Source organism: Arthrobacter sp. GAS37, from assembly GCF_044908325.1.
Classification (GTDB): domain Bacteria; phylum Actinomycetota; class Actinomycetes; order Actinomycetales; family Micrococcaceae; genus Arthrobacter; species Arthrobacter ramosus.
The window spans coordinates 1-108,877 of the sequence record NZ_JBIYDB010000016.1; the positions used below are offsets into that span (position 1 = coordinate 1).

The 108,877-nt window shown below is 63.9% G+C and carries 104 protein-coding genes, 4 pseudogenes and 1 riboswitch; of the genes and pseudogenes, 61 read left to right on the forward strand and 47 right to left on the reverse strand.

The features are described from left to right. The 3 genes from ABH924_RS13875 to ABH924_RS13885 all read right to left on the reverse strand — a co-directional run. On the reverse strand, positions 1-868 hold an 868-nt coding region (locus tag ABH924_RS13875), incomplete at its 3' end, for a tyrosine-type recombinase/integrase (RefSeq protein ID WP_404499622.1). Next, on the reverse strand, positions 865-1,806 hold the full coding sequence (locus ABH924_RS13880) for a tyrosine-type recombinase/integrase (protein ID WP_404499624.1): 942 nt from the start codon (positions 1,804-1,806) through the stop codon (positions 865-867). The genes ABH924_RS13880 and ABH924_RS13875, both read right to left, overlap by 4 nt. Further along, a complete protein-coding gene (locus ABH924_RS13885) occupies positions 1,803-3,023 on the reverse strand; it encodes a tyrosine-type recombinase/integrase (protein WP_404499626.1) in 1,221 nt (406 codons plus the stop codon). The genes ABH924_RS13880 and ABH924_RS13885 overlap by 4 nt, the downstream gene beginning before the upstream one ends. Before the next feature lie 159 nt (positions 3,024-3,182). Between ABH924_RS13885 and ABH924_RS13890 the strand changes: the two are divergent. After that, a pseudogene (locus ABH924_RS13890) lies at positions 3,183-3,644 on the forward strand (transposase); the annotation flags it as partial. On the opposite strand, the gene ABH924_RS13895 reads toward ABH924_RS13890, so the two are convergent. The 6 genes from ABH924_RS13895 to ABH924_RS13920 form a co-directional block, all read right to left on the reverse strand. Next, on the reverse strand, positions 3,641-4,045 hold the full coding sequence (locus ABH924_RS13895) for a hypothetical protein (protein ID WP_404499628.1): 405 nt from the start codon (positions 4,043-4,045) through the stop codon (positions 3,641-3,643). The pseudogene ABH924_RS13890 and the gene ABH924_RS13895 sit on opposite strands and share 4 nt — an antisense overlap. After that, positions 4,042-6,147, reverse strand: a complete 2,106-nt coding sequence (locus ABH924_RS13900) for a hypothetical protein (RefSeq protein ID WP_404499630.1) — start codon at positions 6,145-6,147, stop codon at positions 4,042-4,044. The genes ABH924_RS13895 and ABH924_RS13900 overlap by 4 nt, the downstream gene beginning before the upstream one ends. Then, a complete protein-coding gene (locus ABH924_RS13905; RefSeq protein WP_404499632.1) occupies positions 6,144-7,055 on the reverse strand; it encodes a hypothetical protein in 912 nt (303 codons plus the stop codon). The genes ABH924_RS13900 and ABH924_RS13905 overlap by 4 nt, the downstream gene beginning before the upstream one ends. Continuing rightward, the gene (locus tag ABH924_RS13910) at positions 7,022-7,759 is read right to left on the reverse strand and encodes a hypothetical protein (protein WP_404499634.1); all 738 of its coding nucleotides are present in this window, start codon (positions 7,757-7,759) and stop codon (positions 7,022-7,024) included. Before ABH924_RS13910 ends, ABH924_RS13905 begins: the two co-directional genes overlap by 34 nt. Next, positions 7,756-9,240: a hypothetical protein gene (locus ABH924_RS13915; RefSeq protein WP_404499636.1), complete on the reverse strand. Its 1,485-nt coding sequence runs from the start codon at positions 9,238-9,240 to the stop codon at positions 7,756-7,758. Before ABH924_RS13915 ends, ABH924_RS13910 begins: the two co-directional genes overlap by 4 nt. Positions 9,241-9,330: 90 nt before the next feature. After that, on the reverse strand, positions 9,331-9,456 hold the full coding sequence (locus ABH924_RS13920) for a hypothetical protein (protein WP_404499638.1): 126 nt from the start codon (positions 9,454-9,456) through the stop codon (positions 9,331-9,333). 32 nt (positions 9,457-9,488) lie between these two features. On the opposite strand from ABH924_RS13920, the pseudogene ABH924_RS13925 reads away from it, so the two are divergent. Continuing rightward, positions 9,489-9,651, forward strand: a pseudogene (locus ABH924_RS13925) (winged helix-turn-helix domain-containing protein); the annotation flags it as partial. Here ABH924_RS13925 and ABH924_RS13930 read toward each other — a convergent pair. Then, positions 9,641-11,521 (reverse strand): ABC transporter ATP-binding protein, encoded by a 1,881-nt coding sequence (locus ABH924_RS13930; protein WP_404499640.1) that lies wholly within the window; start codon positions 11,519-11,521, stop codon positions 9,641-9,643. The pseudogene ABH924_RS13925 and the gene ABH924_RS13930 sit on opposite strands and share 11 nt — an antisense overlap. 101 nt (positions 11,522-11,622) lie before the next feature. Here ABH924_RS13930 and ABH924_RS13935 point away from each other — a divergent pair, with 101 nt between their 5' ends. The 3 genes and pseudogenes from ABH924_RS13935 to ABH924_RS13945 form a co-directional block, all read left to right on the forward strand. Next, positions 11,623-12,054 carry a MarR family winged helix-turn-helix transcriptional regulator gene (locus ABH924_RS13935; protein ID WP_404499642.1) on the forward strand — a complete coding sequence of 144 codons (432 nt, stop codon included), beginning with the start codon at positions 11,623-11,625 and terminating at the stop codon, positions 12,052-12,054. 52 nt (positions 12,055-12,106) lie between these two features. Then, a complete protein-coding gene (locus ABH924_RS13940; RefSeq protein WP_404499644.1) occupies positions 12,107-12,646 on the forward strand; it encodes a hypothetical protein in 540 nt (179 codons plus the stop codon). Positions 12,647-12,663: 17 nt separating this feature from the next. After that, positions 12,664-12,771: pseudogene (locus ABH924_RS13945) on the forward strand (carboxymuconolactone decarboxylase family protein); the annotation flags it as partial. Between the two features lie 54 nt (positions 12,772-12,825). On the opposite strand, the gene ABH924_RS13950 reads toward ABH924_RS13945, so the two are convergent. Together ABH924_RS13950 and ABH924_RS13955 are read right to left on the reverse strand one after the other, a co-directional pair. Continuing rightward, positions 12,826-13,269: a hypothetical protein gene (locus ABH924_RS13950; protein ID WP_404499646.1), complete on the reverse strand. Its 444-nt coding sequence runs from the start codon at positions 13,267-13,269 to the stop codon at positions 12,826-12,828. Between the two features lie 62 nt (positions 13,270-13,331). After that, positions 13,332-14,426: a hypothetical protein gene (locus tag ABH924_RS13955; protein WP_404499648.1), complete on the reverse strand. Its 1,095-nt coding sequence runs from the start codon at positions 14,424-14,426 to the stop codon at positions 13,332-13,334. Between the two features lie 243 nt (positions 14,427-14,669). Here ABH924_RS13955 and ABH924_RS13960 point away from each other — a divergent pair, with 243 nt between their 5' ends. Beyond that, positions 14,670-15,602, forward strand: coding sequence for an NAD-dependent epimerase/dehydratase family protein (locus ABH924_RS13960; protein ID WP_404499650.1), 933 nt, complete (start codon positions 14,670-14,672; stop codon positions 15,600-15,602). A gap of 209 nt (positions 15,603-15,811) precedes the next feature. Here ABH924_RS13960 and ABH924_RS13965 read toward each other — a convergent pair whose 3' ends face one another. Genes ABH924_RS13965 through ABH924_RS13975 form a run of 3 tightly spaced genes read right to left on the reverse strand, consistent with a single transcriptional unit; the run spans position 15,812 to position 23,286 of the window. After that, the gene (locus ABH924_RS13965) at positions 15,812-18,721 is read right to left on the reverse strand and encodes a TIM-barrel domain-containing protein (protein ID WP_404499652.1); all 2,910 of its coding nucleotides are present in this window, start codon (positions 18,719-18,721) and stop codon (positions 15,812-15,814) included. Beyond that, positions 18,718-22,053 carry a TIM-barrel domain-containing protein gene (locus tag ABH924_RS13970; protein WP_404499654.1) on the reverse strand — a complete coding sequence of 1,112 codons (3,336 nt, stop codon included), beginning with the start codon at positions 22,051-22,053 and terminating at the stop codon, positions 18,718-18,720. Before ABH924_RS13970 ends, ABH924_RS13965 begins: the two co-directional genes overlap by 4 nt. Positions 22,054-22,083: 30 nt before the next feature. After that, positions 22,084-23,286, reverse strand: coding sequence for an ROK family transcriptional regulator (locus tag ABH924_RS13975; protein WP_234751725.1), 1,203 nt, complete (start codon positions 23,284-23,286; stop codon positions 22,084-22,086). 185 nt (positions 23,287-23,471) lie between these two features. On the opposite strand from ABH924_RS13975, the gene ABH924_RS13980 reads away from it, so the two are divergent. The 8 genes from ABH924_RS13980 to ppgK all read left to right on the forward strand — a co-directional run bounded on the left by ABH924_RS13980 (position 23,472) and on the right by ppgK (position 33,283). Further along, entirely contained in the window at positions 23,472-24,686 is a 1,215-nt protein-coding gene (locus ABH924_RS13980; protein ID WP_234751729.1) for an ROK family transcriptional regulator, read from the forward strand. Beyond that, on the forward strand, positions 24,683-25,648 hold the full coding sequence (locus ABH924_RS13985) for a carbohydrate ABC transporter permease (protein WP_404499657.1): 966 nt from the start codon (positions 24,683-24,685) through the stop codon (positions 25,646-25,648). Before ABH924_RS13980 ends, ABH924_RS13985 begins: the two co-directional genes overlap by 4 nt. After that, entirely contained in the window at positions 25,641-26,456 is an 816-nt protein-coding gene (locus tag ABH924_RS13990) for a carbohydrate ABC transporter permease (RefSeq protein ID WP_284982621.1), read from the forward strand. The genes ABH924_RS13985 and ABH924_RS13990 overlap by 8 nt, the downstream gene beginning before the upstream one ends. Before the next feature lie 41 nt (positions 26,457-26,497). Next, the gene (locus ABH924_RS13995) at positions 26,498-27,748 is read left to right on the forward strand and encodes an ABC transporter substrate-binding protein (RefSeq protein ID WP_404499659.1); all 1,251 of its coding nucleotides are present in this window, start codon (positions 26,498-26,500) and stop codon (positions 27,746-27,748) included. Positions 27,749-27,842: 94 nt separating this feature from the next. Next, a complete protein-coding gene (locus ABH924_RS14000; protein ID WP_404499661.1) occupies positions 27,843-29,021 on the forward strand; it encodes a glycoside hydrolase family 15 protein in 1,179 nt (392 codons plus the stop codon). Continuing rightward, positions 29,018-31,270: a TIM-barrel domain-containing protein gene (locus tag ABH924_RS14005; protein ID WP_404499663.1), complete on the forward strand. Its 2,253-nt coding sequence runs from the start codon at positions 29,018-29,020 to the stop codon at positions 31,268-31,270. Before ABH924_RS14000 ends, ABH924_RS14005 begins: the two co-directional genes overlap by 4 nt. Before the next feature lie 111 nt (positions 31,271-31,381). After that, on the forward strand, positions 31,382-32,380 hold the full coding sequence (locus ABH924_RS14010) for an aldo/keto reductase family protein (protein ID WP_404499665.1): 999 nt from the start codon (positions 31,382-31,384) through the stop codon (positions 32,378-32,380). Between the two features lie 66 nt (positions 32,381-32,446). After that, positions 32,447-33,283, forward strand: coding sequence for a polyphosphate--glucose phosphotransferase (ppgK, locus tag ABH924_RS14015; protein ID WP_404499667.1), 837 nt, complete (start codon positions 32,447-32,449; stop codon positions 33,281-33,283). On the opposite strand, the gene ABH924_RS14020 is transcribed toward ppgK, so the two are convergent. Beyond that, positions 33,280-33,984 carry an alpha/beta fold hydrolase gene (locus ABH924_RS14020; protein ID WP_404499669.1) on the reverse strand — a complete coding sequence of 235 codons (705 nt, stop codon included), beginning with the start codon at positions 33,982-33,984 and terminating at the stop codon, positions 33,280-33,282. The two genes, ppgK and ABH924_RS14020, sit on opposite strands and share 4 nt — an antisense overlap. A 74-nt stretch (positions 33,985-34,058) precedes the next feature. After that, positions 34,059-35,975: an FAD-binding monooxygenase gene (locus tag ABH924_RS14025; protein ID WP_404499671.1), complete on the reverse strand. Its 1,917-nt coding sequence runs from the start codon at positions 35,973-35,975 to the stop codon at positions 34,059-34,061. Between the two features lie 186 nt (positions 35,976-36,161). On the opposite strand from ABH924_RS14025, the gene ABH924_RS14030 reads away from it, so the two are divergent. The 7 genes from ABH924_RS14030 to ABH924_RS14060 all read left to right on the forward strand — a co-directional run bounded on the left by ABH924_RS14030 (position 36,162) and on the right by ABH924_RS14060 (position 43,275). Next, entirely contained in the window at positions 36,162-37,619 is a 1,458-nt protein-coding gene (locus ABH924_RS14030; protein ID WP_404499673.1) for a fumarylacetoacetate hydrolase family protein, read from the forward strand. Continuing rightward, a complete protein-coding gene (locus ABH924_RS14035; RefSeq protein ID WP_404499675.1) occupies positions 37,612-38,286 on the forward strand; it encodes a GntR family transcriptional regulator in 675 nt (224 codons plus the stop codon). The genes ABH924_RS14030 and ABH924_RS14035 overlap by 8 nt, the downstream gene beginning before the upstream one ends. Before the next feature lie 58 nt (positions 38,287-38,344). Then, on the forward strand, positions 38,345-39,871 hold the full coding sequence (hpaE, locus tag ABH924_RS14040) for a 5-carboxymethyl-2-hydroxymuconate semialdehyde dehydrogenase (protein WP_404499677.1): 1,527 nt from the start codon (positions 38,345-38,347) through the stop codon (positions 39,869-39,871). Between the two features lie 111 nt (positions 39,872-39,982). Beyond that, complete coding sequence (hpaD, locus tag ABH924_RS14045) at positions 39,983-41,071, forward strand: 3,4-dihydroxyphenylacetate 2,3-dioxygenase (protein WP_404499679.1); 1,089 nt, start codon at positions 39,983-39,985, stop codon at positions 41,069-41,071. A gap of 53 nt (positions 41,072-41,124) precedes the next feature. Next, the gene (gene hpaH, locus ABH924_RS14050; RefSeq protein WP_404499681.1) at positions 41,125-41,910 is read left to right on the forward strand and encodes a 2-oxo-hept-4-ene-1,7-dioate hydratase; all 786 of its coding nucleotides are present in this window, start codon (positions 41,125-41,127) and stop codon (positions 41,908-41,910) included. Further along, entirely contained in the window at positions 41,895-42,731 is an 837-nt protein-coding gene (locus ABH924_RS14055) for an HpcH/HpaI aldolase/citrate lyase family protein (RefSeq protein ID WP_404499683.1), read from the forward strand. Before hpaH ends, ABH924_RS14055 begins: the two co-directional genes overlap by 16 nt. 118 nt (positions 42,732-42,849) lie before the next feature. After that, complete coding sequence (locus ABH924_RS14060; RefSeq protein WP_344789209.1) at positions 42,850-43,275, forward strand: hypothetical protein; 426 nt, start codon at positions 42,850-42,852, stop codon at positions 43,273-43,275. A gap of 11 nt (positions 43,276-43,286) precedes the next feature. Here the strand turns inward: ABH924_RS14060 and ABH924_RS14065 are convergent, their stop codons facing one another. Next, positions 43,287-43,427: a hypothetical protein gene (locus ABH924_RS14065; RefSeq protein ID WP_234751762.1), complete on the reverse strand. Its 141-nt coding sequence runs from the start codon at positions 43,425-43,427 to the stop codon at positions 43,287-43,289. A 200-nt stretch (positions 43,428-43,627) separates the two neighbouring features. Here ABH924_RS14065 and ABH924_RS14070 point away from each other — a divergent pair, with 200 nt between their 5' ends. Both ABH924_RS14070 and ABH924_RS14075 read left to right on the forward strand, forming a co-directional pair. Then, positions 43,628-44,836, forward strand: a complete 1,209-nt coding sequence (locus ABH924_RS14070; protein WP_404499685.1) for an aspartate transaminase — start codon at positions 43,628-43,630, stop codon at positions 44,834-44,836. 45 nt (positions 44,837-44,881) lie between these two features. Next, a complete protein-coding gene (locus ABH924_RS14075; protein WP_059388748.1) occupies positions 44,882-45,556 on the forward strand; it encodes a 4-carboxy-4-hydroxy-2-oxoadipate aldolase/oxaloacetate decarboxylase in 675 nt (224 codons plus the stop codon). A 128-nt stretch (positions 45,557-45,684) separates the two neighbouring features. Here ABH924_RS14075 and ABH924_RS14080 read toward each other — a convergent pair whose 3' ends face one another. Both ABH924_RS14080 and ABH924_RS14085 read right to left on the reverse strand, forming a co-directional pair. Beyond that, positions 45,685-45,906 (reverse strand): hypothetical protein, encoded by a 222-nt coding sequence (locus ABH924_RS14080; RefSeq protein ID WP_404499688.1) that lies wholly within the window; start codon positions 45,904-45,906, stop codon positions 45,685-45,687. A gap of 134 nt (positions 45,907-46,040) precedes the next feature. Then, positions 46,041-46,973, reverse strand: coding sequence for a LysR substrate-binding domain-containing protein (locus tag ABH924_RS14085; RefSeq protein WP_234751768.1), 933 nt, complete (start codon positions 46,971-46,973; stop codon positions 46,041-46,043). Between the two features lie 511 nt (positions 46,974-47,484). Between ABH924_RS14085 and ABH924_RS14090 the strand changes: the two genes are divergently transcribed. Genes ABH924_RS14090 through ABH924_RS14110 form a run of 5 tightly spaced genes read left to right on the forward strand, consistent with a single transcriptional unit; the run spans position 47,485 to position 52,211 of the window. Beyond that, complete coding sequence (locus ABH924_RS14090) at positions 47,485-48,273, forward strand: LamB/YcsF family protein (protein ID WP_404499690.1); 789 nt, start codon at positions 47,485-47,487, stop codon at positions 48,271-48,273. A 1-nt stretch (position 48,274) separates the two neighbouring features. After that, positions 48,275-48,997 (forward strand): allophanate hydrolase subunit 1, encoded by a 723-nt coding sequence (locus tag ABH924_RS14095; RefSeq protein ID WP_404499692.1) that lies wholly within the window; start codon positions 48,275-48,277, stop codon positions 48,995-48,997. Beyond that, the gene (locus tag ABH924_RS14100; RefSeq protein WP_404499694.1) at positions 48,994-50,007 is read left to right on the forward strand and encodes a biotin-dependent carboxyltransferase family protein; all 1,014 of its coding nucleotides are present in this window, start codon (positions 48,994-48,996) and stop codon (positions 50,005-50,007) included. The genes ABH924_RS14095 and ABH924_RS14100 overlap by 4 nt, the downstream gene beginning before the upstream one ends. 57 nt (positions 50,008-50,064) lie before the next feature. Continuing rightward, a complete protein-coding gene (locus ABH924_RS14105) occupies positions 50,065-51,405 on the forward strand; it encodes an MFS transporter (protein WP_404499696.1) in 1,341 nt (446 codons plus the stop codon). A gap of 56 nt (positions 51,406-51,461) precedes the next feature. Then, a complete protein-coding gene (locus ABH924_RS14110) occupies positions 51,462-52,211 on the forward strand; it encodes an SDR family oxidoreductase (RefSeq protein ID WP_078107213.1) in 750 nt (249 codons plus the stop codon). A 121-nt stretch (positions 52,212-52,332) separates the two neighbouring features. Here ABH924_RS14110 and ABH924_RS14115 read toward each other — a convergent pair whose 3' ends face one another. Then, positions 52,333-52,767 carry an acyl-CoA thioesterase gene (locus tag ABH924_RS14115; protein WP_084784486.1) on the reverse strand — a complete coding sequence of 145 codons (435 nt, stop codon included), beginning with the start codon at positions 52,765-52,767 and terminating at the stop codon, positions 52,333-52,335. Between the two features lie 226 nt (positions 52,768-52,993). Between ABH924_RS14115 and ABH924_RS14120 the strand changes: the two genes are divergently transcribed. Then, a complete protein-coding gene (locus ABH924_RS14120) occupies positions 52,994-53,887 on the forward strand; it encodes a cytochrome c oxidase assembly protein (RefSeq protein WP_404499699.1) in 894 nt (297 codons plus the stop codon). A gap of 52 nt (positions 53,888-53,939) precedes the next feature. On the opposite strand, the gene ABH924_RS14125 is transcribed toward ABH924_RS14120, so the two are convergent. The 3 genes from ABH924_RS14125 to purB form a co-directional block, all read right to left on the reverse strand. Next, the gene (locus ABH924_RS14125) at positions 53,940-54,443 is read right to left on the reverse strand and encodes a GNAT family N-acetyltransferase (RefSeq protein WP_234751783.1); all 504 of its coding nucleotides are present in this window, start codon (positions 54,441-54,443) and stop codon (positions 53,940-53,942) included. A gap of 124 nt (positions 54,444-54,567) precedes the next feature. Continuing rightward, positions 54,568-55,227 carry a histidine phosphatase family protein gene (locus tag ABH924_RS14130; protein ID WP_234751785.1) on the reverse strand — a complete coding sequence of 220 codons (660 nt, stop codon included), beginning with the start codon at positions 55,225-55,227 and terminating at the stop codon, positions 54,568-54,570. Positions 55,228-55,285: 58 nt separating this feature from the next. Then, positions 55,286-56,728, reverse strand: coding sequence for an adenylosuccinate lyase (gene purB, locus ABH924_RS14135; RefSeq protein ID WP_404499702.1), 1,443 nt, complete (start codon positions 56,726-56,728; stop codon positions 55,286-55,288). A 192-nt stretch (positions 56,729-56,920) separates the two neighbouring features. Between purB and ABH924_RS14140 the strand changes: the two genes are divergently transcribed. From ABH924_RS14140 to ABH924_RS14150, 3 genes are read left to right on the forward strand one after another with little or no spacing between them, the layout of a single operon-like run. Beyond that, positions 56,921-57,229 (forward strand): hypothetical protein, encoded by a 309-nt coding sequence (locus tag ABH924_RS14140; protein ID WP_234751789.1) that lies wholly within the window; start codon positions 56,921-56,923, stop codon positions 57,227-57,229. After that, the gene (locus ABH924_RS14145; protein WP_404499704.1) at positions 57,229-58,182 is read left to right on the forward strand and encodes a hypothetical protein; all 954 of its coding nucleotides are present in this window, start codon (positions 57,229-57,231) and stop codon (positions 58,180-58,182) included. Before ABH924_RS14140 ends, ABH924_RS14145 begins: the two co-directional genes overlap by 1 nt. Further along, positions 58,179-58,598: a hypothetical protein gene (locus ABH924_RS14150; RefSeq protein WP_404499706.1), complete on the forward strand. Its 420-nt coding sequence runs from the start codon at positions 58,179-58,181 to the stop codon at positions 58,596-58,598. Before ABH924_RS14145 ends, ABH924_RS14150 begins: the two co-directional genes overlap by 4 nt. A gap of 33 nt (positions 58,599-58,631) precedes the next feature. Here ABH924_RS14150 and ABH924_RS14155 read toward each other — a convergent pair whose 3' ends face one another. Continuing rightward, entirely contained in the window at positions 58,632-59,060 is a 429-nt protein-coding gene (locus tag ABH924_RS14155) for a phage holin family protein (protein WP_404499708.1), read from the reverse strand. Between the two features lie 106 nt (positions 59,061-59,166). Here ABH924_RS14155 and ABH924_RS14160 point away from each other — a divergent pair, with 106 nt between their 5' ends. From ABH924_RS14160 to ABH924_RS14180, 5 genes are all read left to right on the forward strand, one after another. Beyond that, positions 59,167-60,285, forward strand: coding sequence for a histidinol-phosphate transaminase (locus tag ABH924_RS14160; RefSeq protein ID WP_404499710.1), 1,119 nt, complete (start codon positions 59,167-59,169; stop codon positions 60,283-60,285). A gap of 144 nt (positions 60,286-60,429) precedes the next feature. Continuing rightward, a complete protein-coding gene (pdhA, locus tag ABH924_RS14165; protein WP_404499712.1) occupies positions 60,430-61,638 on the forward strand; it encodes a pyruvate dehydrogenase (acetyl-transferring) E1 component subunit alpha in 1,209 nt (402 codons plus the stop codon). Beyond that, on the forward strand, positions 61,638-62,618 hold the full coding sequence (locus ABH924_RS14170; RefSeq protein WP_234751802.1) for an alpha-ketoacid dehydrogenase subunit beta: 981 nt from the start codon (positions 61,638-61,640) through the stop codon (positions 62,616-62,618). Before pdhA ends, ABH924_RS14170 begins: the two co-directional genes overlap by 1 nt. 57 nt (positions 62,619-62,675) lie before the next feature. Then, positions 62,676-64,223, forward strand: a complete 1,548-nt coding sequence (locus ABH924_RS14175) for a 2-oxo acid dehydrogenase subunit E2 (RefSeq protein WP_404499715.1) — start codon at positions 62,676-62,678, stop codon at positions 64,221-64,223. Beyond that, on the forward strand, positions 64,216-64,845 hold the full coding sequence (locus ABH924_RS14180; RefSeq protein ID WP_404499717.1) for a phosphatase PAP2 family protein: 630 nt from the start codon (positions 64,216-64,218) through the stop codon (positions 64,843-64,845). Before ABH924_RS14175 ends, ABH924_RS14180 begins: the two co-directional genes overlap by 8 nt. Here the strand turns inward: ABH924_RS14180 and ABH924_RS14185 are convergent. From ABH924_RS14185 to ABH924_RS14195, 3 genes are all read right to left on the reverse strand, one after another. Beyond that, complete coding sequence (locus ABH924_RS14185) at positions 64,842-65,180, reverse strand: hypothetical protein (protein ID WP_234751808.1); 339 nt, start codon at positions 65,178-65,180, stop codon at positions 64,842-64,844. The genes ABH924_RS14180 and ABH924_RS14185 overlap by 4 nt on opposite strands. A gap of 155 nt (positions 65,181-65,335) precedes the next feature. Continuing rightward, a complete protein-coding gene (locus ABH924_RS14190) occupies positions 65,336-65,764 on the reverse strand; it encodes a universal stress protein (protein ID WP_234751811.1) in 429 nt (142 codons plus the stop codon). After that, on the reverse strand, positions 65,761-67,068 hold the full coding sequence (locus ABH924_RS14195) for a PLP-dependent aminotransferase family protein (protein ID WP_404499720.1): 1,308 nt from the start codon (positions 67,066-67,068) through the stop codon (positions 65,761-65,763). Before ABH924_RS14195 ends, ABH924_RS14190 begins: the two co-directional genes overlap by 4 nt. A 114-nt stretch (positions 67,069-67,182) precedes the next feature. On the opposite strand from ABH924_RS14195, the gene ABH924_RS14200 reads away from it, so the two are divergent. Next, the gene (locus ABH924_RS14200) at positions 67,183-68,010 is read left to right on the forward strand and encodes an isocitrate lyase/phosphoenolpyruvate mutase family protein (RefSeq protein WP_404499722.1); all 828 of its coding nucleotides are present in this window, start codon (positions 67,183-67,185) and stop codon (positions 68,008-68,010) included. A gap of 9 nt (positions 68,011-68,019) precedes the next feature. On the opposite strand, the gene ABH924_RS14205 is transcribed toward ABH924_RS14200, so the two are convergent. From ABH924_RS14205 to ABH924_RS14215, 3 genes are all read right to left on the reverse strand, one after another. Continuing rightward, the gene (locus tag ABH924_RS14205; RefSeq protein ID WP_404499724.1) at positions 68,020-68,733 is read right to left on the reverse strand and encodes a GerMN domain-containing protein; all 714 of its coding nucleotides are present in this window, start codon (positions 68,731-68,733) and stop codon (positions 68,020-68,022) included. A gap of 165 nt (positions 68,734-68,898) precedes the next feature. After that, a complete protein-coding gene (locus tag ABH924_RS14210) occupies positions 68,899-69,297 on the reverse strand; it encodes a DUF1801 domain-containing protein (RefSeq protein ID WP_404499726.1) in 399 nt (132 codons plus the stop codon). Between the two features lie 90 nt (positions 69,298-69,387). After that, complete coding sequence (locus tag ABH924_RS14215) at positions 69,388-69,954, reverse strand: NAD(P)H-dependent oxidoreductase (RefSeq protein WP_404499728.1); 567 nt, start codon at positions 69,952-69,954, stop codon at positions 69,388-69,390. 123 nt (positions 69,955-70,077) lie between these two features. On the opposite strand from ABH924_RS14215, the gene ABH924_RS14220 reads away from it, so the two are divergent. The 5 genes from ABH924_RS14220 to ABH924_RS14240 all read left to right on the forward strand — a co-directional run bounded on the left by ABH924_RS14220 (position 70,078) and on the right by ABH924_RS14240 (position 73,992). Then, positions 70,078-70,689: a TetR/AcrR family transcriptional regulator gene (locus ABH924_RS14220; protein WP_404499729.1), complete on the forward strand. Its 612-nt coding sequence runs from the start codon at positions 70,078-70,080 to the stop codon at positions 70,687-70,689. A gap of 42 nt (positions 70,690-70,731) precedes the next feature. Continuing rightward, entirely contained in the window at positions 70,732-71,778 is a 1,047-nt protein-coding gene (locus ABH924_RS14225) for a Gfo/Idh/MocA family oxidoreductase (RefSeq protein ID WP_404499731.1), read from the forward strand. 135 nt (positions 71,779-71,913) lie between these two features. Beyond that, the gene (locus ABH924_RS14230) at positions 71,914-72,585 is read left to right on the forward strand and encodes a hypothetical protein (RefSeq protein WP_404499733.1); all 672 of its coding nucleotides are present in this window, start codon (positions 71,914-71,916) and stop codon (positions 72,583-72,585) included. 133 nt (positions 72,586-72,718) lie between these two features. Continuing rightward, positions 72,719-73,270 carry an RNA polymerase sigma factor gene (locus ABH924_RS14235; RefSeq protein WP_404499735.1) on the forward strand — a complete coding sequence of 184 codons (552 nt, stop codon included), beginning with the start codon at positions 72,719-72,721 and terminating at the stop codon, positions 73,268-73,270. Then, complete coding sequence (locus tag ABH924_RS14240) at positions 73,267-73,992, forward strand: hypothetical protein (protein ID WP_404499737.1); 726 nt, start codon at positions 73,267-73,269, stop codon at positions 73,990-73,992. Before ABH924_RS14235 ends, ABH924_RS14240 begins: the two co-directional genes overlap by 4 nt. 25 nt (positions 73,993-74,017) lie before the next feature. On the opposite strand, the gene ABH924_RS14245 is transcribed toward ABH924_RS14240, so the two are convergent. Both ABH924_RS14245 and ald read right to left on the reverse strand, forming a co-directional pair. After that, the gene (locus tag ABH924_RS14245) at positions 74,018-75,469 is read right to left on the reverse strand and encodes a DUF222 domain-containing protein (protein WP_404499738.1); all 1,452 of its coding nucleotides are present in this window, start codon (positions 75,467-75,469) and stop codon (positions 74,018-74,020) included. 224 nt (positions 75,470-75,693) lie between these two features. After that, complete coding sequence (gene ald / locus ABH924_RS14250) at positions 75,694-76,812, reverse strand: alanine dehydrogenase (protein WP_234751897.1); 1,119 nt, start codon at positions 76,810-76,812, stop codon at positions 75,694-75,696. A 219-nt stretch (positions 76,813-77,031) separates the two neighbouring features. Here ald and ABH924_RS14255 point away from each other — a divergent pair, with 219 nt between their 5' ends. Continuing rightward, positions 77,032-78,246, forward strand: coding sequence for a PucR family transcriptional regulator (locus ABH924_RS14255; RefSeq protein WP_404499739.1), 1,215 nt, complete (start codon positions 77,032-77,034; stop codon positions 78,244-78,246). Positions 78,247-78,318: 72 nt separating this feature from the next. Here ABH924_RS14255 and ABH924_RS14260 read toward each other — a convergent pair whose 3' ends face one another. Both ABH924_RS14260 and ABH924_RS14265 read right to left on the reverse strand, forming a co-directional pair. Beyond that, complete coding sequence (locus tag ABH924_RS14260) at positions 78,319-79,332, reverse strand: hypothetical protein (protein ID WP_404499741.1); 1,014 nt, start codon at positions 79,330-79,332, stop codon at positions 78,319-78,321. Positions 79,333-79,334: 2 nt separating this feature from the next. Next, positions 79,335-79,485, reverse strand: a riboswitch (cyclic di-AMP (ydaO/yuaA leader). Between the two features lie 138 nt (positions 79,486-79,623). Next, complete coding sequence (locus ABH924_RS14265) at positions 79,624-80,727, reverse strand: flavin-containing monooxygenase (protein WP_404499743.1); 1,104 nt, start codon at positions 80,725-80,727, stop codon at positions 79,624-79,626. Positions 80,728-80,767: 40 nt separating this feature from the next. On the opposite strand from ABH924_RS14265, the gene ABH924_RS14270 reads away from it, so the two are divergent. Further along, positions 80,768-81,388 carry a TetR/AcrR family transcriptional regulator gene (locus ABH924_RS14270; RefSeq protein ID WP_404499745.1) on the forward strand — a complete coding sequence of 207 codons (621 nt, stop codon included), beginning with the start codon at positions 80,768-80,770 and terminating at the stop codon, positions 81,386-81,388. 6 nt (positions 81,389-81,394) lie between these two features. Here the strand turns inward: ABH924_RS14270 and ABH924_RS14275 are convergent, their stop codons facing one another. Next, complete coding sequence (locus ABH924_RS14275; RefSeq protein WP_404499747.1) at positions 81,395-81,793, reverse strand: helix-turn-helix domain-containing protein; 399 nt, start codon at positions 81,791-81,793, stop codon at positions 81,395-81,397. A 60-nt stretch (positions 81,794-81,853) separates the two neighbouring features. On the opposite strand from ABH924_RS14275, the gene ABH924_RS14280 reads away from it, so the two are divergent. Together ABH924_RS14280 and ABH924_RS14285 are read left to right on the forward strand one after the other, a co-directional pair. Further along, positions 81,854-82,609, forward strand: a complete 756-nt coding sequence (locus ABH924_RS14280; protein WP_404499749.1) for a TetR/AcrR family transcriptional regulator — start codon at positions 81,854-81,856, stop codon at positions 82,607-82,609. Between the two features lie 106 nt (positions 82,610-82,715). Next, a complete protein-coding gene (locus ABH924_RS14285) occupies positions 82,716-83,981 on the forward strand; it encodes an acyl-CoA dehydrogenase family protein (protein ID WP_404499751.1) in 1,266 nt (421 codons plus the stop codon). 118 nt (positions 83,982-84,099) lie between these two features. Here the strand turns inward: ABH924_RS14285 and ABH924_RS14290 are convergent, their stop codons facing one another. From ABH924_RS14290 to ptsP, 3 genes are read right to left on the reverse strand one after another with little or no spacing between them, the layout of a single operon-like run. Beyond that, entirely contained in the window at positions 84,100-85,074 is a 975-nt protein-coding gene (locus ABH924_RS14290) for a class I SAM-dependent methyltransferase (RefSeq protein ID WP_404499753.1), read from the reverse strand. Positions 85,075-85,084: 10 nt separating this feature from the next. Next, positions 85,085-85,363 carry an HPr family phosphocarrier protein gene (locus ABH924_RS14295; RefSeq protein WP_234751838.1) on the reverse strand — a complete coding sequence of 93 codons (279 nt, stop codon included), beginning with the start codon at positions 85,361-85,363 and terminating at the stop codon, positions 85,085-85,087. Between the two features lie 39 nt (positions 85,364-85,402). Next, positions 85,403-87,091 (reverse strand): phosphoenolpyruvate--protein phosphotransferase, encoded by a 1,689-nt coding sequence (gene ptsP / locus ABH924_RS14300; protein WP_404499755.1) that lies wholly within the window; start codon positions 87,089-87,091, stop codon positions 85,403-85,405. Positions 87,092-87,208: 117 nt separating this feature from the next. On the opposite strand from ptsP, the gene ABH924_RS14305 reads away from it, so the two are divergent. The 3 genes from ABH924_RS14305 to ABH924_RS14315 all read left to right on the forward strand — a co-directional run bounded on the left by ABH924_RS14305 (position 87,209) and on the right by ABH924_RS14315 (position 91,104). Beyond that, positions 87,209-87,931 (forward strand): TetR/AcrR family transcriptional regulator, encoded by a 723-nt coding sequence (locus ABH924_RS14305; RefSeq protein WP_234751842.1) that lies wholly within the window; start codon positions 87,209-87,211, stop codon positions 87,929-87,931. A 69-nt stretch (positions 87,932-88,000) separates the two neighbouring features. Beyond that, positions 88,001-89,956, forward strand: coding sequence for a PTS mannitol transporter subunit IICBA (locus ABH924_RS14310; protein WP_404499758.1), 1,956 nt, complete (start codon positions 88,001-88,003; stop codon positions 89,954-89,956). Then, the gene (locus tag ABH924_RS14315; RefSeq protein WP_404499760.1) at positions 89,956-91,104 is read left to right on the forward strand and encodes a mannitol-1-phosphate 5-dehydrogenase; all 1,149 of its coding nucleotides are present in this window, start codon (positions 89,956-89,958) and stop codon (positions 91,102-91,104) included. The genes ABH924_RS14310 and ABH924_RS14315 overlap by 1 nt, the downstream gene beginning before the upstream one ends. A 113-nt stretch (positions 91,105-91,217) precedes the next feature. Here the strand turns inward: ABH924_RS14315 and ABH924_RS14320 are convergent, their stop codons facing one another. Further along, complete coding sequence (locus ABH924_RS14320) at positions 91,218-91,706, reverse strand: MarR family winged helix-turn-helix transcriptional regulator (protein ID WP_404499762.1); 489 nt, start codon at positions 91,704-91,706, stop codon at positions 91,218-91,220. A 60-nt stretch (positions 91,707-91,766) separates the two neighbouring features. Here ABH924_RS14320 and ABH924_RS14325 point away from each other — a divergent pair, with 60 nt between their 5' ends. Next, a complete protein-coding gene (locus ABH924_RS14325) occupies positions 91,767-92,498 on the forward strand; it encodes an NAD(P)-dependent oxidoreductase (RefSeq protein ID WP_404499764.1) in 732 nt (243 codons plus the stop codon). Between the two features lie 98 nt (positions 92,499-92,596). Here ABH924_RS14325 and cycA read toward each other — a convergent pair whose 3' ends face one another. Then, positions 92,597-94,087, reverse strand: coding sequence for a D-serine/D-alanine/glycine transporter (cycA, locus tag ABH924_RS14330; RefSeq protein WP_404499766.1), 1,491 nt, complete (start codon positions 94,085-94,087; stop codon positions 92,597-92,599). 158 nt (positions 94,088-94,245) lie between these two features. Here cycA and ABH924_RS14335 point away from each other — a divergent pair, with 158 nt between their 5' ends. The 3 genes from ABH924_RS14335 to ABH924_RS14345 all read left to right on the forward strand — a co-directional run bounded on the left by ABH924_RS14335 (position 94,246) and on the right by ABH924_RS14345 (position 96,529). Continuing rightward, positions 94,246-94,749 (forward strand): GNAT family N-acetyltransferase, encoded by a 504-nt coding sequence (locus ABH924_RS14335; RefSeq protein ID WP_059388716.1) that lies wholly within the window; start codon positions 94,246-94,248, stop codon positions 94,747-94,749. Between the two features lie 81 nt (positions 94,750-94,830). Then, a complete protein-coding gene (locus tag ABH924_RS14340; RefSeq protein ID WP_404499768.1) occupies positions 94,831-95,277 on the forward strand; it encodes a MarR family winged helix-turn-helix transcriptional regulator in 447 nt (148 codons plus the stop codon). Between the two features lie 25 nt (positions 95,278-95,302). Then, positions 95,303-96,529: an MFS transporter gene (locus tag ABH924_RS14345; RefSeq protein WP_404499770.1), complete on the forward strand. Its 1,227-nt coding sequence runs from the start codon at positions 95,303-95,305 to the stop codon at positions 96,527-96,529. A 77-nt stretch (positions 96,530-96,606) separates the two neighbouring features. Here the strand turns inward: ABH924_RS14345 and ABH924_RS14350 are convergent. The 3 genes and pseudogenes from ABH924_RS14350 to rraA form a co-directional block, all read right to left on the reverse strand. Beyond that, positions 96,607-96,969, reverse strand: a pseudogene (locus tag ABH924_RS14350) (MFS transporter); the annotation flags it as partial. A 182-nt stretch (positions 96,970-97,151) separates the two neighbouring features. Next, the gene (locus tag ABH924_RS14355) at positions 97,152-98,804 is read right to left on the reverse strand and encodes an MDR family MFS transporter (RefSeq protein WP_404499772.1); all 1,653 of its coding nucleotides are present in this window, start codon (positions 98,802-98,804) and stop codon (positions 97,152-97,154) included. Between the two features lie 108 nt (positions 98,805-98,912). Further along, positions 98,913-99,395 (reverse strand): ribonuclease E activity regulator RraA, encoded by a 483-nt coding sequence (gene rraA, locus ABH924_RS14360; protein ID WP_404499774.1) that lies wholly within the window; start codon positions 99,393-99,395, stop codon positions 98,913-98,915. A 162-nt stretch (positions 99,396-99,557) separates the two neighbouring features. Between rraA and ABH924_RS14365 the strand changes: the two genes are divergently transcribed. The 5 genes from ABH924_RS14365 (at position 99,558) to ABH924_RS14385 (ending at position 105,429) form a co-directional block, all read left to right on the forward strand. After that, the gene (locus ABH924_RS14365; RefSeq protein WP_404499776.1) at positions 99,558-100,877 is read left to right on the forward strand and encodes an MFS transporter; all 1,320 of its coding nucleotides are present in this window, start codon (positions 99,558-99,560) and stop codon (positions 100,875-100,877) included. Positions 100,878-100,998: 121 nt separating this feature from the next. Beyond that, positions 100,999-101,601, forward strand: a complete 603-nt coding sequence (locus ABH924_RS14370) for a TetR/AcrR family transcriptional regulator (RefSeq protein ID WP_234751868.1) — start codon at positions 100,999-101,001, stop codon at positions 101,599-101,601. Positions 101,602-101,840: 239 nt separating this feature from the next. Continuing rightward, positions 101,841-103,034 carry an NADP-dependent malic enzyme gene (locus ABH924_RS14375; protein WP_404499778.1) on the forward strand — a complete coding sequence of 398 codons (1,194 nt, stop codon included), beginning with the start codon at positions 101,841-101,843 and terminating at the stop codon, positions 103,032-103,034. A gap of 348 nt (positions 103,035-103,382) precedes the next feature. After that, the gene (locus ABH924_RS14380; RefSeq protein ID WP_404499780.1) at positions 103,383-104,762 is read left to right on the forward strand and encodes a histidine kinase; all 1,380 of its coding nucleotides are present in this window, start codon (positions 103,383-103,385) and stop codon (positions 104,760-104,762) included. Beyond that, positions 104,755-105,429: a response regulator gene (locus ABH924_RS14385; RefSeq protein ID WP_404499782.1), complete on the forward strand. Its 675-nt coding sequence runs from the start codon at positions 104,755-104,757 to the stop codon at positions 105,427-105,429. Before ABH924_RS14380 ends, ABH924_RS14385 begins: the two co-directional genes overlap by 8 nt. A gap of 84 nt (positions 105,430-105,513) precedes the next feature. Here ABH924_RS14385 and ABH924_RS14390 read toward each other — a convergent pair whose 3' ends face one another. After that, positions 105,514-105,984: a DUF4383 domain-containing protein gene (locus tag ABH924_RS14390; protein ID WP_234751872.1), complete on the reverse strand. Its 471-nt coding sequence runs from the start codon at positions 105,982-105,984 to the stop codon at positions 105,514-105,516. 197 nt (positions 105,985-106,181) lie between these two features. Here ABH924_RS14390 and ABH924_RS14395 point away from each other — a divergent pair, with 197 nt between their 5' ends. Further along, positions 106,182-107,174 carry a hypothetical protein gene (locus ABH924_RS14395; RefSeq protein ID WP_404499784.1) on the forward strand — a complete coding sequence of 331 codons (993 nt, stop codon included), beginning with the start codon at positions 106,182-106,184 and terminating at the stop codon, positions 107,172-107,174. 18 nt (positions 107,175-107,192) lie between these two features. Here ABH924_RS14395 and ABH924_RS14400 read toward each other — a convergent pair whose 3' ends face one another. Both ABH924_RS14400 and ABH924_RS14405 read right to left on the reverse strand, forming a co-directional pair. After that, positions 107,193-107,516 carry a hypothetical protein gene (locus tag ABH924_RS14400; protein ID WP_234751874.1) on the reverse strand — a complete coding sequence of 108 codons (324 nt, stop codon included), beginning with the start codon at positions 107,514-107,516 and terminating at the stop codon, positions 107,193-107,195. Between the two features lie 60 nt (positions 107,517-107,576). After that, the gene (locus ABH924_RS14405; RefSeq protein ID WP_234751875.1) at positions 107,577-108,212 is read right to left on the reverse strand and encodes a LysE family translocator; all 636 of its coding nucleotides are present in this window, start codon (positions 108,210-108,212) and stop codon (positions 107,577-107,579) included. Between the two features lie 103 nt (positions 108,213-108,315). On the opposite strand from ABH924_RS14405, the gene ABH924_RS14410 reads away from it, so the two are divergent. Then, positions 108,316-108,771 carry an Lrp/AsnC family transcriptional regulator gene (locus ABH924_RS14410; protein ID WP_234751876.1) on the forward strand — a complete coding sequence of 152 codons (456 nt, stop codon included), beginning with the start codon at positions 108,316-108,318 and terminating at the stop codon, positions 108,769-108,771. The last annotated feature ends 106 nt before the right edge of the window (positions 108,772-108,877 follow it).

The window sequence follows — 108,877 nt, forward strand, 5'->3', positions numbered from 1 at the left end:
GCTCAGGATTATGTGGCCGGAACCGGTTCCAGCGGCGCTCCCACCAGCGGAAACACCCAACCAGCCACATAACCCAGCCGTCCACGTAATGCCGGAGCACGTGTGCTGTGATCGTTTTGCCGTGCAGTGATGGGCAGGCGGCGGCCGCTGCGCTGGCGTAGTGGGCGATTCGGTGCTCGATTGCATCGCGGCTGAGCTTCGCGCCGCGGAGGGTCGTGAACAAGGGGTTGTTGGGATCGCCGTGCTGTTCGTTGATCCAGCCGCGGAGGACGGCGATGGTGCCACTGGTCAGCGGAGTGATCCGGTCTTTGCGCCCTTTGCCGTGGCAAGCGACGTGCGCGCCGGTGCCAAGGTGCACGTCAGCGCGGGTGAGCCCGGCGATTTCGGAGATCCGTAGCCCGGTCTGAACGGCGAGCAGCAGCAGCGCGTGGTCGCGTCTCCCGGTCCGGGTGGTTTGGTCGCAGGCGGCGAGAAGCGCATTGATCTCGGCCTCTTTCAGGTAGGTGATCAGGGCCCGGTCGAAGCGTTTTGGCGGGATTGCCAGCACGCGGGCGATGCTGGCGGCGTGCTCGGGGTGGGCCAGGGCGGCGAACCGGAACAAGGAGTGGATCGCGGCCAGGCGAGCGTTGCGGGTGCGGATGCTGTTGCCCCGCTCTTGCTCGAGGTGATCGAGGAAGCCGGCGATCAACGGTGCGTCGAGATCGGATAGATCCAGTGCTGACGGCGTGAGCCTTGTCTGTGCCGAGGCGTATCCGAGCAGCAGCCGCAGCGTGTCGCGGTAGGCGGCAACTGTGTGTGCGCTGGCGTTCCGCTGCCGGATAAGGCGGTCGGTGAAGAACGCTTCCAAGGTCGGGGCGAGGGCGCTCATGACCGGCCTAATGACTGGTCGGCAAGGTATGCGTCGAGGCGTTGCCCGGCGACAGCCATAAGGTCGGGCGATGCGGATAGATACCAGTAGGTGCTGGCCGGATGGACGTGGCCCATCCAGGTGGACAGCAGCGTCAGGCGGGTCTGCCCGTCCTGGCCTGCTGCATAGGCGTCGAGCATCGACCGGACGGCGAAGGAATGCCGAAGGTCGTGGATGCGGGGCCGGCATGACCCGGATCGCGGTCGCAGACCGGCGAGACGGGACAACTGCTTGAACGTGTGGTGGACATTGCAGTAGATCAGTCTGGTTCCCGCCGTGGACACGAGCAGAGCCGACGTCCCGGTCGACGGGGCAAGCCGATCACGTAGCCGCTGGTAGCCGTGCAGCTCGTCTACTGTCGTTGGGTGCAGCACCAGAGCTCTGGTCTTACCGAACTTCCCAAACCGCACCAGGAGCCGCCGTTGCGTGAGATCCAGGTCACCTCGGTTCAATGCGATCGCCTCGCCGACGCGGATGCCGGTCACGGCAAGCAAACCGATCAGCGTCGAGAATGTAGCCCGCCGCAATGGGGTGCGCAGCGTGGCCGTCGCGGCGATCAGCCCTGCGATCTCAGCGTCGGAATACAAGTACGGGCTCGCGCGGTGCGGGCGCTGCGGCAACAACTCCGCGGCTGGGACCTGATGCACCGGATCGAGGGTGCGCAGGTAGGTGGCGAAGCCGCGCACCACCGACAACCGATAGGCGTGCCAGTTCGAGTCTGCGTTGGCAGGCAGCCGCGACCAGTCCAGTGCCGCCTCGGTCGTGACGACGTCCGCGCCGGCCTGCTCGAGATGATCGAGGAACTGGCGGAGCAGCTTCTCCGGCCGGGCCAACCGGTAACCCAGCGCACGGCGCAGCCCCAGGTAGTCAGCCAATTGCTCATTCAGAAGCCGGCTCATGACAGACCACCGGTCGGGTCGACGGGCCAGGGACGGACCAGCACGGCCAGAGCCGCGTGGTCGACCTTGGCATAGATCGCCGTGGACATGGCTGACCGGTGCCGAAGGACCTGCCCGACTTCGGCCAGCGGGGCCCCGGCGCGCAGCATCGCGGTGGCCGCGGTATGGCGCAGCCGGTGGGCGTGCATTCTGGGGAGCCCTGCGCGTTGCGCGCCGTCGAACACGATCATGGTCACGCCTCCGGTGGTCAATGGCCGGTGCGGGGCGTGAACACGAACGAAAACGCTGCGTCCCTCGGCGTCGGAAGGTCTGCCCCGGCGAAAGTAAGCCGCGATCGCCGCGCCGATCTCATCGGGCAGCGGCAATCGTTCGGACCGGTTGCCTTTCCCCACTATCACCACCTCACCGCGGCGCCAATCGATATCGTCCAACCCGAGAGCTGCGACCTCGCCAGCGCGCAGGCCCATCCGCGCCAACAGCAGCATCACCGCGAAATCGCGCCGACCGACCGTGGTGTGCCGATCGCAGCCGGACAGCAAACGCCGCAGTTCGGCAGGTTCGAGTCCTTTCGGCAAGCCTGACAGCCGCCAACCCGCCACCGATGGCGCCGCTGTGGCCAGCGACATGGGCACCTGGCCGGTGACATGCAACCAGCCCAGCAGCGACCGCAACGAGCACACGATCAACTTCGCCGACCCGACTGCCCGTCCGGGACAAGCAGTCCGCACGAACCCGGTGACGTCAGCTGCGGTCAGGCCGGCAAGGTCGAGCACCTCACCGCGCAGGCGACCCGCGACGAAAGGCCGCACGCAGTCGACGTAGCCGCGAACCGTGCCCTCGGTAAGGCCCCGCTCACGGAGCAGCCAGCCGCGGAAGTCGGCCAACAACTCCTCCACCGGCCCCAGCGGAACCTCATGCGGGACGGGCAGCACTCCAAGCGGAACCAGGTAGTCCAGCAGCGGCTGCAACGCCCTGACCGACCGATATTCTCTATAGCCAGCTGCACGCCGCTCGGCCAGATAACGATCAAGCACCTCCCCGTTCAGATCGCCTAGACCGACGCCCGCACCCCGCATCCAACGGTCCAGATGCGCGATGAAACAGACGTGCTGCTCGGCCGAGGCCCGCGAATACCCTTGTCGAAGCAATTGCCCGGCGAACCCCTCGACGTGCGGCTCCAAGGGTCCCCGCACGAACGACCGCAATACCTTGACCATGACGCTCTCCTCTCCACGACGGAAAGGCAAGCATGGATCAGCGCACTGCATTATGCCGACCTTGCCAGGGTCGGGCCCCTGTCCCGCAAGGGATCCCGCGACCACATCGGCATAATCCGAAGGTCGGCATAATGGATGTTATGCCGACATCGGCATAACATCCACTTGATCCGCAACACCTTCCGTCTGGCCTCGAAGCAGGACTGGGACGCGCTCAAACGGGATGTGAAGCCGATCTACACAGCCGTGAACGCCACGGCGGCCCGGGCAGCGTTCGAGGAGCTTACGGAGCGCTGGGGCAGGAAATACGGGGCGATCGTGAGGCTCTGGGAAAACGCTTGGGAGGAGTTCATCCCCTTCCTGGACTACGACGTGGAAATCCGGCGCGTGATCTGCTCGACCAACGCGATCGAATCGCTGAACGCCAGGTACCGGCGCGCCGTCAAGGCCCGGGGTCATTTCCCCACCGAGCAGGCCGCGCTAAAGTGCCTCTATCTGGTCACCCGATCCCTCGATCCGACCGGTGCCGGCAGGACCCGATGGACAATGCGCTGGAAGCCCGCTTTGAACGCCTTCGCCATCACTTTCAGCGACCGATTCCCGGCCGCTGAAAACTACTAAAACAAACCGCCGGATACACCGTTTATGAGATAGTCCCGGCGGGCGAGCCTGTTTCTGAGCGAGTCTCTTTCCTCGAGCACGTCAAGGAGGGCGTTTGCATAGGCTTTGAGCCGTTTGTCGAGGTCACGGTTGGCCGCGGTGAGCCGGGCATTCCGCTGTCTTTCGTCCGAGAGCGCCGTCCGCAGGCTTTCGACCTCGGGTTTTGTCCGGTTTAGCTCCCTTGTCCGTTCCTGGAACCTTGCGTTGATTTCGGGGTTGTCGTGGGTGAGCCGGTGGCGCTTGACGCCGGCGAGTTCGACGAGGCGCAGGCTTGTGAGGGGGCCGGGCACGCGGCCGTCCAGAAGGTCGTCCATGGCGCGTTCGAGGGCTTGGCGGATTTGTTCCTTTTCCGGGGTCGTCATGGTGTGCCCTCCTGATGGGCTTCGATGATGCTTTGGATGGACTTTCTGATTGCGGTCGTGCGCTGGTGGCGGATCGGCGGGGCCAGCGTGTCGTCCGGAAGGCGGGCGAGCCTGGCGTGGAGTTGTTCGACGTCTGGGCTGGTGCGGGCGATGTTGGAGCAGTCTGGTTGGCAGCCGCTGAGATCGGGGCCGTCGTCCGTGGCCGTGATGCAGCGGGCTTTGGCGCGGTCGAAGACGCAGTGCAGGCCGCGTCCGGGGTAGACCTGGAGCAGGGGGTCTTGGAGCAGTTTTCGGGCCTGGCGGCCGGTGAGGAGGATTTTCCCGGCGAATTTCTTGCCGGTTCCCCGGACACGGTGTTCCAGTTCTCCGGCGGCCGGCCCGCTGAGGTGTCCACCGGTGTCGAGGTACGCTTCGAGGTCTGTGGCTTGGTCGATCCGTTCGAGCCATTGTTCGAAGGCGAGGTCGTCCGGGAAGCCCGAGGTGTAGTTTCCGGCGTAGCCCTGGGTGACGTGGACGTTGATGTGCCCGTATTGGATCGCGGCCGCGACCAGGCCGCGGGGCCGGCGCACAATGTGCCAGGCGAGGGTTCGGCGGAAGCGGCTGGGGGTGATGCGCCCGTCGGGGTCGTTCGGGATGGTGTCCGGACGGCCGTTCGCGCGGCAGAAGCTGTTGACCCATTCCGCAAACGAGGCGATGTCCACTGCGACTTGGGTGGCTGTCCGGGCCTGGCCCGGCCGCACCCATTCCCTGCGGGTCTTCGGGTGGTTTTCCTTGGGCCGGATGCTCTTGGGGAAGAGGAGGCGTCCGTCACCGAGTTCCTCAGCGACGGTGACGGCTTGGGCGACGAGGGGGTGGACGACCCACGGGTTCTCACGCGTTGCGCCTTCTTCTGCCTTGCCGCCGTGGGGTCCGGTTGCTCCCTTCCACCGCGTGCCGGTGAGTGTCCACAGGTCCCGCTCGGGATCGTGATGGAGACATCCGGCCGTGAGGGTCAGGACCTCTCCTGGCCGCATGCCCGAGAGGTAGGCGATCACGATGTAGCAGGCGGTATGGAGCAGTCGGGCGTAGTCGAGCGCGTCGTCGTACTTCATGGACCCGGGGTGCCAGGGGATTCCGTCGACGGTCACGGCGCAGCCGGGGGTCAGGTAGGCGTTGTCGTCGATTTGAAGGCCCGAGGCTTCGATCACTGACCGGTCATACTTGGCGTGCGTCGCCCCTAGCGTGCCGGTCAGCCGTGCGAGGTGCGCCCATCTGATCTCGCGTGACCCGTCGGTCAGCACGCGGCCGGGAAGCCCCAGGCCTGCTGCGCGCAGCTGCGCCAGGACCTGCGTCAGCTTCTGATGCCGCTCCGCCTCATACAGCCTTCGGCCTGCCTGCCGGTATTCGCGTCCGCCCACGATGGTCCTGCGGAACTCGCCGAAGTTGGGTCGGATGTCCCATGAGATCTCTTCGACGAACCGGATCGCCCATGCGAACAGGGGGACGAGCGTTGCATCGCCGATCCGGGGTATGCGGTTGTGCGGCTGGACGTCGGAGCGTGCGCCGAGCAGCTCCCTGGCGGGCGCATCGTCCCAGGGCGGGGCGTCCGGCATCGCCAGCCGCGGCGGGACCAGGCCCCTGTAGGCCCACAGCCGCCGCACTTCCGCGACGGAGTGCTGCCTGGACCCGTAGGAGACTCCGGAGTCGCCCAGGTGTGCCAGGTACTCATTGAGGCGCGCCGCGTCCAGCTCCGCGAAGGATTCCAGACCGCGTCCGAGGGCCCAGATGATCAGCCGCTCGATAGGGCCCTTCACGAACGACACCGATCGCAGGGAGCAGCGGATTCCGGCGCGCGCGGATGGCAGGGCGCGCGGATGGTCCTCGTTGATCAGCTGCCATAGGTACCCTTTGACCGCGTCCCGCCATGGCTGCGGAAGCCGTTTGAAGTTGATGCTCGTTGAGTCGCTGTGGTCCTCGAAGATCCCGGCAGTGAGGTCCCAACGGTTATCGCCGAAACGTGACAGCGTCTCCGGGGCGATCTCCGGCCGGACTGGTCGGCCGAGCAGGACCGGGGTGTCGGACACCGGTGCCGGCCGGGCAGTGTCGATGGCGTGGATGCTCATGGGATCTCCAACTCATTTTCAAGGAGGGCTCGGACAAGGCGGGCGTCTTCGGTGGAGGCTCGCCCGGCTTCCGCGGGGACATCTGCGCGCTGGAGCCGGAGGACGTCGTCGAGCCGATCGGCCGCCGGGGCGAAACGCCGGTCCCACTCGGGCGGCGTCATCTCGGTGCGTCGGGCTCTGAGCTCGGTGAGCATCAGGGCCTGGACCGGCACGTGCCTGGGCTCGGAACGCGAGCACGGGCAGGTGAGGCAAAGGAGGAACGATGCGGTGCACGGCCGCCCGTGCTCGCTGTAAGGGCTGTGCTCGTTGTCCACGCACGCCGATCCGACCGTGTCCAGTCGCCCGGCGAGAACTTTCCCGAGGATCTCCTCGCTGACTCCGAACCTCGCCGCTACCTCTGCCGGGTGGTGAAGGGCTGCGCGGCAGTCTTCATCGCTGAGGGTGCGGTCCAGGTTCTCGGCGCGGATCCTCTCGACCTCGCTTTTGAGAGCTCCTGCCACGACATCCTGATAGCTACTGAGCGACGTTCGGTCACGGACGAGGTAGACGGAGGCAAGCGTGGCGCTGGCCTGGGCCACCGGGCGCTGGTGGAGCTCGAGGAAGGTCCGCCGGAGCCGACGGGAATCCACGCGCCGGGGCATGCCGTCCCCGTCCGGAAAGCCTTCCAGCGGCCCGAACTCTCCCGCGGCCGGCGTGCGGTAGCCCAGATTCCCGGGGGTTCCCAACCGATAGCTGAAGGAGTGGTAGACGATTAGATCGGGGTAGGCGAGGTACTGCCGGGCGTCACGGCCGAACTCGAGGGCGATCTCGTAAACGCCGTGGGCGGAGCCGTAGTCGTCCCGGTCCGCTAGCGGTCTCCGCGCGGCAGAGAGGGTCAGGTCCATCTCGGACCGCAGCGGTCCGCGCAAGACGAGTACCGTACCTTGCCGCTGTCGCGTCGTGGGACGCCCCCGTGAACTGCGATATATGCCAGCTTCGCTGCCTTCGTTCCCGCCCGGAAACAGGCGTCTCCCGGCAGGGGGTCCCCGGACAGGTATCGGTCGGCCTCGGCCCGGGCAGCCCGGATACGCGTCACCGCCGCTCGGACGATGCGCCTGGCCGCCCGCCGGATCTGGCGGAACTCAGCCTCGGTGTAGGCCTGGACAGCGGCGCGGGGGTTCGTCGCCCGGACCGGGGTGTAGAGGGCATCGCGGAACTCGTTCGGGACACCGTCGACGCCTCGAAGCACGGTCCTGAGGGCGAGCACGACCGCGTTTCCTTCCCGTGTCCCCAGCATCCGCAGCTCGAGGACATATCCGGCCCGCAGCTCGCCCACGCATGCGGCCGGTCTTGGCCTGGTAAGGATGAGGTTCGCGAACGACCGCAGGGTTTCGAAGAGCCCGTCGGCGGACGGAATCGTCCGCCTCGTCCCCGCGGGTCCCGTCGCGCGCGCGAAACCGGCGGCGAGCTCCCCGGTCAGGACCGGGGAGAGCCCAAGCCTTCCGAAGTGGAAATCACGTGGCCCCCGTCCCCGCTCCGGATAGACCCGCGCCACCGGAGCGTCGCCGTCGAGGAAGAGCGTCTGCGGGGTTGAGTAGCCAGACGGGGGCAGGGATGCAGCCCGCCCCGTCACTTGCCGTCCCCCGGATCGAGTAGACGGACCCGTGGATCAGAGCGCAGGAACGCAAGGACCCCGTCCCGGCTGAGCTCATCGCCGCTGTGCGCCAGGAGGAACTCCACATCCAACCCGATGAAAGGCTCAAGATAGATATTCCTGGTCGTGTTCACATCCGAATGCCCGAGCATCGTCTGCACCAGCGACCATGTATCGCCGAACTGCTCCCGGAAGTCCTCCAGACGGTCCGACCCGGTCCCTGCGCGCCGGCGTTCCCACACCAGCCGGCCGACGGCGTACCACCTCAGCGCGAAGCTGTGCCGGAGCATGTGTGGATGGCATTCGAGCCGGTCGATTCCGGCCTTGCGCACACGGTTGTTGGCCAAGGCGAATGACTTGTACCACCCGCGCTTCGCCCGCGGCAAGCCATCCTCGTTCAGCCACAGCGCCAGCGGTTCAAGACCGTCCGGTCCCTTGATGAACAGCAGGCTCCGGTCGGCCGGGGACAGGTCATTCAGGTTCGCGAGCACGGTACTTCCACCCGGTTCGGCAATCCGCACCAGGCCACGGTCGGTTATCCCCTGGACAATCCGCCTGCCGGCCAGGCTTTCGTACAAGCCGCTCTCGAGGCCGCAGAGGATCGCGGCGGCCCGGTCGGTCTGGACGTAGTTCCACATGCCGTCGAGCGACTCGCGGCCCATCCAGTACCGTCGGCTCCGGCCGCCCTTTGCGCAGCTGCCCGCCAGGCGAGCCGTGGCGTAGGCTTTCGCGGCACCGTCGGTAGGGAGCTCGATGAGGCAAATCGAGGCGAGCTCCTGTATGCGCAGTCCGGTCCTGTAGAGGCCGTCAACGAATGCCGCATCCCGGGTCTGGGACCGCGGCCTCCAGCGCGTCTTCTCCGCCCCGCCGGGCTCCTTTCCGTGGATCCCGACGTCACGCCACAGGCGGAACGCTCCTGGAGAGAGCCATTTGACGTCTGCTGCACGGATCGCCGAGGCTCTGGCGCGGGGGTCTCGCACCGCGACCCGGTTCCCTGCCCACGCTTGCTTTTGAGCCGCGGGAAGGAGCCGGTTCGTGCCGAGCCGGTCTGCGGCCCAGTCGTGGAAGGCAAGGATTGCGGCAAGGTCGCCCTGCCATGTCGCGCCGGAAATACGACGCGGATTATCCAAGGCCGAGGTCCTCCAGAAGCGATAGTCGAATAGATCGTTTTCGGCTGCCCCTGTCCACTCCTTGCTCCGCGTCTGGAGGAAGTTGAACCAGGTCCGAAGGGCAAATGCGTACTGTCGGTTCGTTCCCGCCGTCAGATTCCGCATCCGCCCGCTGGCAAAGAACTTGTTGCCCGCGTCATGCGGCACGCCTTCGTGATCCAGGAACAACGGGCGCCCTGCATCGAGCCGCACACCCAGCCGGCCAACGCGGGCCAGGAGACCGTCATCCCGTGCTGGGCCGGAGTCCTTGGCGAAGTGCAGCCACCACGTCCCGCCGCCAGATTCGACCATGGCCCGACAGTACGACCGATCTCATGAATCCTCCTTGCAACACGTACGAAATGGCGAGAGTTCACACGACGTCCACGGACCGGCGGTACTTCACCTTAACCACTGCTTCTTGCCGCCCACGTAAACCTGGGAAGCCCCCTTGCGGACAAGGCCTTCAATGCCGGTAGCTGGCATTTCCTCGAACCAGGACACCGGCAATTCCCGGTCCTTGGTCACTGGGAGAGGTTCAATGGGGCAGACCAGTCCCGTGCCAGCAGCTCCTCAGCGAGGTCCGGGGGCCTGGCCTACGCCAAGGAAGCCAACTACCTGCGCGTGTACATGGCGCAGCTCCGGCGGAAACTGGAAGCGGAGCCCGGGAACCCGCGCCACTTGATCACCGAGGTGGGGATCGGATACCGGTTCATGCCGTGAGGCGGGCTGCGGCGCCGGCGAACTCCACAGTCCCTCCGGCCTCGACAAGCCGTGCGTACGCGCCGCCGGCATCGCGAAGCTGTCCGGGCGTTCCAGCCTCGACGATGGCACCCCGGGCCAGCACTGCCAGCTGGTCGGCTTTCTCCACTGTGGAGAGCCGGTGGGCGATGGTGAGCGTAGTCCGGCCAACCGCCAGCCGGTCGAGCGCCGCCTGGACCTGGGCCTCGGTGGCGTTGTCCAGGGCGGAAGTGGCCTCGTCGAGAACCAGCACTTTAGGATTGCGCAGGATGGTTCGGGCAATGGCCAAGCGTTGCTGTTCTCCTCCGGAGAACCGGTGGCCGCGGGCGCCGACCATGGTGTCCAGGCCGTCGGGCAAGCTTGCGATCAGGTCCGCGATCTGCGCGGAGGCCAGGGCGCTCCACAGGACTGCGTCGTCCGCACCGGGTGCGGCCAGCAGCAGGTTTTCCCGGATGGTGTCGTGAATCAAGTACGTCTCCTGGGACACGACACCCACGATTTTCGTCAGGTCCTCAGGGGCGATGTCGCGGACGTCCACACCGTCAATGGTGATTCGTCCGGCCGTGGCGTCATGCAAGCGGGGGACCAGCGAGCCCAGTGTTGATTTCCCGGAGCCCGTGGGGCCCACGATTGCGGTGCGGGTGCCGGCCGGAAGCGTAAGGTCGATGCCGAGCAGGACTTCAGTGCCGCCGTCGTACGCGAAACTGACGCCCTCGAAGCGGACCTCGCCGCGCACCGCGGCCGGGTCCAGCGGGACGGGCCGCGCCGGGGCCGTGATCTCGGGAGCCAAGTCCAGGTACTCAAAAATGCGGCTGAACAGGGCCATCGCGGTGACCCATTGAACGCCGAGGTCCAGCAGGCTCATGACCGGGCGGAAGATCGCACCCTGCAGGGCAGTGAACGCCACGAGCGTGCCGATGGTCATGCCTCCGCTCGTGACGGGAAGTCCAGCGGCCAGGTAGATGAGCGCCGGAATAGCCGAGAAGATGATGCCCATGGTGGACATCCGCCAGCGGCCGGCCAACTGGGAGCGCATCTCCAGGCCGATCAGCCGTTTGGAGCTTTCCGTGTAGCGGTGGGCGTCGCGCTTGGTGGTTCCGAGGGTTTTGGAGAGCCGGACGCCGGAGACCGACAGCCCTTCCTCGACCTGCGTGTTCATGATGGCCAGTTCGCTCTGCAGCGTGGACGTGATGTTGCGCCGGAGCAGGGCCACCCGGCGGGTGAACAAGACTGCCGGCGGGATCACTATCAGGGACAGGAGCGAGAGCCCGGGCGAAATGGCGACCATGGCGATGGCGGTGGCAATTGCCGTGGTCAGGTTGGACGCAACACCGGTCGCGGTGGAGGTGATGACCTGCTGCAGGCCGGAAATGTCGTTGTTCAACCGCGACTGCACCTCGCCGCTGCGGGTCCGGGTGAAGAATCCCAGTGATTGCTGCTGCAGGTGTGTAAACAAGCGCGTGCGCAGCGTGTGCATGATCTTCTGGCCCATGCCCGTGGTCATCCAGGTCTGCAGCACGCCAATGAGTGCGGTTGCGGCTGCCACGGCGATCAATCCGGCGGCCAGCCACGCGAGAAGCGGTAGATCCTTGCCGGGGAGCGCGACGTCGATGATGTGGCGAACGAGGAACGGCTGTGCCAAGCCGATGATGCTCGACGCGCTGATGAGAAGCACGACGGCGGCAACGGTCACCTTGTGCGGTGTGAACAGCCCGGCGATCCGTTTGAGGCTCACGGGATGCTGTTTTAGCTGGGTGCGGTCGGCAGGATTGAGGCGGGCGGGGCCGCGGCCGGGATTTCGGGCTCCAGCGCCCGGACGATGGGGATTTTGGGTGAGGATATTCTCCGTCATAAGCACCACCTCCAGTGGCGAGCGGGGCGCGGGAATCGCGCCTTTCTAATACAGAGGCTACCTCACTATGTGGTTACCGGTCAAATTGCTAGACTGGCAAAATGCACTCACAGCCCTCTGATTCTGCCGACCTTGGCGATCTCTTCCATGCCGCTTTCCGTGGGCTGCGCCGGACCTGGGCCGAGCAGCTGTCGCCCTGGGAGCTGACGCCGCACCAGTGGCGGGCGCTCATGACGCTTATGCGCCCGGCGCCCGGGGAGCCGATGCGGTTGAAAGACCTGGCGGAACGGCTGCGCATTGCGCCGCGTTCGGCCACGGAAGTGGTGGACCAGCTGGAGGTCAAAGGCCTCGTCCGTCGCGATCCGGACCCCACGGACCGGCGGGCCACCCTTGTCGCCGCCACCCCAGCCGGCCAGCAGCTCTTCGCGAAGATCAGCGCCGAACGTCGCGGCAAGTCGTCCGAGTACTTTGCCCGGCTCAGCGCAGAAGATCGCGACGAGCTGGCCCGGATTCTGGGGCAGCTCAGGGATTGAAGCCAACGCCGCTTCCCTCCCAAGTTGCCGCAGAGTAGGTAGAGTCGAAGCCATGACTCGCCGGAAGGTTCCAGTTGCCCTCGTCGCGCTCCCTTTCGCGTTGTGCCTTATCGCACTTGCGCCAGCGGAGACCGCAGGGGCCGCATCCTGCGATTCGCAAGGCCTTCTAGGGGTAGTCGGCATGTGCTCTCCCGGCAGCTCCCCATCTCCCCGGCCGACGGGCAAAGCAACCCCGTCCACCACGGCCAGCCCACCGGTACAACCGCAACCCCAGCCGGATCCCGGCGTCGCAGTTCCTCCCGGTGGCGCTTCAACGACCGCGCCGGCGGTGACCGCCGAACCGGCACCCACCCAGGTGGCGCCACCCGCTACGATCACCGCTGCGGTGCCGTCGCCGATCGTTTCCAATCCGAGCCCCTCGACGCAAAATTCAGCCTCGGCGGCGGCCGCCCGCATTGACCACGGCGCCCCTGCCCAGGGCGACCATCCCATCGCTCCAACCGTCTCGGTGGCTGGAATCCTGCTGGCCTTCGGCGGAACCCTCATTGCCGCGGGCGGCGTCGTTGGCCTCAGAAGATTTCCGCCGCTCTAATCCCGGCCCCTGAGATACTGAGCGAGTCCGAATTGAGCGAGGCGATTACGCACTTGGCGTTCTACGCGGGCTGGCCGAAAGCGATGTCCGCCATGGCGGTCGCCAAGCAGGTGTTTGCCGAGTAGCCAAGTTCACGTCAGAGGGCGCTTGGCCCCCTCTTTCCCGGTTGCTGGCCGAAGTCAGGCCTGCGGGGTCTGCCCTTGGAGGGAGGCAATCTGTGCCCGCGCGGCTGCGATGAGCTCCTCGTTAGTGTTGGCGTGGCCGTTGAGGCCCCAGCCGCCGTCGGGGGCTTCCGTGAGCAGGACCCAGGTTCGATCGGGCAGGGTCGGATCCGCTGCCGCCGTCGCGACGAGCGCGGTGAGCTGTTCGACCAAAGCGAGCTGCTTTTCGCGGTTCAGTGCACCCGCGTTCGTGAGCACCTGGACGCGCACGTAGTTGCTGTCGCCGTCGACATTCGACAGATCTCCATCCGGGAGTTCGTGGATAAATGCCGCCGTGTTCTTGCGGAACATCGGGATATCCGGAACCTGCTCCACCCGCATCACGGTCGATGCCAGATCAACGGCGAGCTGATGCTTGTCGGCAAAGGTCCCTGTCGTTGCGTACACGTCGATCATGGGCATGATGCTTCTCCTCTTCGATGTGGGTCAACGGTCATTTCTTGTGCCATCCTTGCACTTTGATGTCACCGTGTCTTCCTCTGGGCGATCATTTGGGGGTCGTCTGGCTTGACGTCCTTGGAAGTGCGGTTCTTCGGCCGGTGCGGCATGATCGGTTCGGACGCGAAGCGTCGTGGGCCACTCCACATTGATGGCGGGGCGTCGATCGCGTAGGCAAGGGCGTATGCGACTTTCTCGTAGTTGACGCGCCAGCCCCTGAAGTGGGGCCACGCTTGTTCCGCCGTCACCTCAACCGGGTAGTCGACGGCCCGCATGAGCTCCACGGCCGCTTGAAAGTCTTCGAATTTCACGTCGAGTTCGGAATCGGGATCGGGGTCTTCCTCGACCGGGATACGAATAGCCCGCGCCACTTGATTCAGGCAGGTGAAACCCATCCGAAGGACCAGCCGCGCCCGGGTGCTCGGGGCAGACCCCGGACTCAAGGAAAGCTGTAACGCGGCCGCGTCCATGACGCTGAGGATGGAGTTGAGCCAGTTGGATTGCGGTGAAGGTGAACGGAACCACACCAAGGTGAGGTAGGTGCTGTGTGATTCGGCTACATCCGCGGCCCATCGCTCCCACCTTTGGTAAAGCTCGCTGAGCTCGCTCGTACTGGTTTGAGCGGCCATGCCAAACCGTGTGCGCACCAGAAGCTCCGGTCCCCATGAAGGTGAACCTGCCCGCGATACCAGGAGCGTTACCTCCGCCTCCCGCCTATTGAAGGCTGCATAGAGGGTTGGTAAGTAACCAATCTGCAAAGCGATGACAATCAACCCGGTATACGCGGCAACGTAAACCAACACCGTATTGCCGACATTCGATGGCGCAGCGTAGCCGAGCGTGAACATCGCGGAGCCGGCCTCGCTTGAAGCTGCCCAGTAGTCGCCGTCGACGAAGGGAAGGAGCAGGAGGCTGAACGACAGATCGAACAGGATCACCCAAACCAGCAGGCGGACGAAGAGCGCCATCGGAGACTGCCAGGCAAGGATCCGATCACGCGCTTCGTACGAGGTGACGGGTTTTGTGATGGCAAAGAAGATTTTCGCAGTGACCAAATGGGTCACCCGTGAAAGGTTGCTGTGCAGCGGACGTGGCACGATCAGCGTTCCGATCACACTCATCCAGTTCAGGAGCAACCCAACCAACCCGACTGAAAAACTCGCCCACACGATTACTGTCAATGCGCTCTTTCGACATTGTTGGACACCAATTCAGCTATTGACCACCGGAAAGGACAAAGCTGGTGAGGCTCGTATCATTCATTCCACCGTCGGACCTTGTCAAGGGTGATGGGCTCCGTCGTGTTGTAGGGTGTGCCGTGTCACCCAGCAACGCGTGGCCGGACAGCTCAGGAGATAACCATCGTGGTAAGCCATCTCATCCTCGGCGCGGGACTGGTAGGCGGGACGCTCGCGAGGCAGCTCTCCGCCCGTGGAGACCAGGTCACACTCGGCACGCGCAGCGGCACTACGATCCCTGGTGCGACTCCCGTGAAGCTGGACGCCAGCAACCCGGCCGATGTGACACAGGCTGCGCGCGGAGCCGGCGCGATCTTTGTGTGCACCAACCCGCCGTACACCAACTGGGTAGCCGACTGGCCACCGATCTTCGACGCTGTGATCACTGCGGCCCGTGACTCCGGGGCCGCGCTTGTGCTCATGGGCAACCTCTATGCGTACGGACCGCCGGCCGGTCCGATGACCGAGCACTCACAGCTCGCCACCACCGAGAAAAAGGGCCTGGTACGCAAAGCGGGTTGGGAGAAAGTGCTCGCCGCGCACCAACGCGGTGAAATCCGGGCCGTGGAGGTTCGGGCCAGCGACTACTTCGGTCCTGGGGCTGCGGGGACGTCGACACACCTTGGCGGTGGCTTCTTCGAACCACTCCTGGCTTCCAAAACGGCGCGGGTCGTTGGGAACCCTGCGCTAGAGCACAGTTGGAGCTTCCTTCCCGATATCGCCGCGACATTGATCGCAGCTGCCGACCACACGGGCGAATGGGGGCGCGCCTGGCATGTGCCGAGTGCATCCGTCCCCCGTTCGGAAATCGTGCGGCAGGTGAACGAGCGCTGGGGCGTCAATGGTCGGGTCGCGCGGATCCCGCAATGGTTGCTCAGCGCTTCAGGCACGGTCATTCCCATCCTGCGCGAGATCTCGGCTTCAAGCTACCAATTCACGATGCCCTTCGTGATCGACTCCGCGGAGACGCAGAAGATGCTGGGTGTCACGGCAACACCATGGCACGAAGCGCTGGAGGTCACGGTGGACAGCTACCTTAAGCCGTTAACAAGCAACTAAAGCGCCTAGATCACGCGGTGATCCACAATAAATGCCCTGGCACCATCACATAGTGCCAGGGCATTTTCGCGTCCTGCCAGAGGGCCACTCCGATCACAGGAGCGGCCTCTCTGGCCCTGTCGGTCTTCTATTGTTGATACGCGCTCACGGCCTCATGGTCATGCATTCGGGGTCGCCGCGGCCCTACGGACCATTCCGGTCCCCGGGCATTAGAACCCTCCCGACGTCGCGCCGGCAGACCCAAAGGAGGGGGTCGTTAAGGTCGAGTTGGAGCCTGGCTGCCAGGCGTCTGCGGATGCGGGGTAGTTGGCTTCCTGGCGCTTGATGCATTTCCATTCGATGGCAGTGTTCGGCGGGAGGTCGCTGATCGTTCCGGTCCAGGTGGGGTAGGAGGTGGGGTCGAGCTTGACGGCGCTGGCCGGTGACCAGTTCCCCAACCCGGGGACGTTGCCTACGACGTAGACCGACTGCCCGCTCGTGGTGGTGCCGTTTGAGCAGGTGAAGCTGGCTGATACCGGGGTCTGGCCGAGGGTGAACTGGAAAGACTTCGCGGTCCCGACCGCGGTGCTGTCGGATTTAGCGACGACGAGGTTCCCTCCGGCGTTGTACCAGCCGCTGGCGGCGGCATCGAAGGCTGCCTTGTTCGCGTACTGGGTCAGCGGCATTCCGTTCAGCGTTACGGCGGAGGCCTGGGTTTCGTCGGTGACGAGTTGGACGACGTTCTGGCGGCTGTCCGGCGCTCCGGTGTAGGTGCCTGATGATGCGGCGATGTTCACGGTTTCGGTGGACCCTGACAGTTGCTGGGTGATGCCGGTGAGGCGCTGCGCCCCGGTCTGGTAGTTGACCGACTTGCCGTCGTCTTCGGTAAGGGTGAAGTTGGAGGCGTTGGTGTCGGGGTAGACCTGGGCGACGAGCTCGTTGCGGGTGGTGGCGTCGGTGCGGGCGCCGGTGACGTTCATCGTTTTGTCATCGACGTACATCTTGGGCAGGATCGCTCCGGCCTTGGCGAATGCGGGGAGCTGGAAGACTCCGTTGGTCCATTCGGGCAGGTTGTTCACCCACTGGCCGGTGCTGACGTACTTCTTGTTCGTGTGGTAGTCGTACCAGGTGCCGGCGGGCAGGTACATGTTCCTCTGCCGTTCGCCTGATGCAGCGACGACGCCGACAAGCATGTTCGGTCCGATCATCTTCTCGCTGCCCATGGTGCGGACGTTGGGGTCGTTCTGGTAGTAGTACACCAGCGGCGGGGCGAGGGGGTCTCCGGTGCTGTAGGCGTTGTGCGCCACGGAGTAGTAGTACGGGGTGAGCTCGTAGCGCTGGCGGAGGTTGGCCAGGTTGCTGGGGACGTCGCCGATCTTGTCGGGGGCTGTCTGCTGGCAGTTGCAGGTGTTGTCGGTGTGGGGGCGGATCGGGACGTCGAACCATGCGGAATTCGCGAACCATTGGGTGTAGATCTCGTTGATGTCGGACCCGGCGATGGCCTCGTCACGGTGGAAGCCGCCGATATCGGAGCCGAAGTAGTCGATGCCGGACATCGACATCTCCATCTGGACGTTGGTTTGGTCTGCAAGGGCGGTCATGCGGGTGGCGATGTCACCGGACCACATGGCTGCGCCGTCGCGCTGGATACCGGCGGCTCCGGAGCGGGAGAGCAGGAAGGGCCGCTGGGTTGACGAAGCGGCGGTGTACCCCTTGGCGACACTGTTGGCCCATTCCAGGGCATACAGGTTGTGGTAGTCGGCGTGGGCGTGTTTGCCGGGCGGCAGGCCGGCGGTCCAGTCGTTGGAGTCATACATTTCGGGTTCGCCGAGATCGAGCCAGTGGCCGAGGATGCCCATGTTGACGAGTGGCTGTTCCTTGGTGGCGGCCCAGTAGGCGCCGGCGGCCGGCTGGGTTCTGTCGATCATGCTTCCGCGGCCCCACCAGTCGTTGGCGGTGAGGTAGACGGGGTCGCAGGTGGGGCAGCCGGCGCGGGCCAGGAAGCCTTGGTTGGCAAGGTTGGTGTATTCGGGGAGTCCTTTGCCGATGTAGGACTCTTCGATGGTCATGAGGCCGACGCCTTGGTTGTCGCGGTAGTCGGCGATCTTGGACGCGGCGTTGGGGAAGTTGGTCGGGTCGAACTGGAGGGTACCCATCTTGGTGTTGTCGGAGCCTGCGGTGACGCCGCCGAACCATTGCAGGTCGAGCATGAATCCGTCGACGGGGAACTTGTCGGCGCGCAGGCCGGCCAAGGTGTTGTCGATCTCGGTCCAGTTCTTGTACCCGTATTCGGAGTTCCAGAGCCCGAATGCCTTCTGCGGGGGCACCGGGGGGTGGCCGGTGAGGTTCATGTAGCTCTTGCGCAGGTCCGGCAGGCTGGGACCGGCCATGACGTACCACCGCAGCTGGTCGCCGTAGGTGTCCATGGTCCAGGGGTCTGCGGTGAGGTTCCAGTCCTGCTTGTAGACCTGGTCGACGAAGAGGCCGTAGTTGGCATTGTTGGCGCCGACGGCGAAGAGGACGGGGATCTGGGTGTTTCCGACGGGGCCGTTGTCGACGTCGTAGTTCATGGTGTTGCCGTAGGCGCCACGGGAGGAGCGGTCGACTCCAACCCTGTCGCCGTCGGCATTGCCGCCGGTGAAGAATTCTTCGCCGAGGCCGTAGGCGTCCTGCATGGCGGACTTGGTGAAGGACAGCCCCTTCCACGCTGCCGTCAGGTTCCGTGGGCAGACTGTGTGCAGCAGCAGGGCCGGCGTCCGGGTCGTATCCGTGACGTCGGCGCACATGGTCGTGGTGTTGACGCTGACCTGGATGTGCGCGCTGCTGGCGGTCGAGGCGGTCTGGGTGAAGGCGGTGGGGCCTGCGTAGCTGGTCGAGGCGACTTGGTCGGTCGTGGGGATGGCCACCCCGGCGCCGGGCCCGGATCCGGTGCCCATTTCGAAGTGGACCAGGTCGTCGCTGAGGAATTCCGCGACCAGGTAGTCGCCGGCTCCGGTGAACTGGACGCGTTGGATCCCTGCCGCGTGGGCCGGGACGGCGGTCACAAAGGTGGCCCCGGCGGTTGAGGAGAGCAGCAGCATCATTCCGACGAGGATCCCGCTGAGGCGGTTTCGGCGCCGGTCTCGGCGCGGGGCGGTCATGGCCTGCCCACTGTGAGGTTGTCGAGGTTGATGGCGGCTGTGTTGGCCGTGTCGTAGGAGATCTTCACCGAGTGCCGTCCTGAGGTGAGGGTGGTGCTGATGGTTGCGGTGCCCCATGTGTCCCAGTTGGCCAGGGTGGGCAGTGTGAGGGTTCCGATGGAGGTTCCGTCGACGTAGATGGTCCGGGTGGCTGGCCCGCCTGTGGCGTTGGCGTAGCGGAAGGTGAGTTGGTGGGTTCCGGTGGCGTTGGCGCTGACGTCGAAGGTGAGGGAGGAACCGGCGGCGGTGAAGCCGTCGACGAAGCCGGTGCCGGTGAATCCGGGGTGGTTGGTGTTGGTGGTGGTTCCTGTTGCGGTGGCGAATTCCGCTTCGTATGCGCTCTTGTTGACCCCGGAGAGGATGACGGTGCGGGTGGTGGTTCCGGAGGCGATCTTGATGAGGGCGAACTGCTGGACGGGATCCCAGTACCAGCCGGTTGCCGCGGCGGTGAGGCCGCTGAGCGTGCTGTAGGCGGTCAGGGCGATTCCGTCGACTGTGATGGTGCTGGGGACGGTGGTGTTGACCTGGAGGGTTGCGGTGGTGGCGAGCGGCGGCACGGTGGCGATGACCTGGTGGCTGCTCCAGTTCTCAGTGCTGGTGATCTGCTTGACGGTACCGGCGGCGTCGTCGAAGTAGTCGGCCGAGGTGGTTCCTGCGGGGTAGATCCGGAAGACCAGGTTCGTGTAGTTGTAGACGTCGTTGCCGATGCTTCCGCCGTATTCGTAATTGGAGTTGAGGTTCAGCGGGATGATGGCGCCGTCGCGGGCATAGACCGGGATGGTGGAGGTGTCGGCGATGTAGGTCTTGTTGCCGGGACCGGAAGCCTTGCCGCCGTTGATGACGTCGTGCCATTCCCCGCCGGGGAGGTAGAGCGTGACCGAGGTCGCACCTTGCGTTGTGATCGGGGCGACGAGCAGCTGGCGGCCGAACATGTACTGCATGTCCAGGGGCGCTGCCGAGGCGTCGCCGGGGAAGGCCAGCCGCATGGTCTGAAGCAACGGCAACCCGGTCAGGGAGGCGTTCTTGGCCTCGGTGTAGATGTAAGGGATCAGGTTCATCCGCGTGTTGGCGAACTTGCGGAACGTGGGGACCACCGTTGTATCGCCCGTGCGGGCCTGGACGTTCCAGGGGGTCCGGGCCTCTGACGGGCTGGGATCGGACTTCTCGGAGTGGTACTGCATCATCGGGGAGTAGGTCTGTTGGGCGGCGGCCCGGAGGTAGAGCTCGCTGCTCGGGAAGGTTCCGGTGAAGCCGGCCATGTCCCACGCCCAGAAAGGAATGCCGGACTCCCCGCCGCTCAGGCCGGCACGCAGGGCCTGCTGGAAGGCCGAGAACGTCGAGGCCTGATCCCCGGCCCAGTAGATGGAGTGTGCCTGCGCACCCGCGGTTCCGCCGCGGCTGAACAGGACCCCGTCTCCGTTCTTCTTGGTCTGAACGTAGGCGCCGTAGGCGCCGGTGTAGGCGTTGGTATACCCGTTGTGCATCTCGTCACCCTTGCGGCCGTCGGAGAAGGAGGCAGTGCGGCCGAAGACCATCTCGCCGCCGTCGGTCTTCATCCCGTCGATGCCGACATCGTCGAAGAGATAGGCGCGCTTGCTCATCCACCAGGACGTCGCCGCGGCGTTGGTGAAGTCCGGCATGGTGCTGTCCCCGAACCATTCTCCGGTGGGGATCCGGTATTGCCCGCCGACCCCGTCTCCGATCAGGTAGCCCTGGGCGGCGGCGTAGCTCTGGTCGTTGAGGTGCTGCTGGGGCGCGGTGGCGGGGTTGGTGCTGAAGTCCTGCTTGAGCACGGGGATCTGCCACAGGACGACTTTGATGTTCTGGGCGTGGGCGGCGGCGACCATGGCCTTGGGGTCGCTCCACTCGCCGCCGGACGGGAAGGTGAGGTCGGTGTAGGCCAGGGCGCCGCTGCCAGGCTTGGCGGTGTAAGTCGCGCCGTGCCAGACGTAGAAGGTGGCCTCGTCGCTCCACTGCTCCAGGACCAGGACACTGTGCGGGATGTTGTTGCTGGTGACGTTGGCGAGCTCGTTCGTGACCTCGGTCTGGGTGTTCCACTCGTTGGCGGACATCCACAGGCCGAACGCCCATTTCGGGGGCAGCCATGGGCGTCCGGTCAGAGAGGTGTAGGCATCCAGGATGTTTCCCTGGGTACCGGTGAGGAAGTGATAGTCGACGGTGGAGTCGAGCGCGCCACCGGTGTCGACGGTGAAGCCGACCATGTCGGAGAGATAAGTGCACACATTGAACAGCGAGTAGCGCGTGCTGGGGACGTACACCCCGTAGCCTGCGGAGTTGGTGAAGAACGGGACCGACATGTAGGTGCGGTGGGTGGGTCCTTGATCCTGGTACTGGTTATAGACGTAGTTGTCGACGTCGTGGCCGCGCTGGTCCAGGTAGTCGTACCGTTCGCCGAAGCCCTCGAACCGTTCTCCGGCGGGGGTCAGCCAGTGGTCCTCGATCTTGGTAACTGTGGTCGCGCCGTCGCTGGCCCATCCGGTGTTCCGGAATATGGCCGGGTCGTACTGTTGGGCAATCAGCGTGGTGCCGTCGGCCTTGTAGACGGAAACGCGGGCGGGGCTCTTCTGGATCTTCACCTGCAGCGCGCTGGTGGCCAGTTGCAGCGTGGTGCCTGTGTCGGTGACGGTGTAGCCCGTGGCGCCCGTGATATTCAGGCCGGTGCCGTGGGGTGCGATCTGGACGTGGAAGCGGTCTGGCGCAGGGAAGGTGTAACGGATCTTGGGGGAGAAGCTGCCGGAGGTGTCGCTGACAGCGACGTCGACCGAGGTGCCGTTGTCGGTGTAGCCGCTGACGTTGCCGGTGCCGGACCAGTCGGTGACGGCGAAGCTGAACGGGCCGCTGGTGATCGCGCCTGCGCCGTCGACGTTGGCGTGGACGGTGTAGGTGATCTGGTCGCCCCTCGCGAAGGAGCCGAGGTTGACCTTCCAATAGCTGTTGTTGCCATTGTTGTAGTCGAAGGAGCAGCCAACGTCAGTCTGGGCGACCCCGTTCTTCGTCCAGGAGACCCAGCATGTCTGTCCGGGAGAGATCGGCCATGTGGTCGAGTGCAGCTGGACCGTCTGGGTGGACATCGGGTCGCGCGGACCGCGTTCGGTCGGCGTGGTGCTGTACAGCTGGTCGTAGCCGGTGGGCCCGTGGAAGACGCCGGTGAGGGTGTCAGCTTTGGCCGATTCTGCGCCGAAGACCGCCGGTAGCAGGGCCAGGGGCACCGCGCCCAGGATGCCGAGGACGGCTGTGCGGCGGGATATTGTCGGCGTGACTGAAACGGACATCGTTGCCCTGCTTTCTTTTGAGAGTGAAGCTCACCCAGCGGAGCGGCCGATGAGGGTCGGCTCGTCGCTGTTCAAGCGGAGGTTGGGTTCGAACAGCTCGTTGAGCAGGAGGCTTGCGGCTCCGCGTGCCCAGGCCTCGTCGTCCCACGCCTCGGCGTGGATCGAGAGTCCGTCCTGCAGTCCGTCAAAAACGGTCTCGTTGAGAGCGCGGCGGAACGCAGGCATGATGAGGTCGAGATTATGCGTACCTTCGCCGGCCAGGAGGAGCCGGTCAGGGTTCAGGATGTTCACGACGTTGCCGACAGCCCGCCCCAGATGTTGGCCGGCCTCGGCGAAGACCCGTGCTGCACGCTGGTCCCCGTCCCGGGCCATCGTGCCGGCCTCGTCGACCGAGACGCGCCGTCCCAGCTCACCCGCGAGGGATCCCAGGAGGGCCGGCTCGCCGATCACGGCCTCCAGACAGCCGCGGCCACCGCACTCGCACTCCGGGCCTTCGGGCACCACCTTCATGTGGCCGAGCTCGCCGGCACCTCCGCGGCTGCCACGGAACAGGCGCCCGTCGAGCACCATGCCCATGCCGACGCCGCGTCCTATGGTCACGACGGCGAAGTTCTTCACGCCCCGCCCGGCCCCCCAGCTCTGCTCGCTCGCCACCAAGGCGTTGACGTCGTTGTCGATGAGAACCGGCAACCCGATCGCATCTGAGAGCCGTTTGGCGAGCGGTTCGTTGTGCCAATCGAAGTATGTGGCGTGGCGCACACTTCCCTCATCCCGGTCGATCACCCCGCCCATGCCCAGCCCGACGCCGAGGATCCGGCCATGGCCGGCGGGAGCAAGCGCCTCGACTGTGCTGACGATGCCTGCCACTACCGCGCCGGGCGTCGGTAGCGCCAGGGCGGCGTCGGCTCGGGCCACGACGTTGGCGTCCAGGTCCGTCAGGACGCCGATGGCCCGGTTCTCGGTCAGTTTGATGCCGACGACGTAGCCGGCGCGTTGACGCAGGCCAAGGAGAACTGGTGGCCGCCCTCCCGCCGATGCGCCGGTGGCCCGCTCTTCGACGAGGCCTCGGTCTATGAGCCGTGACGTAATGGCAGTGACCGTCGGGCCGCTGAGTCCGGTACTCCGGGCGATGTCCGCGCGGGAATGGAGCGACTCGCCGCGCAGCTCGGCGAGCACGAGGGCCTCGTTGATCTCCCTGATCAGCCCTTTGTTGCCCGCACGGTCGATCCTCACAGCACACCCAACCTTTCCGAAGTAACTAAATTAAGTCGCCGAACAAACGCTAGGGGAGAGCGGGCTGCACCGCAAGAGGAATTTTCTGCTCGGACCAGGAGGCAGCCTTTGAGCATAAGAGACCCCTTGACGTGAGGTGCGTCATAGTTCTAATCTTCATTTAGTCGTAAATAAAGGAGAATACAATGGTTCGGCCGAGCGGCAACGCTGACGTTACGCGGTCTGCGATCCTGGCATTTCTTGGTACCTCCGGTGGTGCGTCCCGGGCTGACTTGGCAAGGGCACTTGGCGTCTCCCCGGCTCTTATGACCCAGCTCATCAAAGAGCTCATCGCGGACGGCCTCGTGAGGGAGCTGTCAATGTCTCCCTCCAGCGGCGGTCGTCCTGCACGGATGCTGGGCCTTGCCACCGCTGCAGGGCGCGTGGTGGGTATGAAGATCTCGAAGGATCATGTTGCCTTCGTTGAAACGGAACTTAGCGGGCATGTAGTCCGGTCCGGCAATAGGGCATACGACGCTTCCTCGATCACATCGCTTTCCGACGTCGTCTCACTGGTCCATTCATTCGTTGGCGAAGATCGTGTCACCCCCCTCCTGGGAATAGGCGTCGGTGTTCCCGGATCGGTGGATGGGCAAGGTAGTGGTGTTGTTGATTCAAGCCTCCTGGGGTGGCGGCAGGTACCGCTTGGAGCGGTTCTGAGCCGGGAACTCCATGTTCCGGTCCTGGTGGAGAACAATGTCAACGCCCTCGCTGTAGCCGAACGGCTCTATGGGTCAGGCCGCGAGCATGCCGAGTTTCTGGTTGTGACGATCGGCGAAGGCGTCGGCGCGGGGTTTGTCACCGGCGGTGCGGTCGTGCGCGGCAGCAGAGGCGGTGCCGGCGAAATCGGTCACATACCCGCAGTTGCGGATGGACCTCTTTGCACCTGCGGTAACCACGGATGCATCGAGGCCCTGATTGGGGAAAAGACACTCGTCGCGAATGCGCGGCAATCCGGAATCATTTCGTCATCAGAGACCATGGCAGATCTGCAAGAGCGCGCAAACGACGGTGACCCCCTCGCCCAAGATATTTTCAGGGGAGCCGGTCAGCCGCTGGGGCGAATCGTCGCTGGTCTCGTGCAGATCCTGGATCCGGAGATTGTGATCGTCAGCGGGGAAGGAACCCGTGGATGGCGCCACTGGGCAGCAGGATTCGAACGATCATTCCGGGGTGCCCTGACGGCAGACCGCCGGAGCATCCCCGTGATCGTCGAGTCCTGGGACGACGAGGCCTGGGCCCGCGGAGCCGCCGCGCTCGTGGCGTCTGCGCCCTTCTACAGCGAAGAAAGTTCAGGTGAGCAGGGGAGACGGGTTCGTGCCCGGCTCACCCACGTACCGGCGGAGGTAGGAGGATTGTGACCGCTCTGCAAGACTCGAGGTCCGGCAGCCCCGGACCCACGGCAACAACGAAGCGCTACCGAGGACCCGGGATTCGGCGTAAAGCAACCGGCAATCGTCTCAGATACGGGCTGACTGTCGCCGTTTTCCTCATCCCGAGCGCGTTGCCACTGTTGTTCTTCACCATCATTCCCATGTTTTCCGCGTTCTGGATCAGCTTGAACCAATGGAATCTAGTCGGTCCGATGAAATGGGTTGGCCTTGGGAACTACGGCAAGCTCATCGGCGACCCCGGCACGCAGGGCGCCTTCCTGCACACCATCTACTACATCGTCGGATACCTGCCGCTTGTGTACATCGGCGGGCTGGCCATAGCGCTTGCCCTCAATTCCCGGATCAGGGGACGCAGCATGATGCGCGGCCTTTACTTCCTCCCCGTGGTGACCAGCTGGATCGTCGTTGCACTCGTCTGGCGTTGGCTACTGAATCCCAGCACGGGAATCGTCAACTGGCTGCTTGGACTCATCGGCGTGACAGGGCCGGGATGGTGGACAGATCCGGCATGGTCCATGCCTTCGATCATCGTGGCTTCGGCGTGGAAGGACCTTGGCTTTGTCATGGTGATTCTGCTCGCCGGCCTCCAAGCCATTCCGGAGGACCTGTATGAAGCCGCGACTGTCGACGGCGCCGGCCGGTGGAGGCGGCTGTTCAGCATTACGCTTCCCATGCTTTCCCCCTCGACCTTCTTTGTCATTGTGCTGTCGCTGATCAACGGATTCCAGGTCTTTGACCAGGTCTATGCCATGACCGGAGGCGGCCCCAACAACTCTTCCCAGGTCGTGGTCGAGCAGATTTACGACCTCACGTTCCGCTACGGCAGGGCCGGCGAAGCATCGGCTCTGTCATGGCTACTGTTCCTTTTCATCCTGGTCATCACTCTGATTCAGGTGCGCGGTCAAAAGAAATGGGTGCACTATGCGTAAGCAGCGTCCCTCGATCACCCTGAACATCCTCGTCCTCGTTGGCGCCCTCATGATGGTCTTCCCTTTTCTTTGGGCGTTCGTAACGTCCATCAGCCCCGGCGCAGGCCTCTCCGCGACACCGCAACTTATCCCGGAGAATCCTTCACTGTCCGCCTACGCTCAGTTGCTCCAACGGCTCCCGTTTGCCCAGATCGTGCTTAACAGCCTGATCCTTGCCATCCTCACCACGGTGTTCCAGCTTGTCACCAGCTCACTGGCCGCCTATGTCTTTTCCCGGATGCCGTTCAAGGGGCGAAATGCAGTGTTCGCCGTGTATCTGGCCACCATGATGATCCCGATGCAGGTGCTGGTCGTCCCGTTGTTTGTGGAGATGAAAAGCCTGGGCCTTATCGATACCTATCTCGGCGTATTGATGCCGGGGATCGCCAGCGCCTTCGGAGTGTTCCTCCTGCGGCAGGCAATGAATTCTGTGCCGCAGGACCTGGACCAGGCCGCGACATTGGATGGTGCTGGCCACTTCCGGATCTTCGGCCTCATTGTGCTTCCCCTGGTCCGTCCGGCGCTGGCGACACTGACGGTGTTCGCGTTCCTGAATAGCTGGAACAGCTTCCTTTGGCCGCTGATTATCCTGCGCACCCCCGCAATGAAAACCCTTCCCGTGGCGTTGGCGGGACTGCAAGGCCAGTACACAACCCAGTGGGACATCGTGATGGCCGGATCTGTGGTCAGCGTCCTTCCAATGCTTGCTCTCTATATCTTCACCCAGAAGTACATCATCCAAGGGGTTGCGGGCACCGGACTCAAATAGACCGGATCGGCCAGTTTCCTCACCTATCAATGGAGATACACATGAACAAGAAACCCCTGGCATCGCTGGGTCTCGCTCTCACCGCAATCCTGGCCATGTCAGGCTGTGGATCGGCGGCAAGCTCAAATGTTTCAAGCACCGAAAAAGTAACCATCAAATACTCAAACTTCATCTCGAACGGGGGCAACGAGAAGAATCTGGACACCATTGTCCAGGCCTTCGAGAAGGCCAACCCGAACATCACCGTCCAGGTCACCACCTTGCCTTACAAGGACTACGCGACGGCACTCCAGACAGACCTGGCCGCTGGGACCCAAGCCGATACTTTCGATATCGAATACGCGAACCTGCGCTCCTACGTGGCCAGTGGGGCTGTCGCTCCCCTCGACGGAGTCGACGGTTCCAAGTACAAGCAGTCCCTGCTGCAGTCCTACCAGTCAGACGGCAAGCAGTACGCGCTGCCCAGTTCCTTCTCCGACGTTGTCCTCTACTACAACAAGGCGCTCTTCGACGCTGCCAAGGTCGCCTACCCCACGTCCAGCTGGACATGGGCTGATGAAACGGCTGCTGCAAAGAAAATCACGGACAGCGCCGCGGGTGTCTACGGGGACTACCAGAGCGTGAGCTTCTACGAGTTCTACAAAGCACTGGCCCAAACCGGCGGCAAATTCCTCAACGACGACGGCAAATCGGTCGCCTTCAACTCGCCCCAGGGCATCAAAGCTGCCGAATGGCTGGCAGGTAAGAGCGGAACGACCATGCCTACACCCGCGCAAGGAGCCGGAACCCCGGACTTCGACACGAAACTGTTCAAAGACGGCAAACTTGGCATGCTCCACAGCGGCATCTGGGTGGCCAGCAGTTTCGCCGATTCACCCAAGAGCTGGGACATCGTCGTCGAACCCGGAGACACGCAGAAGGCAAGCGCGGAGTTCTCCAACGCCATTGGGGTATCCGCCAACTCCAAGAACAAGGCCGCAGCCCAGAAATGGGCCGAATACATGACCAGCTCAGACGTCATGGCACAGACCCGCATCAGCGCAGCATGGGAACTCCCCGCCACCTCCGATGACTCAGTCCTGAAGCCCTATCTCGCAAAGGACAAGCCGGCAAACCGCAAGGCCATCTTCGACGCCCTTGACAACGTCGCCCTCCCGCCGGTCATCGGCGACAACCAGCAAAAAATGGTCGACATCATCACCAACGCTCTTGGCGAAGTCGAAGCGAAACGCTCCAGCGCGGCCGATGCCCTGAAGGGCGCCGCGGACCAAATCAACGCTCTGCTGAAATAAACCGGGCACCGTCCGAACAAAGCCGGTGAGCGGGCCGCGGTAACACCGTGAGCTGCCGGCACCGCGACCCCCTCACCATCTGAAAGAGAAGCCAATGACAATGCAAGGTTCAACGGTAATGCGCAACGGAGATCCCGCGGTCCGTTCGATAGTCGAAGCCGGCATCCGGCTCATCCTGGAACAGCAGACCTCCCGGGGCGCCTACCCGGCAAGCCCCTCGTTTTCCGCCTACGCCGGGTACTGCTGGTTCCGCGACGGCTCGTACATCGCTGACGCCATGTCCGCCGCCGGACATATCGGATCCGCCGAACTGTTCTTCGACTGGTGCTCGAATGCCTTGACTTCCCGCGCCGGAAGGATCCGCCATATCGTGGCTGAAAGCCTGGCCGGCAGGCCGGTGGCCGGTGACCAAATGCTGCCCACGCGTTTCACTCTCGACGGAGCCGAAGGAAACGACGACTGGTGGGATTTCCAGCTCGACGGATACGGCACCTGGCTTTGGGCCCTGGCTGAACACAGCGCCCGCCATGACCGGCCACTGGAACGCTGGACCGAGGCCATAGCCCTCACCATCGACTACCTATCGGCCTCTTGGGAACGGCCCTGCTATGACTGGTGGGAAGAGTCGGCCCAACACGTGCACGTGAGCACTCTGGGTTGCATCGCCTCCGGATTGGCCAGCATCGCCCGAACCGGGCTGATCGAGGAGTCACTCTCAGAACAGGCCACCTCGATCGCGGACCAGATCCGCCGACGAGTCCAAGACGAAGGTGTCCAGGACATCCATCTGACGAAATGGCTGGGAACAGACACGGTAGACGCCAGCCTCCTCTCGCTGATTGCTCCGATGAACTTCCTGCCCCCGCACAGTCCCTTGAGCGCAGGGACCATCGCGGTCATCGAAGAGCAGCTCACCGTCGACAACGGCGTTCACCGGTATCTTGCCGACACCTACTACGGCGGCGGCCAATGGCCCTTACTTAGTTGCTTCCTCGGCCTGGCCCAGGCCGCTGCCGGAAACCGAACCAGAGCCCACGAGCTCCTCGAATGGGCCGCCTCGACCGCCGGCGCGAACGACGAACTTCCCGAACAGGTTGACCATCACCTTCTTGACCCCGATCATCTTCAACCTTGGAACGAGCGCTGGGGTTCCTCTGCAAACCCGCTGCTGTGGAGCCACGCCATGTTCATCCGCCTCGCCATCGCCCTCGGCGTCCCCTACGACACCGCCGATCCGACTCCGGCTCCAGCAGCGAAAGAGAACGCTAAATGATCCGCCACAAACCATTCGGCTCCGGCCACCCCTACGTCGCCGACACCGATCAGCGCAGCCCGTCCCATCCCGTCGCAGGGGAGCCCGTCATCCTCGGCGTACGAACCTCGCCGGAACTGACCGACGTGATCTGCGAACTCGAAGTCACCCGTCGCAGCGGTGCTGTCACGCAATTGACCGAAACCCTCGAACGTGTACCGGCGGCATCGCGCGGACAGGTCATCGATGGCGGCCACCTGGCATCGGCCCAGGCCAAACTCGCCCGCTCAGCTAGCGGCTGGCAGGTAACCCTCGCGCCGGCGGAACCCCAGACAACATACAAGTACCGTTTCACGGCGCAGACCTGGAATGGCGGGACGGAAAAGACGCGGTGGTTCAACTACAGCGCCGCCACCTGGGCTCCCGCCAGCCAGGCCCTAAAGATCATTGGACCAGACCGCGTCATCGCCGACTCCGTCGAGGTGTTACATGATGGTGTCCGGCCCTTGCGTGTTCGTTTCGCTCTCCCGTTGGCCCTTAACGAGCGTGTCACCGGCTTCGGAGAACGCTTTGATGCCCTTGACCACCGCGGGACCAAGCTGGACGCGGTCGTCTTCGAGCAATACAAGAGCCAAGGAGCGAACCGGAAGACCTACCTGCCGATGCCCTTTGCCCATGTAGTAGGCGGAGACGGCTGGGGATTTCACGTCGAAACCTCCCGACGCACGTGGTACGACATCGGTGCCTCCGACGAACACCGCCTCGTCATCGAAGCCGAAGTCGGCCCAGAACCCCTGAACGGGGACACTCTTCTGAACCTGAGGTTCTTCGAAGGAACGCCCACGACGGTCCTGAAGTCCTTCCTGTCCGTCGCCGGCAGCGCCAAGGAGCTTCCGGCCTGGGTGTTCAAGCTCTGGGCCAGCGGCAACGAATGGAATACCCAGTCCGAGGTCATGCGACAGATGGATCTACATAGGGAAACAGGTATTCCCGTTGGGTCCGTCGTCATCGAAGCCTGGAGCGACGAGTCTACATTCACGGCATTCCGCGACGCAGAATACGAACCAAATCCCGACGGTTCACCGCACCGCCTCGGCGACTTCACCTTCCCGGATCATGGTGCCTGGCCGGATCCGAAGGCCATGGTTGATAACCTTCACTCCCGGGACGTCCGGGTGGTTTTGTGGCAAATTCCTCTTATCAAAATGCGGCCGCACCCACATGGCCAAGCACGTTTCGACGCTGAAGCTGCGGTTCGTGAGGGGCGGCTCATCCGGGAGGAAGCCCCGGACGGCAGCCTGCGTCCCTACCGTAACCGAGGATGGTGGTTCCCCCTTAGCCTGATGCCGGACCTGACCGACCCGGAAGCCGCCCGATGGTGGACCGAGAAGCGACGCTATCTCGTCGAAGAAATCGGCATCGACGGGTTCAAGACCGACGGCGGAGAACACGCCTGGGGCGAAGAACTCCAGTATCTGAACGGAATGCGCGGAGACGAAGGAAACAACCTCTTCCCGGTCGCATACGCCAAGGCCTACGGTGACCTTCTTGAATCCGCAGGAAAGGCACCCGTCACCTTCAGCCGCGCCGGGTTCACCGGTTCCCAGGCCCACGGAGCCTTCTGGGCCGGGGATGAGAATTCCACTTGGGACGCATTCCGTTGGTCCCTGTTTGCCGGACTCTCCGCGTCAGCAAGCGGAGTCTTGTATTGGGGCTGGGACTTCGCCGGCTTCTCAGGCGATGTCCCGACCTCGGAACTATACCTGCGGTCGGCTGCAGCAGCGGTTTTCGTGCCTATCATGCAGTACCACTCCGAGTTCAACCATCACCGGAAGCCATCGAGGGATCGCACTCCGTGGAACATTCAGGATCGGACGGGGGATGAGACTGTCATCCCTGTGTTCCGGGAACTCGTCGAACTGCGCGAACGCCTCGTGCCCTACCTGGCAGAGCAGGCCCGCAGGGCTATCGACAGCGGAGCCCCCCTCATGCGCCCGCTGTACTTCGACCACATCGAAGACCAGGAGGTATGGAAGCATCCACTGCAATGGATGCTCGGCGAAGACCTTCTTGTATCTCCCGTCGTCGACGAAGGAGTCCGCAGCTGGACGGCTTACCTCCCGGGCGGCAACTGGGTCGATGCCTGGACGGGAGAAATATACGCCGGCCAGCGAACCGTCGAGGTACCTGCGCCGTTGAACCGCGTTCCCGTCTTCGTCAGGGCGGAAGCCTGGGACGAAATGAAGGATATTTTCACCCCGACCGCCTGACAAGACCCGACGGTCAGCCCTTCCGCGTTGGGGAATCATGATGGTTCCTCAACGCGGAAGGGGCGAACACTCGCCGGGATCCGCCCCGGACACCCAACTCGAAGGAAGTCCTTGGAATACAGGAAACTTGGCCGAAGCGGCATGTATGTCAGCGAGATCGCCTACGGCAACTGGCTGACGCACGGATCGCAGATTGATGACGACTTGGCAAGACAATGCGTATATGCTGCCCTGGACGCCGGCATCAGCACTTTCGACACCGCAGACGCATACGCGGAGACACGCGCAGAAGCCGCACTCGGCTCGGCGCTTGCCGGAGTCCGGCGCGAAAGCGTGGAGATCTTCACCAAGGTATATTTCCCCACAGGGTCGGGAAAGAACGATCGCGGACTCTCCCGGAAACACATCATGGAAGCCATCGATGGAAGCCTCCACCGGCTCAAAACAGACTACGTAGACCTTTACCAGGCCCACCGATTCGACTACGAAACGCCCCTCGAGGAAACGATGCAGGCTTTCGCCGACGTCGTGCGTGCCGGCAAAGCCCACTACGTCGGCGTCTCCGAATGGACGGTGGATGAGATCCGGTCAGCAGCTGCCTTGGCTAAGGAACTCAACGTCGGGCTGGTCTCCAACCAACCTCAGTACAACATGCTATGGAGGGTTGTTGAACCTGAAATCATGCCGGTCAGTGAAGAGCTCGGGATGAGCCAGCTTGTGTGGTCACCCCTTGCCCAAGGAGTACTGACGGGCAAGTATTCACCAGGAATGGGCGCCCCCGCCGGTTCCCGCGCCACCGACCAAAACGGAGGCAAAGACACGATGGGTAAGTGGCTGGGCGATGACGTTCTCGCCAGGGTCCAGCGCCTTGAGCCCCTGGCAGCAAGCGCAGGGATTCCGCTTAGTACCCTCTGTCTGGCGTGGGTGCTTCAGAACCCGAATGTATCTGCTGCCATCGTCGGAGCCTCCAAACCGGAGCAGATCAAGGAAAACGCCAAGGCCGCCGGGCTCACGCTGGAGGACGCACTCCTGAAAGAGATCGATGAAGTCCTCGAACCCGTCATCGAACGCGACCCGCGCAAGGTCGATAGCTGCCACAGCAGGCCTTGAAGACCATTAGGGGCAGCAGCGACAACAAAGCTGCGGCCGTTAAACAGATCAAAGAAACGGACAAACATGCCTGAAAACATGACAAGTGCCGGCCATTTCATCGGCGTTGACATCGGTGGAACCGGCGTCAAGGGCGGGATCGTCAACCTTGAAAAGGGTGAGATCCTGTGGGGCCGCGTTCGTCTAGCCACGCCCCAACCGGCTGATCCGGAATCCGTCGGCGATGTTGTTCGGCAGCTCGTGGACGAGCTCACCGCAGGAAGCGAAGCAGGACGTGATTCAACCGTTGGCGTAACCTTTCCGGGCATCGTCCAGCACGGCACGTCCCGATCAGCGGCAAACATGGACAGGACCTTCATCGATTTCGACATCGGCACCCATTTCTCCGATCGCATTCGGCGACCGGTCGCCGTCCTGAACGACGCCGACGCCGCAGGTCTCGCGGAAGCCCGCTACGGCGCCGGAAAGGGAACACGCGGCACGGTTTTGGTCATTACCCTAGGCACCGGGATCGGATCAGCCCTGATTTTCGACGGAAACGTAGTGCCCAATGTCGAGCTCGGTCACATTTCCATCGACGGTCACGACGCTGAAACCAGGGCATCCGCCGTCGCCCGTGAACGTGACGGATTGGGCTGGCAAGAATACAGCGTCCGCTTGCAACGTTACCTTTCTGAACTTGAGTTCATGTTCTCGCCCGAACTCATCATTGTGGGCGGAGGCATTTCCCAACGAGCCGACGAATACCTGCCTCACCTCAACCTGAGGACCCCCGTCGTTCCCGCGAAGCTCAGGAACGACGCCGGCATCGTCGGCGCAGCCATCCAGGCTGCGTCAGCCACATCGGGCCTTCGGGGTTCTGCTTCTCCCACGAGGCGATCGACTGGATCGAATCAGCCCTAGCCCGTCCGCTCAACCGCCGCAAGAATGGCTCTTCCGAGTTCGATCGGTTTGGTGAACTGGGGCCAGTGACCGGTCGGCAGATCCATGAATTCGACGTCGTTGATGCGCGCGAGCTCGGCCACGAAGGGATGGCCGGATTCGATCCATTCGCCGAGCAGGCTGGAGGGGAACTCGCACGCGATGATGGTGGCCGGGACGTCGTAGCGGCGCACATCGTGCAAGCGCTGCTTATCCGTGGTGACGTTCTTTGGTTCCGGGATGGCCCGTGCGCGGAAGGCAGCCCGCAGCTCGTCATTGAGGTCCACGAGGTCCTCGTTTTCGAAAAGCTCCCATGGTGGCAAGGGCACGGCGTCGCCCTCAACAGGCAGTTCGTCGTTGATGACGCCGCCCTCGCCAAGCGGTCCGCTGTCCACGTACACCGCCCGGACCACGCGGTCCGGGCGGGCGTCGACGGCGCCGTGGATGATGGCACCTCCGCCGGAGTGGCCGACCAGTACAACGGGATTGCCAACAGCGTCGACAGCCGCCACTACGGCGTCGATGTGATCCCTGAGGCCGATGCCGGACCGTGGAGCGTCAACGGCCTCCAGCCCAGGCAGTGTGAGCGGGTGAACCGTGTGCCCCGCAGCAACGAGCGGCGGCGTGACCTCCGACCATGAAGAAGCGTCCAACCAGAATCCGGGAACCATGATGATGTCCATGCCGGTACCCTACGACGGGCCACCGACAGAATGAACCCTTCGACAGGTTCGGCGGGTCAGGCCTCCCCAACAGCTCACACGGCCGCGGTCCGTCCCGATCGAAGGAGGGGCGCGAAGAACGCGGCGAGTTCCGCCGTCGCGGTCAAGGGCAAAACGTTCGCCACGTACTGGTCCGGCCGCACCACCACAACGACGCCGCCGCGGTCAAGGCCGCGCAACTCGAAGATGTCAGCGGAAGGGTCGGTGCCGTAGACGTTCTCAAGGTACGTGAGCTTGACCGGTCCGACCTGCGGCTTGAATGCCTCCGGCACGGCCCCGATGTCGACGCTAGTGTGCTCCTGCTGGTAGATCACTTTCACGTCGAACCACGCGTCACGGTCAGCGCCCGACGGCGTTGCGGCCAGCGGCGAGTCCGGCGAGTTCGCGATCCACTCGGCAAAGTCGACGACCGGCGACGTTCCGCCTTGTGCCGTCCCGGCCTTGCTTGCGTCCGCGAAGACGTAGATGCGCCACCGTCCGTCCGCCTTGGCCTGGTGGCCGAGTTGCACCGGGTTGGTGTCGCAGACGCGCACCACGGGCGCGGACTTGAATCGCTTGCCGATGGTGAATCCCGTGGCCAGGCCTTGGTGTGTGGGCCCGGCGATGAGCGGCGAGGGGGCGTAATGGGTCATGAAACCGGCAGGGAACTCTGCCGTGCTCACGTAGAAGTTCTCCAGCTCGGTGGGGTCCTCAAATTCCTCGGGCTTCTTCGCCATGAGCGTGGACCACTCTTTGTCGAAGTCGATGAGGTTCTTGGCAACGACTTGGCGCTCGGCCGAGTACGTGGACAGGAGGTTCTCCGGGCTGCGGCCCTCGAGCACGTGCCCGAGCTTCCAGGCCAGGTTGAACCCGTCCTGCATGGAGACGTTCATGCCTTGCCCGGCCTTTGCGCTGTGGGTGTGGCAGGCATCGCCCGTAATGAATACGCGCGGCGTGCGGGTGCCGCGCTCGTCCGGCAGGACGTCGTCGAACCTGTCAGTGAGGCGGTGGCCCACTTCGTAGACGCTGTGCCAGGCGACGTTGCGCACATCGAGCGTGTAGGGGTGGAGGATGTCGTTCGCTTTGGCGATGATCTCCTCGATGGTGGTGCTGCGCACGGAGCGGTTGTCATTCCGGTCCACCTCGCCGAGGTCGACGTACATGCGGAAGAGATGGCCGCCTTCGCGCGGGATCAGCAGGATGCTGCCGCCCGTGCCGGACTGGATGGCGCATTTCGTGCGGATATCGGGGAAATCCGTGACGGCAAGGACGTCCATGACGCCCCAGGCGTGGTTGGCTTGGTCGCCGGCGAGCGTGCAGCCGATCGACTCCCGCACCTTGCTCCGGGCGCCATCCGCCCCCACGACGTACTTGGCCCGGACAATCCGCTCCTGGCCTTCGTTGGGTCCGGCGGTGTGGAGAAGGGTAACCGTGACGGGGTAGTCGCCCTCACCGCTGACCTCGAGGCTGCGGAACTCGTATCCGTAGTCGGGAGTCATGCGGGTAGGGGAGTTCGCCATGAACTCGGCGAAGTAGTCCAGCACGCGCGCCTGGTTGACGATGAGGTGCGGGAATTCGCTGATGTCTCCGGTCGGATCGTCGAGGGCGCGGGCGGTCCGGATGATGCGCGCGGGGTCCGCGGGGTCTGGCTTCCAGAAGGCCATCTCGGTGATCCGGTACGCCTCGGCGATGATCCGCTCGGCGAATCCGAAGGCCTGGAAGGTCTCAACGCTCCGGGCCTGGATGCCGTCGGCCTGGCCGATCGCGAGCCTCCCGGCGCGGCGCTCCACGATCCGGGTTGTGACGCCCGGGAACTGGGACAACTGCGCGGCGGCGAGCATGCCGGCGGGGCCGCTGCCCACGATGAGCACGTCGACCTCGTCGGGAAGATCAGCGGGTCTGTCGATGCCGACGCCGGCGGCCGCTTGGACTCGCGGGTCACCGGATACATAACCGTGGTGGTGGAACTGCATGGGCTTTCCTCACTTCATCGTGTGGTTGTTCAATTATAGAACTTTGAATTCTCTATTTGAACCCAGAATTGGATTCAAACTGTACGGCAGGCGTGGCGGGGGTTACAAGGGTGAGAGGGGTTGACGTCCTGAAGCTCCCGGGTCATAGTTATCGTATACGATTTCGTACTCGATGAGGAGTAAATCTTGGAAAAGGTCACCGACCACATCCTGGCCGCGGCCCGCAAAGTCATCGCGGTGCATATCAACTACCCCAGCCGGGCGGCCCAGCGTGGCCGTACTCCGGAGCAGCCGTCATACTTTTTGAAGCCTTCGTCGTCCCTGGCTCTCAGTGGCTCGACAGTGGAACGTCCGGCCGGCTGCGAACTCCTCGGCTACGAGGGCGAGATAGCGCTGGTCATCGGCAAGCCTGCCCGCCGCGTGGGCCCCGGGGACGCGTGGAGCCACGTTGAGTGGATCACGGCCAGCAACGACCTCGGCGTCTACGACCTCCGCTACGCGGACAAGGGCTCCAACCTCCGGTCCAAGGGCGGCGACGGCTTCACCCCGGTGGGCCCCGCGCTCATCCCGGCCGCCGACGTCGACCCCTCCCAACTGCGCATCCGCACCTGGCACAACGGCGAACTCGTCCAGGACGACACCACCGAAGACTTGCTGTTCCCCTTCGCCCGCCTCGTGGCCGATCTCTCCCAGCTCCTCACGCTCGAAACCGGCGACATCATCCTGACCGGCACCCCGGCCGGCGCCTCGGTCGCCCAGCCAGGCGACGTCGTCGAGGTTGAAGTCACCGCCGGCGGGCTTAGCAGCGGCCGTCTGGCCACAACAGTCACGGAAGGTACGACGCCGTTCGCGGACTTCGGTGCCCGGCCCAAGGCCGATGACATCCAGCGGGAGGAAGCGTACGGTTCCCGCGAAGCCGCCGGCCTCGCCGTCGTCGTGCCTGTCCTGACCCCGGAGCTGAAGAAGAAACTCGAAAGCGTCGCCACCGCCACGCTGTCCAGCCAGTTGCGCAAGCGCGGGCTGAACAACGTGAGCATCGACGGGCTGCAGGCCACGCGCCCGGACCGCCGCGTTGTCGGGCTCGCCCGGACGCTGCGTTATGTGCCCAACCGCGAGGACCTGTTCACGACCCATGGCGGCGGCTTCAACGCCCAGAAACGCGCCATCGACTCCGTGAACGAGGGCGAGATCCTGGTCATGGAAGCCCGGGGCGAAAAGGGCACCGGGACGGTCGGCGACATCCTCGCGCTGCGCGCCCAGATGCGTGGCGCTGCGGCCATCATCACCGACGGCGGTGTCCGCGACTATTCCGCGGTGGCAGGACTGGACATGCCCACCTACTTCGCCAACCCGCACCCCGCCGTGCTGGGCCGCCGCCACATCCCCTGGGACACCGACATCACCATCGCTTGCGGCGGGGCCACGGTCCAGCCCGGGGACATCATCGTGGCCGACTCGGACGGCATCCTGGTGATCCCGCCGGCCCTCGCCGGGGAACTGGTGGATGAGTGCATCGAGCAGGAGAAGGAAGAGGCCTTCATCTTCGAGATGGTCAAGCAGGGCAACAGCGTGGACGGTTTGTATCCGATGAACGCGCAATGGCGTGCCCGTTACCAGCAGTGGGAAGGAACCCAAGGTGACTGAAACCGCCGTCGGGAGCAAGTCCGAGCAGGCCTATGCGGCCGTCAAGGCCCGCATCGTCGAGGGCACCTACACGCCGGGTTACCGGCTGGTGCTGGCGAAGATCGCCGAGGACCTGGGCGTGAGCGTGGTGCCGGTCCGGGAGGCGATCCGCCGCCTGGAGGCCGAAGGGCTCGTAAAGTTCGAGCGCAACGTCGGCGCCACAGTTTCCGGGATCGACCCCACGGAATACCTGTACACGATGCAGACCCTGAGCATCATCGAGGGAGCGGCGACGGCGTTGTCCGCACCCCTGATCGGCGCCGCGGATATCGCCCGGGCCCGTGCGGTGAACGCCGAGATGCGCGACTGCCTGGAGCATTTCGATCCGGTCCGCTTCACGGCGTTGAACCAGGATTTCCACAGCGTGCTCTTTGAACATTGCCCCAATCCGCACATCCTGGACCTCGTGCACCGGGGCTGGAACCGGCTCGCCTCGATCAGGGCCTCGACGTTCCGCTTCGTCCCCGGCCGCGCGCAGGAATCCGTCAAAGAGCACGAGTCGCTGCTTCAGCTCATTGAAAGCAACGCCGACCCCGACACCATCGAACAAGCCGCCCGCCGCCACCGCAGCGCCACCCTCGACGCGTACCTCGCACAAAGCAACGCGGGGTCACTTAGCGCCCATTAAGCGGCCCAACATGGGCCGTAAGTGACCCCGCGTTGCCAAAAGTAAAGGAAGAGAAACAATGACGTTCACTGCACCAGAAACCACCTCCCATTACGTCCCGAAGGACCTTCCCACCCACATCCAGCACTTCATCAACGGCAAGTTCGTTGACTCCGTCAGCGGCAAGACCTTCGACGTCCTGGACCCGGTCTCCAACGGCAACTACGCCACCGCCGCGGCCGGGCAGAAGGAAGACATCGACCTTGCCGTCGCCGCAGCCCGCGAAGCCTTCGTGAACGGCCCGTGGCCGAAGATGAAGCCGCGCGAGCGTGCCCGTGTCTTGAACAGGATCGCCGACGCCGTCGAAGCCCAGGAGGAGCGCCTCGCCGAACTCGAAACTTTCGATACCGGCCTGCCGATCACCCAGGCCAAGGGCCAGGCCCTGCGCGCGGCGGAGAACTTCCGTTTCTTCGCGGACCTGATCGTTGCACAGTTCGACGACGCCATGAAGGTCCCCGGCGCCCAGATTAACTACGTGAACCGAAAGCCGATCGGCGTCGCGGGCCTGATCACGCCGTGGAACACCCCGTTCATGCTCGAGTCCTGGAAGCTTGCCCCGGCCCTGTCCACCGGCAACACCGTGGTCCTCAAGCCGGCCGAATTCACCCCGCTCTCGGCCTCGCTCTGGGCCCAGATCTTCAAGGACGCCGGCCTGCCCGACGGCGTGTTCAACCTGGTCAACGGGCTCGGCGAGGAAGCCGGCGACGCCCTCGTGAAGCACCCGGACGTGCCGCTGATCTCCTTCACCGGGGAGACCACCACGGGCCAGACGATCTTCCGTAACGCCGCAGCCAACCTCAAGGGCCTGTCCATGGAGCTGGGCGGCAAGTCCCCGTGCGTCGTGTTCGCCGACGCCGACCTGGACGCCGCGATCGATTCGGCCCTGTTCGGGGTCTTCTCCCTCAACGGGGAACGCTGCACCGCCGGCTCCCGGATCCTCGTCGAACGCGCGATCTATGACGAGTTCTGCGAAAAGTACGCCGCCCGCGCGAAGAACATCGTCGTCGGCGACCCGCACGACCCCAGGACCCAGGTCGGCGCCCTCGTCCACCCCGAGCACTACGCCAAGGTCGCCTCGTACGTGGAGATCGGCAAGTCCGAAGGCCGGCTGCTGGCTGGCGGCGGACGCCCGGAACACCTGCCCGCAGGGCTCAACAACAGCAACTACATCGCTCCGACGGTGTTCGCCGACGTCGCCCCCGACGCGCGGATCTTCCAGGAGGAGATCTTCGGCCCCGTCGTCGCGATCACCCCGTTCGAGAACGACGACGAAGCGCTCGCCCTCGCGAACAACACCAAATACGGCCTGGCGGCCTACATCTGGACCCAGAACCTGACCCGCGCCCACAACTTCGCCCAGAACGTCGAAGCCGGCATGGTGTGGCTCAACAGCCATAACGTCCGGGACCTGCGCACGCCGTTCGGCGGCGTCAAGGCTTCCGGCCTGGGCCACGAAGGCGGCTACCGCTCGATCGATTTCTACACCGACCAGCAGGCCGTGCACATCACCCTCGGCGCTGTTCATACTCCTAAATTCGGCGCCTAACCCAACTAACTCGCACTTGTTGTCGTTATGAGGCTCCAAAACGACACTTACTGCGAGTCAGTTGGGTGGCACTTTCAACAAAGACCCCCCTTTCAAAGAAGAGAGAACCCCATGACCAACTTCGTCCCCACTCCCACCGTCCCGGCGCCGGATATCGTCCGCTGCGCCTACCTCGAACTCGTCGTCACGGACCTTGCGAAATCCCGTGAGTTCTACGTGGATCTCCTGGGCCTGCACGTGACCGAGGAAGACGAGGACACCATCTACCTGCGCTCCTTTGAGGAGTTCATCCACCACAACCTGGTCCTGCGCAAGGGACCCGTCGCCGCGGCCGCCGCCTTCGCGTACCGGGTGAAGTCCCCCGCCGAAGTGGACGCCGCCGAGGCCTACTACCGGGAGCTCGGCTGTCGGGTGGAGCGCCGCAAGGACGGCTTCACCAAGGGCGTCGGCGACTCCGTCCGGGTCGAGGACCCGCTGGGCTTCCCCTACGAGTTCTTCTACGACGTCGTGCACGTCGAACGCCTGACCCAGCGCTACGACCTCTATTCCGCCGGGGAACTGGTCCGCCTGGACCACTTCAACCAGGTCACCCCCGATGTCCCCCGGGGCCGGAAGTACCTCGAGGACCTGGGCTTCAGGGTCTCGGAGGACATCAAGGATTCCGACGGCGTCACGTACGCCGCGTGGATGCACCGCAAGCAGACCGTGCACGACACCGCCCTGACCGGCGGCAACGGACCGCGCCTGCATCACATCGCGTTCTCCACGCACGAGAAGCACAACATCATCCAGATCTGCGACAAGATGGGCGCCCTGCGCATCAGCGACCGGATCGAACGCGGCCCCGGCCGGCACGGCGTCTCCAACGCCTTCTACCTATACATCCTGGACCCGGACGGGCACCGCATCGAGATCTACACCCAGGACTACTACACGGGTGACCCGGACAACCCCACCGTCACCTGGGACGTGCACGACAACCAGCGCCGCGACTGGTGGGGCAACCCCGTCGTCCCGTCCTGGTACACCGAGGCCTCCCTCGTCCTGGACCTGGACGGCAACCCGCAGCCCGTCATCATCCGTGAGGAAAAGAGCGAAATGGCGGTCACCGTCGGTGCCGACGGCTTCTCCTACACGCGCCAGCCCGACGGCGGCCCCGCCGGAGAAAAGATGGGATTCAAGATCGGCTCGCAGCTCTAGGCCCAAAGCCCTCAACGTATGCTGACCGCAGGATGGCCGAATGGAGCGTGGAGATGCTTGACCCGAAGACGATAGAAACCATTGCGGACGAACTACTGGAAGCCGGCCGGTCCCGGACCCCGGTGCCGCGCCTGACTGCCCGCTACCCGGAGATGACGGTCGAGGATTCCTACGCCGTGCAGCAGTTGTGGCGGCGCCGGAACGAGGATGCCGGGCGCACGCTGGTGGGCCGCAAGATCGGGCTGACGTCCAAGGCCATGCAGGACGCCACGGGCATCACGGAACCGGACTATGGCGCCATCTTCGACGACATGGTCCTGGAAACCGGCTGCTCCGTGCCGTGGGACCAGTACACCCACCCGCGGGTGGAGGTGGAGCTGGCGTTCGTGCTCAAGAAGGACCTCTCCGGCCCCGGTTGCACGATCTTCGACGTCCTGAACGCCACCGACTACGTGGTTCCGGCCCTGGAGATCCTGGATTCCAGGATCGAGATGGAGGGCCGGACCATCGTGGACACCATCTCGGACAACGCGGCCATGGGCGCCATGGTGGTGGGCGGACGCCCGGTCCGCCCGGACGCAGTCGACCTCCGCTGGGTATCGGCGATCCTGTATAAGAACCAGACCGTGGAGGAGACCGGTGTCGCCGCGGGCGTCCTGGACCACCCGGCTAACGGCGTGCATTGGCTCGTTAACAAGATCGCCCCGCACGGTGACGGGCTGAAAGCCGGGGAGATCATCCTCGCCGGCTCCTTCACCCGCCCGCTCTGGGTGTACAAAGGCGATACCGTCCACGCCGACTACGGACCCTTGGGAGTTGTCACATGCCGGTTCGAGTAGAACCAGACCGCACGTTCCGCGAAGCCCTGGCCGCAGCGGACCGGCCCCTCGTCGGGATGTGGGTATGTTCGGGCAGCCCCCTGATCGCGGAACTGTGCGCCGGGGCCGGGCTGGACTGGCTCCTGATCGACGCCGAACACAGCCCCAACGGCCTCGAATCCATCCTCGCCCAGCTCCAGGCCGTCCGAGGCTACCCCGTCCAGGCCGTGGTCCGCCCTCCGGTCAACGACAGCGTGCTCCTCAAGCAATACCTGGACCTGGGCGTGCAGGACCTGCTCATCCCCATGGTCAACTCCGCCGCGGAAGCCAAGGCCGCGGTCTCGGCCGTCCGCTACCCGCCGCATGGCATGCGGGGCGTCGGCTCGGCCCTGGCCCGCGCCTCGCGTTGGAACCGCATCCCGGACTACCTCGCCCGCGCCGCGGAGACCATCAGCGTCACGGTCCAGATCGAAACCGAGGCCGCCGTCGCCGCCGTGGAGGAGATCCTGGCGGTCGACGGCGTCGACGCAATCTTCGTCGGGCCGTCCGACCTCGCAGCGTCCATGGGCCTTCTGGGACAGCAGGAACACCCGAAGGTGCGCGCCGCCGTCGAGCACTGCCTTACTGCGGCGAAGACCGCGGGCAAGCCCGGCGGCGTCAACGCCTTCAATGAGGCGACGGCCCGTGCGTATATGGACGCCGGTGCGTCGTTCGTGCTGGTCGGCGCGGATGTCGCCCTGCTGGCGCGCGGCACGGAAGCCCTCGCCGACAAGTTCATCCCGACAGCCCCCGACGGCGGAGCGCCCTTTGGCGGGACAGGCGACACGCCGTCGAGCTACTGAAGTAGGTAGGTAGTCGGTACTCTTCCGGAGGTCCTTGGACAGAGCTACATTGGATATCCCCGAGGCCCCTCGGGGGCGGTCGAGGAGGGGGTCGTCCGCAACTTCAATGGAGCATGCCGTGGTCGCGCAACCAGATCTAAATCCTCAACAAGCTGCAGCCATCGCCCAACCGCCGGGTGCAAGCCGTTCAGGCACCGTCGAGTACGATCTTCGGGCTGTTTACGTCCCGCAGTCCGGGCTGTTCCTGGATGATGAGGGGCGCGAATTCTTCGTCACTGCCGTGGAATTCTGGGAGCACGCGACGGTAGTCAGTCTGTGCTGGAAACGCAGGCCCATGGCAGGGCAGGGAAGTCCGCCCTTGGTTGCCACGGATGAGCACGACCGGGTGCTGGGCGTGAAGCGCATCTGGAACGTCGGTGCGCGATCGATCCAACATTTTGAACCGATTTCAACGTCAGCCCGCGCATTGACAGTGCTCATCGCCAGGAAAACAGGAACACAGGAACTGTTTAGCTGCAGGACGCCTCCGGCAAAGAAGGAGTGAGGACGCGAGGATTAGGCGGGCCGTCGGATTCGGCGGGTGGCCTTGCGGATGTGGTCCGGCGTGAGACCGGTCAGCGATGCAAGTTCGATGTCGTCGCACACCCTGCTGCCTGCGCGCTCCTCCGCGGAAATACCAATACCGCGTGAACCCATAAGGAAAGTGCATGGAAGATTCCCATATGTGTTTGAAATTTCCCTAAACGACTACAGAGCCCCCATATGGATCAGGCGGTCATAAGGGTCTCTTATTGATCCACGCACATTAGGTCTTATCCACGGCGCCCGGCAGTGCCTAGTCTCGAAATTGGGGATTCGACACCCGAATCCTGAGTTTCACGATTCTGGAGAAGACAATGTCCGAGTACCTGCCGGCGTCGAGGGTCACACGCATCAAGTCCTCAGCGAGCGTTGCGGCCGCCGCCCGCGTCCGTGAACTACGAGCCGAAGGCATCCCGATCATCGACCTGACCGTCGGCGAGCCGGACTTCGACACCCCCGACCACATCAAGGCGGCCGCTATCGAGGCGATCAACGCCGGCGAGACCAAATACACCTCGGTGACTGGAACGCCCGAGCTGCAGACCGCCATCCTCCGCCGGATTGAAAGCCACACCGGCGTGCACTACGCAGCGAACCAGCTGACCATCGGCGGCGGTGCCAAGCAAGTCCTCTACGTTGCGCTCATGGCATCGCTCAACGAGGGCGACGAGGTCATCGTCCCGGCACCGTACTGGGTGTCCTACCCGGACATGGTCCTCGCCAACGACGGCACGCCCGTGATCGTCGCTTGCGGAGAAGACGCCGGCTTCAAGCTCACGCCCGCCGCCTTAAAAGAAGCCATCACGCCCAAGACCAAGTGGCTCATCCTCAACGCTCCGTCCAACCCGACGGGAGCCGTGTACTCACGCGAAGAACTGCAGGCGCTGGGTGCCGTCCTTGAGGAATTCCCGCACGTCTACATCCTCACCGACGAGATCTACGACGAAATCCACTTCGGCGACGGCCGCGTGACCAGCCTCGTCACGGCGGTTCCTTCCCTGCGCGACCGTATCCTGCTGGTCAACGGCGTCTCCAAGGCCTACGCCATGACCGGTTGGCGCCTTGGCTACGGCGTGGGCCCGGCGCCTTTGATCGCGGCCATGAACAAGCTGCAGTCGCAGACGTCCTCGTGCCCGTCCTCGGTCAGCCAGGCAGCCGCGGCAGCCGCGCTGAACGGTGACCAGTCGTTCGTCCGGGACAGCGTGGAGGTCTACCGCAAGCGCCGGGACGTCGCCGTCGAAGGCCTCAACGCCATTGACGGACTTTCCGTCGCCCCGGCCGAGGGTGCCTTCTATGCGTACGTGAACTGCAGCGGCGTCATCGGCAAGACCACTCCGGACGGCGCGGTCATCGAAAACGACCAGGACTTCACCCTGTACCTCCTCAACGCGGCTGCGGTCGCCGTCATCCAGGGCTCGGCATATGGCCTTGGCCCCTACTTCCGGATCTCCTTCGCCACATCGCTGGAGACCATCAACGCCGGCGTGGACTCGATTCGCAAGGCAGTCAGCGCCCTCAACTAAGCCCTACGGGCACCCCAGAAGCCAGCCAAGAGAAAGATTCAGGAAATGATCCACGTTAAGACCAAGTTCCAGAGGCCGGACGCCGACGTCGTCAGTCGCCTTGCGGCGTTTTCCTCCGCGACCATCCACGAAGCACAGGGGCGCCGCGGCGCACTGAGCTCGAAGATCAAGCCGATCGACCGCTCCATGTCGTTCTGCGGCCCGGCCGTGACCGTGGCTTGCGCCCCGCAGGACAACCTGATGCTGCAGGTAGCCATCCACTACGCCCAGGCAGGCGACGTGGTCCTGGTCGGTGCGCAGGAATTTTCCGACGCCGGAACCTTCGGCGACGTCTTGGGCAATGCCATGAAAGCCAAGGGCATTGCAGCGATGGTGACGGATTCGGGCGTGCGGGACACCCAGGACCTCATCGAACTGGGCCTCCCGGTGTTCTCGGGCAGCGTCTGTATCAAGGGCACGGTCAAGGAAACCCTTGGGCCGATCAACCACCCGCTCGTCTTCGGTGATGAGATCATCTACCCCGGCGACATCCTCCGCGGTGACGCTGATGGCGTCGTGGTAGTGCGCCGTGAGGAAGCCGAGGAGGTCATTGCCCTCTCCCAGGCCCGGGACGACGCCGAACGCGAGCTCATCAAGGCCTACCACGCGGGAGGCACCACCATCGAGTTGTGCGGGCTGACGGAGAAGCTGAAGGCCAAGGGGCTTCTGGTCGAAGACTGATTGTCTCGCTGGGGCCGGTCACCGAATGCGGTGGCCGGCCTTTGCGCGCCCGTTTCCGGGCGCGCAAAAGGCGCCTTGCCGGGGGCAGGGCGCCTTGAGTCGTGCGAGGGGTTTGAGGAAACCCCGAGTCAGTCCAGTCCGGGGTGTCCTGACCGTGCGTCGACCAGGTACCACTCGATGCTGTGTCCCGCGTGGGCCGGCATGAGGCTTCCTTCGAAGACGAAGAGGGGTTCGCCCACGCCGCTCACTGGACGCCAGAAACCGTTCCTTGGGCAGTGGAATCCGGTCCGTGCACTGATCGCTCCGAGGGTTGGATTCGAAGCCCACCGGGTCTGGCTGATCTTTTTCACCGCTGTTCCTTTGATTGGGTTCACGGAATCCGCGAGCCGCTTTCGAATTACTTGCTAATTCGATAATAGGAAATTAAAACGCCCGTGAATAAGACCAAAGATGTCTGTCCGGATAAGGCAATGTTATGGATGGATCAAGCCTCGGGTGTATCGGCCGCGTACTTGCTGATCAACTGTTGCTGGAGCATCTCCTTGACCAGGATGAGCACGGCGGAGGCGGCCTCGGACAGCGGCTCATGGTCGGGGGTGCACAGGGCAATCTTGCTCTGCAGGGCCGGTTCGACGATCCGCAATACCTTGAAGTTCTCATCAGGGAAGAGCGCATCAGCGGCGGACTTAGGAAGGACGGTGGCCCCGAGGTTTGCGCGGATGAGCCGAACAAGCGACGGAACCGATTCCACTTCGCCTACGAGCCGGAGGGGCAACCCCTGCTCGGCCAGTCCCTTCTCGATGATCTGGCGCAGGGTGTGGTTCTTTTCGGGGAGGAATAGTCCAAGGCCGCTGGCTTCTTCGAGGGTGACCGTTGTTCGACCTTGGGCCACGTCGACGTCTTCGTGGGTCACCAAGTGCAGGTCTTCCACAATCATGGTGGTGAACTGCACTCCACGGATCTTCCCCGGCTCATAGATCAGGGCCATGTCGAGGCGGCCGTTCTTGATTGCCTCGCTCAGCACGCCGCCGAAGATTTCGGTCAGGTGCACCACAATGTCCGGGTATCGCCGGCCAACCTCGCGGATGATCTGCGGCGTCAGGCTCGAGGCCATGCTGTACGGGGCGATGGCGATGGACACCCTGCCCGACGGCGCGGCCCCGGATGTCGCTACGTCCTGCCGTGCTTGTTCGACGAGTCGCAGGATGGTCTGGGCGTGGCGATAGAGGGTGTGCCCCGCGGCGGTCGGCTCGACTCCTTGCTTACTGCGGATCAGCAGGCGTTGCTTCAAATCGCTTTCCAGCGCCGACACCTGCTGGCTGAGGGCAGGTTGCGCGACGTGGAGCGCGGCGGCGGCCTTGGTGATGCTCCCCGAATCAACGATCTTGACAAAGTATGAGAGCTTCCGCGTGTCCATGGGTCTGCCTTCCTCCAGGCCCTCATCGGGGCCTGGATACCATAAGGAAATTCTATGTAGGGACACACAATCCGTCTTTGTGTGACCTGTCTCTCAACGACTAATTTGAGATCCACATCCCCATGGTGGCGTTTCCCAATCATTACTGACAGTTCGTTGACTCCCCATCAACCGAATTGTCCCGATACCCAAATATAGACGCATTCGGTGACCTGCCGTCGTCAACCTTCAACAAGGAGGACGACGACGGCGGTTCGGCGGCATGCGGTCCCCGCCAGCAGCATGTGTGCCGTAGGTCATAACCGAGAGCTATCCCGTGATAGCGAATAGGTCTTTGTGCCCGAAGTTCGTCGGTGCGAGACTTCTATCACCAAAGAATTACCGACAGTTCCTCTGATTGACGAATTTTAGCCAAACACTTTCAATCGAACAGGCAACTGAATTCTTCCGATATTCCAGCCGTTCGTATGGAATTCCGGACCCCAATGCAGAACCACGGAAAGAGAACCACGTGAACTCGACAATTGATCTTGTAGCGGATCTTGGAGAGGGATTCGGTGCCTACACCATAGGCAGCGACTCCGATCTTCTGGAGATCGTTTCAAGCGCCAATATCGCTTGCGGGTTCCACGCGGGCGATCCCGACATCATGGACGCCACCGTTGCTGAATGTGTTCGCCGCGGGGTGGGTATTGGGGCCCATCCCAGCTTCCCTGACCTGCGTGGTTTCGGCCGCCGGGACGTGGGCCTGACAGCCAAGGAGGTACGTGCGGACGTGCTGTACCAGTTGGGAGCCCTGAACGGCTTCGCCGCCTTCCACGGAACCAAAGTGACCCACATTGCGCCGCACGGCCGGCTGGGGAATCTCGTGGCTGTCCGTGCGGACTACGCTGAGGCCGTGGCTGAGGCCGCCGCCCGCGTGGACAACGAACTCATCGTGGTAGCGCAAGAGGGCGAGTTGGCCAAGGCGGCACGTTCCGCCGGCCTGGACGTGGCCATTGTTGGCATCGTCGACCGCGCGTACCAGGAAGACGGCACGCTGGTTCCGCGGAGCGAGCCCGGCGCCGTACTGCACGATCCCTCGGCCATTGTCGAGCGAACGGTCCGCATGGTGTGCGAGGGCAAGATCCGATGCGCCAACGGCACTGACATCGACATCTCCACGGACACCGTCCTGCTTCACGGAGACAACCCCGGCGCTGTCGAACTCGCCCGGCTCATCCGTTCGGAGCTCATCTCGGCCGGCGTTCGTATCGCCCCGTTGGCAGAGGTCATGGATGCCAAGAGGAAGGCGGCCTGACATGTCCGTTCTCACTGCGGCTCCCACCGAGATCTATGAATCCGGAGACTCCGCATTGCGCGTTGTCGCCCTTGCTGAAGCAAGCGAGGACAACTGGCTCACAGTCCACCGTCTAGCAGACTGGCTGGAGAGCTGTGGCGCCGAGGGCCTCCACGGCGCGGTACCCACCTACGATTCCGTGTTGGTGGAATTCGACCCCGTCCTCGTGTCGGCCCGTCAGGTGCGCGCGTTCGTCAAGCTGGGACTCCTCGAAATGGGCCGTTCCGCCGGCGCCGCCACGGCACCCCGTGAGTTTGACGTCCCGGTGGTCTACGGCGGCGACTTCGGTCCCGACCTGGAGCGGGTAGCCGAATACCAGGGCATCTCCACCGAGGAAGTCATCCGCCTCCACACCGAAAAGACCTACACCGTTCGCTGCCTGGGTGCACCGGCTGGCTCGCCCATGATGGACGGCCCCGCGTTCTCCAAGCCCGTACCGCGTCTCAAGGATCCCCGACTTAGCGTCCCGGCAGGGGCCGTGGCCGTGGCAGGACGCCAAGCCGTCATCGCTCCCGCGTCCGCGCCGGGTGGTTGGTGCGTTATCGGTCAGACCCCTTTGACCGTCCTGAACATTCGTCGTGAACCACTGGTCCCTTACAAGCCAGGAGACATTCTCCGGTTCCGTCCTATCGAGGCCGGAGAATTCGACTCTTACGTCGGTATGGAATTGGAACCAAGGCCATGAACGGGCACATCCTCATCCAGCAACCGGGAAACTCCGTGGTCACAGACCTTGGCCGTTTCCGCGGACCGCGCTTTGGACTGCCGGTCAACGGCGCCCTGGACCAGTATTCGGCCCGGACTGCCAACATCCTGGCCGGCAACCTGGACAACGATCCCCTGGTGGAGATCACGGCCCTCGACTTCAGGATGAAGGCCGACTCCGACATCCTGATCGCAGTTACGGGCGCTTCGCTGGCGCTCACCGTCGGTGGGCGTCCGTGCAGCCAGTGGGAACCGGTTTCGGTCCGTGCGGGCGAGACGGTGGCCATCCGGGGAATCAACCGGGGCCTCCGTGCCTACCTGGCCGTCCACGGCTCCGTGGAGGCGCCAACGCTGCTGGGTAGTTGTGCCCCGGACACCGTTGTGGGCTTCGGCCTGCAACTCAAGGAAGGAACCACACTCCTGACCCGCCGCAGCGTGGGCCCTGTTCGCCAACCGTACTTCGATCTTCCGCTCTTCCGCCTTGGCCTTGAACGGCCGAACATGGGTCAGGAACTGATGGTCGATGTGACCGACGGTCCGGATGTCGCCGAGTTTGGCGATTCCGCCGAATTGCTCTTCACGTCGGAATACGCCGTGAGTGGCCGGAGCAACCACATCGGCCTCAGGCTCGGCGGACAACTTCCGGAAAGAACCTCAAGCGGTGAAGTGCTGTCGCGCGGGGTCCCGGTGGGCGCCGTCGAAGTTCCCTCACGGGAAGAACTGCTGGTACTGCATCGGGGACGCGGCGTCACTGCCGGATATCCGGTCCTCGCTGTGGTCACCTGTAATGGCCTGGATGTCCTTGCCCAAGCCCGCCCGGGCGACAAGGTCCACTTCAGGAAAACAACGGTGGCGGAGGCAACTTCCGCCCACCGGCGCTCGCGGGCGCAACTTGAAACTCTCCGCGAATCCGTGAACACAGTCTTCGGACTCCTTGGCATTGGATGCCGACCCCAGTGGCAGGACCTCCCGGTTGCGGCATGCAGCTAAAAACCTGTCGTCAAAACCAATAGGCGTTGCTACGCTCAACATCAAGAAGGAAATGTCATGACCGCTAACACCAACGCTGCACAAGTGCAGCATGAACGGCTCACAGGCCGTCAAACGCGCAAGGTTGTCACCGCAGGCTGCGTTGGCATCTTCGTGGAACTCTATGACAACGGTATCTTCGCGTTTATGGCCGGAACACTTGCCTTGGTGTTCCTTGCCCCGGGCAACCCGGACAACGCCTTGTTGTTCGTGTTCGCCGGCTACGCAGTGTCGTTCTTCGTCCGGCCCCTTGGCGCGGTTGTTTGTGGCTACTTGGGTGACCGGATCGGCAGGCAAAAGCTACTGGTCTTCGTCATTCTGCTGATCAGCGTGGCCACCGCCGGTATCGGAATCCTGCCCACGTACGCGGCTATCGGCATCGCGGCGCCCATACTGCTCGTCCTCCTGCGGCTCCTGCAGGGCTTCTCGGTCGGTGGCGAAGCCGCCGGCGCTATGACCTTCCTCGCTGAACACGCCCCCGAGGGCAAGCGCGGCATCATCACCTCCTACGCACAGATCGCTTCGTTCGCAGCCCTGCTCACCGGCACCCTCGTGGCGTTCTCCATGTCTCCTTGGCTCACCCAGGCCGCGATCGACGGCGGTGGCTTCGGCTCCTTCGCATGGCGGATTCCTTTCCTGGTCGCCATTCCCATGGGCGTCATCGGTTGGTACATCCGCAAGGCCATCGCGGACACCCCCAACTTCACAAAGCTGAAGGAAGAGGGCGGTCTCTCCAAGAACCCGCTCAAGGAGGCCTTCCAGTCCGCTGAGCACCGCCGGGCCATGGTTCTGGCCCTCTTCATCCCGCTCATGAACGGCTCCGGCTACTACGTCCTGTTCTCCTACATGCCTACGTTCCTCAAGGGCAAGCAGCTCAACTTCACCATCGGCGAGGCACTGTTCATTACCGCCTGCAGCCTGGTTGTCATCTGCATCGCCATTCCTTTCATGGGTGCCCTGTCCGACCGCATCGGCCGCAAGAAGGTCATCGCCGGCTCCGCTATCGCCATGACCATCCTGGGCATCCCGTCCTACGCCCTCATCGCAACGGGAAACATGGGCCTGGCTATCCTTGGCGCCTCGATCATGGCCGTTGTCTTCGCCGGCCACACGGCCGTCATCCACATCCTGATCGTTGAGCTGTTCCCCACCCGGGTTCGGTACTCCGCCTACGGCCTCGGCTACAACATCTCCTCCGCGCTCTTCGGCGGAACGGCCCCGTTGCTGATGACCTGGCTCATCAGCAGCACCGGCAACATCTACATGCCCGCCTTCTACGCAGTCATCACGGCCCTCGGCACGCTTGCAGCCGTGAGCACGGTCAAGGACCGGGCCCACGAACCCCTGCGCGACGCTTAGGCGCCGCTGACCTCGGGCACAGTTCGTGCCTTCCATTTCCACTCTTTGGAGAACCGATGTCTTTTTCCGACTACAACACCGCCCTCGTCACCGGAGCGTCAACCGGTATGGGTGCCGCGATCACGGAGCGCCTGGCCAAAAGAGGCCTGACTGTTCACGCCGTGGCGCGCAACGAGGAACGCCTCAGCGAACTGGCCGATCGTACGGGTGCTATCCCGCACGTAGTTGACCTGACCGACACAGCGGCCCTGACCGCCGTTGTGAGCGAACTGAAGGTCGACGTCCTGGTCAACTGCGCCGGAGTTTCCCGGCCCGGCAACCTCCTGGACTCGTCCGAGCAGGACATCGACGAGCTCATCGACGTCAACCTTCGCGGCCTGCTTCAGCTCACGCGGCTGGTCCTCCCGGGCATGGTGGAGCGCGATCTCGGCCACATCATCAACATCAGCTCGATCGCAGGCGTCTACAACTTCTACGGCCACACGGTGTACCACGCCACGAAGGCAGCCGTGCACCAGATCTCCCGGCAACTCAGGAACGACACGGTCGGCAAGCGCATCCGCGTGACCGAGATCTGCCCCGGCCGGGTGGAAACCGAGATCTTCGGGCGGAACATGGGCGGCACGCCTGAAGCCATGGAAGAAGCGTGGAAGACCTACTACGAAGGCTACGAGTCGCTGACCACTGACGACATCGTCAACGCCCTCGACTACGCCATCGAAACCCCGCGCCACGTCAATGTGGGCATGCTGGAACTCATGCCAACGTTCCAGGTCCCCGGCGGTCTCACCTTCGACAGGCGCTGATCACAACAAGCTGGCGGCCGCGAATTTCGCGGCCGCCAGCACCCGTTTCCGGGGAAAAGCTTTTGGACTGGGCCGCCGCTTTAGGGGGCCTGCCGCTTGAGGAGGGCCCGACGTCGGGCGCTCAGTCCTCGTGGAGCGCTTGCGTTAAGTGGTGCGTGGGGATGCGGTCGCGGTCATAGGTGATTTCCGTGTAGCCGTGCGGTTCCGGCCGGCCATCGTGCCCGAGGTTGACGAACACGATTTCCTCGATGGTCAGGATGCTGTCGCGGGTGATCATGTTGCGCACCTCCGCGCGCATGGTCAGTGATGTCCGGCCGAAGCGGACTGCGGTCAGGCCCATCTCCACCAGATCGCCCTGGACGGCCGAGCTGACGAAGTTGATTTCGGAGATGTACTTGGTGACGGCGCGGCCATTTCCAAGTTGGAGGATTGCGTAGATTGCTGCTTCCTCATCGATCCATTTCAGCAGGCTTCCACCGAACAGCGTTCCGTTGGCGTTGAGGTCCTCCGGGCGTATCCACTTGCGGGTCCGGAATGTGATGTCAGCCTTTTCCATAATGCGAGATTAGCCGAGGCCGGGCGCCCGCGTCTCCTGCGGCGTGCCATGCTCGGCGCGACTCCGTAACATGGATACGGTGCACCCGGTTCAGGGCACAACACGACACGCCGATTCGCGCACCATGCGGCACACCGGGAACGCGCTGGAGGAACACCATGAATCTCGACAAAACCGACCACAGCGCCGGGCTGAGCGCCCGGTCTTCCGACGTGGACCACTGACCATGCCGCCGTTGGACGCCGTGTTGGGCGCCTGGTCAATGAACTGGCCCGCCCTGGTCATTCTTATTGCCGCAGTCGTCCTGTATTCAAAGGGCCTGATTGCCGCTAAGCGCTGGGATATCCGCTGGCCCTTGTGGAACTCGTTTGCCTTCTTCTTCCTTGGCCTGGGCAGTTTCGCGGCCCTGAGCTTTGGATTCCCGGGAACCTACAGCCACGATCTGCGGTGGGCATTCACCCTCAAAGTGACGTCTTATCTGTTTGTGGTCCCGCTGTTGATTGGCCTGGGCAAGCCGCTAACACTTGCAAGGCAGACCCTTGGCCCCGTGGGCGCGGCGAGGGTGGAAGCGGTCCTCGGGCATCGGCTCGTTCGGATGCTCAGCAACACGCTCGTGGCGGCGCTTCTGGGGCTCGCCATGTTCACGGTGTTCCTGACCCCGTTCTTCTACGTGCTCCGGACCAACCCCGCCGCCGACGTCATCCTGACTTTGATGGTGCCCGTCATGGGACTCCTCATGACCGTACCGATCATGGAAGACGGCGCAGGACGCACCTCATCGCTCATCGTGGTCGAGTTCATCTTTGTATTTATCGAGCTGCTCGCCGATGCGGTGCCTGGGGTCCTGATGCGGCTCAGCCCCGGAATTCTCGACGGCGCCACGTCAGTCTTGGGCAATCAGCCAGGCTGGTTCCCCTCGCCGCTGCGGGACCAGCAACTCGCGGGAGACCTGATGTGGTTCCTCGCGGAGATCGTGGATCTTCCCCTCATCATCCTGATGTTCGTCCGGTTCTCCCGGAGCGACAAGCACGAGGCCAAGAGCTTCGACGACCTGAGTGATGAAGAAATCGAAGCCCTGAATCGGGCACATCTGGGGCAAGGCGGACGCAGCCTGGATTGATGCGGAGGGCGGCCGCGGATGGAGGGCGGCCGTGGCCGGTGGCCGCCGCTCCCTAGGCCATCGCCGTGTGCGAGGCGCTGTGTGAATCGATCGGCTTGGCGTAGCACTGCGAGTGGCTGACACCAATGTAGGGGCCGAAGTTGGGCACTGCGGCGAAGCCGGCGCTCTCGTAGAAGCTGCGGCCGTCCGATTGGGCCGACCCCGCTTCCGCTGTGATCATGCTGAAACCGTGGGCATGTGCCTGCGCTTCCAGCGCGGCAAGGATGGAGCTGGCCACTCCTGAGCCCCTCGCGTAAGGGACGACGTATAGACGCTTGATTTCCGCGGTTTCGGCATCCAGAATCCTTAGCCCTCCGCAACCCAAGGGCTGGCCGGAGCACTTTTCGTAAGCAACGACGAAAACGGCAGTATCAGCTTCCGATGGCGCGGGTCCGGGCTCGTGGTCTGAGTTGCCGAAACGCGCGTCCAGTTCCGCTTGCTGCGCCGCGCGGAGGTCTGCACCCACCGGGTTAGCCCAGGTGACCTGTCTGATGTTGAGCCGCGGATTGGTCTGCATCGGAGCCTCTTTCGCCGGAGGGGGTTATGCCTATCAAGCCTAAGAAGCGGGGGTTACCACGGTGTTTCCTACGCGTAAGCGTCCGGAGAAATACCGGTGCTTCGGGCCTGGCCTCACGCGGCCGTCATTCGACGGCGTCACCGGTGGGATCTTCGACCGTCCGGTCGGCCAAGGCAAGTCCGCCTACCGGGCTTTGGTCCCAGTGCAGCAGGCGCCAGCCGATCTCCGGATCGCCTTCGAGCACCACGATTCCGGTGTTCTGCAGCTGGTGGGTGGCGGCGAACTCGCGGCCAACATCCACGGCACGGCGACCTGCCCAGCAGCGGATCGCAGCACCATGGCTGACCACGACGGCGGATTCGTCGCCTGCCGCCGCGACCTTGGCAATGGCAGCGTCGTAGCGGGCGAAGAACTCGTGGCCATCACCCGCTCCCGGCATGCGGACGTCGAGTTCACCGTCGGTCCAGGCGAAAACGGTGCTCATGTACCGGTGGTGCGACTCGTGGTCGGTGAGTTTCTCCAAGGCCCCGGCCTCAATCTCCTGCAGGCCGTCCAATACGGTGGCCTCGAGTCCAAGGGCTTTTGCAAGCGGGGCAGCCGTCAGCTGGGTGCGGATCAGGGTCGATGCATAGATGGCCGCGATGTCCTCGTTGGCAAGAGACCCCGGGAGCGCAGCGGCCTGACGTTCACCGAGTTCAGTCAGTCCTGGACCGGGAAACGCCGTGTCCAACTGCCCCAAGACGTTTCCGGGGGTTTGCCCGTGGCGGATAAGCAAGAGCCTCATGCTGACACAGTTCCTTACATCGATTCGGAAACGCCGGGTCCATGAGCAGCGCCGCGTTCTACTTCAGGTGGTCCACCAACTGGTCCGCGATACCGGTGTATTTGCCGGGAGTAAGTGCCAGGAGGCGTGCCTCGGCTTCGGAAGACAAGCCCAGGCTCGAGACGAACTCCTGCATGCGGACGGCATCGACGCGCTGACCGCGGGTGAGGTCCTTGAGTCGCTCGTACGGGTTCTCCATCCCCTCAACGCCGGCGATGGCCTCGGCGCGCATGACCATCTGGATCGCCTCGCCCAGGACTTCCCAGTTGGTGTCGAGGTCGGCTGCCAGTACTTCCTCGGCAACGTCAAGGGCCTTGAGTCCCTTGGCAACATTCGAGATTGCAAGGAGCGAGTGTCCGAATGCAACGCCGATGTTGCGTTGCGAGGAAGAATCAGTGAGGTCTCGCTGCCAACGGGAGGTAACCAGCGTCGCGCCCAGAGTGTCCAACAATCCGTTGGAAATCTCCAGGTTGGCTTCGGCGTTTTCGAAGCGGATCGGATTGACCTTGTGCGGCATGGTGGAGGAGCCGGTGGCGCCGGCAACCGGGATCTGGCGGAAGTAGCCAATCGAGATGTAGCTCCAGATGTCCGTGCAGACGTTGTGCAGAATGCGGTTGAAGCGGGCGACGTCGGCATAGAGCTCGGCCTGCCAGTCGTGGCTCTCGATCTGGGTGGTCAACGGGTTCCACGTCAGTCCCAGGCCTTCAACGAAGGACTGGGCTACGGCCTCCCAATCGGCACCGGGAACGGAAGCGACATGTGCGGCATAAGTGCCAGTAGCGCCATTGATCTTGCCCAGGTACTGGGTCTTGGAAACGCGGTCCAGCTGGCGGCTCAGGCGGTGCGTGATGACTGCCAGTTCCTTGCCAAGAGTGGTGGGAGTGGCCGGCTGGCCGTGCGTGCGGGAAAGCATCGGGACGGCGCGGTTCTCCTCGGCCATCGCTTCGATCTGATTCACCAAGGCGCTGGCAGCAGGGAGCCAGACATCTTCCACGGCACCCTTGACGCCCAAAGCGTAGGAAAGGTTGTTGATGTCTTCCGATGTGCAGCCGAAGTGCACCATCGCGGTCAGGTTCTCGATACCGATCGCTGGGAGGCGGCGGCCGATGTAGTACTCAACGGCCTTGACGTCGTGGACCGTGACAGCTTCGATTTCAGCGAGTTCCGCGACTGAAGCGGAGTCGAACTCGGTGACGATGGCGCGCAGCTTCTCCTGCTGTTCGGTGGTCAGGGGCCCGGCGCCGGGAAGTACGTTGTTGCTGGTCAGGTGGATGAGCCACTCGACCTCGACGGCCACGCGGTCGCGGTTGAGAGCGGCCTCGGACAGGTAGTCGACCAGGGGAGCGACGGCGGACTGGTACCGGCCGTCCAGCGGGCCCAGGGCGATCGGCTCCGGCGACGCGGCGAGAGCCAGGCGTCCGGAGGGCGTACGGATAACAGCGGCGGCGACGGTTTCAGGCATGAGGCAATTCTTTCATGAACTCGGCTCGCGCCATTAAGCCGGACTTCACTATGTGCATAACATCGCGGCTCTCTCTTCCTGGCCGTGTTTTCGGCAGGTTATCCACATAGCCGCTGACAGCGGTTCCGCGCCACCGGAGCACAACGTAGCGTCGCTGCCACGACATCAATGGACATGGAGGAGGACAACGTCTTGAGCGGCATTCTTATGGCGGCCGGAGGACCGGATCTGGATTCTCAGCAATGTATTCCACGAGGCGCGGAGATCCAGAAGCTCGGATGGCGGATGAGCGTCTGCGCCGACCAAGCCGACGCCGTTCTTGCCAAGTTGGCGCAATTGCAACTCGAGCAATGGGAGTCGTCGGCCGGCCGCGCGTACCGGACCACGCTGGCTTTGCACGCCGCCTCCCTTCGAAGGGGGCGTGATGCGTTGCGCGAGGCCGCTGCAGCGACCCTCCGCCATGCCCGGAATGTGGCATCGAAACCCCAGTCCGGCTTCTGATGGCCGAAGTCGCTCCTATCGGTGCGGGCGGAACTCCCCACCCTCGAACACCCGAGCCGGATGGCACATTGCGGATACGCGGTGGAGTCGGCGGAATCCGCTTCCAATTCGAAGAGTTGCTTGCTGGCGCTGCCGCGCTTGAGGGACTGGTGCTCCAACTGCAGGCCATTGAAGTGGAAGCGGAAGCGGTGAGGGTGGCTCTCTTCCCTTACCAGGCCTCGTCCTACACGAGTGGGAGCAACGCCATCATTGCCGTCGGCGAGAGCGGCCGGGACATTGGTCGGGTCCGCGAACAGCTTCAGCGGATTGGCAACGATGTCAGGGCAAGCCACCGTGAATACGAGTTTGCCGAATCACACGCGGCGATCAGGTTGCGGATGGGCATGGGAATGCCAGTCCTCACGACTGGTCCGAATCCCCTGGACCCTGGCCTGAGGGGCGCCACAGAAGGAGCTGTCCGGGATCTGACCCGGATATTGGCGCTGATGATGGGGCTACCCCCGGCAGCGGCCAACCTTTCAGGGGCGGCGGCCGGGCCAACTGATGTCGGCGCCGGCCTGAGAGCGATCGTGGCGGTCCCCGCATTGGCTTTCCTCAGGCCACGTCCTATTTCGGTCAGCCGGAGCGGGACAGCCACCAAGAGCGTGGACCTCTCGGCAGCAGGAATGCTCCGGGAACTGGATCACGTCGGCGCCACTTCAGAGGGCGAAATTGAAGTGGTGCAGGTAGATAAGGACGGAGAACGGGCGTGGGTGGTCTTGATTCCCGGCACCCAGCCGGGCAACCCGCCAGGAGGCAGCAATCCATTGGACGAAGCCGGGATTGCCGAAGCGCTGGGTTACAACTCGATGGAAACCAGGAAGGCCATCCGTCAGGCGTTGCTCGAGGCAGGTGCCGCAGCCGGCGAAACGGTGGTGGCAGTCGGCCACAGCCAAGGGGAATCCATGCCATGAACTTGAGCAAGGACAAAGCGTTCCTCGCCGAGTATGACCTCAAGTTTGTAGTGACAGCTGGATCACCCGTCGGCGGGATCACCCCGCAAACCGGCATCGCGAGCCTGCACCTGGAGCACGAACAGGATTGGGTTCCTGGTGCGGAAGGCAAAGCGAATCAGGACACCAAGGACAGGGTTACGGTGACCATGACCAATCCGGTGATCCTGGAACCCGGCGAAGACCAAAGCATTGGGCCGGCGCACAAGCTCTCACGCTACGAGGAAGGGGCAAAGCTGGTGCAGCTCAGTTCCGATCCTTCACTGGCCGCTTCCACAGCCACTCTGGGCGGGATACTGGGCGCTGGTGGAGTGGCCAAGGTGAGCCGGTTCAAGCTGACCCGCGAAGCGCCCCCGGCCCCGCGGGGAGGGCGGTGAGAAATAGGGTCGAAGATTCCGGCGCAAGGCTCCTTAACGCCTGTTACCGCCCGGAATCCAGCTGGCCACCATGGAGATCAGGCTGATGATGATCGCGGCGAGAACTGCGGTCCAGAAGAAACGGTCGATGGTGAGGTGTACCGGCGTGTAGCTACTGAGCCACGCTGTCAGGGACAACATGGCCGCGTTGATGACAATCGTGAACAGGCCGAGGGTGAGGATCGTGATCGGAAGGGAGAGCAGCTTGACCAGCGGCCGCACAAAGGCATTGACGATGCCAAAAATGAGCCCTATGAAGAGATAGGCAAGAACCAGGCCCAAGGTGTCGTCGCCTTGTGTGACGCCCGCGTTGCTCACTGCGTTGGTGGTAGCCGAAGTGGAAATATCCATCCCGGGCAGAATCCAGCTGGCAACCCAGAGGGCCAGCCCGTTGATCAGGACACGCACAATGAATGAACCCATACGCCCATGCTTTCACATGCGCTGGGTTTCCCCTGCGCCGCTCTTCGCATGCACTGGCCAGAGGGCTCGCCAGCATGGGCCGAAGCCCTGCAAGTAGGCTGGTGCCATGAATTCTTCTGACAACGCACCGGAGGGCGTGCGTCCCCGCCCGGTTGTGGACAGGCTCCCCAAATATGCTGCAGGCAAGCCTCCCGTGGCGATAGAGGGCCTGACCAGTTACAAACTGTCGTCCAATGAAAACCCGCTACCCCCGATTCCCGCCGTGCTCCAGGCAATCGCTGATCAGTCGGACATCAACCGGTACCCGGACCCTTTGTCCACCAAGCTGCGCACGGCGCTCGCCGACTTCCTGGGAGTCCCCGCTGACGACGTCGTCACTGGAGCCGGAAGCCTCGGGGCCTTGAATCAGATCCTTTCCACCTTTGCCGGACAGAACCACGACGGCAAGGCTGATGAGGTTATCTATGCCTGGCGCTCCTTCGAGGCCTACCCCATCTGCGTAGGGGTGGCCGGGGCTGAGGGTGTCCAGATCCCGTTGCTTTCCGACGGACGCCACGATCTCGAGGCCATGGCGGCCGCTGTGACCGTCCGCACCAAGGTGATTCTGCTTTGCACGCCAAACAACCCCACGGGCCCCATCCTCACCGCCGAGGAAACCGAACGGTTCATCCAGTCAGTGCCGGCAGGCGTCGTCGTTGTTATCGATGAGGCCTACCAGGAGTTCGTCAGGAACGAGAACGCCGTGGACGGCATCAAGCTGTACCGCAAGTACCCCAATGTCGTGGTCCTCCGCACCTTTTCCAAGGCTCACGGCCTTGCGGGGCTGCGCGTTGGATACAGCGTTTCCGGTCCGGATCTCACCCAGCACCTGCGCGTCACTGCCACGCCGTTTGCCGTCTCGCAGATTGCCGAACGCGCCGCCATTACTTCGTTGGAGAATTTCGACCAAGTTGTGGAAAGGGTACAAAGCCTGGTTGACGAGCGGGACCGGGTTACCGCAGGACTCCGGGAGCTGGGATGGTTCGTGCCCGAGGCTCAAGGCAACTTCGTGTGGCTGAATCTTGGCGAGAATAGCGCCGAATTTGCCGGACTAGCAGGCGAGCGGGCGTTGTCCGTGCGGGCCTTCGGCAACGAAGGCGTCCGGGTCAGCATTGGAGAGGTCGAGGCCAATACCCGATTCCTCGAGCTCTGTGCGTCCTATACAAAAGCGCCGCAGCCTTCCTAGCGGTTAACAAATGCCCCTGCGTCCCTTACTGCGGATAAAGTAAGGGACGAAAGCCAAGATATGCCGATTCCGGAATGCATTCCGAAATCGGCATATATCAGCGAATATTGCTCAGCATCGGGCTGCGGCAGGCAAGGAGACGGAATGGGCGCAACTAAACTGCCCACCCCCGGGATCAACGGAACGGGACTGGATCAGCAGTCTCCGGCGGCAGGCGCTTCAAGCGATCCCGCTGCCGAGATGATCCAGCTGCTGGGGCCGGACGGCAAGCTAGGGACGGATCCCGTCTTCTCTGATTACGCCAAGCGCCTTGATCCTGAGCAGCTCCGGGGCTTCTACGCCGACATGGCCAAGGTCCGCCGCTTCGACCAGGAGGCCACGGCCCTTCAGCGCCAAGGCGAGCTGGCTCTTTGGGTTCCCCTCACCGGCCAGGAGGCCGCCCAGATCGGTTCCGGACGCGCCACCCAGCGGCAGGATTACATCTTCCCCACATACCGGGAACATGGCGTTGCATTGACCCGTGATGTGGATCTGGCAGAACTCCTGAAGCTCTTCCGCGGAATTTCGAATGGTGGCTGGGATCCCACCGAGAACAACTTCCATCTCTACACTCTCGTGCTTGCGGCGCAGACGCTGCATTCCGTTGGTTACGCCATGGGAATCCAGCGGGACCAGAAGCTCGCGGAAGCAAATGGTTCCAACGATCCGAAGGCTGCTGTTGTGGCCTACTTCGGTGACGGTGCCAGTTCCGAAGGCGACGTCCACGAATCCATGGTCTTCGCGGCGTCCTACAACGCTCCCGTGGTGTTCTTCTGCCAGAACAACCACTGGGCCATCTCGGTCCCCACCGAGGTGCAGACCAAGGTTCCGCTGTTCAACCGGGCCAAGGGATACGGCTTCCCGGGCATCCGGGTGGACGGCAACGACGTCATGGCGGTCCACGCGGTCACCGAGTGGGCGCTTGAACACGCCCGCGAAGGCCGCGGTCCGGTGCTCATCGAGGCATATACCTACCGCGTTGGTGCCCACACCACGGCGGACGACCCCACCAAGTACCGCGAGTCCGCCGAAGAAACCGCATGGCGAGGCAAGGATCCCTTGGACCGCCTCGAGAAGTACCTCCGCAACGAGGGCCTGGCCGACGAGGCTTTCTTTGAGCAAGTCAGAGTTGACGGCGACAAACTCGCTGCCCATGTCCGTAGCACCACGCAAAGTCTGCAGGGCCCGAACTTCCGCGAGTCATTCGCCGGGGTCTATGCCGAGCCGCACCCGCTGGTGGCCGAGGAACTTGCTTGGTTCGAGGAATACTCCGCCGGATTCGAAGGCGACGAGGAAGAGGGGACAGGCAACTGATGACCACCATGACCATTGCCAAGGCCATCAACGAAGGCCTCCGGGCGTCGCTCACCAACAATCCGAAGTCCTTGCTCATGGGCGAAGACATCGGGCCGCTGGGTGGCGTCTATCGGGTGACCGACGGACTTATCAAGGAGTTCGGCGCAGACCGGGTAGTGGATACCCCGCTGGCTGAGTCCGGCATCGTCGGCACCGCCATAGGCCTGGCCCTGCGCGGCTACCGTCCCATCTGCGAAATCCAGTTCGATGGCTTTGTCTTCCCCGGCTTCAACCAGATCACCACACAGCTGGCCAAGATGCACTCCCGCAGCGGCGGCAAGCTGACTGTTCCCGTAGTCATCCGCATTCCCTATGGTGGCGGCATCGGCTCGATCGAACATCACTCGGAGTCGCCGGAAGCGCTGTTCGCCCACACGGCCGGGCTGCGCATCATCACTCCGTCCAATGCCCACGACGCCTACTGGATGATCCAGCAGGCCGTTGACTGCACGGACCCGGTTATCTTCTTCGAGCCCAAGCGCCGCTACTGGCTCAAGGGCGAGGTGGACACCGAAAACCCAGGACCGGCGTCGGACCCGTTCCAGGCGCATGTCCTGCGCGGAGGTTCCGACGCGACAATCGTGGCCTACGGGCCGCTGGTACCGGTCGCACTGGCCGCCGCAGCGGCGGCGGAAGAGGACGGGCGCAGCATCGAGGTGATCGACCTGCGCTCGATTTCCCCCATCGACTTCGACACCGTCACTGCTTCCGTCAAGAAGACCGGCCGCTTGATCGTTGCGCACGAAGCCCCGACGTTCGGGGGGATCGGCGGCGAGATCGCTGCGCGGATCAGTGAGCGTGCCTTCCTGCACCTTGAGGCTCCGGTTATCCGCGTGGGTGGTTTCCACATGCCGTATCCCGTGGCGAAGGTGGAAGAGGACTACTTGCCGGACATCGACAAGATCCTCGAAGCTCTGGACCGTTCCCTGGCCTACTAGCCCCCCCTGATTGCACCCGCCGCCAAGCCGACGGGCCAGCCGAGATCGAGGACCTAAGTGACTCTTAAGAAATTCAACCTGCCGGATGTCGGCGAAGGCCTGACCGAGGCGGAAATCGTCTCCTGGAAGGTCAAACCCGGCGACACCGTGGCCATCAACGACGTCATCTGCGAGATCGAGACCGCCAAGTCCCTCGTGGAATTGCCGTCCCCGTATGCCGGTACCGTTGCGGAATTGCTCGTCGCCGAAGGCATCACGGTTGAAGTCGGAACCGCGATTATCGGTATTTCAGACAATGCGCCGGGAGTGCTGAAGCCCACGCCGGCGCCGGCCTCGCCTACGGCCGTACAGGCACCCTCCGCCGCGCCCGCAGCCGAACAGGCCTTCGAAGCCTCGATGTACGGCAAGTTGCCCGCCGACGCCGGAACGTCCGACGGCGGCCCCGCCGGCGGTCCGCTGGTTGGCTCCGGTCCGAAGGCCGACGCCGTCAAGCGCCGCCCGCGTAAGCGCCCGGAAGGCGCTACCGCTGTAGCCGCGGCCGCGCCGGGCACGGCACCCGCCGCCGTCGAACCCACCGTGGAACCCGTCGTCGAGCCCAGCGCTCCGGCCCTGCCGCCCGTTGCCGCACAGCAGCCCGCAAGCCAGGGAACCGCAAGCCAGGCGGCGGGTCTCACCGGCCTTGGCGCAACGGTCAGCGGCCTCGTCAACCGGGTGTTGGCCAAGCCTCCCGTGCGCAAGATCGCCCGCGAACTTGGGATTGACCTGGCCGACGTCGTTCCCACGGGAGCCCGCGGCGAAGTGACCCGCGAGGACTTGGTCAGCTACCAGTCGCAGCGCGATGCCGAGGTAGACCAAGCAGACACGTTCTGGGGTGCGTCCAAGAAACCGCAGGATCAGCGGGTGGAACGGATCCCCGTCAAGGGCGTCCGCAAGGCCACCGCCAAAGCCATGGTGGAGTCGGCCTTCACGGCGCCGCATGTGAGTATCTTCGTTGACGTCGATGCCAGCCGCACGATGGAATTCGTCAAGCGACTCAAGGCCTCCAGGGACTTTGAGGGCATCAAGGTGTCGCCGCTGCTGATTCTCTCCAAGGCCGTGATTTGGGCCGCGGCACGCAACCCGAGCGTTAACGCGACCTGGGTGGAGAACGCCGATGGTAACGGCAACGCGGAGATCCACGTCAAGCACTACATGAACCTGGGTATTGCCGCAGCTACGCCGCGAGGGCTCATGGTGCCGAACATCAAGGATGCCCAGGATCTTTCCCTCAAAGAACTGGCCCTCGCGCTCAACGAGCTCGCCAGTACGGCACGCGCGGGCAAGACCCAGCCCGCGCAGATGCAGGGCGGCTCGCTGACCATCACAAACGTCGGCGCCCTCGGTATCGACACAGGAACGCCCATCATCAACCCCGGTGAGGTGGCAATCGTCGCGTTCGGCACCATCAAGCAAAAGCCTTGGGTGCTCGACGGCGAGGTCATCCCCCGTTGGATCACAACGCTTGGCGGTTCGTTCGATCACCGGGTGGTGGACGGGGATCTCTCCGCACGCTTCATGGCCGACGTCGCATCCATTCTCGAAGAGCCGGCTCTGCTGCTTGACTGAGCGGAGCGGCATCGGAGAGCAGCGCGGTGTTGGGGGACGGCACCGCGCTGCCCGGGTCCTGACGGAAGTCTTCCAGCCGCCCGCCGTCGTGTCCGTCTTGCTGCTCATCAGCCCTGCGGTGCAACCGGGTTTCCCGGGGACGATATGGTTCGGTGTCCTGGGGGCGGTCTTTGTGTGCGTGCTGCCGCTGGCCTACGTCCTGCTCATGGTGAGGCTCGGCAAACTCAGGGACCACCACGTCAGCGACCGCAGGGAGCGTACGCCCTTGCTGATGCTTGCGCTCGTGTCCGTGGTCGTGGGGTTGTTGGTTCTCAATCTCATCCACGCCCCCACGAGCGTCTCGGCGATGATCCTTGCGCTGATGGGCGGCATCACGGTGTTGGCCGCAGTCAGCCTCGTGTGGAAGATCAGCGGTCATGCCTCGGCAATTTCCGCGGCCGCAGTCATAGTGGCTCTCATGTTCGGGCCGGCATGGTTGCCGCTACTGATTCTGGTTCCGGCCGTCGGCTGGTCCCGCGTCGTCCTTCGGGACCATACCCGCGGCCAGGTCATCGCCGGATCGTTGTTCGGCGGGGTGGTCATCGCAGGACTTTGGTGGGTCCTGCGCGGTTGGCTGAGCTAGTAGGACGTGTAGCTGAGCGCAAGGTCGCGCAGTTGCTGGTCGCTCATGCTGCCGATCATTCCAAATGACAACACCATGGCCAGGGCTCCGACGGCGAGCATCGCGGAAGCAACCACAAGCAACAATTTCCAGTCCGAGCGAAGGACGCTGCGGAACGTCTCCGGCATCTGGAGCAGCGGGGAGATCATATTCGGAGCGCTGTCTACTGAGCCGTCGTCGAGAAGTGCCACGATGCGGTCATTTGCCCGGTCGAAGCGCATGGAGCTGATGTGGTTGCCATGGCGGGCGAGCAGAATGTCGTGTCCGACGCGTTGGCGCGGCTGCAGAGTAAGCAAAAGGGATCCCCTACGGGTTGTTGTGATGGGCGGCTCGCGCCCTTGGGGGCCACCTCAATTTTATCGGCGGCATCCCAGCCGCACGGCCAAAATCGGGGTGAGACCGCCCACCACAACGCGTGATCCCCGTCAAAGTCCCGGGGTCGGGGAGTCGCTTAAGGTTCGTCCGTCTTGGCGATGTAAACGTCGCACGGCGCTTTGTGCGCCACCGTGTTGGCAACGCTGCCGAGAACCCTGGCCAGTCCCTGCATGCGGCGGTTGCCCACCACGATCACTTTGGCACCCACACGTTCGGCTTCCTTGACCAGGGCCTCTCCGGCTTTGCCGAAGACGGCTCCATAGCTTGTGGTCAACTGGTCGGAGGCGAGTTCCGCGGCTACTTTGCTGGCTACCTTCTCCGCGGCGTCGGCGTCGGAGAGAATCCATTTGTCGCCTCCGCTTTCGACGACCTCCACGTGGGCGCCTTCAAAAGCGGTGATGACGCGCAGTTCCGCGCCCAGTGCGGCTGCCAAATTCTTTGCCGAGTCGGCGGCCCGCCTTGCTGTTACGCTGCCGTCGACTCCGACGAGGACTATTCCGCTCATATAACTGCTCCTTTGCTGATGACATCAATGGCTTCTTGCAAAACCGGCGCCAATCGGCGGACGCCTTCGGCGATGGACTCCGGTGGCACTGCGCTGAAAGCCAACCTCAGTTTGTTGGATGGTTCGTCAGAGTGCGTGAACGCCGCGCCGGGGATGAACACGACCCCTGCCTCGATTGCCTTCTTGAGCAGCGGATACGTGTCGACGCCGTCGGGCAGGGTGACCCAGACGAAGAAGCCACCCTCGGGCTTGGTCCAGCTGAGGCCGGAAGGCATGTGCTCCTCCAACGCCACGAGTAGGGCATTGCAGCGTTCCTCGTACAGGGCACGGTAGGTGTCAATCTGGCCGCGCCAGTCGTAGTCCCGAAGATATGCCGAGATGATCATCTGGTTCAGGGTGGGAGGGCACAAGGTCACGGCTTCCGAGGCCAGGTAGAAGCGCCGCTGCAGGTGCTCGGGCACAAGCGCCCATCCGATTCGCAGTCCCGGGGCAAAGATCTTGGAGAACGAGCCCATGTAGATGACGTCATGCTCATTCGCGGCCCGCATTGGTTCCAACGGGTTGCCGTCGAAGCGCAAAAGACCGTAGGGGTTGTCCTCAAGGACCAGGATATTCGCACTGCGGCATATATCGACGATGCGCTGACGCCTCGCCGGAGCAAGTGTGATGCCGGAGGGGTTGTTGAAGTTGGGGATCGTGTAGAGGAACTTGATGGACTTGCCCTCGGCCTGAAGCGCCGCGATCTTGGCTTCCAGGAGCTCCGGGACCAGGCCGTCGTCGTCCATGTCCACCGTCTCAACTTGGACCTGGTACGCCTCGAAGGTGTTCAGTGCGCCCACGTAGGTGGGGTTTTCCACGAGGACGACGTCGCCCGGGTTGCAGAATACCTTTGTGGCCACGTCCTGGGCGGACTGGGAACCGGCGGTGATCACCACGTTCTCCGGCCGGGCGTCCAGGATGCCCTCCGCCGCCATGATCTCGCAAATCTGGGTACGCAGTTCCTCGGTGCCTTGACCGCCGCCATACTGCAGCGCCGTCATGCCTTCTTCCGCGATGATGCGAGCGGCTGTCTGGCCGAGCTTCTCGAGGGGCAGGGACTGCAGGTAGGGATTTCCGCCGGCGAGGGACACGAGTCCGGGCCGCATTGAAATGTCGAAGACGTCACGCACGGCGGACTGCTTGATGTTGGCGGCGCGCTCCGAGAAAAGTTCCTCGTGGCGGTGGGCGGCAGTTGCTGCTCGCTCTATTGCGTCGATTGCTTCCGCGGGCAACTCCGGCCCGGCGTCCAATGTTTCGTGGGTCACATTGAAAGGATACTCCCCGGAGTTGCCAATTGAGCAACGGATGTTTCATCCCAATTTCGGGATTCGCGGTGCGAAGCGCTTTACGTCCGGGCGCAGGAAGGCTGGAATAGAGCAATGACGATGCATCCCGAACTAGAGTCCAAGGCCCTCCGCTTTCACGAGCTCCATGCCGCGCCGCATGCGCCGTTGGTCCTGGTGAATGCGTGGGATGCGGCATCTGCGCGGATGGTCGAGGAAGCGGGAGCGACGGCGGTGGCGACCTCAAGCTCGGCAGTCTCCTGGAGTCTGGGGTACCGGGACGGGGACCACCTTCCGCGCCAACTCGCGATGGAAGCACTGTCGCGGATTGCAAGGGCCACCCGCTTGCCGGTAACTGCGGACATCGAGACCGGATACGGGCGTACTGACGAAGAACTCCAGGCCACGGTTCGAGCGGTGCTGGACGCGGGCGCCGTCGGGATTAACATCGAGGACTCAGCGGACCGACCGCTGAGCGAGATCGCCGAACAGTCCAGGCGCATCACCCTGATCAGACAGACGGCCGAGGATGCGGGCGTCGGACTGTTCATCAATGCGCGTACGGACACTTATTGGTCTGGAAAGTTTCCGGACACCGCATACGAGGAAACGCTGCACCGTGCGGATGCCTATCAGCGGGCCGGGGCGGACGGAATATTCGTGCCGGGGTTGACAGACCTCCATATTCTGCACGAACTCTCCCGGCGGATCGGCGTACCGCTCAATGCTCTGGCCGGCTTGGGTTCGCCGTCGCCCGGAGAATTGCACGACGTCGGTGTGCGGCGAATCAGCATTGGCGGCAGCACGGCCAGGGCCGCCTACGCGAAGGTCTCCAGGCTGGCCATGGAAGTTCTTGGCGATGGAAACTGGTCGGGCCTCGCCGGAACCCGGAGCTATGCAGACATGGACGCGCTATTCGAGTGACCGGCCACCTCAGCGCAAACTCAGGACGTCTGCCAGGGTGTTCCCGTCGATGTAGATCGCGGCCTGGGATGCTCCCGTAGCCGCCACCGCAGTCTGCGCCAGCTGAGTTTCGATCCGCGGGTTGTCGCACACGCCTCCAGGGCGAAGTGACCCGCTCAGGTTCACGACGGCGGTGGTGCCGTCGAGGTAGCCCGAAACGTAGCGCAGCGCAGAGCCCGAGAGCGCGTTGTACAAACCTGCCCGCGACGCGGTTCCATCGGGCGCCAGCAGTTGCCCCATTGCCACGGCCAGCGGGTCGCCCTCGGGAGGGGCAGTGATGGGGACACCCACGAGGCTGTCGTCACAGCCGAACCGCACCCCGCGGCTGCCGCCGTCACCGATTGCCACGAAATACACAGTGGTTCCAGTCGATTCGCCGCCGGCGGTTGGGAGGGGCGTGGGAACCGGCCCGGCTACGGGTGCCTGCGGGCTCGCCTTGGTTGGAATCGATGCCGGCGGTGACGGATTGATATACGGAGGAGGAGCCGGGAGGGGCATGGGAATCGGCCCGGTTACCGGCTCCTCCGTCGCCTGGACAAAACCAGGCGAGGCCGGTTGTGCGGAGGGTGACCCGCCGGGATCGCCGCTGCCGGGGGAGGCGCAGCCGGCCAGGCAGAGCGCGAGGGATAGGCACAGCGCGGCGACCGCCGCCGTCGTGCATTCCACGCCGCGTCTGACCCGCATGACAGCCCCCGCTCCTGCCCTGATCATCCCTGGTGCCTGTAACTCAACGTTACGGCTGGCCGCCCGGGTGTGGGCCGCTCCGTCCATGACGGTTCGGCCTCAGCTCAGTCACGGAATGGTAGCGGTGCGGTGACGCCTTGCTACCGCTTCGAAGGGGCGTTCCGGCTAGTCTGTTCCCTTGATCTTCCGCCAGCCGCCGGCGCGGTTGTTCGCCGCGATCTGCCGCAGCATGGTGACGAGTGATGCCCGCGGAATCAGCTCGTGCTCGTGGAAGGTGATCATTCGGGCGGTCTTGTTGCCGTGCCCCGATGTGATGATGTTGTCCGGGTCGGGGACAATTGCGCCGTCGTAAAGGAATAGGTTGATGTGGTCCTTGGCCGCGAGCAATGCGCAGACGTTGCCGTCGAGGACGAAGTATGGTCGTGTGCGGCGCTTGATCGTTTCGACGATTTCAGGCTCGGCTTCATGGATGAGGTCGCGTAGTTGCTCGGCGATGGCTTGTTGCCAGTCCGGGAGGGCCTCAAGGTAGGCGTCGACGTCGGGATGGCGGTTGTAGTCGGCCATGCCGCCATCGTATCGACAAAGAATGCCCCCGCCCACGCCTCAACGGCGGGACAGGGGCATTCTCGCGGCGCGCGGGGTGAACCGCAGGGACTAGGCTGCTACTTCGGCTTCCTGGAAGGCGGTCAGCGGCTCGAAGATGCCCTTGATCTGCTCAACAACTTCGGCGTCGTCCTTCGGGTGCAGCTCGGCGAAGCGGATCATGGAGCCCGGAACGGCGAGCTTGACTTCCTCGAGGACCTTGGCGCCGGCGATGCCGGCTGCCTTGCGGGCCTCGTCCTGCGCCCAGACGCCACCGAACTGGCCAAAAGCGGTACCGACGACGGCGGTCGGCTTGCCTGCCAGCGCACCGGCGCCGAACGGGCGGGACAGCCAGTCAATGGCGTTCTTGAGGGATGCCGGCATGGTGCCGTTGTGTTCCGGCGTGACGAGCAGGATGGCGTCGGCTGCGGCGGCGGCAGCGCGGAGGGCGGCGGCTTCGGCCGGAACCTGACCTTCGACGTCGATGTCTTCGTTGTAGAACGGGATGTTGCCGAGAGAGCCGTGGATCTGTACTTCGACATTTTCCGGGGCGTTGAGCTGGATGGCTTCGGCGAGCTTACGGTTGTGGGAATCGGCGCGGAGGCTGCCAACAAGGGCGAGGACGGTGTTCTTGGACATGGGAACTCCTTGGGTCTGGCCGCGGACGGTGCCGCAGGCGCTCGGTTTTGGAGGCTTCTGCTGCCTTCGTAGATTCTAAACGGACTGCGGTCCGATTAATATTCCCAAGGCTAGAATGTTTTTGTGAGCCTCATCCCCATCCGGCCCGGATTGCCTTTCGGGACGCAGCCGGAGCGCAGCGACGCCGCGCGTAACCGCGAACGGCTCCTTCAAGCTGCCAGGGATCTCGTGGCCGAACATGGCGTGGACGCCGTCACCATGGACATGCTCGCGTGCCGGGCCGACGTCGGGAAGGGGACGGTTTTCCGCCGTTTCGGCAGCAGGGCAGGACTCATGATGACCCTCCTGAGCGACGCCGAAGCGGAATTCCAGCGCGAGTTCATCTTCGGTCCGTCCCCGCTGGGTCCCGGAGCGCCCCCACTTGAACGCCTCATTGCCTTCGGCGAAGCGCGCATCAAATATGTCGAAGAACACGGCGAGCTGGCCCGCGCCGCGGCGGAGCATTCACCGCAAAACCGGCACGACGCCCCGCCGGTCGTGTTGTGGCATCGGCACATCGAGATGCTGCTGCGGGAAGCGGGCCTTGACCGCGATCCTTGGCTTCTGGCTCTTTCCCTCGGTGCCACCCTGGATCCCGAGCGCATGCTCCATTCCCTTCGCGCCCACGGAGTCGCGCCGGAGCGCTTGGCGGCGTCGTGGCGCGAGCTCGTTACGCGCCTGCTGAAAGACTGCTGACATAAGCTACGCAGGGGTATCTTGGCCCGGTAGCGTAGCGGCATGACCCTCACACCGATCCGCACCGCCGTCGTCGGCTATGGCCTTTCCGGCAGCGTCTTTCACGCGCCGTTCATCGCAGCCAATCCCGCGTATTCCCTCGACGTCATCGCCACTTCGGACGCGGGCCGCAAGGCCAAAGCCCAGGAGCGGTATCCGGGCACGAGGATCGTGGACAGTCCGGAAGACGTCCTCGCGCTTGCCGGGGAGCTGGACCTCGTGGTGCTCGGCACGCCACCCGCGACCCATCATCCGCTCGCGAAGGCCGCGCTGGAAGCCGGGGTCGACGTCGTGGTGGACAAGCCATTCGCCGTGAGCAGCGCGCAGGGGCAGGAGCTGATCGAGCTGGCCACGAGGTTGGGCCGCGTGCTTACCGTCTACCAAAACCGCCGCTGGGACGGCGACGCCCTCACGGTGAAGAAGCTGCTCGACGCCGGGACGCTGGGCGAGGTCATGCGCTGCGAGGCTTCAATGGAGCGGTGGGCGCCCGAAATCAGCAAGGCGTGGAAGGCCGGCGCCACGGCCGACGACGGCGGTGGGCTGCTCTTCGATCTGGGAACCCATCTGCTGGACCTGGCCGTGCAAATGTTCGGTCCCGCCGAAGTTATCCACGCTGAAATCCTGGCGCGCCGGCCGCAAGAAAAAGCCGACGACGACGTCTTCCTGGTTCTAAAGCACGCCTCCGGTGTGACCAGCCACGTCGCCATGAACGTCAACAGCCAGCTTCACGCTCCGCGCTTCCGCCTCCTGGGCAGCAAGGGCGGCTTCGTGAAGTTCGGGATCGATCCCCAGGAACCATTCATCCTGGCGGGCGGGCTGCCCACAGACGGCGCCTACGGCGTCGACGATCCGCACCACTACGGCACCCTGGAAATCGACGGCGTGCGGACCTCGGTACCCACCGAGCGCGGCGCCTACCAGGAGTTCTACCGGATCCTTGGCGAGAAGATCGCCGACGGCGGTGCCGCCTCCGCTTTGCCGCTCCCCGTGGATCCGGCCGGGCCGGTCGAGGTACTCAGGCTGATTGAGCAGGCCAGGGCGCTCGCCTGAAAGTTTTTTTGGATCGGCGTAACCTCGCCGGGACCGCCAGCGATGTAAGGGGAGTGTGGACAACGTCCGCACTGATCATCCGGTAGCGACAAAGCCGCTGCCGGAGTAGTCCCAAAACGTTTGTCGGAGGGTTTCATGTCCTTGTTCACTGTCCTTGCCACCAGCAAAATCGCCGCCGGCGTCCTTGCCGCCGGAGCTGTAGCGGTTGGCGGAACCGGCGTCGCAGCCTTCAACGGAGCGCTTCCCAACGATCTGCAGAAGAGCGCCCACGAGCTGCTCGGAGCCCCGGCTCCGGTCGCTTCCAAAGCGGCCGAGTCTGCACAGTCCAAGACGGCTGAGGCGTCCCAGACGGCCACGTCCAAGGCGACTGACGCCGCTGCCGACGCTAAGTCCAAGGCCACGGACGCCATCGACGACGCAAAGTCCAAGGCCGCAGCAGCGGCCGCGTCGGCCAAGGCCACCTCACCGGAGGCGTTCGGCCTCTGCACCGCTCTCCTCAACGGCGGCCTGAAGGCTGAAGCCAAGGTGCCCGGCTACTCCTCACTGGTTGTTGCCGCTGGCGGCGAGGCCAACGTCAACGCACACTGCGCAACTGTAGTGACCGAAGGCAAGGCTGCCGGCTTGAAGGCTGACGGATCCGCTTCCGCCAAGGCTGACGCCGATGGAACCGCCGCACTGCCTGCTACGCCTGCCGTACCGGCTGTTCCCGCAGTGCCGTCCGCACCGGCAGTCCCCGCTGTACCGGCTGTCCCGTCCCACGTGCCGACCGCACCTGTGCACGTGCCGTCCGATTCAGTCAGCCCGTAACACTGCGGCTACGCTTGAACGGCGGGGCTCCTTGGCTAAATGACAAGGAGCCCCGCGACGCAACAGACTGCAGCAGTGGTCATTTCCCAGGCCAGGGACGATGACCGCGCTGCGTGGGATGGAGGGGTCGCGGGTGCTTGACCCTTTGGCTGATGAATATTTGCAGGCGGACGACGAAGATCCCGCTCTGCTCTTCACGGCTGCCTACACCGAGTTTTCCGGACCGGTGTTTGGATACCTACGCGCCCGCGGCGTAGACGATCCGGAAGCAGTTACCCAGGACGTGTTCCTGGCTCTCTATCCCAAACTGGATTCCCTCCGGGGAGGTCTCCAGGGGGCGAAGACTCTGCTGTTCTCCATAGCGCACGCGCGAATGGTGGATCACTATCGAAAGCGGGAACGCACTCCTGATTCCGCGCCCTACGAATCCGATCTGGATTCCCGGCGCGCGCCTTCGGCCGAGGACCAGGCATTCGGGCATGGGGAAGGCCTGGGCGTAACCGAGCTGTTGGCCGACCTCAATCCCGACTACCGGGAGGTCCTGGCACTACGGGTCGTGGCGGACCTGTCGTTGGAAGAAACAGCGGCCATCATGGGCAAGTCCCAAGGAGCCGTGAAGCAGTTGCAGCGCAGGGCATTGAGTGCACTGAGAGAACGTGCACTACTAAGGAATGGCACATCATGAGCGAAAAATCCGCATCCTTCGGCGAGCAAGGCATTGACCGCCTGCTTGCTGATGCCGGGCTCGACGAAGCGTACGAGATCCGGGCCGAGTTGCTGGAACTGCGCGCCCTTGCGAGCACCCGACCCCAGCCCTCGGCGGCTGTGCAAGCCTTGATGGCACCGGCCCGAGTCGCGATTGCGCCTGTTGAGACTGTTGCGCCTGTTGAGGCTGTTACCGCTGTTACCGCTGTTGATGAACTGGCCGCTCGTCGCCGCAAAAAGGGCCGCTTGACCTTCGCCGCTGTTGCCGTTGCCGCCTCCCTTGCCGCCGGAGCTACCGCTGCGGCCGCGTCCGACGGCGGCATTCCAGGAACGATTGAACACTTGGGTGCCGTGGTGGGATCGGTCGTCTCCCAGCTCACCCCTGGATCGGGCGGCAACGCTCCGCGACAGCAGGGGACACGCCCGGAGCCGGTTCCGATGCCCACCCGGGAAACAAGCGTTCCCGCATCGCCCTCTCCGGAGTCCTCCAGCCTTGAGGCCAAAAACAACGCGCATCCAGCGCCGCACGCCACTCCTGGCACTACCGGGTCCGAGTCGGATCCGCGTAAGGGACTGCAAGACATCGCCAAGGGCCGCCCGGGACCTATCACGATCCCGACGCCGGTCGTCCCAACGCCAACCCTCCCCTTGCCCCAGCCCGTTCCTTCGGAGATCCTCCCGGGAAACCCGGTCAAACCGTGACTGGCGTCGTGCTCGCCTGAGTTGCTCAGGCGGCTTGGAGTTCTGTGCCGTGGGCGTACCTCAGTGCTTTGGCGTGGTGTCGTAGCTTGCGTCGGTGGCGCCTGGAATGCGGGGCGGTATCGGGTGGGTCTGTGCCTTGTATCCCGGTACCGGGTAGGGGCGGGGCTGTGGAGCGGTAGTGGTGTCCGGTGGGGGTGCGGATTTCGAGGACGTGCCGTGTCCCTGGGCTGATCTTTGCTGTCCAGCCGGTGAGTTCTTTGGTGTGGTTGCAGGCTTCGCACAGGCCCGCACCGTTGGCCAGGCTGGTGGGTCCGCCGTGGTGCCACGGGACGATGTGATCGAAGTGCCGGATCGGTGCATCGCAGTAGGGGGTCCGGCAGGTGTCGTCGCGGGCCTGGATGAAGCGCCGCATGCCTGCCGGGAAAAGCCGTGCCCGCGAATCGGCTCCGACAAGGTCGCCGGTCCCGGGGGCGGTGAAGAGGCGCCGGAGCCAGAGCTTGAGTTCTTGACCGCCCTCAGGGTCGCCGGTGAGTAGTGTCCTGGCCCAGGCGGCGGGGACGATCCCGTAGCCGGGCAGGCGGGCCGGCTCGGCCTCGCCCTGGAACAGGGTCCGGTCGGTCATGACGAGCTGGACCTCCACCCCGCTGATCCCGCCTGGGGTGCCGGTGGCGCGTTCGACGAGGGCGTCGGCCATGAGCTGGCCCCGGGTCCGGGTCTCTCCGGAGGAGCGGAGGGTGTCGGCGTGCCGGGACAGGGCCGCGTGCACGGCCACGCCCTGGGCGACCGGAAGCAGGGCGGTCAGGTAGGTCATGGTGTCCGGGGCCGGGCGCAGGCTGACGTGCCGTTCGGTGGCGGCGTGGCTGGCGCGCTGCGTGACGGAGCGGGGGTCCCGCCGGTAGGCCGCGGTCCGGGCCGCGGCGATAATGGCCTTGTCGCCGGCGCCGTCGAAGGGCCCGGTGTCGGCGGCGAGTTCCTCGTCCACGGCGCAGCGGTCCTCGGCGGACAGGCAGGCTGTTTCCTTCACCAGCAGGGTCGCGCGCCATTCGTTCAGCAGTCCGGCGTCCAGGGCGGCCAGGGTGTGCGGCATCTCGGTCACCAGCGCCTTCGCCAAGCCCAGCAGCCGGGATCCGCGGGCCGGGGACTCCCGCCGGGCCAAGGCGATCTGCGCCGCCACGCCGCGTCCGCGTTCCTCGGCCGGTACACCGGCCGCCGCGTCGGCGCTGCGCTGAGCGGCATCGAACGCGACGGCGATCCTCGCCTGCAAACCCGCGGCCGCGGACTTCAAGTCCTCCAGGGCACGCAACTGGCTTATCAGTTCGGTGCCCCCGCCCGGTTCGGTGCCGCCGGCGTATGGCCGGAACGAGGCAACGGCATCGATCAGATCCCGCACCCAGGCATCTGACACAGGAGCATCCGGACCCGCGCCGCCGGACGGCGCGCCCGCCCCTATCAGCTGTGTTCCCCGGTTCCCGGCCATAAACCAAGCATTTCAGGGACCTACGACATTATTAGGCCGAAAAGACCCGTCCAATCGAAAGAACTTAGAAGAAAATTGAAGAACTACATAAGACAGGCCATCGATAGTGAACTGCACCCCTCGCTGTCTCCACCAAAACCCCGACGGCGGGGTGCCGCTTCCCATGGAAGCCGCACCCCGCCGTCGGGATCGTTAAGCCCAGCTCGCTAGAGGCAGAGAGAAGGTTAAGCGGAAACCAGGTTGTGCCAGTCGGCGACGAGGGGCAGGTTGTGCGCCTCGGAGACCGAGCGGTGCGTGACCTTGCCTGCGGCGATGTTGAGGCCGGCTGCCAGGGCGGGGTCGCGGTCGAATGCGGCCTTCACGCCCAGGTTGGCCAGTGACACCGCGTAGCGCAGGGTGACGTTGGTCAGAGCGTAGGTGGAGGTGTTCGGAACGGCGCCCGGCATGTTGGCGACGCAGTAGAAGATCGTGTTGTGGACCTTGTACGTGGGTTCCTGGTGCGTGGTGGGGTGCGTGTCCTCGAAGCAGCCGCCCTGGTCCACCGCAATGTCCACCAGCACGGAGCCGGGCTTCATGCGTGAGACGAGCTCGTTGGTGACGAGCTTGGGGGCCTTTGCGCCCGGGATCAGCACGGAACCGATGACGAGGTCGGCGTCGACCACGGACTTCTCGATCTCGTACGCGTTGGACGCGACGGTCTTCAGGCGGCCCTGGTAGAGGGCATCCAGTTCGCGGAGGCGGTTGATGTTGATGTCCATGATGGTGACATCGGCGCCCAGGCCCAGGGCCATGGCGGCGGCGTTGGTACCGGCAACACCGGCGCCGAGGACAACGACCTTGGCCGGGCGGACACCCGGGACGCCGCCCAGCAGCACGCCCTTGCCACCGGCCGGAGCCATGAGGGAGGAAGCGCCGACGACGACCGACAGGCGGCCAGCGACCTCGGACATGGGCGCCAAGAGGGGCAGGGTGCGGCCGTCCTGGACGGTTTCGTAGGCGATGGCCGTGACGCCGGAGTTGATGAGTTCCTGGGTCAGCTCGGGCTCGGCGGCCAAGTGCAGGTAGGTGAAGAGGATCAGGCCCTTGCGGAAGCGGTGGTACTCGGCCTTGATGGGTTCCTTGACCTTCATGACCATGTCAGCGCGTGCCCAGACATCGTCGGCTTCGGCCACGATCTCCGCGCCGGCAACGGCGTATTCCTCGTCCGTGATACCGGAGCCCAGGCCTGCGCCCCGTTCCACCAGCACGGTGTGGCCGTGGGTGCGGAACTCGTTAACGCCCGCGGCCGTGATGGCAACGCGGAACTCGTTGTTCTTGATCTCTTTGGGGACACCGATGATCATTTTGGGCTCCATGTTCGAAAGGCTTCAACGGCCTTTTCTCTGCGGGGGACTGTGATTCAAGAATAAATCCGCTGTGAGCCAGACGACAGGAAAGGCGATTGCCGCCGTCGTTGACTTCGCCGGAATTCCGGGGTTTTTGCCGCTCGCGACTCGACATTTGTCGACATTGAGAGCGTCAGGTGTCGCCTGATGTTCGTGGGGCAAAGTAGTGTTTTCTCCATGCAGCAAGACGTGGAGAAGATCGTCGAGGACGTAGCACTCAAGTTGGGCCGCGGCCTCTCCCTGGAAGACCTCGACGGCGTGCTGCTCGCCTACAGTTCCAACCAGTCCCACGCCGACCGTGTGCGAGTGAATTTCCTCCTGAGCAAACGGGTCCCGGTGGACGTCAGCGCGTGGCAGCTCTCCCACGGGATTGCCACCGCCGTGCGTCCCGTCGTTGTGCCCGCCAATGAGGAACTCGGGATGGTGGGGCGCGTCTGCGTCCCGCTGCTGGTGCGCGGATTCCGTGTCGGGTACCTGTGGGTCCAGCAAGACCTTGACGAGCAGACCGCGACGGCGATACTCGCCGAGTTGCCGGGCGTCCGGGACGAGTTGGACCTCCTCGCAGGGTTGTTGCTCGATTCCAATACGGCCGAGTCGGAGTTCCGGCGCCGCCGTGAGCAGGAATTCCTGGCTGCATGCCAGGGCGAGTCCAATGCTGTGGCAACTGTGGCGGGATGGAAGGAGATTCAAGGCCGGGGACCGTGGCAGCTGGTTACAGTGCTCGACGCGGAGGACAGTGGCGGCGTCTCCGATCCGATCGCGGCTACCCTGACGCACCGTTCCGCCGCGCTGCAGGCAACTATCGGGGTCGATTCCGTGCTTTTCAGCGCCGGCACCGAGACGCACTCGGTCCTGTTGTTCCGCGAAACCGGCGGACGGGCGGAGCATGCCCAAGTCTTGGTCCACTATCAGCTGGAACTCGCCAAGCGCGCCGGCCGGAAGGTGGACCGCGTCATTCTCGGCATCAGCGAGCCGTTTTCAGTCATCCGGCAGCTGGGCCGGGCGTACCGGCAGTCGAAGCTCGCGGCCCAGGCTGCCGCCGTCGATCCTCCACTCGGAGAGCTCGTGGACAGCCGCTCGGCCGGGATTTACCAATTGTTCGAACGGCTACAGGCGCCCGGTGGCTGGGACGATTCGGGCTCGGCACATTTCCAGGAGATCGAGGATGCTGACCGCAACGGCGAGCTGCTGCCCTTGCTCGAACTCCTCTATGACAGCGACGGCTCCGTGCAGGACGTGGCTGGGAAGCTCCACCTGCATCGGAGCAGCATTTACAACCGGCTGGCCAGGGTCCGCCAGCTTATCGGTGCTGACCCGCTGAATGGCGCGACCCGGCTCGAACTCCACGCAACGCTCAAAGCGCGCCGCTGGGCGGGCCGTCCGCGGATTTGAAGCCGCTGGTACCGGAAGCCGCGCTGGCTTACTTGTTGAACTCGACGGCAGACTTTCGATGCTGTCCCATCCTCACTGCAGGGCCTTGGTTGCTGCGTCCAAAATCGACCCAAGATCCACGCCGGGTTGGGTGGGCTGTGGCGTGGGACTAGGACTGGTCGGGGTCCGCGGCTTCCAAGAACCTGTGGGCGCGGGGGAGGGCGTGCCGGTCTGGGGCGGAGTCGGGGTTGGGGTGGTTGGCCCTGTCGGAGCCGGGGTGGGAGCCGGGGTGGGGGTCGTTGGCCCGGTCGGAACCGGATTGGAAGGAACAGGCACCGGGGTAAGGCTTGGGGGCAGTGCTGACGGGACGGCAGGAACCTGGACGGAGATCGACGGTGCCGAGACACTCGACGGTTCGACAGCGGCGGGTCCTTGCGGCGAATGTTGCGCCGGGCCCGCGGAGGTCTGGCCGGACTTGGCGCTTGGGGTAGCTGCAGAAGGTGATGCAGCAGCGCTGGGGGAAGTACTTGCCGCCGCGGAAGGAGCGCCGGATTGCGTGGAGTCTTTGTTGTCCGCGCTCGCAGCGTCCTGGGCTCGGGATTCCTGACCGAAGAAAGGCAACTCAAGGGCTTGGCCCAGGGAACCGGCGGTCAACAAGATGCCTAGGGCACCTGCAACCACTGCCATTCGATTGCTCATCGTCCGGATGCTGGCGGCCTTCTTGAGGACGGCGTGTGGTTCCCGGCTGAAGGACGAACCGGTGAACGATGCCGGACCGACGGCGGCACGGGGTGTCGCCGGGAGTGCCGTTGTGGCTGCCTTCTCAGGTTTGGCTTGCTCAGCTGTCGCAGCAGTCACCGTCGGAATGGCGGCGGTTTCGCTGGCTTGGGAAGCCCGCTTCCGTTCGGCTGCGCGGGCGGCCGCGCGCGTGGTGGGCGCCGCCGTCGTCCGGGTTGCCGCGCGGGTGGGTTCCGCTGTCGAACTCAAAGGTTCAGTAGCCGGTGCCGCGATGAACGGTTCGCTGTCTTTGGCCCGACGACGTCCGGTTGGTTTGGTGCTCTCGCCCGCCACTTCGGCACGGCGAGGCTGATCCATGATTGGGGACATGGTGATTGCCTCTCAACGCCTTCGAGGTTAGCTGTCGGGTTCGGACGAGGCCGTCCGGCCGCGCGTGGCGGCTTCACCCCGAGGGCCTGTGGAGAAGTAGGCCCGGAGACTCTGGGTCCCCCGTCTCTGCCGCGGGTCTGGCGGATTCCGGGTTGCGGCAGAGCTCGGCGTCAACCCGGAAGCGGCCCATTTGGGGATTGGGTCGCCCCTCGACGCTACAACAGCCGGCACGCAAAGTCACATTTGAATAACGGGCGGGGTAACCGGTTTTTGCCAAGAACTTCCGCGAGCCTAGTCCCGCGGACCTTCAGTCTGCCCGGCGATGAGTCCTGCGACGTGTTCGGCGTCGCGGCCGACCCCGCCCACGAGGCCCGAGGTCAGCCCGTATTGGAAGGGCATGCCCACGAAGAACAGCCCTGGCAGTTGTTCAACGGCGCCCCGGCAAGTGAGCGGCCAGCCGTCCTCATCCGCGGGAAGTCCTCGGATCCAGCCAAAGTCCGGTTGGTAACCGGTAGCCCAGATCACCGTGGACACCGGGATCGCGTGGCCTTCGTCGGTCAGGGGTTGGCCCTTGCGGGTGCCCGTCAGCCGTGGCAGGCGGGTGACTCCCGCGGCGTCGAGCTCTCGGGTGGAGGCCCGGATCAGCGGCGCGCCGTGCTTCGTGAACCCGACCGCGACTTTGCGGCCGATAGGGGTGGATCTGTTCAATACCTTGTGGATGAAGAGCCACCAAAGCCCGCCGGCGTATCGCGTTACGGGGCTTGGAATGTGGAAGGGAGGGGTTCCGGCAATGTAGGTGCGGTGGGTAGGTGCGAGCTCCAGGGCGATTTCGACGCCGGAGGTGCCGGAGCCGACCACCAGGACATCTCCGGGTGGAACCGAGTCCTGGTTGGTGTATTCCGCTCCGTGGAGTTGGTGGATGCCGGGATCCAGATCCTCGGCGAACGCCGGGATCCTTGGCTGCGCGTTCGGGCCCGTGGCAACAACAACGTTCTTGGCCAGGATCGACCCGGAGCCTGACTGTACTCGGAACCGGCCGTCCTCCCGCTCGATGCCGGTGACGTGGGCACCATGGCGTACCGGGAGTTCCCAGTTCCTGGCGTACTCCTCAAGGTATTCGGCCATGGCGTCTTTTCCGGGAAAGCTGCCTCGGGCGGCGGGAAATAGCATGCCGGGCAGGGAATCGTGCTGCGCCGGGGTGAAGAGCCGCAAGGAATCCCATCGGTTCCGCCACACGTCGCCGACGCGGGCCTGCGAGTCCAGGATGAGGAAGTCTTGCCGGTGTTTCTTCAGGTGGAATCCGGTGGCGAGCCCTGCCTGCCCGGCGCCCACAACCACGGTGTTCACTGGCTCATTGCTGTCCATCGCGAAGCCTCCTGAGGTGTTCGAGGTCATTAGAATAGCATTCCAGTCACTAGAATGCTATTCTTTTTCCGTGGAAATCCGGCACAATGACAGGCGGGTAGCTCAAGCTGTCGCAACCAAGGCTGCAGTCGTGGAAGCCGCTCGGCAGCTGTTTCTGAGCAGGGGATACGTGGCCACCACCATCGGGGCCGTTGCCGAGCAAGCAGGCGTGGCTATCCAGACCATCTACAACTCCGTGGGCAACAAGGCCGCGCTGCTCTCGGCCGTGGTTGACGCGACGGCCTCGGGTCCGGATGCCCCCCGCACCGTCCCGGAGACTATGCGCGAGCGGACTGCCACAGCCGCCGACGCCGGGGCGGTTCTAGCGTTGTTGGCCGACTGGTTCGCCGAGGTGCATCCGAGAAGCAGCCAATTATTCAGCGTCATGAGGCAGGCCTCCGCCGTCGACGCTGAAGCGGCAAAAGTGGAGCGGGACCGGGCCGAAACCCGGCTGCGGAACTATGCGGAAGCTGCGGCTGCGCTCAGGCGGCGCGGGGCACTGACTTCCGGCATGAGCGACGAGCAAGCCGCGGCCGTGATCTGGTCGGTCGGCCACCCGGACACCTACCGATCACTCGTGCTGGATTTCGCTTGGGGATTGGAGCGCTACCGGGATTGGGTCCACGCGGCGCTCAAGGCGGCCCTCGCCTAGCTTTCGCTACTCGCTGGTGGTTTCCTCGTTGCCCGCGGCCGACTTCTTCTGGGTCTCCAACCACGCCATGATGTCCGCGAGCCTGATGCGACGGTGCGTGCCGCGGTATTCCACCGGGATTTCGCCCCGGTCGGTCATGTTCCGCAAGTAGGTGTGCGAGATTCCCGCGAGTTCGGCCGCCCTCGACGTCGTGAGCATTTCCTCCACGCTGCTCACGGTCACCGCTTCGCCCCGGCCCAGCCTGCCAAGGAGGTCGACGACGGCGTCCCTCACCTCATCCGGCAGCCGGTGGACCGTGCCGTCCACGAAGACGGTGATGTCGTTGCTGTCCTGGAGTGAGCGCGCCAGGTTCCGGGCGTCGTCCGCGGGCAAGCCAGGCGTCACGCGGGGAGCTATCAATGCCATGGCAGAAGCCTAGCCGCGCTCAAGGCTGTGCGGTTACGCCGTCGTGTTAGATTCACGCCTATGGTCAACTACCCCGCCAATCCGGATCCAGGCCCTGTCGTGGTCGCGGCAATCGAGCTCCTGGTGCGGCAAGGCTACGACGAGACCTCCGTGGACGACCTCGCCGACGCCGCGGGAATCAGCCGAAGCACGTTTTTCCGCAAGTTCGGATCCAAAGAGGACATCGTTTTCGCCGATCACGACCGTATTCTGGCCCGGGTTCAGGAGTTCCTTGCGGGAACGACGGCGGATCCGTTGCGTGCCGTCGTGGACGCGGCGCTCTTGGTCTTCGGCCACCACGTGGGCAACCGGAAAACCTCCCTTGCCCGCTACGAACTTCTGCATCAAGTGCCGGCCCTTCGTGATCGTGAACTGGTCATGACACATCGCTATCAGCGGGCTTTCCGGAATCATCTCCTTTCTGCGCTGCCTGAGGGCGAAAGCCGGGAGGTCACTTCCGTGGCCTTTGCTGCTTCGGTAGTTGCGCTGCACAACAGCGTCCTGCGCCAATGGCTCCGGGCTGTCGCAGCTGGCGAAGGCGTCGAGGGTGTCGAACGTGGCGAGAGTGATGCGCGGGAAGCTGAAGCCCAAGGGCTGGCCGCCCGGCTCGGGCGTGAATTGGGAGCTCTGGCTGATACTTTTGCCCGGGTTTCAGCCGGCGAGGCGAGTAGTGAGCCTCGTCAGAAAAGCAGCCGTCCCGCCGTCGTGGTTGCTGTCCTGGATCCGGCCGCGGGTACGGAACAGATCCTTCAGGCGGTCCGGGACGCCTTGGCTTAACGTTTGATCCAGCAGAATCCTTCGCTGACATCGAGTTCCTTGACATGAAACTGAGTGTCAGCGCATGCTGGGAGTCGCAGATCGCAAACCCAGAGCGAGGATTCCCATGACGACGACGTCCGATAGCACTTCCGAAGAACTGGATGCCGTTTTCCCGGCGGGCACTGTTTTTCCGGCCGGGACTATGGAGCCCGAGTACGTCCTGAACGAATCCCTGGACCCGGACCCGGCCTCCGTTTTCAAGGACATAAGCCGCGAAGACCGCGCTTACTGGGACCGTGCGCGGACCTTTGTCCAGGACGAAGTGCTCCCGGTCATCACGGGGTACTGGGAGCGCGCGGAGTACCCGCTGCACTTGGTGAAGCGCTTGGGCGAACTTGATCTTCTGCGCGACGGAATCAACATCGACGGGTTCCCGGCCATGAGCAAAACCGCCGCCGGACTGGTCACGATGGAACTGAGCCGCGGGGACGGCTCCATCGGAACGGTTGTTGCCGTCCAGGGCGGTTTGGCGCTGCGGTCCGTGGCCGAATGCGGTTCCCCTGAGCAGCAGGCCTGTTGGCTTCCAGCACTTGCCCGGGCCGAGGAATACGGCGCCTTCGCCCTGACCGAGCCGGCACACGGCTCCGATTCGGTGGGACTCGAGACGACTGCGACGCCCGTCGAGGGAGGCTATGTGCTCAACGGTGAAAAGAAATGGATCGGCAACGGCTCGATCGGCGGCCTGACCGTCGTCTGGGCCCGTGGTGACGACGGGCAGGTTCACGGATACCTTGTCCCGCAGGATTCCCCCGGATACTCCGCCACGACCATCGAAGGCAAGCTCTCACTCCGGGCCATCTGGCAGGCACACATCCGCCTTGAGAATGTCTTCGTCCCGTTGAAGAACGTGCTCCCGGGTGCACGGAGTTTCAAGGACACGGCACGGGTGCTCTTGGCGACCAGGCTGGGAGTGGCCTGGTCCGCCGTCGGGCATGCCACTGCCTGCTACGAAACCGCGGTGCAGTACGCCGCTCAACGCCGGCAGTTCGGCCGCCCACTGGCGGCCTCGCAGATTGTGCAGGAGCGTCTTGCCCGTATGCATTCCGAGCTCGCCACCATGCAGCTCATGGTCATGCAGATGACCAGGCTGGACGAAGAGGGCGTGCTGACTCCCTCGCAGGCGGCGCTCGCGAAGTTCACGTGCACCCGGACGGCCCGCAGCATCGCCTCGAACGCACGCGACCTGCTCGGTGGCAACGGGATCTTGTTGGCCAACCGCGTGGCCCGGCACTTCGCCGACATAGAGGGCATCCATACGTATGAAGGCACAGAGACTGTTCAAGCGTTGATTATCGGACGCTCGATTACGGGCATCTCCGCCTTCGCCTAAGGGGGTCCCCCACTTCGGACCCAGCCGCACCCGCTGAGACGCTCGCTCACCTATGTGGCCAAAATCCCGAACGCTCGCTCAGATATGAGCCCAATCGACGGAACGCTCGCTCAGGGCACTACTCCACCACGGCGATCGCGAAGCCACCCCACGCACGTTTCTTCTTGGTCTCGCGACCAAGCCCACGCTGTTCGAGAAGCGCCAACCCGGAGGATAGGAGAAGGCCCGATAGGCGCTCCCGCGCGGGCGGTGTGCTGTCCACGCCGAACTTCAACGGTTCGCCGGCCGCTTTGGCCGCCGCCCTTCCAAACCGCCAGTACAGCGTGCCCGACTCGAGAGTCTCGGTTGTGAAGCAGTCGAAGGCGAGCAAACTGCCCTTGGCGCAACTCGCGACCTTGCGCAGCGTGTCCTCGATCGCTTCCCGGTCGAGGTACATCGTGACGCCTTCCCAGAGGAAAAGCGCCGGACGCCCGAGGTCGAACCCGGCGTCCACGAGTTTGGCGAGCCAATCATCCTTCTCGAAGTCCGCGGGCACGAACGCGACCTTGTGTACGTCGATTCCTGCCTTGTCCAGTATTTCGCGCTTGACCGCCTGGGTCTTTGGGGCATCTACCTCGAAGGAGTTGACGGGGGTGTCCCGCGGGAGGCGGTACGGGCGTGTGTCGAAGCCGGCGCCGAGGATGACCAACTGATCGATCCCTGGAAGGGCGCGCTCTACGGCGTTGTCGAAGAACGTGACCCTGGCCGACGCCTCGGCTTGTGGAGGTATCTCGCCGTCAAAGGGGTACCGGAAGGTCTTCGGGACGAAGCCCGTGACGCGGTGCGCAAAGATCGTCGGCCAGAATGCCAGCCGCATGCCCAGCCAAGGAACGCCGGGCAGCAGGGGCAGTAATCGGTTCGCGGCCTGGTCTTCGCGCACGCCGAAATTGTGCATCGCCCACCTCGCGGAGAGCGGAGCCTGCGCGCTGGTCGAAACTCCGGAAGGCTTCGCGGCCAGAAGCTTCCCCACCCAGATCAGGTAGCCGAGTAATGAGACCGGCAGCAGCCCAATGTTCAGGGCATAGAAAGCGACGGCGGCATCCGGCCTGCGCATTTCCGGCCGCCTACTCCGCGTCGAGGTCCGTTTCCAGCAGCGTCACCAGGGAATCCAGGGCAGCGTCGGCGCCGTCGCCTTCCGCACGAAGCACCACGACGTCACCCTTTGCCGCACCAAGCGTCATGAGCGAAAGGATGCTCGCGGCGTCGAGCGCGTCGTCGGCAGGCGAACCGGCCATCGCGATGGTCACTTCAACCGGGGATTCCCCCGCGGCTTCAGCAAAAATTGCAGCCGGGCGGGCGTGCAGTCCGGAGCGGCTGGCGATGGTGGCGGTGCGTTCGGGCATGGTTTCTCCTTGTGTTCAGGTAGGACAGTACGGCTGGGCTCAGAGCCCGAGTTCCTCGAGGATCGGCAGTTTGGCGCGGACCCAGGCCTTTGCGTCAAGCGCATCGGGTGCGCTGAGCGCCAGCCGTGCCAGCTCTTGCGCCTGTTCCAACGTCACCGTCTTGAGCACGGTTCCGACGGCGGCCAAAGACCGGGCGGTCATGGACAGTGTCGATACGCCCAGGCCAACGAGCACGACGGCGAGGGCCGGGTCCGCGGCAGCCTCACCGCAGACGCCAACGGGTTTGCCGTTGCCCTCCTCGGCGGAGCCCGCGACGGTCAGCTGCACGAGGCGCAGAACCGCGGGCTGCCAGGGGGTGTTGAGTTCGGCGAGGGGTCCGAGTTGCCGGTCGGCGGCCATGGCGTACTGCGTGAGGTCGTTGGTGCCGAGCGACGCGAAGCCCACGTGTCGCAGGACCGACGCCGAGGTCAATGCCGCCGAGGGAACTTCCACCATCACGCCGGGTGTCTTGATTCCCGCGGCGCCACACAGCGAGGCGAAACGGGCAGCCTCGGCCGCAGTCGAGATCATGGGTGCCATGACCCACACTTCAGCTTCTGATTCGTCGGCCGCGATGGCGATGGCCTCGAGCTGGCGTTCCAAAACGCCGGGCGTGGTGAAGTCGGTGCGGTAGCCGCGCACACCGAGGGCCGGGTTGGGTTCGGTGGCGTCGGTGAGGAAGGGAAGGGGCTTGTCGGCACCGGCGTCGAGGGTCCTGAGCACCACTTTCTTTCCCGGGAATGCGTCGAACACGCCCCTGTACGCGGCGGCCTGTTCCAGGACAGTCGGCTCGGTGTCGCGTTCCAGGAAGCAGAATTCGGTGCGGAAAAGGCCCACGCCCTGGGCGCCCAGCGCGGCGGCTGCGGCAGCGTCCTTGGCCCCGCCGACGTTGGCGAGGAGGGGCACCAAGTGGCCGTCCGCCGTCGTGCCGTTTCCGTCAAAAACTGCCAGGGTGGCGGCATTTTCGACCCACGCGACGGCGGCCGCGCGCTGCTCTTCGGTGGGTTCGAGGGAGAGTGAACCGGCTGCGCCGTCAACAAAGGCTTCGGCGCCGTCAGGAATTTCGTCCACTCCGCGGGCCGCGACGACGGCGGGCAGCCCGAGTGAGCGCGCGATGATCGCCGTGTGGGACTGCGGTCCGCCACCCGAGGTGACCAGTGCTGTCACGATCGCCGGGTCCAGCGTTGCGGTATCGGCCGGGGCGAGGTCTTCGGCCACCAGGATGAACGGAGTGTCCGACGCCGGGATCCCCGGGGCGGGGACCCCGCGAAGTTCGGCGACGATCCGCGCGCGGACGTCCAGGACATCGGTGGCACGCTCGGCCATGTAACCGCCCAGGTTGTGGAGCATTTCGGACACGGAGGCGCCGGCTTCCCAGATGGCGCGTTCAGCGGAGCTGCCGTTGTTGTTGATGAGCTTCGTGGCCGACTTCAAGAGCATGGTGTCCTTAGCCATGAGCGCGGTGGCTTCCAGCACGGCCTTACCGTCTCCGCTGGCCTTGTCCGCACGTGCTTTCAGTTCGTCGTGGACCGATTGGGCCGCAGCCTTCAGCCCGGCGACGGCTTCTTCCGCTGTGGTGGAAACGGCTAGCTGCTCGCCCGACGGCGGTTCGCTGACTGGTTTGGGCATCTGACGGATGGTGCCAATGACGCGGCCGGGGCTGACGCCTACTCCTTGGAAATTCTGCACTGAAATCCTCTGTTCCTGCTCTCGGATCGGACCCACCGGCTGCGGCGCCTCGGGGTCCGAAAAAATCTCCTGTGACTCACTTCATATAGCGTTGCTATAGGTGCTAGGGTAGCGGCTATGAGTTTCGATGACCAGCTTCCGCCCAAAACTCGGCTGCTCCGTGCAGCTGCCGAGTTGCTGGCGAATTCGGACGGGTCACCGGTCTCTACGCGCCAAATCACCAAACTTGCCGGCGTCACGGCGCCCACGCTTTACCACCACTTCGGCGACAAGGAGGGGCTGTTCGACGCCGTCGTTGCAGCCGGCTTCGAGGAGTACGTGGCGGGAGAGCGGGACTTCGCACCCTCTGGGGAACCCCTGGAGGATGTCCGCCGGATGTGGGACAACCACGTCCAGTTCGGACTTACCCAACCGCACCTTTACCTGGTGATGTTCGGCAACATCCGTCCGGAAAGCAGGCCGGCCATCGTGGCTGATGCCGAGTCGCTTCTGGAGGAGATGCTGAGCAAGGCAGCCATTGCCGGGCAGATCAACGTACCCCCGCGCGAGGCAGCCAGGAGCATCCTGGCGGCCAACGTTGGCGTCACGCTCATGCTCATTGCAGAGCCTTTGGAAGACCGGAATCTCGAGCTCTCCACCATGACCCGGGATTCCATGATTTTCGCCGTGTCCACGGAAACAGCCCGTGGCGCCGCAGCAGACGACTCCGGCAAGTCGTCCGTCGTTGTTGCGGCAATCGCGCTGAATGCGGCACTCCAAGCCTCACATTCAGACCAGCTATCCAGTTCGGAACTGAAGCTTTTCCTTGAATGGCTTCACCGAATCTCCAGCAGCTCCTAGAGCTGTCCTCCTTCGATAGATATCGACTGATCCCGCACTGATGCGGGACTCGCGTTAGGAATTCACACAATGGCAACAGCGTCAGTTGCGAAACAGCGCACCAGCGTGCGCGTTGGTGTCCAAAAGTTCGGAACGTTCCTTTCGGGCATGATCATGCCCAATATCGGGGCCTTCATTGCATGGGGCATCATCACCGCCCTGTTCATCCCGGCCGGGTTCTTGCCCAACGCGGACCTGGCCAAACTCGTGGGCCCCATGATCACGTACCTGTTGCCGCTCCTGATTGGCTACACCGGCGGCCGGGCGGTCCATGGCATCCGCGGCGGCGTGGTGGGAGCCGTCGCCACCATGGGTGTGATTGTGGGTACGGATATTCCGATGTTCATCGGTGCCATGCTCATGGGCCCGCTCACGGCCTGGATCATGAAGAAGCTTGACAAGGTATGGGAAGGCCGGGTCAAGCCGGGCTTCGAGATGCTGATCGACAACTTCTCCGCAGGCATCGTCGGTGCCGCCCTGGCCATCTTCGGCATGTTGGTCATCGGCCCGGTGGTGAAGGCCTTCAGTGACGGCGCGAGCGCCGTCGTCGAATTCCTGGTCCACAACGGACTTCTCCCGCTGACCAGCATCTTCATCGAACCAGCCAAGGTCCTGTTCCTCAACAACGCAGTCAACCACGGCATCCTCACGCCGCTCGGTACGGAACAAGCGCTGCAAAACGGCAAGTCCATCCTGTTCCTGCTGGAGGCCAACCCCGGCCCGGGCGTCGGCGTCCTGCTCGCGTACATGATCTTCGGCAAGGGCCTGGCACGGGCATCCGCTCCCGGCGCCGCGCTCATCCAGTTTGTCGGCGGCATCCACGAGATCTACTTCCCGTACATTCTCATGAAGCCGATCCTCATCCTCGCCACGATCGCAGGCGGCATGACCGGCATCTTCACCTTGGTGGTCACCGGAGCGGGCTTGCGTTCGCCGGCAGCCCCGGGCAGCATCATCGCGGTCTTTGCCGCGACGGCGAAGGACAGCTACTTTGGCGTGGGACTGTCTGTGCTCCTCGCAGCCACAGTGTCCTTCCTGATCGCCTCCGTGATCCTGCGGACCAGCAAAACCACCGATGTGGACGCTCTGGGCCAGGCAACGTCCAGGATGGAAGAGCTCAAGGGCAAGAAGAGTTCCGTTTCCTCCGCACTCCTGGGCGCCGGTGGCGGTACCGCCGTCCTGACCCGTCCCATCCAGAACATCGTGTTTGCGTGCGACGCCGGCATGGGCTCCAGCGCCATGGGCGCCTCGGTGCTGCGCAACAAGATCAAGGCAGCCGGTTTCCCGGACGTCAAGGTCACGAACTCGGCCATTGCCAACCTCAGCGACACCTACGACGTCGTGGTCACGCACCAGGACCTGACAGAACGCGCCCGGCCGGTCACCTCCAGCGCCGTGCACGTCTCCGTGGACAACTTCATGAACAGTCCCCGGTACGAAGAGATTGTGGAACTGGTCAAGAGCAGCAACGCCGGAGCCGGCGCTGAGGGCTCGACGACGATTGCCGAACCTGCCGCCGGTGCCCACGCCGCCCAGCCGGCCGCCGTCGGGGGCAAGGACGTCCTGCTCCCCGAAAGCGTGATCCTCAACGGCACCGCGACGGACCGTGACTCGGCCATCGACGAAGCCGGCAAGCTCCTGCTGGACCGCGGCTCCGTGGACATGGGCTACATTCACGCCATGCATGAGCGCGAGGAATCCGTGTCCACGTACATGGGCAGCTTCCTGGCCATCCCGCACGGCACGAACGCTGCCAAGGACCACATCCTGCACTCCGGTGTGTCGATCGTCCGCTACCCCGAGGGCATCGACTGGGGAGGCAAGCAGGTCAAGTTCGTCGTCGGCGTCGCCGGCATCAACAACGAGCACCTCCACATCCTGTCCTCCATCGCCAAGATCTTCACGGACAAGGCGCAAGTGGCCCAGCTTGAGCAGGCCACGTCGGTGCAGGAAGTCCTGGATCTGTTCGGAAAGGTCAACGCGTAGTGAAGGCAGTCCATTTCGGGGCGGGGAACATCGGACGAGGATTCGTCGGCTTGCTGCTGCACGAGGCTGGATATGAGGTGGTCTTCGCCGATGTCGCGGATGCCTTGATCAGCCAGCTCGCCTCCGCGACCTCCTACGAGGTCCACGAGGTCGGCGAAAACGCGGCGGTCAAGACCGTGTCCGGTTTCCGGGCCCTGAATTCGGGCACCGAAGAGGTTGCCGTCGTCGCGGAAATCGCGACGGCGGACCTCGTCACCACCGCGGTGGGGCCGCACATCCTCAAGTTCGTGGCGCCGGTGATCGCGCGGGGGATCGCCGGCCGCTCGCCGTCGTTGGCTCCGTTGCAAGTCATGGCCTGCGAGAACGCGATCAACGCCACGGACCTCCTGCATTCCGAAGTGGAAGCCGCTTGGGACGGTGCCGCCGGTGACCTTTCCTCCGCTGCTGTGTTTGCGAATACGGCGGTGGACAGGATTGTCCCCAACCAGGCGCCGGGCCAAGGCTTGGACGTCACTGTGGAGACCTTTTACGAGTGGGTCATCGACCGCACGCCGTTCGCGGGGGAGGCGCCGGTGATCCCCGGCGCAACCTTCGTGGACGAGCTCGGTCCGTATATCGAACGGAAGCTGTTCACGGTCAACACGGGACACGCTTCGGCGGCGTACTTCGGCTACGGCGCCGGCCTGGAGAAGATCTCCGATGCGATGGCCGATGCCTCCGTGGCCGCCCGGGTGCGGGCCGTGTTGGAGGAGACCAAGCAGCTTCTCGTGGCCAAACACGGCTTCGTCGAAGCTGAGCAGGAAGCATACGTGCAGAAGATCCTGTCCCGCTTCACCAACCCGTACCTGCCGGACACTGTGAACAGGGTAGGCCGTGCTCCGCTCCGCAAGCTGGGCCGGCACGAACGGTTCATCGGACCGGCTGCGGAACTCGCCGAGCGCGGAGTCACTCCCGTTGCCTTGCTCGACGCGATGTCCGCTGCCCTGCGTTTCGACGACGGAGCAGACGACGAAGCCGTGGAACTCGCCCGGATGCTTGCCGAGATGGACGCCGCCGAGGCGGTCGAGCGCATCACTGACCTGCCGCCGTCGCACCCGTTGTTCCCCCAGGTGCTGAAGCTGATCGAAGACCGGAAGGCCGAGGCCTAAACCCCGGACGCTCGCTCAGATATGCGGGCTTTTCCCCGAACGCTAGCTCACCCTCCTTCACTTGATGTGAAGGAGGGTGAGCGCTTTGGTCTCTAAAAGTAAGCGGGCATCAATTAGTTGCCGAGTTCTTCCGACGCCGTTCGTCCGGCGGCCTGGACGCGCCGCAGGAAGTCGGTAATCACGGCGATTTCAGCATTGTCGTAGTCTGCACAGATGGTGTCCATGAGGCTGTTCATTCCCGAGTAGAGCCGGAACATCTCGGCGTTTCTGTCGGGAAGGACCCGGATCACCACGGCGCGCCGGTCGGACGGATCGCGATCCCGGACAATCCAGCCTCGGCGTTCAAGTCGGTCGAGGATGCCGGTCATGGTGGCTGGGTGCAGGCCGGCGTGTTTGGCCAACATGCTCGGGCTAAGCGGCCCCCGGCTCGAGATCAGGTCAAGACAATCAAGGTCAACGTCCTTCAGCTCGGCTTTGGCCCCGACCTGGTGATTGAGCACGGATAGTTGCACTCGTACGCTGCGAAGCTCGGCTTTGAGCTCAGCAACAGCACGCCGCCGAAGGCGAGGAGTCGCAGCTTCTTGATTTGATATGGAACTCATATGATATCGTTTCGGTATTGTATGGTTTTCCTAAGACAAGACTACCGGAGGCCGCATCACATGAAGATCGCAGTATTCGGGGCAAACGGCCCCACCGGAAGGATTCTGACCGCGCAAGCGCTCGACGCCGGACACGTCGTCACTGCTGTCACGCGCAGGCCTCACGAATTCCCGCTTTCCGCCCCCGGCCTAAGCGTCGTCGGCGGCGATGTGTACACGTTCGAGGACGTAAGTGCCGTCGTCGAAGGAAAGGATGCCGTTCTCTCAACCCTTGGTGTTCCATACAGCCGCCAGCCGATCACGGTCTATTCAGTGGGAACCAGCAACATCATCCGGGCGATGGGGAACCACGGCGTCCGTCGGCTGGTCTGCGTGAGCTCCAGCGCCACCGACATCACCGCCGGCCCGCATGGCGGGTTCCTCTTCGACAAAGTGCTGCAGCCCCTCGTTACCAAGCTGCTGGGAAAGACACTGTACGAGGACATGCGGCGGATGGAATCCGCCGTCGCCGCCAGCGGCCTGGATTGGACAATTATGCGGCCCTCCGGTCTTTTCGCGACCGAGTCCGTCACCGAATACAAGATGGCCGTTGACTACATAGCCGGTACTTTCACGTCGCGGGCCGACCTTGCGGACTCCATGCTGAGGCAACTCACCTCGGACGAATTCGTGCGCAAAAATGTCGCGGTTGCAACTTTCTCGCAGAAGCCGAGCCTCATCCAGCTCCTTTTCCGTGAGGCCAGCAGCAAGAAGGCCGCGCCGGACAGCGTCCCCGAGGGTAACCGGGCATGAACCGCAGTGGGAAACGCGAAACCCTCCTTCACATGATGATGTGAAGGAGGGTTTCGGGTTTCGCCGCTATATGTGAGCGGGCGTCGGAAGAATTGCCGCTATATGTGAGCGGGCGTCGTGCGGGTGGCGGTTTCGACTGCGGTCGTCTCGGTTTCGGCCATGGCTTTCCACTCGGCCACACGGGCCTGGTGCAGCGGCGACTTCCGGACCAAGGCGTAAGCCACGGCGAGGACGGCGAACCAGATCGGCGTGACGAGCAGAGCCGTGAGGGTGTCCGGTTGGGTCGTCAGGGCCCAGACCAGGAAGGCGAAGAAGGCGAAGACCACCCACACCATCACGATGCCGCCGGGCATCTTGAACGTCGAGGCCTCGTGCAGGTGGGGCCGGCGCTTCCGGAAGACGAGGTAGCTGGCCAGGATGATGGACCAGACGAACATGAAGCAGACGGCGGACACGGTGGTGACCATGTCGAAGGCTGCTCCGATGTCCTTGCCCGCATAGAGCAGTGCGACGCCGCCGAGGAGCAGCACGCAGGACAGGAACAGGGCGTTCTGCGGAACTTTGCGGCTGGAAAGGCGGCCGAACATCTTGGGGGCATCGCCGTCGTTCGCCAGGCCGAACACCATGCGCGAGGTCGAGTAGATACCGGAGTTGGCCGAGGACATGGCGGAGGTCAGGACCACGAGGTTCACCACGGTTGCCGCGATGCCCAGTCCGGCCAGGGAGAACATGGCGATGAACGGGCTGTGGCCGGCCTTGAACTCGGTCCACGGGATGACGGACATCAGGATGATGAGGGCTCCGACGTAGAACAGCATGACGCGCACCGGGATGGCGTTGATGGCGCGGGGCAGGTTGTGCTCCGGGTTCTTGGTCTCGGCCGCGGCGGTGCCCACCAGTTCGATGCCCACGAAGGCGAAGACCGCGATCTGGAAGCCGGCAACGAAGCCCATGAATTCCTTGGGGAAGAAGCCGCCGTGGCTCCAGAGATTGGTCAAGCTCGCGGCTCCGGCGTCTGACTTGAAGCCGGTGGAGATCATCACGATGCCCACGATGATCAGAGCTGCAATGGCAACGATCTTGATGAGGGCGAACCAGAACTCGGTCTCGCCGAAGGCCTTCACTGTGGGGAGGTTCAGGAGGAGCAAGATGGCGATGGTCGCGAGGCCCGGAATCCAGAGCGGAACCCCCGGCCAGAGCTCATTGGCGTAGCCCGCGATGGCGATGACATCGGCCACCCCTGTTACTACCCAACAGAACCAGTAGGTCCAGCCGGTGAAGAAGCCTGCCCAGGGACCAAGGAGGTCGCCCGCGAAGTCGCTGAAGGACTTGTAGTTCAGGTTGGACAGCAGGAGCTGGCCCATGGCGCGCATGACGAAGAACAGCATGAAGCCGATGATCATGTACACGAAGATCACGGACGGCCCGGCGACGGAGATGGTCTTTCCGGAGCCCATGAACAGGCCTGTGCCGATGGCGCCGCCGATGGCAAGCAATTGGATGTGGCGGTTGCTCAGTGAGCGCGCCAGATGCGGCTCGCTGTCTTTGCTGGAGGCAGTGCGTTGCCCTGTTGTTGTCTGGTGAGACATATCTGCATCCTTCGGGTGATTCGCCGCATGGTGACGTGGCTAACAAATCTGCTAGTCCAAACTAACTCCAACCGTGCAAGAATTTGTGATTGATCGTTTCACCCAGAATTCATGAAGGCTCGTAAAACGAATCCGCCAGCTTGTGTCAGGCTAGTGTTATGAGTCACGCAAATCCAGGAGTGAAGCCGCTATTGAGCATGGTTCTGGACGAAGGAGTCTTCACGCTCCGCCGGGCCCACTGGGAGGACCTGCCCGCCATCCTGAGATTGCTCGCCGCGGATCAATTGGGTAGTTCCCGTGAAAACGCCGAGGACGTCGGACCCTATCTGCAGGCGTTTCAGCAGATCAACGAGGATCCCGCCCAGTTGTTGGTGGTAGGCCACTTGAACGGTGCTTGCGTGGCAACTTTCCAGCTCAGTTTCATCCCGGGCTTGGCTCGTAAGGGCTCGCTGCGCTGCCAGATCGAGGCCGTGCGCGTCGCCGCAGAGTTGCGGGACCATGGCGTCGGTGCGGCAATGATGCAATGGGCCATCGAAGAGGCGCGGAACCGGGGCTGCACCCTGGTCCAGCTCACCAGCGACAAGTCCCGCAAGGATGCCCATCGCTTCTATGAGCGGCTTGGCTTCGTGGCCAGTCACGAGGGAATGAAGCTGGCCCTGTAGCGCTGGCAGCCTCGAGGGGTCCCAAGACAAAGTCCCGCATCCCTTGATATTTAGGTAGCCTAACTGTTAGGATACCTAAATATGAGCCCCAATCAAGCTGACGACGCGCTCCTCGCCCTCGCCCAATCATTCCGGGAAGCCTTGCGGCAGAGCGTCTACGTGATGCGCCGCCTCGATTCCGAGGAGCAACTCAGCTCGGCCCAGCTTGGGGTCCTCAAGATGGCGCTCGACGGCGGTGCCCGCGTCGGGGGGATCGCCCGGAACCTCGGGGTCAAGGTCCCCAGCGCCACGGAGCAGATCATCAAGCTTGAGCGCGCAGGCCTGGTCAAACGCGAAGCGGACCCGGACGACTCCCGCGCCGTCCGCGTCGCCGCGACCGCGGCGGGACGAGCCGCCGTCGAGAATGCAGACCGCCGCCGCAACGAATTCATCGCCGGGATCCTCGGAACGCTGACCCAGGCGGAACGCGACGCCGTCGAAGCCGCACTTCCGGTGTTCGACAAGATCAACCACTCAGTCCAGAACTGATAACCCAAAACTAGGAGAGCAGTCCATGAAAGGCCAGCTCGCAGAGCAACTGCAGCCAGCGGAAGAAACACTCGAGGCCGAGAAGGCCTCGTTCCTCAAGCAGCCCAAAGCTGTGTGGGCCACGGCGATTGCCGCCGTCTTCGCCTTCATGGGTATCGGACTGGTGGACCCGATCCTGCCGGCCATCGCCAAGAACCTCCAAGCCAGCCCCAGCCAAGTGTCGTTGCTCTTCACGAGCTACTTCCTGGTGACCGCGGTCGCAATGCTCGTGACCGGGTTCGTCTCTTCGCGGATCGGTGGCAAAAAGACGCTCATGATCGGCCTGGCCCTGATTGTCGTGTTCGCCTCGCTGTCAGGCATGTCCGGAAGTGTGGGTGAGCTGGTCGGATTCCGCGCTGGTTGGGGACTTGGCAATGCCCTCTTCGTGGCCACCGCGCTTGCCGTGATTGTCGGCGTCGCGAGCGGCGGAACCGGCACAGCGATCATTCTCTACGAAGCCGCCCTTGGCCTGGGCATTTCCCTCGGCCCGTTGCTCGGAGCACTCCTTGGGGGCTGGCAATGGCGCGCACCGTTCTTTGGCACCGCGGTCCTCATGGCCATTTCCTTCATCGCCTTGCTGGCACTGCTGCCCAAGACCCCGACGCCGGCCACGAAGGCCCGTTTGCGTGACCCGCTCCTCGCCCTGGGCCACAAAGGCCTTCGCACTACCGCGGCCAGCGCCCTGTTCTACAACTACGGCTTCTTCACGATCCTGGCTTTCACGCCCTTCATTCTCGGGATGGACGCCTACGGTATCGGCTCCGTGTTCTTTGGTTGGGGCGTGGCCGTGGCCGTGTTCTCGGTCTTCGTGGCACCCGTGCTGCAGCGTCGCTTCGGTACCACCAACGTCCTGGTCGGCACCCTCGGGGCCCTTTTGCTGGACCTCGTCGGGCTGGGACTGGCCGCGGGGCACTCGGTGACTGCCGTCGTCGTGCTCGTCATTGTGGCGGGCGCCCTGCTGGGCATCAACAACACGCTCTACACCGAACTGGCCATGGAAGTCTCCGATTCGCCGCGTCCCGTGGCTTCGGCCGGTTACAACTTTGTGCGATGGATGGGTGGCGCGCTGGCTCCGTTTGTCGCGGCACAACTGGGTGAGCACTTCGGCCCGCAGGTCCCGTTCTTCGCCGCGGCCCTTGCCCTCGCGTTCGCGATCCTCGTAGCCGTCGGCGGCCGACGCTACCTGAAGTCACACGAACCGCACCTCGTGTAGGAGGGCCCAACTGACTCGCAGTTGTTGTCGTTATGAGGGCTCAAAACGACAACAACTGCGAGTTACTTGGGTGGGGATTACTTGGGCGTGATCGCGAGCTCTGCGGGATTGGCGCCCTTCGGGACGAACAACGTGTCGGCCTGCTCAAGGGACATGCCGTTGGTTTCCGGCACCTTGAACATGACGAAGAAGAACGACGCCGCGGCGAACAGCGCGCACATGCCGTAAGTCAGCGGCAGCGAACCGGCCGCCATGATGGGGAAGCTCAAGGTGATGGCGAAGATGCCGATCCACTGGGCCGCGGCGGCCAGGCCGAGCGCGCGGGCGCGGATACGTGAGGGGAAGATCTCGCCCAGGAGCACCCACACCAACGGGCCCCACGAAGCGCCGAAGCTCACCACGAACACGTTGGCGGACACCAGGGCCACCGGACCCCAAGCGGGCACGGCACAGGCAATGAACAATCCAACGCCAGGCCTCAATTCCGAGCCACAGGGCATGACGTGTCACGCCACGCAAACTTTTGCGCCGCCGTCGGGCACTCCCCGGCGCGAACACTGGAAACGACAACGGCAGGCAGTCCAAAAGACTGCCTGCCGTGACGCGGTCGAAGAGACGGAAACTAGTGCGCGGACACGGATTCCTTTGCTGCCGCCTTCGGATCCATCAGTTTCTTGTTCGGCAAAGCGAAGCTGATGAGGAACGCGAGGCCGGTCAGCGCCGCGGCGGTCAGCATCACGGTGTCGATCGACTGCGCGAAGCCTTCAACGATAGGCCGTGTGAGCGCCGGGTTGGCGTGGTGCAGCCAGCTGGTGTCGTTCAGCGAATCGTTCGTGGCGCCGTTCTTGAAGAAGTCGTACAGCTTGGCGTTGGCGGGATCCGCGGCAACCGCAGGATCCTTGAGCACCTTGAGGTAGTCCGCGCTGCCCATGGCGTCCTTCATGCCCGAGGCGATCTTGTCGGCGGCCAGGCTGAAGAGCATTGAGATGAACACCGCGGTTCCCACAGCGCCACCCATGGAACGGAAGAACGCAGCGGTGGACGTGCCCACACCCATGTCCTTCGGCGGTACGGAGACCTGCATGGCCAGAGTGAGCGGCTGCATGCAGAAGCCCAGGCCCATGCCGAAGAATACGGCGATCAGACCGGGAACCCAGAGGCCGGTGTCGACGCCGAGGGATAGGCCCATGACGACGGCGGCGGCGGTCAGGATGCCCGTACCGAGGATTGGGAAGATCCGGAAAACGCCCGACGCCGAGATGGTCCGTCCCGCTGTAATGGAACCGAAGAGGATGCCCACTGTGAAGGTGATCATCATGAGGCCCGCTTCGGTAGGGGTGAGGCCCTTGACCAGCTGCAGGTACATCGGGAGCATCGCGATGGCCCCGAACATGCCGATGCCGATGATGAAGTTCAGCAGGGAAGACAAGCCGAAGGTGATGTTCCTGAAGAGCCGCAAGGGGATCAGTGCGTAGTCGCCGGCACGCCGCTCAACCAGCAGGAACGCGATGATGCCGATGACGCCAAGCCCGTAGCAGATCCACGAGTTGCCGGAGGTCCAGCCCCAGCTGCGGCCTTGTTCGGCCACGAGCAGCAGCGGGACGATTGCCAGCGTAATGGCTCCCGCGCCCCAGTAGTCGATCTTCTGCTTGACGTGCTTCGCGGGCAGGTGCAGGTAGAAGAACACCACGGCCAGTGCAGCCAGGCCTATGGGCAGGTTGATGAAGAAGACCCAGCGCCAGCCGTCGAAGCCAAGGATGTTGGACGAGCCTGCGAAAGCACCGCCGACCACGGGCCCGAGGACCGAGGAAACGCCAAAGACGGACATGAAGTAGCCCTGGTACTTGGCACGATCCTTCAGGGCAACGATGTCGCCGATGATGGTCAGCGCGAGGGCCAGCAGACCGCCGGCGCCCATACCTTGGATGCCGCGGGCGATGGCGAGCTCGGTCATGGAGTGAACGGAACCGGCGTACAGTGAGCCGGCGAGGAAGATCAGGATCGCGGCCAGGTACAGCGGGCGGCGGCCGAAGATGTCACTGAGCTTGCCGTACAGCGGGGTGGTCACCGTGGAGGTGATGAGGTAGGCCGTAGTGGCCCACGCCTGCAAGGACAGGCCGTCCAGGTCGTTGGCGATGGTGTAAATGGACGTGGACACGATGGTCTGGTCCAGGGAGGACAGGAACATGCCGAGCATGAGGCCCACCATGACCGTGAGCGTCTGACGGTGTGTCAGGACCTCTCCGGCGGCCCGCACAGGCGTGGCGTTGGACATTGCTTCTCCAAGGGTGGATGAAAAGGGGACTAAGCAGGGATAGTTGCTTTCAGTAACTATCCTAATCGCTCCTGTATTCCTTGTCTTACCCGATTGGCGAGAAAAATGTCACCGCTCCACGAGAATCCCGTCAGAATCGCAGTAGATCAGGGTGCCGGGTTCGATGTGCACTCCGTCAATCACCAAAGGGATGTCCACTTCGCCACGGCCCACTTTGGAGCTCTTCTTGGGATTGCTCCCGAGGGCTTTGACGCCCAAAGGCAGCTTCGCGATCGCCACGCGATCACGGATGGCCCCATTGATCACGACGCCGGCCCAGCCGTTCGCAACGGCGCTCTCCGCGATCATGTCCCCCATGAGGGCTGTGCGCAGCGAGCCGTAGCCGTCCACCACCAGCACGGCGCCTTCGCCAGGGGTCGCCAGAATTGTCTTCACCAGGGCATTGTCCTCAAAGCACTTGATGGTGCGAACGGTGCCGCTGAAGTGCGAGACGCCGCCGAGGTCCTGGAACTGCAGTGATATCGACTCAACATCCTCGGCACGCTCGTCGTAGAGATCGGCGGTGTTGATGGGGTTCGCTGGGCTGTTCATCGTTGATCCTCCTCGGTCCGTTGGAGTTACCCTAACGCGTGCGGACTTACCTTGGCGGTCCTGGACAGGGCAGTTGTCCACATGCGCGCCTTCATGACAGCCGGACAGACTCCCACGGCGCTAGGCTGAATCCACACGTCCAGACGCTAGGGGAGCACCGCCATGAGCCTGTCCGATCTGCCCGGTTCATTGCCTGAAAGACCGGCGACGGATCCTGCGGGGATGCAGGCAGGCCCGACGACGGCGCTCGCCGAGCCCGTGGAGCGCGTCCGCTCGCTGTGGGTCACCGGAGTGGTGCTCGTCAATGTGGGCATCAACGCTGCCTTCTTCGGCCCGATTCAGGTTTTGCTCGGGCAGCAAGCCATCCACTTTGACGAAGGCCAGAAGGAAGCCATCCTTGCGCTGGTTACGGGATGCGGTGCTGCGGTGTCCCTCGTGGCGAACCCGATCTTCGGTGCGTTCAGCGATCGCAACACGTCCCGCTTCGGACGGCGGGTACCTTGGGTGCTCTTCGGCGCCATCCTGGGCGCGGCAGCCCTTGTGGCCCTGGCGGGTGCTCCCAACGTGGCAGTCATGGCCATTTTGTGGTGCCTGGTCCAGGCCGGTTGCAATGGAGCCTATGCCGCCATCACAGCGGCTATTCCGGATCGAGTGCCAGTGCCGCAGCGCGGCGCGGTCGGCGGCCTTGCGGCCATGGGTCAGACCGTGGGCATTCTCGCGGGCGCGGTGATCGCTTCCGTGGTTTCCGGGAACTTTGCCCTCGGCTACATTGTCTGTGCCGCCGCGCTGCTGGCCGGCGTCGTGCTCTATCTTTTCAAGAATGACGACGTGCCTCTCGTTCCGGAGGCCAGGCCGCCGTTCAAACTCTGGACATTCGTCAAGGGATTTTGGATCTCGCCCGTCAAATATCCCGACTTCGCGTGGGCCTGGCTGACGAGGTTCCTGGTCAATGTCGGCAACCACATGGTCACGCTGTACTTGCTGTTCTTCCTCAAGGATGCCGTGCACCTCGAGGAAGCGCAGGGGATCAAGCCAGAGCTCGGGGTCCTGATCCTCACAGGCCTCTATGCGGTCATGGTGATCATCACCAGCGTGGTGGGCGGTGCCATCAGCGACCGTATGGGCAAACGCAAACCCCTCGTCATTGTCTCGTCCATCGTCATTTCGATAGCTGCCCTGATCCTTGGGTTCGAACCCACGTGGACGGGGGCCATTGCCGGTGCGGCGGTGCTCGGTATCGGCTTTGGTGCGTACCTGGCGGTCGACTTCGCCCTTATCACCCAGGTGCTGCCCTCTGCGCTGGACCGGGGCAGGGACCTTGGGGTCATCAACGTGGCCAACTCTTTGCCGCAGGTGATCGCCCCTCTTATCGCGTACCCCTTTGTGGCGTTCTGGGGTGGCTACGTCTCGCTGTATGTGGCCGCAGCTGTGATCGGTCTGCTGGGGGCGGTATTCGTGGTGAAGATCAAGGGCGTCGCGTAGCCCTGCGAATCCGTTCTCAGGGAACTGACAACTTGCTGCCGTATCATTGTCAGGACGCGCTCGGTCTTTGGGGGGCCGCGCAATCTCCCAGAACGAAGCCCAAACCAACAGAACGCCGGAAATGTCCGAACCGAACTCCTTGGAACCGTATTCGCTGGATCTGGCCGCGGGGTTGCCCCAAATGGCGGCTGCTCCCACCACGCCGAGACAGCTATTGCGCTACGCCCGGATACTGAAGACTGCCGCGGGATTCGCCCAGCGGCAGTTCGATACCGTGAGCCTTTCGGACGTATCCACCAGGGCCCACGTTCCCCTTGGGACGCTCTACCGCTACTTTCCGTCCACGGTCCATCTGATGCTTGCGGTCTACCGGCAGCAGCTCCGGGAACTCAATGACGCCAAGCCGGCATCTTCGAGGTGCAGCCAGCAGGAGCTCACCGGTCTCGGGATGGAGATTTTCCACATGCGGGTCATGCAGCCCGCCGTCGAACACTGTCTGTCCCGCACATGGGATACCCGCGACGGCGACATCCCCGTACTCTTGCGCGATATCGAAGTGCTCTCCGCCGAGATGGTCGGGGCCGCGATCGGCGACGCCGGGAGGGCCCGGATTCTCTTGCACGTGATCAGTGGTCTGGTCCAGTCGGTCAACTGCCGCCGGATCTCGCTTTTCGATGCAGAGAAGGACCTGAAGAACGCTTGCAAGCTGATTGCGGACGCGTAGCTTTTCCGGGAATCACCGTAATTGGTCTAGACCACTAAGACCAAAAGTATGAGTTTATGACTGGATGTCTCTAGTCTTCCTATCAGGCCCCTGTCTACCAAGACAGGACCCAAGCGGCTAGCAGCCCATATCCGCAGGAGTTTCACCGCACGGACCAGCCACCCTTGGTCCGGCACCGAAGCCTCTATACCTGCCCGAATAGTGCCGTGGGTTCACGGCTAGCCTGAGGAGACAACGACGTGTCCGTCGAGACCATCACCCCTGAACAGAATCTGACTGCCCTGGCGCTGAGCGAAGAGGAAATCTTCACCGCCCACGAAGGCGGCAAGCTCTCCGTTTCCAGCACGGTACCGCTTTTGAACAAGCGGGACCTTTCCATTGCCTACACTCCCGGTGTCGCCGAGGTGAGCCGCGCGATCCACGCCAACCCTGAGCTTGCACGCACGCATACCTGGGCCGAGCGTCTCGTGGTGGTCGTCAGTGATGGCACCGCGGTCCTGGGCCTGGGCGACATCGGACCCAGCGCCTCCCTCCCTGTCATGGAAGGAAAGTCCGCGCTGTTCAAGGCGTTCGGCGATCTCAATTCCATTCCCTTGGTCCTCAATACCACCAACGTGGACGAAATCATCGAGACCCTGGTCCGCCTGCGTCCGAGCTTCGGTGCCGTGAACCTCGAAGATATCTCCGCGCCCCGCTGCTTCGAACTCGAAGAGCGTCTCATCGAAGCCCTCGACTGCCCCGTCATGCACGATGACCAGCACGGCACCGCCGTCGTGGTTCTCGCAGCGTTGACGAACGCCGCCAAGGTGACCGGCCGTGAACTTGAGGGACTGAAAGTTGTGGTCTCCGGTGCGGGTGCCGCGGGCATCGCCGTCTCCGAGATCCTGCTGACCGCGGGCGTCGAGGACGTCGTCCTTCTGGATTCCAAGGGCATCATCAACGCCGAGCGCGCCGACCTTGTGGCCGATTCGGGCAGCGTCAAGGCCCGCTTCGCCCAGCGCACCAACCCCCGCGCCCTTTCCGGCGGACCCGCAGAGGCTCTTCAGGGCGCCGACGTGTTCATCGGTGTTTCCTCGTCCAAGCTGGCCGAGGAACACTTGAAGCTCATGAACCAGGATTCGATTGTGTTCGCCCTGTCCAACCCGGACCCGGAAGTGCTGCCCGAGGTAGCCGTCAAGTACGCGGCCGTCGTGGCCACTGGCCGCAGCGACTTCCCGAACCAGATCAACAACGTCCTGGCCTTCCCCGGAATTTTCCGCGGAGCCTTGGATGCCGGCGCGCGCCGCATCACCCCGGCCATGAAGATTGCCGCGGCCCGCGCCATCGCCGCACTGGCTGTGGACGAACTCTCCGTCGATTACATCGTGCCCAGCCCGCTGGATCCCCGCGTCGCTCCCGCGGTCACGGCGGCGGTTGCCGCGGCGGCTGAATAATCCCGCGCGCCCAACCCGAATAGCCGACGACGGCGACGCTCCCGTGCTGGGGAGCGTCGCCGTCGTTTTTTGTTCCGTCGTCGTTCTCAGGGACTAACTTCAGCGTTGGTGAGCGAGGGTTTGGGATTTGGGCCCGATATGTGAGCGGGGGTTTGGGATTTGGGCCCGATATGTGAGCGAGGGTTTGAGCAGGCAAACGCTCGCCGACCTTTATCGGCATTTTGGCCGACGCTCGCTCACATCTTGCGTTGGCTCCGAGGATGAATCCGCTGGCTTCCAGGTGGAGATCGGACGCTGGAGGGCAGAATCGGCGTCGCCGGGTCCTTGTCCGTGGATAGGGTGGCTGACATGGAACAGACACTGAAATTTGCACGGCATTGGGGCGCCCCCGTGGCGGCCGTCATTTTCATGGCGGTGTGGTGTGTGGGCGAGGCTGGAAGAATGGGGCCGTCGGGGTTGAGCACGTGGCCCGGCACGTGGATGCTCGTTCTGATGACCTTGGCCATAGCAGTGGCTGTTTGGAAGCCTTATGCGTCACTGGGGCTGACCGCCATCCTTTTGCTCGGCCAATTGACCTATTTCATCCGGCCGCCTTGGCCCAATTATTGGGCAATCTACATCGGCTCGTTCATCGCACTGGCATTCATTCTGTGGACCGGATCCCGCAGGCAGCGGTCGATCGCGGGGGCAGCCAACGTCGTGTTCACGGCTGTCATAACGTTTTTGATGTTGTCATGGCGTTACGGCTATGGCGTTGGCTGGTTCAGGCCCCTATATTCGGGAGACCGGGGCGCCATGAGCTACTACGGCTGGCAGCTCTTCTCCACATTGATTTTGATCGCCGCCGGCTGTGCCGCTGTCGGCATTGCCTTGGCTCTTTATGAGGACCGAGGCAAGCTGTTCCAGTCCAAGGTACTCGCCCAAGCAAGCCTCAAGGAGACCGAGGTCGAGCTCGTGGTGGAGCAGGAGCGCACGCGGATCGCCCGTGACCTTCACGACGTCCTGGCGCACTCGCTCGCCGTGATCGCCGCTCAAGCGGACGGCACGCGCTATCTCAGCCAGGACCAACCCAAAGCGGTGCTCGACGCCTTGGAGAACATCGCGGTATCCGCCCGCCATGCCCTCGTGGACGCACAGCGCGTCATTGAGGGAGTGCGCGACGACGGCCTGGTGGCACCGCAGCCCCGGCTCACCGACGTCGGGCCTCTTGTCGAGCGGATGCGTCAAGGGAGCCTCAAGGTCCAGCAGAGCGAAACCGGAACCCCGGTCGAGCTTGGCGCGGGCCAGCAGCTCGCAGTATTCCGGATTGTGCAGGAATGCCTTACGAACGCCCTCAAGCACGGCGGACGTGGCACGGCCGTGCGCCTTCACTTTGACTGGAGCGGCCCAGGGCTGACCATGCATGTTGCTTCGGAATTGCCGGCGTCCGTTTCGATTGGGGGGACGGACGACGGCGGTGCCGCCGGGCGCGTGGGGCGCGGCATTCCCGGAATGCGCGAGCGTGCGCACCTTGCCGGCGGCTGGCTCAGTTCCGGGCCAGACGGCGAGCAGTTCCGTGTGACGGTCTTCATCCCTTACGGCTCGCGCCCGGCACCCCTCCTTCCGGAAGTGGCCTCGGATCGGGAGGATGTTCCGTCCGGCAAGGGCCTGGAGCAGGAGCCGGCGCTGGCTCTCGAGGGCGCCTCGCCGTCGTCGGGCCCTGAGCGGGAAAGCGTCGGACGTGGCTGAAACGCCCATCACGGTTGCCTTGGTGGACGACCAACCACTGTTCCGCTCCGGCATCCGCATGTTGGTGCAGAGCCAACCGGACATGGACATGGCCTGGGAGGCCGACGACGGCGAACAAGCCGTGGCGCTCGCGGCCGAGCAGCGGCCGGACGTCATGCTGATGGATCTTCGGATGCCCGTGCTGGACGGAGTCGAGGCCACGCGTCGCATCACCGAGGAAGCAGATGCGGCCGGGGTGGACAAACCAAAGATCATTGCCCTGACCACCTTCAACAGGGACCAAGCAGTGGTCGAAGCCGTGCAGGCCGGCGCCAGCGGCTACCTGCTCAAGAGCGCGGAACCGGAATTCCTGCTGGCCGCCATCCGGACCGTGTATTCGGGATACTCGGTGATCGCCCCCGGTTCGGTTCACGAACTCTTCCAGCACGCGGCGAGGACGGTGCCGGTCGCCGGGCCGGACCTCGCCGTCATGGACGAGCTGTCTCCACGAGAGCGGGATGTGTTCCTGCTGGCGGCCAAAGGCTTGGGGAACGCGGAGATGGCGCAGAGCCTGTTTGTCTCCGAGGCGACGGTGAAATCCCATCTGCGGAGTGTGCTCAGCAAGCTCGGGCTGCGCACAAGGCTTCAGCTGGTGGCCTTCGCCTACGAACGCAGGCTCCTCGGGTAGGCGACCCGGACGCAAAGGCGACGGCCGCCTCGAAAGGGACGGCCGCCGTCGTGCAACTGCAGGGTGCTGCAGAGTCAGGGTGCGCTACATGGCGCGGCCCTTCGACTCCTCTCTTGCGTCGCGTCCAAGCCACAGGCCAAGGGCAACCATGACAACACCGAGAACCAGGTGCAGCCAGTCGTCCGCGGCGTTCATGGGCACGAAGTCAGCGCTCATGTTCGACGTGGTGATGAGACCGTAGATCCACAGGACGAGGTAGATTGCGCCGCCACCGATGAGGTAACCGCGCGCCATCCTTCCAGTCCTCGCGAAGTACAGGCCTGCCGCGCCGAATAGCAAATGGACAATATTGTGCAGGACGGATACTTGGAAGACTCCAAGAAGCATGGCGCCCGAGTCATGTCCTGCAAAGGTCATGGCGCCGTAATTGCTGGTGATGCCCGGGATAAATCCCAAGACGCCAACAGCCAGGAAAACCCAGCCCAATACCAGTGCTGTGTTGTGCAGCGTCAGCCCCATCACGTGGTGCTGCGCGGGGTGTGAAGCAGTAGTCATAGCTCCTCCCGATCACGATTTCCATCGGCCCTTCAAATGGAGGGCCGTATCGCGGCAAGGAGTCGGAACCCTGCCGACGAGGATATCTTACTCCCGAAAACCCCGGAATAGAGGGGAGGGGGTGGGACAAAGCGCAGCTAGCATGGTTCTGTGACGCCCAATTATGCGAAGATTTATCCTGCGATGGCAGGGCAACCGTGAGTGAGCCATCGGCTCCCGGAGTCCGCGGAGCGATTTTCGGGGACCCCAGGGACATCACGCCGTTCCGGAATGGACATGTCCGCACGTCGGTGGGTGGACTGGCTGAGGGCTTGAGCGGTGCGATTTGGGGCATCCTGAAAGGAAAGGCCGCTGGCCGGATCGACGTCGCCGGGGATGCTCCCAGACTCAAACGCCTGGCCGGTAAGACCGCCAAATCGGTGTACGACGCCGTCTTCACCAGCACGGAACCGGACCGGCTCATCACCCTGGCGCGCACCTACCCGGGTTGGGCAGGCCTGTGCTACGTGATCGCCGGGCTGCTTGTGTACAAACACACCGGATATCTCCGGGCTTCGGAACTGCTGCAGCGCGGCTTGTCCATACGGATCGACGACGCCGCGAGCCAGTTCTCCTCAAGCTACCTTCGCAGGGTGGTCACGCGGGTCGAGGTGGCGGAGCGGATTGACGTTCCCGTCCTGTTCAGCGAGGAATCCGTCTACCTTGCCCTCTCGCATTGCTTCCGGGAGACGGGCCAGACGGCGGAGGCGCTGGATATCCTGGCCAGCTTGCCGCCGTCGTTGCCCTCCGCCTTGGCTCGCTGCACCGCGGCGTCAGCACTCGAGCGGCACGCCGACGTCGTCGCCTGGACTGAGGGGCTCCGCAACACGGACGACCTTTCGGCTGCGCTGCTGCTGATTCGGGCACAGTCGCTCAGGGTGCTGGGAGAGCGGGAAGCGGCACAGGCCGCTCTCGTGGAGGTACTCCGGAGGAAGAAGACCAGCCTCGCCTTGCGCAATGACGCGCTCACGGACCGGGCGCTGTCGATGCTCGAGGTCAGGCGGCGGACACCCAACCCACGGCCTCTTGTCTCTAAGCGGGTTCCGCGCGGCAAACCGGAGGGGACTGAGCCGGACGCCGTCGATGGCATCCGTAAGGATATCGAGGTGCGCCGGATGTGGAACAAGGATTTCGGCGAACCGGGCGACTGAGGCGACTGGGCCCGGCGGTTAGGCCCGAAGCGCGCGGAGGATTCCCCGAATGGAGACCCCGACGGCGCCGACAAGCGGGAGCAGCATCGCCAAGACAACCACGGTGTTCGGCTGGAAGGTCACGCGTCCGCTGGCGTTGCGGCCATAGACGCCGACAGGGAGCACGAAACCGCCCCCACCACCGCCGGCAGCATTGCCTCCATCGCTGCCTCCTCCGAATCCAAAGGACACCAGGGCCACCGGGATCAGTTCTTCTCCGCCGATCTGCAGGGGCGAACCGTACGCCCTCGACACACCGACCTTCCTGAAGGCCTCTATGAGAGCTGAAAAGTCATCGGACATGAAGCCGACGATAGGCTGCCCCGCCGAAGAGCGCCAGAGCGATCCCACCCGACGGCCACGTCACCGGAGCATTGGAAGCAGCTGTTCGCCCAACAGAACAGCCCCGAGCCCCATCATGATGATGCCGCTCCCAAGGGTCACTACTCGTGCCGCGGATGGCCGGGACTGCAGCAGCTTTCGCGAGGTCAGTGCCACCGCCGTGTAAATGATGCCCGCGAACACGACGAACGTGAGGCCCAGCACGCCTGACTGCACCGGCACCGGCAACGACGCCTCCGGGCTCACAAATTGGGGCACCAGCGCCAGGAAGAACAGCAGGCCCTTGGGGTTGATGCCGCTCGTGCCCATGCCTTGCAGGAAGGTGCGCAACTGGTTTCGGGACTGCCCGACGGCGTCATCCGCACTGAAGCTTGCGCCTCGCCACGAGCGTATGGTGCTCACGCCGAGCCAGAGCAAGTACGCTGCGCCCGCGATCGTCAGCCAGCCTAGAAGCCCCGGAACTCCCGTCAAAAGGGCCGCGAGTCCGGCCACCAGGAGGGCCGTGTGCAGCACGTAGCCGCTGCATAGGCCGGCCACGGCGGGGAGAAAGCTGCGCTGCCGCAGGCCTGCGGCAATCGAATACGCCCAGTCGACTCCCGGGGTGCACGCCAAGGTGACGGCGACAATGACGAAAGCGATGAAAAGCTGGGGATTCATGGTGGCTCCTGGTTGGTGTCTACACCATGAACTTTATGGAAAATCGGCCCATAAGTGTTCCCATATTTAGCCAGACTTGCCGGGATCTCGGTAAGATATTTGCGTGATTGATGGAATAGATAGAACTATTTTGCGCCACCTCAAAGAGGATGGCCGAATGACTGCCACCGCGCTCGCAGCCAAGGTGGGATTGACCGTGGCTCCGTGCCATCGAAGGCTGCGGGATCTCGAGGCTTCCGGCGTCATTCGGGGGTACAGGGCAGACATCGATCCGGGTGCGATTGGCCTCGGATTCGAGGCGATAGTCTTTGTGACCCTGCGTCAGGCTGACCGCGCCACGATGTCGGAGTTCGAAGACCGCGTGGCGGCCATTCCGAACATCGTCGAGGCCCAGCGGCTGTTCGGCTCGCCGGACTACCTCCTCCGCGTGATCGCCGCCGATCTCCCGGCCTACCAGCGCTTCTACGACGACCAACTCTCGGCACTTCCCGCCGTCGAGCGCCTCAACTCGACGTTGGTGATGAAGAACCTGAAGCCGAACGCGGGACCGCCGGTCTGAGTTCGGTTAAATGTCGTAGCCTCCTGGCAGAGTGTTTCCATGGAAGCGATCGGATACTTCGACACCCGGCAGGGCCCCGTGTCCCGCGGGTTCTTCGGAGTGTCGC

Excerpts from the sequence above, each read along its gene's own strand:
- ABH924_RS13880 (WP_404499624.1), bottom strand. The coding sequence starts at position 1,806 with ATGAGCCGGCTTCTGAATGAGCAATTGGCTGACTACCTGGGGCTGCGC.
- ABH924_RS13885 (WP_404499626.1), bottom strand. The coding sequence starts at position 3,023 with ATGGTCAAGGTATTGCGGTCGTTCGTGCGGGGACCCTTGGAGCCGCAC.
- ABH924_RS13895 (WP_404499628.1), bottom strand. The coding sequence starts at position 4,045 with ATGACGACCCCGGAAAAGGAACAAATCCGCCAAGCCCTCGAACGCGCC.
- ABH924_RS13900 (WP_404499630.1), bottom strand. The coding sequence starts at position 6,147 with ATGAGCATCCACGCCATCGACACTGCCCGGCCGGCACCGGTGTCCGAC.
- ABH924_RS13915 (WP_404499636.1), bottom strand. The coding sequence starts at position 9,240 with ATGGTCGAATCTGGCGGCGGGACGTGGTGGCTGCACTTCGCCAAGGAC.
- ABH924_RS13930 (WP_404499640.1), bottom strand. The coding sequence starts at position 11,521 with ATGACGGAGAATATCCTCACCCAAAATCCCCATCGTCCGGGCGCTGGA.
- ABH924_RS13935 (WP_404499642.1), top strand. The coding sequence starts at position 11,623 with ATGCACTCACAGCCCTCTGATTCTGCCGACCTTGGCGATCTCTTCCAT.
- ABH924_RS13940 (WP_404499644.1), top strand. The coding sequence starts at position 12,107 with ATGACTCGCCGGAAGGTTCCAGTTGCCCTCGTCGCGCTCCCTTTCGCG.
- ABH924_RS13950 (WP_404499646.1), bottom strand. The coding sequence starts at position 13,269 with ATGCCCATGATCGACGTGTACGCAACGACAGGGACCTTTGCCGACAAG.
- ABH924_RS13955 (WP_404499648.1), bottom strand. The coding sequence starts at position 14,426 with ATGAGTGTGATCGGAACGCTGATCGTGCCACGTCCGCTGCACAGCAAC.
- ABH924_RS13965 (WP_404499652.1), bottom strand. The coding sequence starts at position 18,721 with ATGACCGCCCCGCGCCGAGACCGGCGCCGAAACCGCCTCAGCGGGATC.
- ABH924_RS13970 (WP_404499654.1), bottom strand. The coding sequence starts at position 22,053 with ATGTCCGTTTCAGTCACGCCGACAATATCCCGCCGCACAGCCGTCCTC.
- ABH924_RS13980 (WP_234751729.1), top strand. The coding sequence starts at position 23,472 with ATGGTTCGGCCGAGCGGCAACGCTGACGTTACGCGGTCTGCGATCCTG.
- ABH924_RS13990 (WP_284982621.1), top strand. The coding sequence starts at position 25,641 with ATGCGTAAGCAGCGTCCCTCGATCACCCTGAACATCCTCGTCCTCGTT.
- ABH924_RS13995 (WP_404499659.1), top strand. The coding sequence starts at position 26,498 with ATGAACAAGAAACCCCTGGCATCGCTGGGTCTCGCTCTCACCGCAATC.
- ABH924_RS14000 (WP_404499661.1), top strand. The coding sequence starts at position 27,843 with ATGACAATGCAAGGTTCAACGGTAATGCGCAACGGAGATCCCGCGGTC.
- ABH924_RS14005 (WP_404499663.1), top strand. The coding sequence starts at position 29,018 with ATGATCCGCCACAAACCATTCGGCTCCGGCCACCCCTACGTCGCCGAC.
- ppgK (WP_404499667.1), top strand. The coding sequence starts at position 32,447 with ATGCCTGAAAACATGACAAGTGCCGGCCATTTCATCGGCGTTGACATC.
- ABH924_RS14020 (WP_404499669.1), bottom strand. The coding sequence starts at position 33,984 with ATGGACATCATCATGGTTCCCGGATTCTGGTTGGACGCTTCTTCATGG.
- ABH924_RS14025 (WP_404499671.1), bottom strand. The coding sequence starts at position 35,975 with ATGCAGTTCCACCACCACGGTTATGTATCCGGTGACCCGCGAGTCCAA.
- hpaE (WP_404499677.1), top strand. The coding sequence starts at position 38,345 with ATGACGTTCACTGCACCAGAAACCACCTCCCATTACGTCCCGAAGGAC.
- hpaD (WP_404499679.1), top strand. The coding sequence starts at position 39,983 with ATGACCAACTTCGTCCCCACTCCCACCGTCCCGGCGCCGGATATCGTC.
- hpaH (WP_404499681.1), top strand. The coding sequence starts at position 41,125 with ATGCTTGACCCGAAGACGATAGAAACCATTGCGGACGAACTACTGGAA.
- ABH924_RS14055 (WP_404499683.1), top strand. The coding sequence starts at position 41,895 with ATGCCGGTTCGAGTAGAACCAGACCGCACGTTCCGCGAAGCCCTGGCC.
- ABH924_RS14065 (WP_234751762.1), bottom strand. The coding sequence starts at position 43,427 with ATGGGTTCACGCGGTATTGGTATTTCCGCGGAGGAGCGCGCAGGCAGC.
- ABH924_RS14070 (WP_404499685.1), top strand. The coding sequence starts at position 43,628 with ATGTCCGAGTACCTGCCGGCGTCGAGGGTCACACGCATCAAGTCCTCA.
- ABH924_RS14075 (WP_059388748.1), top strand. The coding sequence starts at position 44,882 with ATGATCCACGTTAAGACCAAGTTCCAGAGGCCGGACGCCGACGTCGTC.
- ABH924_RS14085 (WP_234751768.1), bottom strand. The coding sequence starts at position 46,973 with ATGGACACGCGGAAGCTCTCATACTTTGTCAAGATCGTTGATTCGGGG.
- ABH924_RS14095 (WP_404499692.1), top strand. The coding sequence starts at position 48,275 with ATGTCCGTTCTCACTGCGGCTCCCACCGAGATCTATGAATCCGGAGAC.
- ABH924_RS14100 (WP_404499694.1), top strand. The coding sequence starts at position 48,994 with ATGAACGGGCACATCCTCATCCAGCAACCGGGAAACTCCGTGGTCACA.
- ABH924_RS14105 (WP_404499696.1), top strand. The coding sequence starts at position 50,065 with ATGACCGCTAACACCAACGCTGCACAAGTGCAGCATGAACGGCTCACA.
- ABH924_RS14110 (WP_078107213.1), top strand. The coding sequence starts at position 51,462 with ATGTCTTTTTCCGACTACAACACCGCCCTCGTCACCGGAGCGTCAACC.
- ABH924_RS14115 (WP_084784486.1), bottom strand. The coding sequence starts at position 52,767 with ATGGAAAAGGCTGACATCACATTCCGGACCCGCAAGTGGATACGCCCG.
- ABH924_RS14120 (WP_404499699.1), top strand. The coding sequence starts at position 52,994 with ATGCCGCCGTTGGACGCCGTGTTGGGCGCCTGGTCAATGAACTGGCCC.
- ABH924_RS14125 (WP_234751783.1), bottom strand. The coding sequence starts at position 54,443 with ATGCAGACCAATCCGCGGCTCAACATCAGACAGGTCACCTGGGCTAAC.
- ABH924_RS14130 (WP_234751785.1), bottom strand. The coding sequence starts at position 55,227 with ATGAGGCTCTTGCTTATCCGCCACGGGCAAACCCCCGGAAACGTCTTG.
- purB (WP_404499702.1), bottom strand. The coding sequence starts at position 56,728 with ATGCCTGAAACCGTCGCCGCCGCTGTTATCCGTACGCCCTCCGGACGC.
- ABH924_RS14145 (WP_404499704.1), top strand. The coding sequence starts at position 57,229 with ATGGCCGAAGTCGCTCCTATCGGTGCGGGCGGAACTCCCCACCCTCGA.
- ABH924_RS14150 (WP_404499706.1), top strand. The coding sequence starts at position 58,179 with ATGAACTTGAGCAAGGACAAAGCGTTCCTCGCCGAGTATGACCTCAAG.
- ABH924_RS14155 (WP_404499708.1), bottom strand. The coding sequence starts at position 59,060 with ATGGGTTCATTCATTGTGCGTGTCCTGATCAACGGGCTGGCCCTCTGG.
- ABH924_RS14160 (WP_404499710.1), top strand. The coding sequence starts at position 59,167 with ATGAATTCTTCTGACAACGCACCGGAGGGCGTGCGTCCCCGCCCGGTT.
- pdhA (WP_404499712.1), top strand. The coding sequence starts at position 60,430 with ATGGGCGCAACTAAACTGCCCACCCCCGGGATCAACGGAACGGGACTG.
- ABH924_RS14170 (WP_234751802.1), top strand. The coding sequence starts at position 61,638 with ATGACCACCATGACCATTGCCAAGGCCATCAACGAAGGCCTCCGGGCG.
- ABH924_RS14190 (WP_234751811.1), bottom strand. The coding sequence starts at position 65,764 with ATGAGCGGAATAGTCCTCGTCGGAGTCGACGGCAGCGTAACAGCAAGG.
- ABH924_RS14200 (WP_404499722.1), top strand. The coding sequence starts at position 67,183 with ATGACGATGCATCCCGAACTAGAGTCCAAGGCCCTCCGCTTTCACGAG.
- ABH924_RS14205 (WP_404499724.1), bottom strand. The coding sequence starts at position 68,733 with ATGCGGGTCAGACGCGGCGTGGAATGCACGACGGCGGCGGTCGCCGCG.
- ABH924_RS14210 (WP_404499726.1), bottom strand. The coding sequence starts at position 69,297 with ATGGCCGACTACAACCGCCATCCCGACGTCGACGCCTACCTTGAGGCC.
- ABH924_RS14215 (WP_404499728.1), bottom strand. The coding sequence starts at position 69,954 with ATGTCCAAGAACACCGTCCTCGCCCTTGTTGGCAGCCTCCGCGCCGAT.
- ABH924_RS14225 (WP_404499731.1), top strand. The coding sequence starts at position 70,732 with ATGACCCTCACACCGATCCGCACCGCCGTCGTCGGCTATGGCCTTTCC.
- ABH924_RS14230 (WP_404499733.1), top strand. The coding sequence starts at position 71,914 with ATGTCCTTGTTCACTGTCCTTGCCACCAGCAAAATCGCCGCCGGCGTC.
- ABH924_RS14240 (WP_404499737.1), top strand. The coding sequence starts at position 73,267 with ATGAGCGAAAAATCCGCATCCTTCGGCGAGCAAGGCATTGACCGCCTG.
- ABH924_RS14245 (WP_404499738.1), bottom strand. The coding sequence starts at position 75,469 with ATGGCCGGGAACCGGGGAACACAGCTGATAGGGGCGGGCGCGCCGTCC.
- ald (WP_234751897.1), bottom strand. The coding sequence starts at position 76,812 with ATGATCATCGGTGTCCCCAAAGAGATCAAGAACAACGAGTTCCGCGTT.
- ABH924_RS14255 (WP_404499739.1), top strand. The coding sequence starts at position 77,032 with ATGCAGCAAGACGTGGAGAAGATCGTCGAGGACGTAGCACTCAAGTTG.
- ABH924_RS14260 (WP_404499741.1), bottom strand. The coding sequence starts at position 79,332 with ATGTCCCCAATCATGGATCAGCCTCGCCGTGCCGAAGTGGCGGGCGAG.
- ABH924_RS14265 (WP_404499743.1), bottom strand. The coding sequence starts at position 80,727 with ATGACCTCGAACACCTCAGGAGGCTTCGCGATGGACAGCAATGAGCCA.
- ABH924_RS14275 (WP_404499747.1), bottom strand. The coding sequence starts at position 81,793 with ATGGCATTGATAGCTCCCCGCGTGACGCCTGGCTTGCCCGCGGACGAC.
- ABH924_RS14280 (WP_404499749.1), top strand. The coding sequence starts at position 81,854 with ATGGTCAACTACCCCGCCAATCCGGATCCAGGCCCTGTCGTGGTCGCG.
- ABH924_RS14285 (WP_404499751.1), top strand. The coding sequence starts at position 82,716 with ATGACGACGACGTCCGATAGCACTTCCGAAGAACTGGATGCCGTTTTC.
- ABH924_RS14290 (WP_404499753.1), bottom strand. The coding sequence starts at position 85,074 with ATGCGCAGGCCGGATGCCGCCGTCGCTTTCTATGCCCTGAACATTGGG.
- ABH924_RS14295 (WP_234751838.1), bottom strand. The coding sequence starts at position 85,363 with ATGCCCGAACGCACCGCCACCATCGCCAGCCGCTCCGGACTGCACGCC.
- ABH924_RS14305 (WP_234751842.1), top strand. The coding sequence starts at position 87,209 with ATGAGTTTCGATGACCAGCTTCCGCCCAAAACTCGGCTGCTCCGTGCA.
- ABH924_RS14310 (WP_404499758.1), top strand. The coding sequence starts at position 88,001 with ATGGCAACAGCGTCAGTTGCGAAACAGCGCACCAGCGTGCGCGTTGGT.
- ABH924_RS14320 (WP_404499762.1), bottom strand. The coding sequence starts at position 91,706 with ATGAGTTCCATATCAAATCAAGAAGCTGCGACTCCTCGCCTTCGGCGG.
- ABH924_RS14325 (WP_404499764.1), top strand. The coding sequence starts at position 91,767 with ATGAAGATCGCAGTATTCGGGGCAAACGGCCCCACCGGAAGGATTCTG.
- cycA (WP_404499766.1), bottom strand. The coding sequence starts at position 94,087 with ATGTCTCACCAGACAACAACAGGGCAACGCACTGCCTCCAGCAAAGAC.
- ABH924_RS14335 (WP_059388716.1), top strand. The coding sequence starts at position 94,246 with ATGAGTCACGCAAATCCAGGAGTGAAGCCGCTATTGAGCATGGTTCTG.
- ABH924_RS14340 (WP_404499768.1), top strand. The coding sequence starts at position 94,831 with ATGAGCCCCAATCAAGCTGACGACGCGCTCCTCGCCCTCGCCCAATCA.
- ABH924_RS14345 (WP_404499770.1), top strand. The coding sequence starts at position 95,303 with ATGAAAGGCCAGCTCGCAGAGCAACTGCAGCCAGCGGAAGAAACACTC.
- ABH924_RS14355 (WP_404499772.1), bottom strand. The coding sequence starts at position 98,804 with ATGTCCAACGCCACGCCTGTGCGGGCCGCCGGAGAGGTCCTGACACAC.
- rraA (WP_404499774.1), bottom strand. The coding sequence starts at position 99,395 with ATGAACAGCCCAGCGAACCCCATCAACACCGCCGATCTCTACGACGAG.
- ABH924_RS14365 (WP_404499776.1), top strand. The coding sequence starts at position 99,558 with ATGAGCCTGTCCGATCTGCCCGGTTCATTGCCTGAAAGACCGGCGACG.
- ABH924_RS14370 (WP_234751868.1), top strand. The coding sequence starts at position 100,999 with ATGTCCGAACCGAACTCCTTGGAACCGTATTCGCTGGATCTGGCCGCG.
- ABH924_RS14380 (WP_404499780.1), top strand. The coding sequence starts at position 103,383 with ATGGAACAGACACTGAAATTTGCACGGCATTGGGGCGCCCCCGTGGCG.
- ABH924_RS14390 (WP_234751872.1), bottom strand. The coding sequence starts at position 105,984 with ATGACTACTGCTTCACACCCCGCGCAGCACCACGTGATGGGGCTGACG.
- ABH924_RS14400 (WP_234751874.1), bottom strand. The coding sequence starts at position 107,516 with ATGTCCGATGACTTTTCAGCTCTCATAGAGGCCTTCAGGAAGGTCGGT.
- ABH924_RS14405 (WP_234751875.1), bottom strand. The coding sequence starts at position 108,212 with ATGAATCCCCAGCTTTTCATCGCTTTCGTCATTGTCGCCGTCACCTTG.